This is a genomic window from Streptomyces sp. NPDC006544 (assembly GCF_040611715.1).
Taxonomy (GTDB): domain Bacteria; phylum Actinomycetota; class Actinomycetes; order Streptomycetales; family Streptomycetaceae; genus Streptomyces.
The window spans coordinates 1-114,227 of sequence record NZ_JBEXOV010000012.1 but is presented as its reverse complement, the minus strand read 5'-3'; the positions used below and the strand labels follow the sequence as shown (position 1 = coordinate 114,227).

The following is a 114,227-nucleotide window of genomic DNA, read 5'->3' as shown; positions in this document are numbered from 1 at the left end:
GCTCCAGCCCTGATGAGGCGCGGGCCGGGGGGTGCCTCCGGCCCGCGGGTGTGACGGATGATCAGGAACCGGCCCCCGGGCGGCACGGTCCCCGCAGGAACCGCGCCCGGCTGGGCCGTAGGCGCGGGGACCGTGCTCGGCGGCTCACCGGCTCATCGGCTCGGCGGCTCACCGGCTCACCGGCTCAGAAGAAGACGTTCCAGTTGTTCAGTTCGGCCTCGGGGATCGGCTCCGCGAGGCGGCCCATGCGGACCGGGGCGTCGTAGAGCCGGCCGGGGCCCAGCCGCCGCCAGAAGTGGCGCAGGCCCGGGGCGATCACCTTGACGACGTTGAGCTCCAGGTCGGGGCGCGTCTGGTCGACGACGATGACCTCGGAGCCGGCCTCCTCGATGCGCTCGACCTGGTCGCGGATGCGGGCGGCGAGGTCGAACCCGGCCTGCGGGCCGACCTTGGTGGCCGGCAGCTCCGGGTCGGGCAGCAGCCAGGGCTCCGCGGCGACGGTGGCCTTCTTCAGCCAGGTCAGGGTCTCGAGGTCACCGACGAGGTAGGACGTGTTGCCGTCGGCGTCGCGGTTCTCGATCATCGGCAGGAACTGGTTGAGCTCGGTGAGCGCGCGGAAGGCGGCGACGCGCGGGTCCGGGTGGGCGCCGAAGCCGACCATGATGTCCTCGACGCTGTGGCGGCGGCGCGAAGCGGCCACGTACACCGGCATGCCGAGGTCGGTGGTGAGGTCCATCATCCACAGGTCGCGGTCCATGGCGCCGTAGTAGGCGCGCAGCTGGTCCACGTACGGGTCTTCGAGCGAGTCCATGTCGAAGGCCGGCAGGCGCAGCCGGTTGTACCACCACACCGCGACGGCGTCGCGCTCGGTCAGCTCGCACAGGCCCTGGAGGATCGCCTCCTCGAGGGAGTTGCCGGCGGCGGTGCCGTTGGAGTCGGCGATGCAGAAGAAGTGGTCCTGGAGGTCCGGGTGGCCGTACCAGGAGTAGGCGGCCGGGATCAGGCGCTCTTCGTCGTGGGTGAGGGACCAGCCGCTGGTCCAGTCGATCGCGACGTCCTCGGGGAACCGGTCCGGCACCTTGTGCAGGCGGTTGGCGGGGTCCTGGTTCCAGGTGTCGCGGGCGGCGACCTGTGCTTCGGAGAAGTGCAGCAGGCCGGCGGGGTGGACGGCCGTGGCGGCGTCGAGGTCGCGGTAGGCGGCGCGCTGCACGGCCTCGTCGCCGCGCCAGACGCCGGCGTAGCGCTCGATGGCCTCGCAGACGGCGCTGACCTTGGCCTGGATCTCGGAGCGGCCCTTGCCGCCGCTCTGGCCGCGCAGGTTGCGGCGCAGCAGGTCCATGCTGTCGTTGACCATCGCGAAGTTGTGACCCGCGGCGTAGCTGTAGGTCAGGGTGTTGGACTCGGGCGTGTGCGAGACCAGCTTGGTTATGGCGCCGAGGTGCGGGCTGATGTGCCGCTCCAGGCGGGCGAGGGTGGCCTCGGGGCTGTTGACGCGGTAGCCGCCGTCGCTGGTGTGGCTGGCGTCACCGGAGGTCAGGACGATCTTGGGGCTGCGCTCGCTGACCAGGGTCGGGTCGCCGCAGGAACGGCACTGGGGCTGGCGGATCAGCGGGTGCCGGTCGGTGGTGAGGGTGGCGAGGTCGAGGGTGACCATCTGCCCGCACAGGGCGCCGGGTTCGCCGGTGGCGGCGATCCGGGCGGCCTCGGCGGCGATCAGGCCCGCGGCGGCCAGCGGTCCGGCGGGGATGCCCGCGCGGGACGGGTGGCGGGGCACGGAGTCGCCGCGCTTGGCGGCCAGGTAGCGCTCCAGCTGGCGGTTGCCGGCCAGGCGCTGGGCCAGACAGGTCCAGCAGCCGGTGTGGTCCGGGTCGAGGAACGGGCCGATCCATGGCGCGATACCGCCGGTGCGGGCCAGCAGCCACGGCCTGGCCGCCGCCAGCTGGCGCTCGTTGCGGGCTTCGAGGAGGGGGTCGAGGTAGTCGTCGACGAGGACGACGGAGATGCCCTCGTCGGGCACGGTGTCGAAGTCGCCGGAGCGGGCGGCCAGTCCGAGCGCCCGCAGGGCCGCGAGGACCGGCTCGGGGTCGACGCCCGCGGCCGCGCAGACCGTGACGGGCGCGGTTGCGAGGGTACTGGCGGGGTCGATGCCCAGGGCGTCCCAGTACGCGAGGGTGGCCTCCGGCAGGTCGGGCCGGCCCTCGGCCAGGTGCCCGGCGGCGCCGAAGCGGGTGAGTGCCGCGAGTACGGCGGGGATGGGCAGCGTGCCCGCCAGGGCCTGCACGATCTCCATGACGGTCTTGCGGCCGTCCAGGTGCGGCAGCACCGCCGCGGCCGCCTTGCCGGGCACCAGGTAGTCCTGGCCCTCCGCGTAGAGGAAGACACGCTCGCCCTCCACCACCTCGACGTGGAAATGGGCCTTGAGGCGCGGCTTTTCCATCTGTCCCCCTCGGTTCTCGCGATCAGCCCTGACGTGGCATCACACCGGCAACCAAAACACGGGGCCGACCCCGGGTAAATGCTTCACCTGATACGCAGGAAGGGCTTCGCATACGTAGCCCGGCGGTCTCCCATACGTACCGCGAGACGCGGAGGGCGCGAGGCGGCTCGCGCGGAGTTCGGCCATCCGCTTTCTCCGTGGGAACCCGGACCAACTGGTCTGTTAAGACTGGCCCTTTGGCTTGATCTGCACCCTGCGGAATGCGACATTGACCCCATGCATTCACCCAACGGGGATCTGTACCACCGTGAGCGTGAGATGGACCTCCTCCAGGGTGCCGTCGGGGAACTCGCCCTGGGCCGGCCGACCGTGGCCACCATTCACGGGCCGCACGGAATCGGGAAGTCGGCGCTGCTGAACGCGGTGCCCCGGCTGCTGCCCCCGGGGACCCTGGTCCTGCGGGCGCGCTGCCATCCGAGCGAGAGCCAGTTCCCCTACAGCATGGTGAGCCAGCTGTTCGACCCCGTCCTCGGCGGCGCCGGCGGCGGCACGCCCGTACCCGGACTCGGAGAGGCCGGTCCCACCCACGAGGCCCTGCTGGGCCTCCTGCGGACCACCCGCTCCCTCGCCGTCGACCGGCCGGTGGCCATCCTCGTCGACGACCTGACCAACGCCGACCCGCACTCGCTGCGCTGGTTCTCGTACATCGCCCGGCGGCTCGACGACCTGCCGGTGCTGATGGTGGCCACCCTGCCGGCCTCGGCCGCCTCACAGGTGGCGGAGCAGCTCGGCCCGCTGCCGTACCTGCTGCGGCTGTGGCCGGAGCCGCTCTGTCCGACCTGCACGACCGAGCTGGTCGAACGCGCCTTCGACAGCCCCGTCGACCAGGAGCTGGCGGCGCTCTGCCACACCCTCGCGCACGGAAACCCGCTCGTGCTGCACGACCTGGTGACCCGGCTGCGGCGCACCCACGTGCCGCCCGGCTCGCCCGACCCCGAGCAGGTGCTGCCGATCGGGGCGCAGGCCCTCTCGGAGACCGTGCTGGCCTGGCTCGACGAGGACGACCCGTGCGCCAGTGAACTGCTCACGCAGCTGGCCGTCCTGGGCCCCGACACCGAGCCGGCCGTGTGCGCCGCGCTCTCCAAGCACGGCGAGGTGCACGACCAGCAGGCCCGCGAAACGCTCGTACGGGCCGGGCTCCTGGAAGCCGGTGCGCCCGGCCGGTTCACGCACACCGCGGTGCGGCCCGCGGTCCTCGCCCGGGTGTCGGCGCACGAGCGACTGCTGCTGCACGGGCGCGCCGCGGCCGTACTGGCACGGCTCGGCGCCCCGGCCCGGCAGACCGCGGACCAGCTGATCCTGGCGGGCTGTGACTGGGGGACCGACGTGCTGCGCGGCGCGGGCATCCAGGCCTCCGGGGCCGGCGACCACGAGTCCGCGGCCCGCTACCTGCGGCGTGCGCTCACCCTCCTGGAGCAGCGCGGAGCGCCCGCGGCCGACGGCGACGAGGGCGCGGCGAAGGAGGCCCGGGAACGTGAAGAATCGTTTCTTGACCTGACGGTGCGGCTCGGCGCCGTCGAACTCCACCGCGACCTGGATGCCTGCGCCCGGCAGGCCGCGGCCGCGGCCGCCAGCCCGCTGGGTCCGGTCCGGCGCGCCGAGGCCCTGGCCCGGCTCGCCTCGCCCGCGCTCGTCTCCCGGATCGAAGGCGCCCAGCCGTTCGTCCGGGTCTGCGGCGAACTGGCGGCCCTGCCCGCGCCGCCGCGCGAACACCTGCTGCGGCTGACCGCGCAGACCCTGCTCACCGGGCACCGCTCCGGTCTGCGCCGGGCGGCCCGGCTCGCCGCCGCCGACCCCGGGGACCCGGCCGCGCACGTCTTCGCCGGGGCCCTCGCCGCGGCCGCCGCCGCGAGCGGCCGGCTCGGCACCGCGCGCCGGATGGCCCTGCGGGTCGCGGCCGGCCCGGCCGGCGCACCGGAGGGCACGGCGCCCGGGTCGGCGGCCGGCCCGGTGGGCGCCGCCCTCGCCCTGACCTGGACCGGCGACCTCGACGGGGCCGCGGCCCTCGCCGACCGGCTGATCAGCATGTCGCGCGCGTCGGACGACCACGCCACCACCCTGCTCGCCCACCTCGTACGCAGCGAGGTCCGCAACCGCCGGGACGAGCACGCCGACGCGCACACCGACGCCGAGGCCGCGCTGCACCTCGCCCGCCGGCTGAACGCCCCCGCCCTCGCCGGCGCGGCCGCCGCGGCCGCGGCCCGCGCCCTCGTGGGCCTGGACAGGGCCGCCGAAGCCGCCGCCCTGCTGGCCGGCGAGCCGGCGGCCGGGGACGCCCACCCGTTCATCAAGGCCCTGTCCCTCCAGGCACACGGCACGGTCGCCGCGGCCCTCGGCGACCACACGACCGCCGTACGCCTGTTCCTCGACTGCGGCCACCGGCTCGCGCTGCGCGGCATCACCCACCCCGGGTGCGTGACCTGGCGGGCCCAGGCGGCCGCCTCGTACCGGGCCCTGGGCGAGGAGTCCGCCTCGGCCACGATCCTGGACGGCGCGCCCCGGGAGCGGGACGCGGCGCCACGGCCCCGGCCGGGGCGCGAGCGCACAGTGCTGAGCCCGGCGGAGCAGCGGGTGGCCGAGCTGGTCGTGCGGGGCAGCTCCAGCCTGGAGGTCGCGGAGAAGCTGTTCCTCAGCAAGCGCACCGTCGACACCCATCTGGGCCGCATCTACCGCAAGCTCGGCATCCACAGCCGCCACGAACTGGCGGGAGCGATCGGCGAGGAACTGCCGGTGTGACACCGGGCGGTGGGCGGAGCCGCCGGGCCCCGTACCCCGTACCCCGCACCCCGTACGTCCCGCACCCCGCCCCCGCGCCCGGCCCGGCCCGGGGGTCAGGCGCGCGAGGCCTCCGCAGACCGGCCGGCCCGGCCTATGCCCAGCCGGGGAGCGGTCGTCAGGTACAGCCCCGTCGCCGTGTCGTGCCCGCCGATGTCGTGCTGCCCCGACATCCGGTCGGCCAGGACGTCGGCGGGCAGCGGACCGGCACCACCCGCCCGCTGCGCGTCGTCGAGGTCGAGGACCCCGGCGGTGAGCGCCGCGAACGCCTCGCTGTCCGGCGCGGAGCGCATCGGGGCCGGTCCCTCCCGGCGGGCCATCAGCTCGGGGTGGCGGCCGCGGGCGAGGCGCTGGGCGAGCCAGAAGTACGTGGACTTGCCGCGGTACTGCTCGTAGAACCCGGCCACCATCGAGAACATGCGGGCGTACGCGTTGCGGTAGAGCGCCTCGTAGAAGGACAGCGCCTCGTCCTCGGTCACCTCGCCCGCGTCGGTCGCCGTGATCGACGCGGCGGCGAGCATGCCGCTGTACATGCCGAGGTGGACGCCGGTCGACAGCAGCGGGTCCAGGAAGCACGCGGAGTCGCCGGCGAGGAAGTAGCCGGGCCCGCAGAAGCTGTCCGCCGTGTACGAGAAGTCCTGCTCGACGCGCACGGCGTGCTGGAACACCCCGTCCGCCGTCAGCTCGCGCACGGTCTCCGACTCCCGTACGGCGTCCAGGAACAGGGCCTCCGTGCCCTCCGTGCCCGCCGCATAGCCCCGCTTGCGCTTGAGGAAGTGGTCCTGGTGGGTCACGAAGCCGACGCTGTACACGTCGTCCTTGAGCGGGATGACCCAGTACCAGCCCTCGGGGGCGGAGATGACGTTGATGCCGCCGCGGGGGGTGCGCGGCAGCAGCGCGCCGCCCCGGTAGTAGCCCCAGACGGCCACGTTGCGGAACACGTCGTGGGGCGTGCGGTTGTCGAGGTGGCGCACCGACAGCAGGCCGGCCCGGCCGGTCGCGTCGATCACGTAGTCGGCGCGGGTGGTGTGCTCGCGGCCCTCGTGGGTCCACTCGACGCCCGCCGCGCGGCCGTCCTCGAAGAGCACCTTGCGGGCCTGGGCCCCCTCGATGACCTCGACGCCCTGGGAGGCGGCGTGGCGCAGCAGGACGTCGTCGAAGTCCGCGCGGTCGACCTGCCAGGAGGTCTGGGCGCCGGTCCCGAAGATCTCGGGCCAGTCGACGACCCAGTCGCGCTCGGCGCCCCAGCGCAGCAGCAGGCCTTCCTTGACCTGATAGCCGCGCGCCTCCACCTTGTCCAGCGCGCCCGCCAGCTCGATGATGGACCGGCACGACGTCGCCACGGATTCCCCGACGTGGTACCGCGGGAAATGGGCCCGCTCCAGCAGTCTCACGCGCGCGCCCTGGCGGGCCAGCAGCGCCGCGGCAATGGAGCCGGCCGGCCCACCGCCCATGACCACGATCTCGGATGCCATCGCTTTCGCCTTTCCCCGTACGGAATTCCACCGCATTCCATACGTCACACACGGGCGCGGGAATTCTTTGCGGTGGATGACTCGCATCGGCTTTCTTGGGCCGAATCGACCTTCGCACGGCGGGCGGCGCGAATGAACAGGAGGCGTTGCGCAGCGGGGGATTACGTATGCGGCGGATTGCGTACTCGGCGGGCGGCGGGCGGTCCCGACGACGGCCGTCTAGACGGTGCCGAATCCGCCCGTCAGGCCGAACACCGCCCCCCAGGGATCGCTCAGCAGTCCCGGGGCGAGGACACGGGCGCCCGCCGCGCGGGCGAGGTCCTCGAAGGCGACGGGGTCGGCCACCCCGAACCGGGGCACCCAGCGTGCGTCCGCCGCGTCCGCCGTCTCCTCGGTCTGCGGCCGGGCGCCGCAGACCTCCCGGTAGAAGTCGCCCGACTCACCCGGCCGCGGCGTGTGCAGGGCGGCGCCGGTCAGCGCGCCGGCCTCGTCGACGACCACCACGCCCTCGTCGTGGGCGCCCTGCCACAGCCCGAAGGCCGCGCCCAGGGGGTCGACGGCGAGGCTGAGGCGGCCGTTGCCGCCGGCCGGGACGCCCGCCACGGCCACGCGGGCGCCGTGCCGCTCGGCCCGCCGCCCGGCGGCGTCGAGGTCCTTCGCCGCGAGGTACACGGTCCACGCGGAGCCGAAGCGCGGTCCGGCCGGGCTCGGTCCGAGGCCGCCGACGATCTCGCCGCCGAGCAGCACCAAGTGGTAGCCCCGGCCGCCCTCGGGCCGGAACTCCCAGCCGAAGAGGGCCGCGTAGAAGTCCTTGGCACTGGTGGGGTCGACGCCTACGTGGTCGATCCAGCAAGGAGTTCCGTCAGCGTAGGAGGTACGGCGGGGCACGGCGCGGTTCCCTTCGGGGTGGTCGCGGTCATTCGTCCGTCGAGCAGGTCGGCGGCCTCTTCGGCGGCGCCCGATGCGGGCAGCAGCAGGCGCATCCGGGGGGTGGCCGCGAAGGCGGGGTCCGCCGAGGCGACCGGGGGCCACACCGAGGCGGCGAAGTCCCAGTCCTCCAGCCGGGACCGCTGCCCGCCCGTGCTGCAGAGCCGGACCAGCGTGGCGGGGCCGAGCCGTTCGCGGATGTCCGCCGTGGCGATCAGCCGTTCCGGGCGGACCATGACGGACGGGCCCGTCAGCGGCGAGCAGACCGTCCGTACGTCGCTGCCGGGGCCGTCGGTGAGGCCGGCGGCCCGGGCGGCCTCCAGGGCAGGGCCCCGCAGTTCGAGCGGCAGCTGGTAGGGCAGCGTCTCGCCGGTGACGCGGTCGACGACCAGGTATTGGCCGGAAACCATGCGCCACCCGCGGGCGCCCAGGGCGAGCGCCACGGAGTTCCGGGGCGATCCGATGCCGCCGACCAGCGCAACCACGCCGGCGCCCTTGGCCAGCACGGCCGCCTGTACGACCGCGTACGGGTGCTCCAGGACGGCGAAGGGCGGCAAAACTGGCGGGATTCCGCCTATGCCGTGGTAGCCCCAGCGGCGTAGTACGCGCCCCTCGCCGTCGATCACGCGCACCTCGCGCCCTGCCTGACCCACCCCGGTGTGCGCGGCGAAATGCAGGCTCACCGCGGTCCGCACCGGCTCCGCCCGTTTCTCGAGCAGATGCCGGCCGAAGTGAAAGGCGAGGTCAGACTCCTCCACCAGCCCCATCACCTGGAGGATCGTCCCAAAGAACTCAAGCGTAAATATCGGCATGTCCCCCAAGCCCCCCGATTTGTTTTCCTTGATCACTTTATACGGGAATCGGCAGGCCCATTAAGTGACTAACAGGCCAACAGGTGGTCCAGCAGCAGCGGCGCCACGGCCCACGGCTGTTCGAGAAAGGGCAAATGGCCCGCGTCGGGCACGACGTGGACGCGGCAGCGGGGCACCACCCGGGACAGCAAAGCGGCGTTGTCGTGGAATACGGGCATGTCGGCGCTGCCGGTCAGTGCGAACGTACGGGCCGTGATCCGCGCCAGGTCCTCCCCGGAGTGCACGTGCGCGCTGAGCCCCGCCATCGCCCCGCTGTCCAGCTCGGCCCAGGAGTGGCGGGCCACGACGGACCGCAGCTCGGCGCGGAGCACCGGATGGGCCTCGGTGCCCCGGAAGATGTCCGGCGGCGCCGCCATCCACAGATCGGCCAGCAGCTCGGACGCCTCGGCCCCCCGCATCCGGCGCAGCATCAGCATCTCGATGTACCGCTTGCGGGCCGCCGGGTCGGGCGGTCCGCCGGCCGGGGTCGGCGCGCCCACGACCAGGCGGTCGACCTCGTCCGGGAACGCGAGGGCCATCTCCAGCGCGACGGTCGACCCGAAGGACAGGCCCACCCACCGCCGGGCCGCCTGCTCGCGGGCCAGCCCCATCACGCGGGAGGCGAGTTCCGGCATGGTCAGCCCGGGCCGCAGCGCCTCGGAGCCGCCGTGCCCGGGCAGATCCACGCCGACGTGGCGCAGCCCGGGGAGCAGCCGCCACAAAGGCCGCCACAGGCTGGCGTCCATGGTGTAGCCGTGCACCCACAGCACGGTGGGGCCGCTGCCGTAGGTCAGGGTGCGCAGCCCGTCGTACGCGCCCTCCCGCTCGCCGGGCAGCGGCTCGCGGGAGACGTGGCGCCGGTCGCCGCCGCCGGGCCCGCCGGTGCGGCCCGGTCGGTGACCGGCGCCGGTCGCCGTCCCTGTCCCCGTTTCGGTCCCGGTCACGGTGCCTTCCCCTCGCCGAGTTCGGCGAAGCCCGCGCAGAACTCCCTGTACGCGACGACGGCCGCGTCGGCCGCATCGTAGCGGGGCGTCACCCCCGGGTTGAGGTGCTCCCAGACGGTGATGTCCTCGGCGAGGGCCCGCTCGCTGCCGGCGATCAGCATGGGCAGCTGCTTCTCGCGGCCTTCGCGCACGCCGACGGCGACCCGTGCGACACAGCCCCCGCGCCCGTCGGGCACGGCGCCGGTGACGATGACGTGCACCTCGTCGGGGGGCCCGAACTCGGTGACGACGACGCCGGGGCTGTACGCGCGCGCGTGGAAACGCGGAACGTACGGCTGCGCCGCCGCCGCCGCACCGCGGCCGGCCCAGGGCGAGGCGGACATCGGGAACTCCCCGTCCATCACCAACTCGCCGTGCACACCGGCGGAATGCCTCATGCCGCGGATCCGGTGGACCTTGTGCAGCGCCGTGAAGTGGTCGGTGTCGAAGGCGTTCTCGACGATGAGGTCCGCGGCCGCGGCCACCGGCCGCTCCACGGCCTTGACCAGCGGCATCGAGCCGGCCAGCTCCTTGAGTACGGCACGCAGCCCGCGGTCGTCGTCCGGTCCGTCGGTGAGGCGCACGAAGACGGCGTCGCCGCACTCGACGACCTCGTGCTCGCGCACCCAGGGCCGGCTTCCCTCACCCGAGGGCTGCCCCAGCCCGATGCGCCGCCCGTGGAAGGGGCACACCAGGCAGCCGCCCTCCACCCGGCCGCCGTAGCCGAGGTGGGCGCCGCGGTGCGGGCAGTCGGCGTCGTGGACGCGCAGGCGCCCCTCCGCGCGCACGGCCACCAGACGGCGCCCGCCGATGTCCAACGGCACTACCTCGCCGCTCAGTCCGGACGCGAAACCCGCCAGGTACCACCCCGAATGCACGTTCACGGTCACTGCTTCCCCGCCTCCAGTACTTCCTGTGCGGCGCGCCGCCCGTCGGCGTACGCGCCCTGCAGCCACGGCAGTGCCCGCCCGGTCACGGCGGCCTCCCCCGCGAAGAACAGCCGCCCGTCGCGCCCGTGCGGGGGACGGGCCCAGTCCCGGGCCGCCCGGTCCGTGCCGGGTCCCGGGGCGCAGAACGCCCCGCCGCTGTACTGGTCGGCGGCCCAGTCGGCCGTCTCGGCCCCCACGACCGCCGCGCCCCTGGTCCACGGCAGCGCCACAGCCAGCAGCCCGGCGAGGTGGACCGCGGACCCGGCCGCCTCCCGGACGCACGCGGCCGCGGCGGACTTGGCGACGATCAGCACCTCGGGGCGGCCCTGCCGGCAGGAGACGAACCCGCCGACGCCGTCCGCGTCGAACACGGAGGCCGTTTCGGGGGCCGGGCCGCTCAGGGTGACCACGGCGCAGAAGCCGTCGCCGGGTACGAGCGTCCTCGCGGCGGCGGTCTTCTCCGGACCGAGCCCGTCGACGGTGAGCAGGCCGCCGGCGACCACGGCGGGCGGTACGGCGAGGACCGCCCGGTCCGCGGTGAGTTCGCCGTCACCGGTGAGGACGCGCACGCCGCCTCCGGGGTCGGCCGCGATCCGGCGGACGGGGGTGCCGGTGCGCACGTCCAGCCCTTCGGCGAGGGTGCGGGGCAGCAGGTCCAGGCCACCGGGCACGGTGAACTCGCCGCGGCCGCCGCCGTCCTGGCGCACCGCGGCCGCCACTGCGGCGGCGTCGAGCCGGTCGGGGTCCGCGGCCCAGGTCTGGCGCAGCCACTCGCGGGCCGTGGCCGCCTCGGCGGGCGCGGCGCCGCTCGCCGCCAGCCAGCCGCTGACGCTGAGCCCGCCGCCGGGGCCGCCCGGGGCCGGGGCGTAGCCGGCGAGCCTGCCCTCCAGCAGCCACGGCGGGTTCGCGCCGCGGGCGAGGACACGCATGGGGCGGGCGACGCGCCCGGCCACGACGTACGCCGCCGACGGGCGCGGCGCGGCGGGCAGCGGGCCGAGGACGGTGTGGGCCGGGTTCCGGTCGCCGTGCACGATCTGCGCGCCGAGTTCGAGGGCCGGGCCGCCGTCGGCCGGGCGGAACGTGCGGACGCGGCCGCCGATCCGGGGGCGGGCCTCCAGGACGAGGGTGTCGACGCCGGCCTGCTCCAGACGCTGGGCACAGGCCAGCCCTGCGACCCCGGCTCCGATCACGACCACCTCAGGCATGTGCCCCCTCCAGCCCGGCCGCGTCCCGTACGTCCGTCCCCAGGTCGACGGGGAGGGAGGTGAGGCGGCGCGGGATCAGGGACGGCGCCCAGCGCGGGTCCGGGCCGGCGACGACGGCCTCGGGGAAGCGGCGGACGATCCTGCCGAGCAGCACCGCGCCGGACTGCTTGACCAGGCGGGCGGCCAGGCAGAAGTGCGGGCCGCCGCCGAAGGCGAGGTGCGGGTTGGGCCGCCGGTCCCACACCAGGCCGCCGGGGTCGGCGAAGACGGCGGGGTCCCGGTTGGCGGCGGCGAGTACCGCGAGGACCCGTTGACCGGCCGGGATGCGCCCGCCGGGAAGCTCCGCGTCGCGGACGGTGACGCGGGCGGTGAAGGGGATCGGCGCTTCGAGGCGCAGCAGTTCGTCGACGGCCGTCTCGGCCGCGTCCTGGCCGGCGGCGCGGAGGGCGGCGCGTACCTCGGGGCGCGGCAGCAGCCAGTACAGGGCGTTGCCGACGGCCTCGGCCAGCGGCTGCCAGCCCCCGACGACGGCCAGGCCGAGGACGCCGAGCATCTCCTGCCGGGTCAGCCGGGTGTCGGCGGCGAGCCGGCCGAGCGGGCACTGCGGGTCCACCCGGTCGGTGTGGGCGTCGAGGAACCCGGTCAGCTCGCCCATGGCGGCGCGGCCCAGGCGCGCGATGTGCGGCGGGGCGAGCGGATCGAGGTTGACGGACGCGGCACGGGCGAGTGCGGCCAGCGTCCCCTGTTCGTCCTCGGGCAGGCCGAACAGCCGTGCCAGTACGGCGGTGGCCAGCGGCGCGCCCAGCTCCTCCACGGCGTCCAGGGGCACGCCGCGCTCCACGGCCCGGTCGAGCAGGGCGTCGGCGTCGGCGGCGATCGCGTCGGCCACGGACGCCAGGGCGGCCGGGCCCAGCAGCAGGGCGCCGGGGGCGCGCAGCCGGGTGTGGTCGACGCCGTCCGTGGTCAGCATGGACACCGGCAGGTCGTCGTCGCGGGACCGCTCGCGCTGTCCCGAGGCCGCGGAGAACGCCGGGTCCTTGAGCAGAGCCGCGCAGTCGGCATGCCCGGTGACCAGCCACATGCCGGTCATCGGGTCGCGGTGCACGGGGTCGTGGGCCCGCAGCCATGCGTACGCCGGGTACGGGTCGACCCGTCCGGCGGGGCTGAAGGGGTGGTTCAGGTGGGCGGGCAGCCCGGCAGCCTCGGTCATGTACGCGTTCTCCTCATCACGGCACTTCTCTCGCCCGGCTCCCGCCCGGCCGCTGTCATCGGGTGACCCGCCGGTCACAGCACTAGCGCACCCGCGGGCCGCGCCAGCCGAACGTCAGACCGGTCGCCAGCAGGCCGCCGACCGCCCACAGCGCCAGGACCAGGGCGATGCGGCCCAGTTCCCAGGAACCGGCCGGCTCCACGACGGCGAAGGTGTCCGGCAGGAACACCGAACGGAAGCCTTGGGCCATCCACTTCACGGGGAACAGGGCGGCGGTGTTCTGCATCCACAGCGGCAGGCGGTCGAACGGGTAGAACACGCCCGAGATGAACTGCAGGACCATGAAGACGGGCGTCACCACGGCCGCGGCGGAACGGCTGTTGGGGATCAGCGCGCTGTAGGCGGTGCCGGCCAGCGCGCAGGCCGCGGTGCCCAGCGCGAGGCACCACGCGAGGGTGCCCCACCGCTCGGCGGTCTGCGGCAGGGGCAGCCCGAACGCGGCCACGGCGATGCCGATGAGCAGAACCGTCTCCAGCACGGTGGTGACCACCACGCGGACGAGCTTGCCCACGAAGTACGCCGACTTGGGCATCGGGGTCAGGGCGAGGCGGCGGATGGTGCCGGTGTCCCGCTCGATGGCCACGTTGATGGCCAGGCCGGAGAACGCGGTGCTCATCACGCCCGCCGCGATCACCCCGGCCATGAAGACCTGCCGGAAGTCCGTGTCGGTGCCCTCGACCTTCCCCTCGAAGATCGAGCCGAAGACGACGAGCAGGATCACCGGGAAGAACAGGGTGAACACGAGGGACTGCTTGTTGCGGAAGAACGCTCTCAGTTCGACCGACGAACGCGCCGCGCAGGCCCGCGTGTACCCTCTCGCACGGCGCGAGGAAGGGCGCGCGGGCACGGTTTCGGCGGGGTGGATCGCCCCGTCACCGGACGGGTCCGGTGCTGCGGTCCTGGTTTCGGGCGCGGTCGCGGTCATGCAGCGGTCTCCCTGCTCTCCCTGTCGATCAGACTCAGGTAGATCTCTTCGAGGGTGGGCAGGTGCACGCGCAGGTCCGCGAGTTCCAGCGAGCCCGCCTCGCGTGCCCAGGGCAGCAGCAGGCCCAACGCGTGGGAGGGCGCGGTGGTGCGCAGCGTCACGGTCCCCGGACCGGACGGCACCACCTCGGTGCCGGGCGGCAGCGCGGGCAGCGCGACGCCGGCCAGTGCTTCGCCGCGGCGGAACGAGACGGTGGCGGGCGTCCGGTCGCGGCCGCCGAACGAGGCCAGCGGTCCGTACTCGACGAGCCGGCCGCCCACGACGACGCCGGCCCGCTGGGCCAGTTCCTCGGCCTCGTCGAGGTAGTGCGTGGTCAGGACGGTCGTACGGCCACGGTCGGCGAAGTACCGGACGAGCTCCCACGCCTCACGGCGGGCCACCGGGTCCAGGCCGGTGGTCGGCTCGTCCAGGAAGATCAGTTCGGGATCGCCGACGACGCCGACCGCGACGTCCAGACGGCGTTGCTGGCCGCCGGACAGCGCGGAGGCCTGGCGGGAGTGGAGGGAGCCGAGCCCCACCATCCCCAGCACCTCGCCGACCGGCAGCGGGGCCGGATACATGGCGGCGAAATGCGTGACGACTTCTTTTACGGTCAGATCGGAGTAGGTGCCCGCCGTCTGGGGCACCACACCTATTTTCGCCCGCCATTCCCGCGGATCCTCGGCCGGATCACGGCCGAGGACCCGCACGTCTCCACCGGTGCGCCTCTGCACTCCCGTCAGAATGTCGACGGTCGTCGTCTTTCCGGCGCCATTGGGCCCGAGCAGTGCGAACACTTCGCCACGATGAATATCGAGGCTTATGCCGCGAACGGCTTGGACGTCACCGTACCGCTTGGAAAGTCCGCGTACGGAAACGGGATGTGCCGTCGGCGCAGGGGGCATGGGACGCTCCAGCGAAGTGGGAAGGGGTGCGAGCGCCTGTCAGGTGCAGCAGCAGCAGGGGCAGCAGCAGTAGTTGCAGGCGTCAAGCACGCCGGCGGCGACGTCGGACAGGTCACCCTCGCTGAGCTCGACCGCGTCGACCGTCGGGGTCGCCGGGATGTGGAACTCGTAGCGGCCGGTCTCCAGGCCCGTCTCCCACAGGTCGACCTGGACGTCCAGGTTGCCCTGCTCGTGGCCGTCGGGGGCCTGGGTGACGATGACGACCTCGGCATCGGCCGGGAGCTCGAGGCCGGCTTCGGCGAGCGCGGTCCGCGGCTCGGAGGCGAGCTTGGCGGAGAACGCCTCGTCGGACCAGGCGCTGATGAGAACCCGGGTGTAGGAGTTCACGAACTCAGCGCGCTGCTGCGGGTCGAGTGCCATGTGGACTCTCCATTCCTTGCGATTGCTGCGGATTCGATGCGGCCGCCCAGCCGGCGACGAAGCAAGATTCACACGCCGAGAACCGCCCGGCCAAGACGCAAGGAAACGTAATCCGAAGGCCTCCGTCCGATAAGTATCCGGCCGCTCCCCATAAGCATTGAGTGCATTCTCTGGGGGAGTTACTGTGGCCGAACCACCCGCGCCCGCAGGCACAGTTGCCCTGCCTGCGTAGGCATGCTCTCACGCAGGACGCCGTACGGCGCCCGCCCGGAGCGCTACCGGGGCAATTCCCGCGGCGATTACGAAATTACCGACAGCCGGTACGTATCGCGGGGCTGCTTGCGCAGGGGCGTACGTAATTCGGACCAAGCCATCCACGGAGGTTTACGTGACAGCCACCACCGCCCCGGCGGGCACCGTCCCACCGGGGCCGGACACCCCTGTGGACATGGCACTCATGCGGGCCGACCCGCTGGCCTTCGTGACCGGGATGAACCGCCGCTACGGCGACATCACCAGTCATGTCGGCGACGGCGAGCGGGTGGTCATGCTGCACCGGCCCGAGCTGGCCAAGCACGTACTGAAGGACAACACCGCCAACTACACCAAGGCCGGCACCCCCGACGACGCGATGCTGCGGCCCCTCCTCGGAAACGGGCTGCTGACCAGCAACGGAGCCGAGTGGGCCCGCCAGCGCAAGCAGTGCGCCCCTGCCTTCCGGCGCACCGAGGTCGCCACCTTCGACACCATCATCACCGAGGAGACCGAAGCCCTCCTCGCGCGCTGGCAGCCGGCCGTGCGGGACGGCAGTGCCCTCCCCGTCGAACACCACCTGACCTCGCTGACCCTGGCGATCCTCACCCGCGCCGTACTCGGCGTGGACCTGGGGGCGGCCGGCGAGGGCTTCGGGCGCGCCGTCGACGCCGCCAACCGGTTCATGGGGCACTACGTACCGGCCCCCGACCCGGACCCCGCGGACACGGCGCTGCGCCGCAAGGGATACGTACAGGCGCGGATGTTCCTCCAGCTGATCGCCCGCACCGTCATCGCCTCCCGACGGGCGGTCGCCGGCGGGCAGCCCCCCGCGCACGGGTCCGCGTCCCTGCTCGACGCGATGATCGGCGAGCTGGACGACGAGGAACTGCGCGACCAGGTGCTCACCCTGGTCATGGCGGGCCACGAGACCACGGCCAAGGCCCTGACGTGGACCCTGTACCTGCTCGACCGGCACCCGGAGGAGGCCGAGAAGGTCCGGGCGGAACTCGACGCCGTCCTCGGGGACCGCACGCCCACCGCGGCCGACCTGCCCGACCTGGTGCACTGCCGGCGCGCGATCGAGGAGGCCATGCGCCTCTACCCGCCGGTGTGGCTGATCTCCCGGCGCGCCAAGGGCCCCGACACCGTCGGCGGTTACGAGATCCCCGCCGGGACGCTGGTGTGCGTCAGCCAGTGGGTGCTGCACCGGCACCCCGACTACTGGGACCGGCCCGATGCGTACGTACCCGACCGGTTCGAGGACGCCGACCTGCCCAGCCACCTCTACCTGCCCTTCGGCGGGGGCGAGCGCATCTGCATCGGCCAGCACCTGGCCCTGATCGAGGCCACGCTGGTGCTGGCCGTCCTGATGCGCGTGACCCGCCTCGAACTGGAGCCCGGCTTCCCGGTGGAGCCGGAAGCCCTGGTGACCCTGCGACCCAAGCACGGCATGCGGATGACTGCGAGGCCCCGATGACCACGTCCCCCCTGACGTCCTTTCCCGCGCCGGCCCCGTCGGGCGCGGTGGCTCCGGTGGCGCCGGCGGCTCCGGTGGCCCCGGCGGACGGGGCAGGCCGGGCCGACCGGGCAGGCCGGGCCGACCGGGCGGGCGCCGACGCCGGCCCGGTCGGCGGCTCGTACGACCCCGCCGCGACCACGGCCGGCGGGCTCACCGGCGAACTGGCCCGCCTGGAGGCCCAGGCCGAGCTGTCGTTCGGCGCCGAGCTGCGCATCCTGCGCGAGGCGGGCCTGGACGCGCACGCCGGCCCGTTCGTCGAGATCGGTGCCGGCTCCGGGGCGGTCACCCGCAGGCTGCGCGCCGCCCTGCCCGGCCTCGCCCACACCGCCGTCGACATCGACGGCGACCTGCTGGCCCACGCCGCCGGCTGCGGCGCCGAACTCCTCGTCGCCGACGGCGCGGCCCTGCCGCTCCCCGACGACTCGGCCGGCTTCGTGCTGCTGCGCTACGTACTCCAGCACCTGGCCGACCCGCAGGCCGTACTCGCCGAGGCGCTGCGCGTGCTGCGGCCCGGCGGACGGATCGCCGTGACCGAGGTCGACGCCTCCTGCTGGGGCCTGGCCGAGCCCTCCTACCCCGAACTGGCCGTAATCCACGGCAAGCTGGCCCAGGCCCAGGCGTCGGCGGGCGGGGACCGGACCGTCGGACGCCGCCTGACCCGGCTGCTGCGCGGCGCGGGCTACGAGGACGTGGCCCTGCGCCCGTTCGCCACCACCAACGACGACCACCCCGTCGAGGCCTTCGCCCCGCACCTGGGCCCCGGCCGCCTCCAGCCGCTCGTGGCCGCCGGCGTGGTGAGCCTCGGCGAGTTCGCGCTGGCGGCCGACCGCTGGAACCGCTTCCGCGCCGACCCGGACGCGTACGTGATGCTGCTCGGCTTCACCGCCACGGGCACCGCTCCCCGCTGACCCGGCGCGAACACCCCCCACTGACCCGGCCCGAACACCCGCCCCCTCCGATTGGACCCACCCCCCCCATGAATCCCAGCCTCAAGATCTTCCTGACGATCTTCTGCTACATCAGCGGCGTGATGGGCGTCGTGACGGCCGTCCTGCACGCCAGCGACCAGCCCGCCCAGACCACCGCGGCCGTCATTTCCGGCGCGCTCGGCGTGGTCTTCCTGTTCGCCGGCATGGCACTCAGCCGCCGCCCCCGCCACTGACGGCACCCGGCACCGCCGCGGCCCCGTACCGCCGCGCCGCCCTACCGGCGCGCCCCCCGGTACCCCGTACCCCCTACCGTCGTACCGCCGCACCGCGAAGGGCCGGACCTGCCGGGTCCGGCAGAACGGAACCGCATGTTTCCTCTCGACTCCGTCGGCCACTTCTTCCTCGGTGCGGCCGTCGTCCTCGCCCTGTCGCGGGCCGCAGGCACGCTCGCCGTCCGGGTGGGCCAGCCGCGCGTGATGGGCGAGGTGGTCGCGGGCATCGCCCTCGGCCCCTCGCTCCTGGGCGCGCTCGCCCCCGAGGCGGCGGCGTGGCTGTTCCCGGAGGCCGTGCTGCCCATGTTCTCCGGGCTCGCGCAGATCGGCCTGGCGGTGTTCATGTTCTTCACCGGTCAGGAGCTCTGCTCCCTGCGGGTGCGGGGCACGGCCCGGCAGGGCCTGCTGGTCAGCCAGGCCTCCCTGTTCGTCCCGTTCGCAGGCGGCGCCCTGGCCGCCGTGCCGCTCGCGGACCGCTACACACCCGCGGGCCTGCCGGAGTCCGTCTTCGTCCTGTTCATCGGATGCGCGATCAGCATCACGGCGTTCCCGGTGCTGGCCCGCATGCTGGAGGACCTGGGCCTCTCCCGCACCCGGCCCGGCCGGCTGAGCCTGTTCGCCGCGGCCGTCGGCGACGGCGGCAGCTGGCTCGCGCTCTCGGCGGTCCTCGCGCTGTCCCAGGGCTCGGACCACCGGGACGCGGCCGTACGCGCGCTGATCGCGGTGGTCGTCGTCGCCGTCTACCTGGGGCCGGTGCGCCGGGCGGCGGCCGGGTGGTTCGCGCGCAAGGGCGAGACCACCGACCTCGCCACCCTGCGGGTCGTGCTCGTCACCGCGATGGCCGCCTCCGCGGCGCTGACCGCCGCCCTCGGCGTGCACCAGCTCATCGGCGCGTTCCTGGTGGGCCTGGTGTGGCCGGCCGGCAACCCGTTCGCCGTCGCCGCCGCCCAGCCGCTGGCCACCACGTCCAAGACCGTGCTGCTGCCCTTCTTCTTCCTGGGATTCGGGCTCGGGGTGGACCTGTCGGCCCTGGACCTCTCCTCGGGCGGCGGGCTGGTCCTGCCGGCCCTGCTGGTCGTGGCCGTCCTCGGAAAGATCGGCGGCGCGGGGCTTGCCGCGCGGTACGCGGGCCTGCCCTGGCGGGAGTCGTTCACTCTGGGCGTGCTCCTGAACACCCGCGGACTGACCGAGCTGGTCGTCCTCCAGATCGGCCACGAGGCGGGCATCATCGACGGTCCGCTGCTCGCGATACTCACCGTCGTCGCCCTGGTCACCACCCTGATGACCGGCCCCCTGCTGAAACTCGCGGGCCCACCGGCCCCGGCCCCGGCCCCGCTCCTGGACCCGGCCCCGGCCCCGGACACCCGTACCCCACAGCCCGCGAGCGTCGACCGCGTGAAGGACCTTCGGCCCAGCTGAGGCAAGGGTATCGATGAGGCGGGAGACGGTTGGGCCGGAGGCCACTGGCCCGAACCGGCCGGCTCGGCCCGCAGCGTCCCGACATCCGAGGGGCGGTCCCCGCCCAGGGCGACCGCGAGGGCCACGTCCAGCTGGACCTTCCCTGGATCGTGCACCGCCCGCGGACGTCGCCATGGCGCAAGCCCTGTCGACATCGCCTAGAGGCCTGGACAAGGCGTTTCAGCAACTGCCTCTGAATAACGCGGAGCTGACCACTGGTCACCGTGGATAAGGTGATCGCATCTGATCAGATCATTGTCCTGGAGGTTGTGCGGTGTCCGAACTCGGCGGCCCGGGTCCCTCGCCCGGCTCCGTACCCCCGCCCCCGGCCCACGCGCCCCGTCCCTTTCCACCGCCGCCGGCCCAGCCGCCGAGCTCCGGCCCGAACCGGGGCGCGGTGATCGGTGCGCTGATCACGGCCGGGGCCACCATCGCGGCCGCAGTCATCGCCGCCGTCGCGGTGGGCAGCCACGACGGCGGGCCTGAGGCGCAGCCGGGCCCCGCCGCCGTCACTTCTGCCCAGCCGTCCGCATCCTCGCCCCCCTCCTCCCCGGCGGCCTCGAAGCCGGTCCAGTCCCTGCCGGCCCTGAGTCCGTCACCGAAGGCATCGAAGAACGCCCGCGTCGAGGCGAACCCGGACAGCGGTTCCAGCGGCATGGTGATCACCCTCACCGGCTCGGGCTTCGCGGCGGGCGAGCGGGTGCGCCTCATCTTCAACGGCAGCTACGGCAAGGAGTGGCAGCTCCGGGATGTCACGGCTTCGGCCGACGGGGGCTTCGTCGCGGAGATCAAGGTTCCTGCGGAGGGTGTGGACAACCAGCAGAGGTCCGTCGAGGCCAAGGGACTGGACAGCAAGCGGACCGCCGACACGCCGTTCACCATCACCGGGTGACGGTGCGCCCCCGCTCCGTCGCCGCTGCTCTCGTTCGGCACCGCCGTGCCGAGCGGCGACCTCCGGCACTTCGGTGACTTCCCCGCCACGCAGCGCCGTCCCCGCAGTCCCCGCAGGCCCCGCCGTCCCCGCAGGCCTCGTCGCCCTCGTCTGCGCCCACGTCGAGCCGGAACGACGGGCACGCCCACCAGCGGGTCGTCACCAACGGCGGCTGTGTGGCGTCCATTCACACCAAGCTGCCCTGGTGGTGCAGCCCGCGGGCCCTGCCGCGCGCGTCCCGCGCACATCGGCTGATGATGGGAGTACGGCCGAACACGCGGAGCTGATCATGACGGGTTGGCGCGTCAGGGACTACGCCCAGGACGATCTCGAAGCGGTGATCCGGGTCGACGCGGAAAGCAGCACGGTCGAAGAGTCGCCCCTCTTCGCGCTGTCGGACGCGGTGGCGGCCCTCCAGGCTCTCCACCCGGCGGTGGTGGCCACCGCCGACGAGGAGGTGGTCGGCGCCGCGGTGAGCAGGGTGGAGGGTGAGCGGGCGTGGATCCTGCGCATCAGCATGGCGCCTGCCTGGCGGCACCAGGGTCTGGGCAGCGACCTGATCACGGCCCTGGAGCACCGGCTGTTCGCCGGCGGCGTCCGAACGGTGCACGCGGTCCTGCCCGACGGCGAGACCGGTGCCACCGCCCTGCACAACTGCGGCTTCGGCGCCCGTCCGGGCCTGGTCTTCTTCGAGAAGCGCGGGCGAGTGACCCCTCAGGCGGTCAGCATGCTCGCGTCGCTGGGAGCGGAGCTGCCGCCCGGGGGACTGTGGCAGAAGGTCGCGGGCATGGAGCGGGAGAAGGAGCTCATCGAGCGGCGCCTGGTCCTGCCACTGGCCCATCCCGAAATGGCTGCCCAGCACGGAGTGGAGCTGCCGCGGGCGGTGATGCTGTTCGGCCCGCCCGGAACGGGGAAGAGCACGTTCGCGCACGCGATCGCAAGCCGTCTGGGATGGCCGTTCCTCGAGCTGTTCCCCGCCCGGCTGGCCGCCGAGTACGGGCTGGCCAGCGGGCTGAACCGGCGCTTCGACGAGATCGCCCTGCTCGATCACGTCTTGGTCTTCATCGACGAGGTCGAGGAGATCGCGGGGACCCGGAGCGGCGCGGATGCGACCGCGGTCGGTGTCGTCAACGAGCTGCTCAAGGCGATCGTGCGGTTCCGGGGCCAGGACGGGCGGCTGCTCGTCTGCGCTACGAACGACGTGACCACGCTCGACTCCGCGTTCCTGCGGCACGGCCGGTTCGACTACGTGCTGCCGATCGGCCCGCCCGACGACCGCGCGAGGACCGGGATGTGGGAGAGCTACCTGGCCCGGGCGGGCGCGGAGGCCGACAGCACGGCGCTGGCGTCCGCCAGCGAGGGGTTCACCCCTGCCGACATCGCCCATGTGGCGCGCACCGTCTCCCAGGTCCAGTTCGAGCGCACCTTCGACACCGGAGCCCGGGCCCGCCCCACCACCGAGGACTACCTGGGCACCATCGGCGACACCAGGCCCACGGTCAGCGCGGCCATGGCCCAGGAGTTCGCCCGGCAGACCGAGAAGTTCGCCCGTATCTAGAAAGACTAGGGCGTTCCTTCCGAATCAGGCCGGGCCCGTGGCCGTCCCTTCCTCGGCGGCTTCTCTCGGGGCTCCTCAGATCTCGTCGGAGTGTGCGCCGGTGCCGGCGGGGGTCCTGCTGGCGGCCAGCCACGAGCGGGCGGGGCCGGCGGGCGTCGCCGTGTCCACGGTGAGGTGGAGGCGGGTGTTGCCGTCGAGGGCGGGGTAGCTGCGCTGTTCCGCGCCTGCGAAACAGCGGCGGAGCGCCTCCGCGACCGCTCGGGCGGCTTCCGGCGTGTGCGCGATGATCCGGACCTCGGCATGCCCGAGTGACGGCAGGGTCTGGGTCTCGATGTACTTCACGTGGGCGTGGTTCCCTTCGGGGTGGGCGAGAGGCCGGCGGGTCGGGGCGCCGAAGCACCCCGACCGCTGCCCCCGGTCGGAGGAAGATCCGTTCCTCACCGGTCGGCACCCGTGTGGTGGGCTCGACGACCGGTGTCGTCCGGCAGGCCCGGAGGCCTCGACACTGGGGGTCACTGAAGCGTTGGGCCTCGATGAAGCGGCAGGCCTCGATCCGGGCGTCGTCCCGGGCGTTCAGCACGTGGATCCAGCGCATGGCGACGCCGATCATCAGGATGACCGCCGCGACGAGGACGAGGGTCTCCACGGAACTCACCTCCGGCCGTTCCCGGGCAGCGGCAGGGCGGACCGGCCCATCGGCTCCCCGAAGGGCGACATGCAGGCCCCGCCCTCGTCCTCCCAGGCGGCTTCCCGGCGGCGGGCGTCGCGGATGCCGCGCCCGATGACGGTCTCGTTGGCCATCAGGACGCCCGCGGTCAGGACGCTGCCCGGGATCGCGGCGGCGGCCATCAGCCTGGCCGCGGCCGCGGGCTCGGTCTCGGGCGGGATCACGAGCAGGTCCCAGCGGCCGACGGTGTAGGAGAGCAGGATCAGCTTGTCGGGGTCCTGTTCGGCGAACCAGCCCACGTGCAGCAAGCGCCCGTCCACGGCAACCGTGCGCGGGACGACCGGCCAGCGGCCGGGGTTCACGCTGACACGGGTGACGCGCCCCCAGGGCGCGTCCAGAGCGGCGGCGAGAGCGGGGAGCTCGGCTCCGAGGTCACGAGAGCGGGGCCACCAGGCACCGTCCAGCTGACCCGCGAGGGAGCTCTTCGGCGTGAGGGACAAGCGGGCCGGGCGCAGGACAGCAGCCGGCTGCGCAGCGCGGTCGAGGGTCGTGGTCATGTCGCGGACCCGTCCCCGGGCCGTTCGCGAACGGCCCGGTGCAGTGATCGCCGGAAACGACGTCCGCGTGGGAGCGGGTGTGCGAAATACTCCCGGTCTCTTCACCGTACTCCGGTACGCGATCCAGGAAGCCGCTTCTGGCCAGGCATTTCCGGCGCCGACGGCGGGAGCGGCGCTGTCGGGTCCCCTCGCCGCACCCTGCGCGGGCGGAGTACCGTGAAGCGACGGGGGCGTCCCCCAGCCCGAAGTCCTCCCGACGCCGCTGCCGGCCCTCGCGCGGGGTGCCTACGTACCGCAGTACCGCAAGACAGGCGGAACGACCATGGCCGCATCCGACAACCCCGCCCCGCCGAAGCTCCTCCCGGACGCGATCCACCACGCGGTCAAGCCGGGCGCCGCCCTGCTCCGCCTGGAGACCACACAGTCCCGCCAGGGGCTCCTGGACGGCGCCTGGTGGCCGCGCTCCAGGGACGTCACGACCGAGCTGCCCGCCCTGATCACGGCACTGACCGCGCACCTCGGGCCCATCACCCGGGTCGGCCTGGACGCCTCCGCCTGGCAGGACGTCCCGACCCGTCTGGTCATCGACGGCCGGGTCGTGCACCTCGACGCCGACCCCGTCGGCGACGACACCGTCCTCGTCACCCGCGGCCACAACGACCACTTCGCCCTGCTGGTGGTTCCCCCGGACACCACCGCCGACGCCGCCCGCGAAGCGATGGCCCGAGCCGTCCGCGCCGACAACATCACGCAGGCCAGTCAGATCCTCATCGCCACCACACCCGAACCTGAGGACGGCGCCGCCGATGCGGCAGGCTGACCCCGAATCGTCGTCTCCGGTGACGAATCCGTGCGGAGTTCCTCGGCGTCGAGGCGGCGGATGCCGCCTCCGACAGGGCCGGTGCGCGGGTCTTCGACGAGCGCGCCCACCGGATCAGCGTCCAGACTCGCCGGGGCCGGATCGCGGTCGCCGAGTCGACGAACGTCACTCGACATCCGGTGTGGGAAGCACCCGGCACTTGGGCCCATGTACGGCGCCTGACCTGCAAAGACGTCCGCTGACGGCCTAGTCGTGATCGCTTCGTCGGGCCTCTTGCCGACCGCTGTTTACCGCCACTACTGGCACGTTGTGGCACGGGCTCCCATGTGGGGTCCGCGGCGGTGCCGGCGGGGAGGATGTCCGGTCGTGCGGTGCCGGCTTGGCGTGCCGCCGGCTACGTGTCCGCTCCGGGGGCTTCGCCGGACCGGCGGCCCGGCAGAGCCGAGAAGGCGGGGGCGGATCCCTCCGGCGGGCGCAGCCAAGGCGCATCCTCTCAACGGGTGCCCACGCTGGAGGGCCAGGTTACAGTTATTTCAGATGCACTCTCGCCGAGTCAGTGATTGGAGGCGGCCATGGCTCGTTCCAGCGTCCTTGCCCGTGCTGGGAAGGTTGAACCGAACCCCTCGCACCAGGGCGCGCTCGCTGCTGCTGCTCGGATGGCGCCGGACTCGGTCGAGCTCCTGGTGCGCACCCCGGACGGCGGTGAACTGACACTGCCGAGGGAGTTGGTCCGCGTCCTTCTGGCCTCGGCCGGTGAGCTGGCGCGCGGGCATGCGGTGACGGTCCTGGCGTCCGAGGTGCAGTTGTCGCCTAATGAGGCGGCTGAGCTCCTGGGCCTGTCCCGGCCGTTCGTCGCCCGCTTGCTGGACGCCGGTGACATCCTCTCGACGAACCTTCCCGGCAGCAGTCACCGCATGGTCCGCCTTGCGGACGTGCTGGCGTTCCAGCAGCAGCGTGAGCGCCGCAGGGAAGGGCGGCGTCAGATCGCTGACGCTTTGGAGGGCTCCGACCTGCCGTACTGACGTGGGTGTCACCGGTAGCTGTGAAGGTGGAGGAGGAGCGTGGCGGCGCGGGTCTTCGTGGACACCAACGTCTTGTTTCCGTTCTCGGTGATGGACGTGATGCTGGCCCTCACGGAGGACTTCGTCCACGAAATCGTGTGGTCCGAACGCCTGCTCGCGGAGTGGGAGCGGGTCATCGTCCGGGAGGGAAGGCGTTCGGCGGAGTCGGCTACCGCGGTGACCCAGGCCGTTCGACGCTTCTTCGCCGACGGTGAGATCCCGGCGGCGGCCTACGGGCACCTCGTGGATGAAATGCCGGGCAATGACCCCGACGATCGGCACCATGCGGCGGCAGCGGTGGCCGCACGGGCGGACGCCCTGATCACGTGGAACCTCGCCGACTTTCCTGCCGGTGACTTGGCCGAGCAGGGAGTGCGGGTGATCGACCCGGATTCCTATCTGTGCGGGCTGTACGGCGAGTTGCCGCACGAGGTGGCGCAGACGGTGATCAGGCTCGCCGGAGAGAAGCGCAACCCGCCCGTCACGATCGCTGATGCTGTCGCCCGACTCGCGAAAGCCGGCCTGCCGCGCTTCGCGGACCTCCTGACGCATCACCTCGGACATTCACGAGGTGATGCGGGCGCAGATGGCGCGCCTGCGGTGCGCGACGCCGAGAAAGGTCTAGGGAACGAAGAAGGCCCAGGTCGCTGACCTGGGCCGGCTGTTCGCCGCCTCTACTGGCACGTAGTGGCACGCCCCTTGGGTGGCGTGCAGGTGCGTCGGTGACCGCCTCCTGACGGGCGAGACGTCAGATCGAGAGAACGGCGGAACCTCAGGCCTCGGACCTGGGGCTGCTGTTCACCGCTTCCAGGGTCACGGCTGGGCACAGAGCGCGGAGGGTGCCCCACCCTGCGGAGACTCGTTTGATCGAGCCACTCCGGCCACGATCCACTCAACTCGGCGTCGTTGTCAGTGCCTCTTTCTAAGGTCACCGCATGACGACATTCCGTTCCGGGTTCACGCTCTGGCAGATGGTCAGCGGGGCTCGGGAGCTCACTGAGCACCCGAGCGTGCTGGAGCGCATCGATGCGGTGCTGCGCATCATGGGTCCTGCCTTCGGCAGAACTGGGTACGGCAAGGGCAGGCCGTTGGTGAACGCCTTGGAGGATGTTGCCCAAGAATCGCTCCTGCTCGGAGACTTCGCTCTTGCGCAGCGATTCCAGCGCTTCGCCGCCTACGCCGGTGGCGAACTGTTCCTCGAAATCCTGGAGAACTATTACGACGAGAAAGCTCGGCATCGTAGCGAGGAAAGCATGCGCAGGCTGGTGGCCCTGGGCGCGGATCGAGCGGTGGCCGTTTTGGACGCCCTCTCCAAGGACAACCCCGAGGCGACGATGGCCGATGCGCGGGACCTCCTTCGCGGGATAGCCCTGTCCGTAGACCACTTGGGCCTCGGTATGGGGGAGGGCGGGATTCGACTGATGCACATCTGGACTGGGCAATCGGACGTTAGGAGAGTCGCTCTGTCATGTACTTCACGACTTCGTCGGTGGGGTTGCTCGCCGGCGTGATCGTCACGCTGGCCTACTTCGCACTGGTGGGCTATCTGGTCAGGTCGCTGCGCAGCACCCGGCGACTTCCCGCGGTCATTCTGGCCGTCTCGGGTCTGGTCGGAGCGCTGCCGGCCATCCTCTACGCGCTCTACCGCGCGTTCAACGTGACCGCCTGAGGCGCTGGGCATTCACGTAGCTTCAGCGCCCCGAGGGCTACGACACGGTACGCGTCGTAGCCCTCGTTGTTGGCGTGCGCGAAGGTGCGTTGCGGGTGCAAGCGGCATCGACTCAAGTCATCGGGCTGGCGCGATCTCGCCTTCCGTCCTCGGTCGTCCACGCATGTGGAGGCAGGGGCTCCACTGGGCCGGTGAGGGCGCCCGGGGCGCCCTCGTGGGCCATGGGTGTGCACGCGCCCACCCGACTCAACGGGCTGATGGGCGGGGTGGGGTGGCCAAATCGTTCCGGTGTTGGGGTTCGCGTCGCCCCGCTTCACGCCGCCCGGAGGTCCTGCCCGTACGAGCGCCCGCAACCTTGTCCACACTCCGCCGACGCCACGACATGGAGTGCCAACAGGGAATAGAGCCAAGAGAGATTGCACACGTGTACGATAATTCCCCGTAAGTTGTCAGCCAGTGATAGCGCGAGCGGACTGAGGGGGCGCATGTCGCTGCGTGATCTGATACGCGACGAAATGGTCGCGTCGATGTCTCCTTCCGAGCGGCTGGCCGCGATGCACTCTGCGCGCCTGTACTTCCAACGCCCGGACGAACCCGGCTTTTTGGTCTCTGAGACGGAGGGGGGCCCGGTGGTGCCGGTCTTCACCTCCTGTGAAGCACTCGGGCTGTTCGCCGGGCCCTGCGGGTGGGCGTCTACGACAGTCGCGGACTTGGTGGATCTACTGCCCGAGGGCGTGCGCGCGTTGGTGGATCCGCTGGGTCCGCGGACGTTCGTGCTGGACGCGGAAGCACTCAAGGCCACGGACACGCAGGGGGAGCGCAATGGCGGAGCCTGACACGGGAGAGCCGGGTGTGGCACCGGGTGACGGCTACAAGATCGAGATCGCCTCGGTGCGCAAGGTGCTGACGCCGCTGGAGGAGTCCGTGGTGGCCGCGCACCAGATCAAGCGTGACTGGAGCGCGATGTCGGCGCAGATCGCGAACTCGGCCGATTTCGAAATTCGATCTTCGACCGAGAAGATGCTCTCGGCATGGGGCTTCGGCATGGGGCGAGTGGCTGAGCACACGGACACGGTGGTGGCGACGCTCCGGGAGGTCCTCGCCGCCTACGTGCTGGCCGATCTGCTGCGTATCAAGGACTTCTCGCCGACCGCGGCCAACATTGCCAAGCTGCCGTTCGGCGAACAAGGCATGAAGGCGTGGCAGGAAGGGTCCAGGCCGAAGTTCGATCCGCCGCCAGAGATCTATCAGGAGCCGTGGCTGGACGACGGCGACACCGGCAATTACCAGGACGTGCCCCAGCGCCCCCGCCTGCGGGTCGACGGCGGCTGGGAGGTCGACGGCGGGTCGAAGTCGAAGGGGCCGGTCATATGACGAGCCGCGATGCGATGGAGGGCGGTGGAGTCGAGCGCATACCTCCCCATGCCAAGCCCAGCGACGTCATTTACGGCAACTCTATGGACGTCGATGATCTCGCCCTCAAACTCCTGGCCTATGCAGGCGCGTTCCAGGACGGAATGGACAAGCTGGTCGACCTGTCCTTGATGGACTGGACCGGGGCCGGCGCGGAGGGGTTCAAGGACGCGACGAAGAAGCTTCCCCAGGAACTGGAGTCCGCGCAGAAGTACTTCGAGGCCTCCGGGAAGGCGCTGGACTCCTACGCGTACAAACTGCGCTCGGTTCACACGCGTCTCAGGCCGATCATCGACGACGCGGACGAGGCACGGGCGACCTCCAAAAACTACTGGAACCGTGTCACGGACTACAACGCCGCCTTGGATCGTAAAGATGATCCGCTGCCGGAGCGTCCGCCGGACGACGATCCCGGCCTCGGCGCGTTGAAGGACTGTTACGACCGCTTGGACAAGCTGGAGAGCGAACTCCAGACCGTCATCGACTCGGCCAAGCGGCAACTTGACACAGCGGCGGAGAAAGCCCCTGACAAGCCCCCGCCCCGCAAGGGGTGGGACAAGTTCGAGAAGGGGCTCGGTGATTTCTTCGGCGGCGCGGGCGACACCATGCGCGGCTGGTACGAGGGTTTCGACGACCTCGTCCGCGACGGGCCTGACGGCGCCGGTCTGCACCTGGCGGGGATGGTGGACGGCGCCTCCTATGCCGTCCAGCACCCCCAGGAGTTTGCCAAAGCCGTCGTCAACTGGGACGAATGGCAGCGAAACCCCGCCCGCGCGGCCGGGCAGCTCACCCCCGAACTCCTCCTGGCCCTCGCCAGCGGCGGCACCGGCGCCATGCGGCGGGGCGCCTCCGCCGCCAAGAGCGCCGCGCAGCGTCTGAGTAAGCGGGAGCTAGGCCTGCGCCGGGACGGCAGCGCCCGGGCGCGGACGGAAAGCGATCCGGACAGGAACACCACGCCGAACGAGGAGCGCCCCACGGCCGGCGAGCCGATCGACGTGGCGACCGGCGAGATGGTCATGTCCGCCATCGATGCCACCCTGCCCGGCGCCCTGCCGGTGGTCCTGGAGCGGCACTACGTGTCGGGGCATCCGTGCGGGGGGTGGTTCGGCCCCACCTGGGCGGGCACGCTGGACCAGCGTCTGGAGATCGACGGGGCGGGTGTCGTCTACATCACGGACGGCGGCATGCTGCTGACGTATCCGGTGCCGACGCCCGATGTGGCGACGTTGCCCACCTCCGGTCCCCGTTGGCCGCTGTACTGGGACGGCAAGCCCGACGGCGCCTTCCGTATCGTTGTCCCGGATCGGAATCGCACCCTCCACTTCGCCCCGCTGCCAGTGGGCGGCCGTGAGCTGGCTCTGACGGCGATCACCGACCGGACGGGCGACGGCGACCGCATCGACATCGCCTACGACGCTCAGGGAGCGCCGAAGGAGATCACCCACTCCGGCGGCTACCTTATCGCCGTAGACACCGACCCCAAGCTGCTACGGGTCACAGCCCTGCGTCTCCTGCACGGCGAACAGCGCGAGCACAGCACCACCCTCACCTCTTACGGGTACGACCCCGCGGGCAATCTGATCGAGGTTTTCAACTCGACCGGCAAGGCACTGCGTTACCGGTACGACGAGGAACACCGTGTGACGTCGTGGACGGACCGCAACGGCTCGACGTACGGCTATGTCTACGACCACCGGGGCCGTGTCCTGCGCGGCATCGGTCCGGACGGCATCCTGTCGGGTCGGATGCACTACGACGCGGCCGACCGCATCACCCGGTACACCGACTCACAGGGCAACACCAGCGCCTACGTCTGCAACGAGGCGTACAAGATCATCACGTACATCGACCCGCTGGGGAACACCACCCACACAGAGTGGGATGAGAGCAACCGGCACCCCATCGCCGTCACCGACCCCCTGGGGCGCACCACGCGCTACCGTTACGACGACGGGGATCGGCTGATCGCCGTCGAGCGGCCCGACGGCACCGTGGCCGGGACCGTCTACGACGACCATGGCCTGCCGCTGGAGACCCGCCAACCGGGCGGGGCAGTGTGGCACCACACGTATGACGACCGTGGGGCCCACACCTCCACCACCGACCCCAGCGGCGCCGTCACGCGCTACGGCTACAACAGGTCGGGCCATCTGACCTCCATCACGGACCCGCTGGGCCACACCACCAACATCACCACGGACGCGGCGGGTCTCCCGGTCGAGACGACCGATCCTGTGGGGCGCACCACTTCTATGCGCCGGGGTCCGCACGGCCAGGTCACCGCCGTCACCAACGCGCTGGGCCAAACCACGCGTCACGGCTGGACGATCGAGGGGATGCCCGCCTGGCGTGAGGGGCCGGACGGCGCACGCGAGGTGTGGCAGTGGGACACCGAAGGCAACCTCGTGCTCCACACGGATGAGGCCGGACATACCACCACCTACACCTACACCTACTTCGACCAGCCCGCCACGAGGACCGACCCCGACGGCGCGCAGTACTCCTTCGCGTACGACACCGAGCTGCGCCTGATCAAGGTCACCAACCCCCAGGGGAAGCGGTGGCATTACACGTACGATGCGGCAGGCCGTCTGGTCGCTGAAACAGACTTCAATGGGGCCGTACGCAGCTACGAACGAGACGCGGCGGGCCGTCTCACGGCCCAGACGAACGCGCTGGGCGAAAGGCTGAGCTACACACTCGACGCGCTCGGGCGCATGGTCACCCAGCACGACGAGACCACCGGCGCCGTCACGACCTATTCGTACGGCGCGAGCGGCGCCCTGCTCCGCGCGGAGAACGCGGACACGGAACTGACCAGGGAGCACGACGCGGTCGGCCGTGTCGTCTCGGAAACGGTCAACGGACGCATCAGCGCTTACACGTACGACGCCATGGGCCGCCGCACCCAGCGCACCACCCCTTCCGGCCTGTGCTCGGAGTGGATCCACGACCCCGCGGGTCGCCCTACCCGGCTGAGCAGCGCCGGCGGAACCATTGCCTTCGCTTACGACGCCGCCGGCCGCGAGACCGAACGACGCATCGGCGACGCCACCACCCTCACGCAGACCTGGGACAGGGGAGACCGCCTCACCACGCAAACCCTCGCCACCCGCTACCAGTCCGAAACGGACCGCATCTTCCAGCACCGCACCTACGCCTACCGCCCCGACGGCTACCTCACCGAGATCCGGGAGCTCACGACCGGGACGCGACGTTTCGCGCTGGATCCCGCGGGCAGGGTGACGGGCGTTCAGGCACACGGCTGGAGCGAGAAGTACGCCTATGACTCCACGGGCAACCAAACCCACGCCGAAGCACCGCACCACCCCTCGTCCGGAGCCCGGGCCTACGAGGGCGCCCTCATCCGCCGGGCGGGCCGCACCACCTACGAACACGACGCCGCCGGTCGTCTGATCCGCAAGACCCGCAGGCTCCTCAACGGCCAGACCCGTACATGGACCTACACCTGGAACCCGGAGAACCGCCTCACCAAGTCCGCCACCCCGAGTGGCGAGGAATGGACGTACGCCTACGACCCCTTGGGCCGCCGCATATCCAAAACCGGCCCGGACGGCACTCCCCTCACCTTCACCTGGGACAGTACCCAGCTGGCCGAGCAGTTCGCCTCGGACGGCACGGCGACGACGTGGGACTACGCGCCGGATACCCACCGCCCGATATCCCAATCGACACGTCAGAGGCTCGAGGCTCGGACCGATACCGCCAATTCGATACTCGACCTCGCCGACACCACCCCCCAGTCCGAATTCGACGCCCGATTCCTCGCGATCGTCACGGACCTGGTCGGCACGCCCATCGAACTGGTCACCCCCGACGGTGCCCTCGCCTGGCAATCCCGAACTACCCTCTGGGGCACCCCCCTCCCCGATTCAGAGGGCGGGGTGGACTGCCCGCTCCGCTTCCCCGGTCAGTACGCGGACGAGGAAACCGGCCTCAACTACAACTACTTTCGGTACTACGATCCAGAAACCGCCCGTTACGCCACACCGGACCCGCTTGGGTTGGTCCCAGCGCCCAACGCGGTGGCGTATGTTCGTAATCCACACAGCTGGGCCGACCACCTTGGGCTTGCCGGGGAGCCGGAATGGGCAAATCCCGAAGATCTGAACTTTTCCCAGCGCACCGTTTCTCCGAACGACTACGTGGAGAAGATGCGCTCCGGGGAGTGGGATTGGCAACGCCCTGGAACAGCCTTGAAGGTCATGGAGGTGGACGGCCAGCTGGTGTCATACGACAACCGGCGGCTTGATGCGGCGCGCGAAGTAGGGAGGCCGGTAATCATCGAGCGAGTCGACCCGAATGCGATTCACCCCGATTCGACAACCGGACGGACATGGGCGGAGCAATTCAGAAGGCGCATGAATTCTGGGCGGAACAGAAATGAACTAGGCGAGCCGGTCCCCCCGACGGGACTGCAGGAGAGGCCACAGCACGTGCGCAACGGAAAGTGCAAGCCAAAATGACCGCGATCGAACGCCTATGGGCTGATTTTGAGCTTCCCATCAGGGATGCCCTGCATTTTGCAGACGGGCACTCCTATGATGTTGACCTTGACTCCGACGCGCCGGGCGGTTTGAGGGTGCTCGCCCCGTTCGACTTGGATGAGATCCTGGAGAGCGATCCGTCGTGGGTGTCTTCGGTCGATGGGCTGGCGGCAGTGGACCTGGGGAGTAGAGGGCTGCTTTGGGGCGGCGAGGGCTCGTACGGATCAGAGGGGTTCATTGCGCGGTTGGCTGTTGACCGTGCGCTGATCTGGGCGATCTTCTTCACGGAATCCAATCCATTTGATCGGATCCGGCTGTCCGGAGACCTGGCCACCTTTAGCTCAACCTCGGGGTTCGAGATCACAGTTGACATCGATGATCCACGAACTGTGATCCCCGGACCTGCATCGAACCGAACGACGTAATGCCAGTCTCGTCCGGTCGCAGGAGAGCGCGGCTGGGGCATGAAGCAGGTTGCATGGGGCCGGTGTAGGCGCTCGGAGTCTCCAGGCCGGCGCCGGCCCCTGCGTCGCGCCCCGAGGGCTTCACGCCCTACGGCCGGGCCAACGCGTGGTGGCGGGAGCATGGGCAAACCGGCCATCGGTACGCGGTCCTGCCGGCGAGTTCCCGGCGGTCTCTGGAGCCGCGCAGGCTCGCAGCCACGAAGACCGCACACACAACACCAACGCCGAAGAACTCGAGCTGCTTCTTGTCCTGGCGCGTGAATCCATCGTCCGTGGCCGCAACCGCTGCAGCCTCCTGCGCTGTGGGGGTGGTCTTCGCGGCCTCGGCCCGATTCTCCTTGCTGAAGTACAGCAGGGCAGCCACCAGCACGATCCCCACGTATCCGATAACGACCGCTGCCACGATCGCCCCACTCACGATGCTGCCGATCACGGTCGTAAATGACTTCCAGGGCGAACGGAGTGGCCGGATGTAGACCGCCCGAATGTCATCCCACGGCACGGAATTGCTGCACCCAAGTTCGGCGGCAGCGTTGCGTCCTCTGTCGATGCGTTCTTCGGCGGCTGCGGTGTAGCGGGCACGAACGCGGTCGCGGTAGCCGGGCCGGGTTGCGGTTGCCGGCGGTAACGGAAGCGTCGGCGGGGCCGCGGTTACGGTCGGCACGGTCAAGGTCGTGGTCCTCTCTCGGGGTCACTCAGGACACGCCAGCGTCTGGGCCGCCGGTTCCGTTCACCAAGGCACGTTCGAACGCCCGTGACGACGCGCTGCGCACCCTGCGGTGCCGGACTGGCTGAAGCGGTGTTGCAGGGAGCTGTCTGGCCTACCTCGGGCACGGGCCGGAGCCTCCTGTGAGGTGGTTCAGGCGCCTCACGAGAGCGAACTCGGTCTCCGGGGTGGTGGGACGGCGCGAAGGAGTTCCCACAGTGGGCGGGAGCCGCTGGCCCATTGGGCGAGGAGGTGGCGGTCGACGAGGTGGAGGCGCTGGGACTTGGCGAAGTCGAGGGCGGGCCGGGAGAAGCGGCCGTTGGTGAGCATGACCAGCACGTCACCGTTATGCACCTGGCGGCCGGTGCCGTTCAGGACGTAGAAGGTCTCGCACGGCGTATTCAAACTGGGTGTATTGAAGGCCGTCCAGGTGTTCCACTACATACCGGAGCCCCTGGGCTCGAGTGGCCTCCCGACGGGCACGCTCCTTCTGCAGGTACATCCCCACGGCAATCGCGCTCGCTAGAGCTGCGACCGGGAGTGCGAGGACCCAGGGGTGATCGGCCAACCAGGCCTGCACCGCCAAGAGGAAGCCGGATGCCCAAACACCGACCAGGCCGAGCACTAAGAAGAACTGGAAGTCGGAACGCCTGCCTACGTGGCCGACTGCCTCGGTTTGGCCGACGTCGAGCGGGACGGCGAGTCACCGGCCGCTCCCTGCGCTGGGGAAGACAATCGGATACGAGACCGTGGGCTGCGGCAGCGGCGCCTGCTGGTTCTCCCAGGCCGGCCACTTGATCGGGTGACCACCGTCGACTGCGGCCTGGGTAACTCCTGACCCGAGCCTGTTCCGGCCCCCGCGGATGTTGTTCCGTTCCCGAAGACGATCACTCCGGCGACGATCAGGCCGAGCGTCGCGGTCTCCCGCCGTGCCCCGGCAGGTAGCCGGACGTGGCCTTTGACCCGGGTGCCGTCTGCTCGGAAGTAGTCATTGATCCAGGGCACAGCTGTATCCCCCCACCAGTCGCGATGCGCCTCCCTGCGCACCGAATCCATGAAAGCACTCGCCACTGACAACGCGTCACCCGCTTGTCACCACTCGTGATCATCTGTCGAATCGGGGCGAGCCCGCCGACGCTTCGACGGGGAGTGCCTTCGGTGGCATTCGGAGGGGCGGAGGGGGCGTTGCGCCGTCGCCAACTTCGCCGTGCGGACGGTGTGGTTGAGGGCTGCCTTCAGGGTTGCGAACAGGCGAATCCAGGCGACCGTGTGGCGTGGGTCACATGAAATGTGTCTCGCGATCCGAGGCGACTTCGCGTCCGAGCGGTGCACGTGGTGCGCGAAAGGCCCTCCGGGCGGGGCGTTTCTGCGAGTTAGGGCACGCGGAGGGCATGGAAGGGTCTGAGAGGTCTAGACAACAAAGAAGGCCCAGGTCGTTGACCTGGGCCTTCTTGCAAGAGCGGATGACGGGAATCGAACCCGCGCTATAAGCTTGGGAAGCTCATGTTCTACCATTAAACTACATCCGCACGGCTGTCCAGCTGCCTGGATCCGTATCGTTTCTCACCCTACCCCATGATCGCCCCCCGGTGAATTCACCCTGGGCGCGTGGTCGCGTGTGTGGTGCACGGAGGGTCGTGGGAGCGGGAGTTGGGGCGTACCTTGTGCGTGCGGAGCGGCGGCTGGAGTGGGTCTTGTTCATCCCCTAATGTGGCGATTCATCGCAGTACGGCTGTTTGGGGAAAGGGACTCGATGGAGCACACCGTCGTCCGTTGTGCCGAAGGGCACGTATTCAGCACCGCTTCGTTCCCGCTGCAGCACCTCGGTGCCGGCCGGATCGGGCCGGGACGGCTGTTGCGGTGTCCGCGCTGCGCGCGGTTGCGGCACGCCGTGCCCGTGGGGGCGGCGGCGAAACGGTAGACACCGGCGCGCGGGGACCGCCTCGATTGGGGCGGTCCCCGCGCTCTGCGTATCCTCGGGACGTGCTTCTCTCTGACAAAGACATCCGGGCCGAGATCGACAGCGGACGGGTTCGCATCGACCCCTTCGACGAGTCGATGGTGCAGCCCTCCAGCATCGATGTACGTCTCGACCGGTTCTTCCGGGTGTTCGAGAATCACCGCTACGCCCACATCGACCCCGCCACCGAGCAGCCGGATCTGACCCGGATGGTCGAGCCGGAGGGGGACGAGGCGTTCATTCTCCACCCGGGCGAGTTCGTGCTCGCCTCGACGTACGAGGTCATCTCGCTGCCCGAGGACATCGCCTCCAGGCTGGAGGGGAAGTCCAGCCTGGGCCGCCTCGGCCTGGTGACGCACTCGACCGCCGGTTTCATCGATCCCGGGTTCTCCGGGCACGTGACCCTCGAGCTGTCGAACCTCGCCACGCTGCCGATCAAGCTCTGGCCTGGTATGAAGATCGGGCAGCTGTGCATGTTCCGGCTCAGCTCGCCCGCGGAGTTCCCGTACGGGAGCGAGCGGTACGAATCGCGGTACCAGCACCAGCGCGGCCCGACGGCCTCGCGGTCCTTCCAGAACTTCCACCGCACCCAGGTGAGGCACGAGGCATGAGCGACGGAGTGCGCGAGAACCTGGACTACGAGGGCTTCGGCCGCGCCGTGCGCGAGCTGGCGCAGACCATCGCCGACGACGGCTACGAGCCCGACGTCATCCTGAGCATCGCCCGTGGCGGAGTCTTCGTGGCGGGCGGCCTGGCGTACGCCCTGGACTGCAAGAACATCCACCTGGTGAACGTCGAGTTCTACACCGGTGTGGGGACGACCTTGGAGATGCCGGTCATGCTGGCGCCCGTCCCCGAGGCGATCGACTTCACCGACAAGAAGGTCCTGATCGCCGACGACGTCGCCGACACCGGCAAGACGCTGAAGCTGGTGCACGACTTCTGTCTCGGGCACGTCGCCGAGGTCCGCTCGGCCGTGATCTACGAGAAGTCGCAGTCGCTCGTGAAGTGCGAGTACGTGTGGAAGAAGACCGACGAGTGGATCAACTTCCCCTGGTCGGTCGAACCGCCCGTCGTCAAGCGTGAGGGACAGGTTCTCGACGCCTGAGCGTCGTGCACGAGAGAGACGTGTACGAGTGGGGCCCGCCGCGCGCAAGCGCGGCGGGCCCTCTTCGTTTCGGACGACGTGCGCCGGTGCGCGTGCGCGTGCACGTGCCCGTGCTCGTGCGCTAGATCGTGCCCAGCTTGATGATCGACAGCAGGGCGACCAGCTGGATCGCCGAGGCGCCCAGGGCCTTCGGCCACCGCAGGTCGTGCGAGGTGGCGACCAGCGAGGTGAGGAGGGCGCCGGCCGCCACCCAGGTGGCCCAGCCCAGCACCTGTACGAGCATGTTGTCGCCGCCCAGGAACATCGCGAACAGCAGGCGCGGGACGTCCGTCAGGGTCATCACCAGCATCGACAGTCCCACCGTCGGCTGCCAGGCCCCGTCACCGCCCAGCTGGCGGGCCAGGGTGTGCGTGACGGCGCCGAGGATCAGGCCGCAGATCACGAAGGCCACGCCCGCCGACAGCACGATCGGGACGGCCTTCGAGAGGGTCGCGTTGATGACGTCCTTGCGGGCGTCGTCGAGGCCGAAGACGGCGAGCAGGCCGTAGAGGAAGGTCACGGTCAGCGCCGGCCCCCAGACGGCGTAGTCGCGCATCTGCAGGAAGGTCGGCCCCGGCCGCATGACGATGCCGCGCAGCAGTTCCTTCCAGGGCAGCCGCGGACCGGTGGGGGCGGCGGCCTGGGCCGCGCCCGCCTGGTACGTGGCGCCCTGGTTGTACGGGTACGGGTCCTCGCCGATGGCGAAGGCCTGGGTGTACCCCGGGGCGTCGCTCGGGTTCCCGGCACCGGGTCCCGGGCCGTGCCCGTACCCCGGACCCTGCCCGGGGCCGTGGCCACCGTGCGGGTCGAAGTACTCGGGCTCGCCGTGGTCCCCGGCGGCGGCCTGCTGGGGCCACTGCTGGGGAGCGTAGGGCTGCTGGCCGTACGGTGCGGGTGCCTGCGGCCCCTGGTGGGGCGCCTGCTGCTGACCGTACGGCTGCTGCCGCGGGGGTTGTTGCGGGGTGCGGTTGTTGTCCCGGCCGCGTCCGATCCTGAATCCAGCCACGTGATCGAAAGTACCCGCTCCGGAGCGGCGCGGTGGCCGGGGTGCCCGAAGTGGCAGCCTTTGCGGCTGACCTGTGACATCCCCTAGGGGGTACCTGGAGGGCCATCTCGGGGTGGGGTACGGGGCGGCGGTGCGTCCGCGGGGAGCCGAGGGGAGGGGGTCAGGGGGCCATGGCTTCGTGGGCGCTGTCCCTGTCCCCGCCGCCATCCCCGTCACCGCCGCCCGTCCTGACCGGGGCATAGGCGGGCCGCGGGCCGGGGGAGGGGATTAGGCGGCGGGCGTGGGGCTTCGGTGCCGCTGCGCGGGGCGGATTCCCCACCCCCCCCCATCCCCAAACCGTGGCTCCGCCCCGGACCCCGGACAACGGAACGGCCCGTCCCCAGGGGGGACGGGCCGTTCCGGCGTTTCGCCGCGCGGGCTACTTCGCCTCGGCGTCCGCCTCCGGCGCAGGCGCCTCGGCCACCGGCTTCGCCTCCGCTTCGACCGGAGCCTCAGTCACCGGCTTCGCCGCCTCAGCGGCGGGCTTCGCCTCAGTCACCGGCTTCGCGGCCACCGGCTCGGGCTCAGTCACCGGCTTCGCGGCCACCGGGTCGGGCTCCGCCACCGGCTTCGCAGCCACCGCCTCCGGCTCTTCCTCCGGCTCTTCCTCCGCCACCACCGGCTCCGGCAGCTTCACCGACTCCAGCAGCAGCTGCGCCACGTCCACCACCTGGACGTGTTCCTTCGCCTGGCCGTCGTTCTTCTTGCCGTTCACCGAGTCGGTCAGCATCACCAGGCAGAACGGGCAGGCCGTCGAGACGATGTCCGGGTTCAGGGACAGGGCCTCGTCGACGCGCTCGTTGTTGATGCGCTTGCCGATCCGCTCCTCCATCCACATCCGCGCGCCACCGGCGCCGCAGCAGAAGCCCCGCTCCTTGTGGCGGTGCATCTCCTGCTGCCGCAGGCCCGGCACGGCCGACATGATCTCGCGCGGCGGCGTGTAGACCTTGTTGTGGCGGCCGAGGTAGCACGGGTCGTGGTACGTGATCAGACCCTCGACCGGGGTGACCGGGGTGAGCCGGCCCTCGTCGATCAGGTGCTGGAGCAGCTGCGTGTGGTGGATGACCTCGTACTCGCCGCCCAGCTGCGGGTACTCGTTCGCGATCGTGTTGAAGCAGTGCGGGCAGGTCGAGACGATCCGCTTCGCCGACTTCGGCTTCTTCGTCGCCGGGTCGTCGTCGTCCTCGCCGAACGCCATGTTCAGCATGGCCACGTTCTCCTGGCCGAGCTGCTGGAACAGCGGCTCGTTGCCCAGGCGGCGCGGCGAGTCACCGGTGCACTTCTCGTCGCCGCCCATGATCGCGAACTTGACGCCCGCGATGTTCAGCAGCTCCGCGAAGGCCTTGGTGGTCTTCTTGGCCCGGTCCTCCAGGGCGCCGGCGCAGCCGACCCAGTAGAGGTAGTCGAACTCGGAGAGGTCCTCCGCGTCCTTGCCGATGATCGGGACCTCGAAGTCCACCTCCTTGGTCCACTCGACCCGCTGCTTCTTCGCGAGGCCCCAGGGGTTGCCCTTCTTCTCCAGGTTCTTGAGCATCGTGCCCGCCTCCGACGGGAACGCGCTCTCGATCATCACCTGGTAGCGCCGCATGTCGACGATGTGGTCGATGTGCTCGATGTCCACCGGGCACTGCTCGACGCACGCACCACAGCTCGTGCACGACCACAGCACGTCCGGGTCGATGACGCCGTTCTCCTCGGCGGTGCCGATCAGCGGGCGCTCGGCCTCCGCGAGGGCGGAAGCGGGCACGTTCGCCAACTGCTCGGGCGTGGCCTTCTCGTTGCCCTCCATGTCCTTGCCGCCGCCCGCGAGCAGGTACGGGGCCTTGGCGTGCGCGTGGTCGCGCAGGGACATGATCAGGAGCTTCGGGGACAGCGGCTTGCCGGTGTTCCAGGCCGGGCACTGCGACTGGCAGCGACCGCACTCCGTGCACGTGGAGAAGTCGAGGATGCCCTTCCACGAGAACTGCTCGACCTGCGAGACGCCGAAGACGTCGTCCTCGCCCGGGTCTTCGAAGTCGATGACCTTGCCGCCGCTGGTCATGGGCTGGAGCGCGCCGAGCGCGACCGCGCCGTCCGCGTTCCGCTTGAACCAGATGTTCGGGAAGCCGAGGAAGCGGTGCCAGGCGACACCCATGTTGGTGTTGAGCGAGACCACGATCATCCAGATCAGCGACGTGCCGATCTTGATCATCGCGGTGAAGTAGATGGCGTTCTGCAGCGCGCTCGCCGAGAGCCCCTTGAAGGCCAGGACCAGCGGGTACGAGACGAAGTACGCCGGCTCGTAGGAGTCCACGTGGTGGATCGCGCCCTCGAGGCCGCGCAGGCACAGGATCGCGAGGCCGATGGTGAGGATGACGTACTCGACGAAGTACGCCTGCCAGGCCTTGGAGCCGGTGAAGCGCGACTTGCGGCCGGCCCGCGAGGGCAGCGACGCGAGGCGGATCCCCATCAGGATGACGATGCCGAGCACGGTCATCAGGCCGATGAACTCGATGTAGAGCTCGAACGGCAGGAAGCCGCCGATGACCGGCAGTACCCAGTCGGCCTCGAAGAGCTGTCCGTACGCCTGCAGCAGCGTCGGCGGCAGGGTGAGGAAGCCGATGGCGACGAACCAGTGCGCGAAGCCGACGAGGCCCCAGCGGTTCATCCGGCTGTGGCCGAGGAACTCCCGGACCAGGGTGAGCGTTCGTGCTTTCGGATCGTCCGTGCGGCTGCCGGCCGGTACGGGCTGTCCGAGCTTCACGAAGCGGTAGATCTGCGCCACGGCTCGTGCGAGCAGCGCGACGCCGACCACGGTCAGGACCAGCGACACGATGATCGCGGCGAGTTGCATGGGAGGGCTCCTCGGGCGGGACTTACTAAGCGGTAACTTATCCAGTCAAGGCTTGAGGTTACCCAGTCCCGACGCCGCAATGTAGCCGAGCGCGCGGTGATCTGCGTCGCTCGCCCCCGGCTCGCCGCCCCGGCCTCACGGCCGCCTGTGCCGCCAGGCCGCCCGAGGGGTCTGCGCGAGGATCGCCAGGTCCATCCCCAGCCAGTGGTTCTCCACGTAGTGCCGGTCCAGCAGGTGCATCTCCTCCCACGGTAGGTCCGAGCGCGCGCTCACCTGCCACAGCCCCGTCATCCCGGGCCGTACGAGGAGCCGCTCGGGCCGGTCCGTACGGGGCTGCGGGCGCGGCCCGACCAGCGACATCTCCCCCCGTGCGACGTTGAGCAGCTGCGGCAGGCCGTCCAGCGCGCACCGCTCCAGGGCCGCCCCGGCCCAGCCCTTGCCGACCCGGAACCGCCAGGCCCCGTACGGCCGCCCGCCGGCTCCGGCCGCCTGTTCCCGTACGAGCACGCGTGCGCCCTGGGCCGCGTACAGCAGCCCGGCGATCAGCAGCATCGGTACGAGGAGCACCCCGAGCAGGAGCACCGCCCCGGCGAGGTCGAGGATCCGTTTGGCCGGGGGCGGGGCGGGGACACGGAGCGGGAGGTGCTGCGTGAGCGACGGCATGCCCGCACGTTGCCGTACGCCCGCCGCCCCGGTGGCGGTGCCGCGCGGTGGTGACCGGCGGGCATCGCCCGCTCGGCCCCGTGAAGGGGAAGGGTGGAGGGCGGGGGAGGGCGCCGGGGCGGGGGCGCCGAAGCCTGGAGTGAGCGTAAGGGGAGCGTAAGAGTTGAGCCCCCTCGGCTCAGCTCTGTTGACGAAGCCTCCGGTGTGGTGCACTCTTGAGTCTGTTCCACTCAAGTCAGCTGGAGGAATCAAAATGGCACGTGCGGTCGGCATCGACCTGGGCACCACTAACTCCGTCGTCAGCGTTCTGGAAGGCGGCGAGCCCACCGTCATCACCAACGCCGAGGGCGCCAGGACCACGCCGTCCGTCGTCGCCTTCGCCAAGAACGGCGAGGTCCTCGTCGGCGAGGTGGCCAAGCGCCAGGCGGTCACGAACGTGGACCGCACCATCCGCTCCGTCAAGCGCCACATGGGCACTGACTGGAAGATCAACCTGGATGGCAAGGACTTCAACCCGCAGCAGATGAGCGCCTTCATCCTGCAGAAGCTCAAGCGCGACGCCGAGGCGTACCTGGGCGAGAAGGTCACGGACGCGGTCATCACCGTCCCGGCCTACTTCAACGACTCCGAGCGTCAGGCGACGAAGGAAGCCGGTGAGATCGCGGGCCTCAACGTCCTGCGCATCGTCAACGAGCCGACCGCCGCGGCCCTGGCCTACGGTCTCGACAAGGACGACCAGACGATCCTCGTCTTCGACCTCGGTGGCGGCACCTTCGACGTGTCGCTCCTCGAGATCGGCGACGGCGTCGTCGAGGTCAAGGCCACCAACGGTGACAACCACCTCGGTGGCGACGACTGGGACCAGCGCGTCGTCGACTACCTGGTGAAGCAGTTCCAGAACGGCCACGGCGTCGACCTGTCCAAGGACAAGATGGCGCTCCAGCGCCTGCGCGAGGCCGCCGAGAAGGCGAAGATCGAGCTGTCCTCCTCCACGGAGACCTCGATCAACCTGCCCTACATCACGGCTTCCGCCGAGGGCCCGCTGCACCTGGACGAGAAGCTCACGCGCGCCCAGTTCCAGCAGCTGACCGCGGACCTGCTCGACCGCTGCAAGAACCCGTTCCACAACGTCATCAAGGACGCCGGCATCCAGCTGTCCGAGATCGACCACGTGGTCCTGGTCGGCGGCTCCACCCGCATGCCGGCCGTCGCCGAGCTCGTCAAGGAGCTCACCGGCGGTCAGGACGCGAACAAGGGCGTCAACCCGGACGAGGTCGTCGCCCTCGGCGCCACCCTCCAGGCCGGTGTCCTCAAGGGTGAGGTCAAGGACGTCCTGCTCCTCGACGTGACCCCGCTGTCCCTCGGTATCGAAACCAAGGGCGGCATCATGACCAAGCTCATCGAGCGCAACACCACGATCCCGACCAAGCGGTCCGAGATCTTCACGACGGCCGAGGACAACCAGCCGTCCGTGCAGATCCAGGTCTACCAGGGCGAGCGCGAGATCGCGGCGTACAACAAGAAGCTCGGCATGTTCGAGCTGACCGGCCTGCCGCCGGCCCCCCGTGGCATCCCGCAGATCGAGGTCTCCTTCGACATCGACGCGAACGGCATCATGCACGTCACGGCCAAGGACCTCGGCACGGGCAAGGAGCAGAAGATGACCGTCACCGGCGGCTCCTCGCTCGCCAAGGACGAGGTCGACCGCATGCGCCAGGAGGCGGAGCAGTACGCGGACGAGGACTCCCGCCGCAAGGAGGCGGCCGAGTCCCGCAACCAGGGCGAGCAGCTCGTCTACCAGACGGAGAAGTTCGTCAAGGACAACGAGGACAAGGTCCCGGCCGACGTCAAGGACGAGGTCGAGGCGTCCATCGCCGAGCTGAAGGAAAAGCTCAAGGGCGAGGACACCGCCGAGATCCGCACCGCGACCGAGAAGCTCGCCGCCGTCAGCCAGAAGCTCGGCCAGGCGATCTACGCCGACGCCCAGGCCGCTCAGGGTGCCGCCGGCGCCGAGGGTGCTCAGCAGGCCGCCGACGCCAACGACGACGTCGTCGATGCCGAGATCGTCGACGACGAGAAGCCGAAGGGCGGCGCTGCCTGATGTCGGAGGAGACCCCGGGGTTCGAGGAGAAGCCCGAAGTCCCCGCCGACGGCACGCCTGACGCCGCCGCCGAACCGAAGGCCGCAGCTTCCTCCGAGGAGGAGGCCGCGGCCCCGGCCGGGGACTCCGCGGCAGCACAGACCGCCGGCCGGGAAACAGCTCTCCTGGCCCAGCTCGACCAGGCCCGCACCGCGCTCGGCGAGCGCACCGCGGACCTCCAGCGGCTCCAGGCGGAGTACCAGAACTACCGCCGCCGGGTGGAGCGGGACCGGATCGCCGTCAAGGAGATCGCGGTCGCGTCCCTCCTGACGGAACTCCTCCCGACCCTGGACGACATCGGCCGGGCACGGGAGCACGGCGAACTGGTCGGCGGCTTCAAGTCGGTGGCCGAATCGCTGGAGACCGCCGCGGCCAAGATGGGCCTGCAGCAGTTCGGCAAGGAGGGCGAGCCCTTCGACCCGACGATCCACGAGGCCCTGATGCACTCGTACGCGCCGGACGTCACCGAGGACACCTGCGTGGCGATCCTGCAGCCGGGGTACCGGATCGGCGAGCGTACGATCCGCCCCGCGCGGGTCGCGGTGGCCGAGCCCCAGCCGGGCACGGCGCCGAAGTCCGAGGCGGCCGAGGCCGAGGCCCCGTCGGACAAGGACGCGGATGCCCCCGACGAGGGCTGACGCTGAACACGTCGGACCCGCGCGACACGAGGCACGAGAGGAGGGACACCGGGGATGAGCACGAAGGACTTCGTCGAGAAGGACTACTACAAGGTCCTCGGTGTCCCCAAGGACGCCACCGAGGCCGAGATCAAGAAGGCGTACCGGAAGCTCGCCCGCGAGTTCCACCCGGACGCCAACAAGGGCGACGCCTCGGCCGAGGCGCGCTTCAAGGAGATCTCCGAGGCGAACGACATCCTCGGTGACGCCAAGAAGCGCAAGGAGTACGACGAGGCGCGCGCCCTGTTCGGCAACGGGGGCTTCCGCCCCGGGCCGGGCGGGGGCGGCAACTCGTTCAACTTCGACCTCGGCGACCTCTTCGGGGGCACGCAGCCGGGCGCCGGCGGCGGCGCGGGCGGCGGCTTCGGCGGCGGTCTGGGCGATGTCTTCGGCGGCCTGTTCAACCGGGGCGGAGCCGGCCCCGGTGCGGGGACGCGGACCCAGCCGCGCCGCGGCCAGGACATCGAATCGGAGGTCACCCTCTCCTTCACGGAGGCGGTGGACGGGGCCACGGTCCCGCTCCGGATGTCCTCGCAGGCGCCCTGCAAGGCCTGTTCGGGCACCGGCGACAAGAACGGCACGCCCCGCGTGTGCCCGACCTGTGTCGGTACCGGCCAGGTCTCCCGGGGCAGCGGCGGCGGCTTCTCGCTGACCGACCCCTGCGCCGACTGCAAGGGCCGCGGCCTGATCGCCGAGACGCCCTGCGACATCTGCAAGGGCAGCGGCAGGGCCCGCAGCTCCCGGACCATGCAGGTCCGGATCCCGGCGGGGGTCTCCGACTCCCAGCGGATCCGGCTGCGGGGCAAGGGCGCTCCGGGTGAACGCGGCGGCCCGGCCGGCGACCTCTACGTCGTCGTCCACGTCGACGGCCACCCGGTCTTCGGCCGCAAGGACGACAACCTCACGGTGACTGTTCCGGTGACGTTCGCGGAGGCGGCGCTGGGAGCCGACATCAAGGTCCCGACCTTGAACGGCCCCTCGGTGACGCTGAAGCTGCCGCCGGGCACCCCTGGAGGGCGCACGATGCGGGCCCGCGGCAAGGGCGCGGTCCGCAAGGACGGCACCCGCGGCGATCTGCTGGTGACGGTGGAGGTCGCGGTCCCGACCGAGCTGAACGACAAGGCCCGCGAGGCCCTGGAGCTGTTCCGCGACGCGACGGAGTCCGAGGACCCGCGCGCCGCGCTGTTCGAGTCCGCGAAGGGAGCATGACATGGACGGCCGCCGTAGGAGCCACTACCAGCTCACCGACGACACACCGGTCTACGTGATCTCGGTGGCCGCCCAGCTCTCGGGCCTGCATCCGCAGACCCTGCGCCAGTACGACCGCCTCGGCCTGGTCTCCCCGGACCGCACGGCCGGCCGCGGCCGGCGCTACTCGGCCCGCGACATCGAACTGCTCCGCACGGTGCAGGCGCTGTCCCAGGACGAGGGCATCAACCTGGCGGGCATCAAACGGATCATCGAGCTGGAGAACCAGGTCGCCGCCCTCCAGCAGCGCGTGGCCGAGCTCTCCGCCGCGGTCGACGGCGCCGCCGCCGTCCTCCAGCAGCGCGAGGCCCAGGTCCACGCCTCGTACCGGCGGGACCTGGTCCCGTACCAGCCGCCGGTGCCGGGCAACGCGCTGGTGGTCTGGCGTCCCAAGCGCCCGCTGGACTGACGCAGGAGTGAGGCGTAAGGCCCCGATCGCACGGCGATCGGGGCCTTCGTGCTCTTGCGGCCCCTCGGACCCTCCTCGGACCCTCCTCGGACCCGCCTCGGACCCTCCTGGGGCCTTTCTCGCGGCTCTCCCGCGGCTCTTCCTACGGCTCGTCCGGGTGCAGGGCGCTCAGCCGCCCGGGTTCCTTGAGGATCCCCGACTCGGCGATGAGGAAGCCGAGCTGCGCGCGGCTGCCGCTGCCCAGCGCCGTCGCCAGTTTGGCGATGTGGGCGCGGCAGGTCCGCACGTTCATCCCGAGCCGGCGCGCGATCGCCTCGTCCACGTGCCCCTCGATGAGGAGTTGGGCGATGGAGCGCTGCACGCCGGAGATACCATCCGGCTTGTGCGTGTACGTCACCTCTTCGCGCAACGGCACGGCGCGGCGCCACAGTTGCTCGAACACCTTGATGAGATAGGCCACCAGGCCGGGGTGGCGCAGCTCCAGTGCGACACGCCGGTCGTCGCTCGCGGGGATGAACGCCACGGTACGGTCGAACACGATGAGACGCTCGATGAGTTCCTCCAGCGTGCGCACCTCCACCTTGCCCGTGGAGATGCGGTCGACGTACGCGAGGATGCCCTGGCTGTGCCGCGCGGTGTGCTGGTAGAGGGTGCGGATGCTCACGCCGCGGTCGATGAGCGGCGCGTCCCGCTCCAGGGCCTCCGTGAGGACGAAGGAGGACCGGCCTCCTCCCGGCTGGACCGTGAGCATCTCCGTGTGACACTCGGCAGTGGCCAGATCGAGGGCGGCGTTGATCTGGTCCAGGCCTTCGAGCACGGTGATGGCGTGGGTGTTGGCCGGACTCTGCGCACTGATGGTCAGGAACGGCTCGAATGCGTCGGTGAGGTCCACGGCGACGCGCCGACGGTCCTGGATCTCACGTTCGATCGGATGGAGCCGTTGTGCGAGTGCGACGGACGGGGGAACCGCGCGAAGCTGGTTGGCGTCATCCGGGTCGGGCCGCAGAAGGGCGAATTCGAGCAGGCAGGGGGCGTGCTCGATCTCGGCGCGGGCCACCCGGCCGGTGCTCAGAGCGACGGCGTAGAGCCGCGCTCCCTCGTCGCACATTGACGTGACGGGGTGGGGATGTGTCTGATTTGTGTCGTTTCTTGGCAAATCTCCACCCCCCAGGGTCCTGAACATGTAAGAACATGATGCATCGTCCCTGTGGCACTGACGTGCCTGAATGAGCCATCGTCTGTCACGCGGGGGAGAGGATTCCATCAAGTGAGGACGAAGCCGACCATGTACAAGAAAATGCTTCGCTCGGCGCTTGCCGTTGTTTTCTCCGCCGTTGCGGTCTTTGGGGCAGTAAGCGCCGCGAGCGGGGACACGGGGAGCAAGCAAGCGGACAGCGGCTGGGATCGCGTGGCCGTGAAGCAGCCGACCGGCCCCCTGGTGGCCAGTCCGGGGGACAGCGGTTGGGACGTTGCGCCCATGAAGGTTTCCTGATGACCCCCGACGACCGCGGCTTCCGCCGCGAAATGGCCTCCGCGTACCGGTCCGGCTGGCAGTTCATCGATCTCACGAGCGCCATTCCCTATGCCGGCGACTCGCTGAAGGTCACCCTCTTCGGTCAGCCGATCGTCGTGGTCCGCGAGGAGGACGAAGACGTCCGCGCCTACAGGTGCCTGCGTCGCCCGCGAGGCGCGCCGCAGCCCGTTCGCTGCGAGATCCGCTACGGAATGGTCTTCGTCAACCTGGATCAGCGTGACCACCAGCTCTTCGAACCCGAAACCAGTGCCACCCCCCGCAGTGCCTGACGCGATTCCCCCGTCGTCGCAGATCGCTCAGGCGCTACCCCCACACAACGGCGCCATCGTGGACCTGACCACGATGGCGCCGTTGTGATGTGCCTGTCCAGTAGGGGAACCGGACAGGTTCGAACCGGCCGTCCGCGGCCTTCCGCTCACGCCCGCCCCATGGCCCGCTCCAGGGAGATCTCCATGACCACCCGGTCCGGGTTCGGCGAGGGCGTGCGGCCGTAGCGCTCCGCGTAGCGCCGTACCGCCTCCGCGACCGCGGCCTCGTCCGTGCGGATCACCGCGCGGCCCTCCAGCGTCGCCCAGCGACGCCCCTCCATCTGGCAGACCGCCACCCGGGCCCCGCCCCGCGGGCCGGCCTGCGCCGCCAGGACGTTGCGGATCTTCTTGCTGTTCTTGTTGCTGATCACCCGTGCCAGCCCGGCCTCCGGGTCGTACGTCACGCCCACCGGCACCACGTGCGGGCTGCCGTCGGGGCGCGGGGTGGTCAGCGTGCAGACGTGCCGCTCCCGCCAGAAGGCGAGGTACTCGGGCGTCGGGTTGAGTACGTCATGGGCTGTGCTGGTAACCGGCATGCGGGAAGGGTACGTCTCGCCACCTTGAGTGGAATAGACTCAACTTTATGCACGTTGTGCATGTAAAGCGCATGCGCCGTAGCCGATGCCGTACGGAAGGGAGAAGCCGCCCGTGGATGCCGAGCTGACCAACAGGAGCCGGGACGCGCTCAACGCGGCCACCAGCAGGGCCGTCAAGGACGGACACGCGGAGCTGACCCCCGCGCACCTGCTGCTGGCCCTGCTCGCCGGCGAGGACAACGAGAACGTCACCGATCTGCTGGCCGCGGCCGACGCCGACCAGGCAGCCGTCCGCGCCGGCGCGGAACGGCTGCTGGCCGCCCTGCCCAGCGTCACGGGCTCCACGGTCGCGCCCCCGCAGCCCACCCGCGAGCTGCTCGCCGTACTGGCCGAGGCGGACGAGCGGGCCGGCGGGCTCGGCGACGAGTACCTCTCCACCGAACACCTGCTCATCGCCATCGCCGCCAAGGGCGGCGCGGCCGGCGAGCTCCTTTCCGCCCAGGGCGCGACCGCGAAGAAACTGCTGTCCGCATTCGAGACCTCAAGAGGAGGGCGGCGGGTGACCTCCCCCGACCCCGAGGGCCAGTACAAGGCCCTGGAAAAGTTCGGCACCGACTTCACGGCGGCCGCCCGCGAGGGCAAGCTCGACCCGGTCATCGGCCGGGACCAGGAGATCCGGCGCGTCGTCCAGGTGCTCTCGCGCCGCACGAAGAACAACCCGGTGCTCATCGGCGAGCCCGGCGTCGGCAAGACCGCCGTGGTCGAGGGGCTGGCCCAGCGCATCGTCAAGGGCGACGTCCCCGAGTCCCTGAAGAACAAGCGCCTCGTCTCGCTCGACCTCGGGGCGATGGTCGCGGGCGCCAAGTACCGCGGCGAGTTCGAGGAGCGGCTCAAGACCGTCCTCGCGGAGATCAAGGCCAGCGACGGCCAGATCGTCACCTTCATCGACGAGCTGCACACGGTCGTCGGCGCGGGCGCCGGCGGGGACTCCTCCATGGACGCGGGCAACATGCTCAAGCCCATGCTGGCCCGCGGGGAGCTGCGGATGGTCGGCGCGACGACGCTCGACGAGTACCGCGAGCGGATCGAGAAGGACCCGGCGCTGGAGCGGCGCTTCCAGCAGGTGCTGGTCGCGGAGCCGAGCGTCGAGGACACGATCGCGATCCTGCGCGGGCTCAAGGGCCGCTACGAGGCCCACCACAAGGTCGTCATCAACGACAGCGCGCTGGTGGCCGCGGCGACCCTCTCCGACCGCTACATCACCTCCCGCTTCCTCCCCGACAAGGCCATCGACCTCGTCGACGAGGCGGCGTCCCGGCTGCGCATGGAGATCGACTCCTCCCCGCTGGAGATCGACGAGCTCCAGCGCTCGGTGGACCGCCTCCGGATGGAGGAACTGGCGCTGAAGAACGAGTCCGACCCGGCCTCGCTCGAACGCCTGGAGAAGCTGCGCAAGGACCTCGCGGACAAGGAGGAGGACCTGCGGGGCCTCACCGCCCGCTGGGAGAAGGAGAAGCAGTCCCTCAACCGGGTCGGCGAGCTCAAGGAGCGCCTGGACGACCTGCGCGGCCAGGCCGAGCGGGCCCAGCGCGACGGGGACTTCGACACGGCGTCGAAGCTGCTCTACGGGGAGATCCCGGAGCTGGAGCGCGAGCTCGCGGAGGCCACCGAGGAGGAGGCCGTCAAGGCAGGTTCGAAGACGGCCGCCACTGCGAAGGACAGCATGGTCCGGGACGAGGTCGGGCCGGACGACATCGCCGACGTGGTCGGCGCCTGGACCGGCATTCCGGCCGGCCGCCTGCTGGAGGGCGAGACCCACAAGCTCCTGCGGATGGAGGAGGAGCTGGGCCGCCGCCTGATCGGCCAGGGCGAGGCCGTACGGGCCGTCTCGGACGCCGTGCGCCGCACCCGCGCCGGCATCGCCGACCCGGACCGGCCGACCGGCTCGTTCCTCTTCCTCGGCCCGACGGGCGTGGGCAAGACCGAGCTGGCCAAGGCCCTGGCCGACTTCCTCTTCGACGACGAGCGGGCCATGGTCCGCATCGACATGTCGGAGTACGGCGAGAAGCACAGCGTCGCCCGGCTCGTCGGCGCCCCGCCCGGGTACGTCGGCTACGAGGAGGGCGGTCAGCTGACGGAGGCCGTACGGCGCCGGCCGTACTCCGTGGTGCTCCTGGACGAGGTGGAGAAGGCCCATCCCGAGGTCTTCGACGTCCTGCTCCAGGTCCTCGACGACGGGCGCCTCACGGACGGCCAGGGCCGCACGGTGGACTTCCGCAACACCATCCTGATCCTGACCTCCAACCTGGGCAGCCAGTTCCTCATGGACCCGTCCACAGGTGTGGACGAGAAGAAGGCCAGGGTCCTGGACGTGGTCAGGGCCTCCTTCAAGCCGGAGTTCCTGAACCGCCTCGACGACCTCGTGGTCTTCTCCGCCCTCAGCGAGTCCGAGCTGGCCCACATCGCCGAACTCCAGATCGGCCGCCTCGCCCGGCGCCTGGCCGAGCGCCGCCTCACCCTGGACGTCACGCCCGAGGCCCTGGCCTGGCTGGCGGACAAGGGCAACGACCCGGCGTACGGTGCCCGGCCGCTGCGCCGCCTGATCCAGACGGCGATCGGCGACCGGCTGGCCAAGGAGATCCTCTCCGGCGGGGTCAGGGACGGGGACACGGTCCGCGTCGCCGTGGCGGGCGACGACCTGCTGGTCGGGAAGGCGGCCGTCTAGGTCGTCCCACGGGAAGAGACGGTCCGGACCCGCCCGGGGGCGCCGGCTCCCGAGGAGGGCGCCGGCACCCCCGAACCGGCCCTCGCGCGGCCATCCGGCCCGCTTACCGGGCCCCTACTCCTGTCCGCCCGGAGCGGATCGCCCCTGCGGGGGTGGACACGGGGTGGGCACGATGGGGGAGGATGGCCGCATCCGCACGAAGGGAAGTACACGGTGAGCATCGACCCGGCCTCGATTCCGAACTTCGGGGGGCAGCAGCCCGACCCGCAGGCCACAGGACCGGCGGGCCCCGTCGTCCCCGACCAGGATCTGGTCAAGCAGCTCCTGGAGCAGATGGAGCTCAAGTACGTCGTCGACGACGAGGGCGACCTCGCGGCGCCGTGGGAGGAATTCCGCACGTACTTCATGTTCCGCGGTGAGGACGAGCAGCAGGTCTTCTCCGTGCGGACCTTCTACGACCGCCCGCACAAGATCGACGAGAAGCCGCAGCTCCTCGAGTCGATCGACGACTGGAACCGCCGCACGCTGTGGCCGAAGGTCTACAGCCACACGCACGACGACGGTTCCGTCCGCCTGATCGGCGAGGCGCAGATGCTGATCGGCACCGGCGTCAACCTGGAGCACTTCGTGTCCTCCACGGTCAGCTGGGTCCGCGCGTCGATCGAGTTCGACAAGTGGCTCGTCGAGCAGCTCGGCCTCGAGGCGGACGTCGACTCCGCCGGCAAGGACGAGGACGGCGAGAACGGCGGCGACGGCGAGACCAACTAGGTCCCGCTCCGCCCTCACGGCACTGCGGCGCCGCCCTCACGGCGCCGCGGCGCCGCCCTTCCCCGTGGAGACACGGGGTCTACGGCGCCACCCCGGTTCCGAGCAGCAGGTACGGCCCGTACCCGTACGAGAGCCCGGCCAGCACCACGGTCACCACGACGGCGGTGCGCGGCCGGGCTCTCGCCATGACGGCCGCCAGTGGCAGCAGCAGCGGGAACGCGGGCAGCAGGAAGCGCGGCTTCGACTCGAAGAAGCCCGCCCCGCCGTACGTCATCGCCAGGAGTACGCCGGTGTACACGAGCAGGGGCAACGGCACGGTCCGGTCCGCCGCGAGCAGTCCGGCGAGCACCAGCGCTGCCGCCAGCAGGACCACGGTCGCCGTGGTGGCCAGCTCGACGTCCGCGGTCAGCGCGTGCCGGGCGGAGCGCAGCGCCGCCGCGCCGAAGTCGAAGCGCGAGCCCCAGCCGCTCTGGACGGCGAAGTAGCCGCCGAGCGGATCGCCGCGGCGGACGCCGACGAGCAGGACGTACGAGGCCCAGCCCGCGGGCGCGGCCAGCGCGGCGGCCCACACCCCCGCGGACACGCGGCCCCGCCGCCGCCAGATCTCGTACGCGGCGGCCGCCACGACCGCGGCGGCCACCGCGATCCCGGTGGGCCGGGTCAGCCCGGCGAGCACGGCCAGCCCGGCGGCCCAGCCCCAGCGGCCGCGCAGCAGGGCGTACAGGGCCCAGGCGGCGAAGGCGGCCAGCAGGGCCTCGGTATAGGCGAGGGTCAGCATGAGCGCGTGCGGCAGCACGGCCCACAGCGCGACGAGCAGCACCCCGCCGCGCGCTCCCAGGAGCCGTTCCCCGACCCGGTACACCCCGACGGCCGCGGCGCCCGCGGCGGTCCAGGCGACGACGAGGGCCGCCGCGGCCAGGGGGCCCGGCAGGACGGCGGAGGCGCAGCGGATGAGGACGGGGTAGAGCGGGAAGAAGGCGGAATCGCTCTGCAGGGAGCCGATGCCGGGGTACATCTGCGTCCGCCCGTAGCCGTACTCGGCGATCCGCAGGTACCAGACCGAGTCCCAGGACTCCCCGAGCAGCCGCACGGGGCTCCGCCCGGTCCACCAGGCCAGGGCGGCGACCACGAGCACCCCGAGCCCGCGCACGGCGGCGAACACGCCGAGCGCGACGAGGGCGCCCGGGGCCGGCCCGCGAGGGGACCGTATGCCGTCCGGGGCGGCCTCCGGCGTGCCGCCGGTGCCGCCCGCCGTGCTGCTGTCCGGCGTCCGGCCGGCGGTGTCGCCTGTCGCGCCGCCCGGCGTGCCGCTCGACACGGTGGCCATGTATCCCGACTTCCCTCGTGTGGCGTGCGTACGGAGGAACACTACGAGGGCGGGGCCCCGGGGGCGGCCCGGCCGCGCGGGGGCGGGCGGGCGCGGGCCCGGAACCGCGGGCTCGGTCACGGATCTTCGGCGGCAGCGTGACACGGCAAGGAGCGCGCGGAGGGGTCGGGCGAATTTCATGCGGGCCGTCCTCGGCTGTCCCAGGCACCCCTAGCACGTTCCGGCGCCGCGATGAAGGTCCCGCCGACCCAGACGACCATCCAGGTGCCTCCCCGTCGACATGCTGAGGCTGGTTTGAGCGTCCTCGGAGCATTCACTCAGCACTGGAAATCAGACCACGATCTGAGTACAGTCTGAGTATGAGCCTTGCTTACCTGGGAGCCGAGCCCGAGTCGGTTTCGTTCACGGATCTGTCGAGAAACCCGAAGGCCGTAGCCGCCCGGGCCGCTGCCCTCGGTGCTCTGCGCGTCACACATCGGGACGCACCCGACATGGTGCTGACGACCGCGCGGCATGCGGAACGCACCGAGGAGAACCTCACGACGGCGTCACGGCTCTTCCTCGCGCTCATGAAGCACGATGACGGGGCCCGGTCGCTTCTGCTGGCCCTGCCCGAGGTCTTCCCGTGGGTGCGGCACCTGGACGACGAAGAGATGCGCGCGTTCACCGTGGAGCTCCTGGAAGCGCTTTCGGATGCGGCAGAGCTGGGTGCCCGGGAGGCCGTGCACCGTGCGCTGGTGTCCTGGAGGGCGACGGCTCGTATCAACGCTGATCCGGAGCAGCTCAAGGAAGCTCTGCGTCCGCTCGGCGGGGATGACCTGGGGCCGGTCGAGGTGAGCGGGTGAGCCCCAAGAAGGGCGATCGTGTCAGTGTTCCACCCCTGAGCGGCTGGAACGTGGTCTTCGGGGCCACGGAGGCGGTGACCGGCTGGGAGGAGCTGTGTCGCGTGGCGCTGCCCAGCGCCCACAGATGCCTGGAGGCGTTGCGCGCCGACCCGCTGTCGCGTGACAACTGGAACCGTCAGCACCAGCTACGCGGGAGGCTCGCCACCAAGGAGTGGAAGGGCTCGGCGCTGGAGCAATGGGAGTTCGAGGTTACGAGTGGCGGCCGCGTGCGCTACCTGGTCAGCCCCGAGACGTTGACCGTCATCCTGGTCTACGCATCCACGCGGCACCCCAAGGACACCGAGTAGCTCGTAGTTCCCGTACAGCACGGGCCCCGGCTGAAAGGCCGGGCCCTGTGCCTGCACGTCCATCTGGCTCGCGCTCAGTGAGCCAGCCGACCGAGGCGCTCAACCGCCTCTTCCAACACAACCGTCCGCTTGCAGAAGGCGAAGCGGACCTGGCTGCGGCCGGCGTCGGGGTCGTCGTAGAAGACGGAGTTGGGGATGGCGACGACACCGCAGCGTTCGGGGAGGTCACGGCAGAAGGCGTAGGCGTCCTTCTCGCCGAGGGGTGTGATGTCGGTCGTGATGAAGTACGTGCCCTGGGGCTGGTAGACCTCGAACCCGGCCGCGCGCAGCCCGTCGCCGAGCAGGTCGCGCTTGCGTTGCAGGTCGGCGCGGAAGCCGTCGTAGTACGCGTCCGGCAGGGCCAGCGCCTCCGCGATCGCGTACTGGAAGGGCCCCGAGGACACGTACGTCAGGAACTGCTTCGCCGAGCGGACCGCCGTGACCAGCTCCGGCGTCCCCGTCAGCCAGCCGACCTTCCAGCCCGTGAAGGAGAAGGTCTTGCCGGCGGAGGAGATCGTGACCGTGCGCTCCCGCATGCCCGGCAGGGCCGCCAGCGGGGTGTGGGTGCCCTCGAAGACCAGGTGCTCGTACACCTCGTCCGTGATGACCAGCAGGTCGCGGGAGACGGCCAGCTCCGCGATCGCGGCCAGCTCCGCGGACGTGAGCACGGTGCCCGTCGGGTTGTGCGGGGTGTTGAGGAGCAGCAGCCGGGTCCGCGGGGTCACCGCGGCGCGCAGCGCGTCCACGTCGAGGCGGAAACCGGGCGCCCGCAGGGTGAGCGGGACGCGGACGGCGCCGGCCATCGCGATGCAGGCGGCGTACGAGTCGTAGTACGGCTCCAGGGCGATGACCTCGTCGCCGGGCTCCAGGAGGGCCAGGAGGGAGGCCGCGATGGCCTCGGTGGCGCCCGCGGTGACGAGGACCTCGGTGTCCGGGTCGTAGGTCAGGCCGTAGAAGCGCTGCTGGTGGGCGGCGATCGCGTGGCGCAGTTCGGGGACGCCGGGGCCCGGCGGGTACTGGTTGCCCCTGCCGTCGCGGATCGCGCGGACCGCGGCTTCCGCGATCTCGGCGGGGCCGTCGGTGTCGGGGAAGCCCTGGCCGAGGTTGATCGATCCGGTGGCGGTGGCCAGCGCCGACATCTCCGCGAAGATCGTCGTGCCGAAGGCCGCCAGGCGGCGGTTCAGGAAGGGGCGGTCGGGGCCGTTGCTGCTTGCGGGTGCGGTCACGGGAGCGCTCATGGCCGCCATCCTGCGCGGAAGCTCTGGACTTGCTCAAGTGTGCTTTGGGCCGCGCGTGCTCCGGGCATTCCCCCTGCACGCGGGACATCCAGCTCCCGCACCCCGGCGGACCGGGGGCGAAGAGGGGGTCGAGGAGATGGTTCTCGGAGCAGTGATCTTTGTGGCCGTCGTCGTGGCGATCGTCCTGACGGTGGTCAAGACCGGCGGCGGGGGCGGCGGCAGCGGCAGCGGCGGGGACAGCGGCGGTGGCGGCGGCTGGTGGGCCGGCGGCGGTGATGGGGGGTCCTCCTGCGGCTCTTCCTCCTCCTGCGGCTCTTCCTCCTCGTGCGGTTCGTCCTCCTCGTGCGGCGGCGGCGGAGGATGCGGTTCGAGCTGACACGGGGCAGCGCGGTTGCGTGTACGTGAGGCGCCCGGCGGGGACAACTTCCCTCGGGCGTCTTCTTGTTCGGGCGTTCCCACCGCGTATTACGGCGTACGGGCGGCATGTGGTTGAACACGTGAACCGGGTAGCCCCCGAGGGGATGTAAACCCCGTCAAGTTGGGTAAAAACGCTGTGAGTGCCGTGCCTTTCATGATTCCCTCGGTTGAGTAGACCAGTCCCCGGACCTCCCGGGACTTCCTGTGGACCCGTGCCGGTGTCCCCCACCCGTTGACCACCGCTGGCGGGCCCCGGCCCATCTCCCTCGCGTGTTTGCGGAGCCGACTCATGCTCACGACCCTCCAGACCACCTATACCGACACGCGTGCCGCCGACCTCGCCTGGGCCCTGGGGAGGGAGCGGCTGCCCGCCCTGGCCGTACTGAATCTCGAACTGGCGGGCGCCAAAGTTGAGTTGCGCCTGCTGGGGGCCTCTCATCAGGTGCTCCTGGAAGAGGGTGACGTGCTCTGTTCGGAGACCGTCGCCTGTATGCCCGGGAGCAGCACACCGCTGCCGCTGGGCGTGGCCAAACGGGTCGGCGACTGGGAGTACGAGTTCGCCGCGCGGGTCGAGACCCTCTCGCGCGGCTCCTTCGCCGGGCGGGCACAGGAACTGCTCGCGCTGGTCGCGGATCACCCGAACGGGCTCGCCGGGACCTTCCCGGGCAGCCCGCACGCCTTCACCGCCATGCTCGCGCAGCGCTACGAGGGCCAGGTGCGGTGGCGGACCTGGCACGCCTACCCGCAGGAAGGGCAGCTGGTGGCCACCCGCACCCGCGTCGGCGTACGCATGGGCCCGGCGGGCCAGGCGGGGGCGGCGAGCGCGGGCGCGGCCGCGATCGGCGGCGCGGCGGACCCCGGCGGCGCGGCGGACCCCGGCGGCCCCGAGGGCCGGGCCGGCGCCCGAGCGGGGGTTCCCGCCCGAGTTCCTGCCGGAGCTCCCACCGGAGCCTCCGCCGGCGGGTCGCCGGCGCTCATCTAGGCCGCGCTGCCGAGCCGTTACGCCAACTGCCCTAACCAGTACGCCACTTACACCCATGTGGGTGACTGGATGCGAGCGGGCGATAACGTACGGTTCGCTGCATGATCGACCGTTCCGCCCCGCGCGGGGTGCTCCCGGCTCCGGAACCGCGCGGTGCGGGCCGCCTCCCCGCCGCCCTGCCCGTACGGCCGCGGACCGGCCGGCTCCTCGTCCTGGCCACCGTGTTCATCTGCGCGGCCTGCGGGCTCGTGTACGAATTGGAGCTGCTCGCCCTCGGCTCGTACCTCATCGGTGACTCCGTCACCCAGGCGTCGGTCGTGCTGTCCGTCATGGTCTTCGCCATGGGCGTCGGCTCCCTGCTCGCCAAGGCGCTGCGCGACCGCCCGGCCTTCGGGTTCGCCGCCATCGAGTCGGCTCTGGCGCTCCTCGGCGGGCTCTCCGCCATGGCGCTCTACGCGACCTTCGCCTGGCTCGGGGAGTCCCGGCCCGCGCTCGTCGCCTTCTCCTTCGCCATCGGCGTGCTCATCGGCGCGGAGATCCCGCTCCTGATGGTCCTCATCCAGCGCATCCGCAGACAGGACGCGGGCGGCGCCGTCGCCGACCTGTTCGCCGCCGACTACGTCGGCGCCCTCGTCGGCGGCCTCGCCTTCCCGTTCCTGCTCCTGCCCCTCCTCGGCCAGCTCACCGGAGCCCTGCTCACCGGCACCGTCAACGCCGTCGTGGGCGGCGGCCTCGTCCTGTGGCTCTTCCGCCGCGATCTGAGCCGGCGCGCCCGCCGGCTGCTCGTCGCAGGCAACATCTGCGTCCTCGTCGTCCTCGGCTGCGCCACCGTCCTGGCCGACGACTTCGAACGCGTCGCCCGCCGCGCCGTCTACGGCGCCGAGGTCCGGGTCGCCGTCCAGACCGGCGTCCAGGAGCTCGTCCTGACCGGCCCCGCGACCGGCTCCCCGCGCGACCTCGAGTTCTTCCTCGACGGCCGCCTGCGGGTCAGCGGCTACGACGAGTACCGCTACCACGAGGCCCTCGTCCACCCCGCCATGACCGGCCCGCACGGCCGGGTCCTGATCCTCGGCGGCGGCGACGGCCTCGCCGCCCGGGAGATCCTGCGCTACCGGGACGTCTCCTCCGTCACCGTCATCGAGCTCGACCCCGGAGTCGTCCGGCTCGCCCGCACCGACCCGATGCTCTCCGCGCTCAACGGCCGGGCGTACGAGGACCCGCGCCTCGGGGTCGTCACCGAGGACGCCTTCCGCTGGCTGCGCGGACCCGCCGCCCGGCGCCGCTTCGACGTCATCGTCTCCGACCTGCCCGACCCCGGGATCACCCCCAGCACCAAGCTGTACTCCCAGGAGTTCTACGGGCTCGTCGGCCGGGCCCTGAGCCCCGGCGGACGGCTCGCCGTCCACGCGGGACCGCTGGCCACCCGGGCCCGTTCGTTCTGGACCGTCGAGGCCACCCTGCGCGCGGCCGGCCTGCGCACCGTCCCCTACAGCACGGGCGGACGTCTCTCCGGCTACGCCGCGGGCCCCGACCGGGTGCTCGGCGCGGGCGCCGGGGCCGCGCCCCCGCAGGACTGGGGCTTCGTCCTCGCCGCCCGCGAGCGCGTCCCCGCGCTGCGCGTGGACCGGGACACGCCCGCCCTGCGCTCGCTCTCCGCGCGGTCCCTCGACGACGCCGCCCGCGACGCGGAACGCACCCGGGTCCCCGGCCTCCCGCCGTCCACCCTGCCGCACCCGCGGTACTCCTAAGGACTGTCCCGCAATCCCCGGCGGGCGCACGACGCCAGCTACGGCACCTCGCCGCGTTGTCGGAACGCCCGAATACGCCCAATATGGGGGCGCTCCTCCGCCCTGCGATGCACCGCATCTGACGCCGTGCGCTGACCCACCGGGGATTGCGCGACAGCCCTTAGACCCGGCTTCGCCGCCTCACTGACGGGAAGCGGCCGCATCGGTAGGCTCGACCGCATGGAGCATCAGGTGTTCGTTCCGGTCCCCGCCGCCGATGTCCGCGCCGTGCTGCGCGACCCCGCCCGGGTGGCGCGCTGCGTGCCGGGGCTCCAGCAGGCCGCCGAGACCGGCGCCGGGCCGCTGTCCGGCCGGCTCAAGGTGCGCGTCGGCGGGCACACCGTGACCTACCGGGGGTCCCTGTCCGTCACCGAGCGGGACCCCGACCACTTCGTGGTCGACGGGGAGGGCGCGGAGGTGCGGGGCAGCGGCAGCGTGAAGCTCACCCTCGCGCTCCGGCTGGCCGAGGCGGACGGCGGCACCCGGCTGGAGTTCACCGGGGAGGGCGCCGCCGACGGCCGCGCCGCCGGCTTCACCCCCGAGGCCGCGGCCACCACCGCGCACCGGCTCCTGGACCGGGCCGCCGGGCACCTCGCGGCACTGGCGGTCGACGACGGGCCGCCCGCCGGCAGGGCCGACGGTGCCGGCGTGGCCGATGGTGCCGATGAGGCCGGTGGCGCCGACGAGGCCGCCGGCGCGCCCGACGGGCCGTCCGACGGCGAACGGCCCGGCGACCGGGCAGCGCGCGACGCGATCACCGGCGACGTCGTGTCCGAGTCCGAGGAGGAGCCCGAGGACCCGGACGACGAAGGGCCCGACGACGCCGGCGAGATCACCGAGATCACCGCGTCCGTGTTCGACACCGAGGTCCCGCCGCCCTCGCTGGACCCCTTCCTGGAAGGCACCTTCGACGGCATGGCCGAGCTCGGTGACCTCGGGGGCCCGCCGCGCCCGCCCGCCGAGGCCGCGCACGCCCGGCGCACGATGATCGGCCGCAGCGCGGAGGAGGTGGATCACGCCCCCCCGCGCGGCCGCTACGCCCCGGTCCCCGCGCCCGCCTCCGCCGTCGCGAACGCCGACCTCCGCTGGCTCGCCCCGGCCGTCGCCGTGGCCGTGGCCTCGGCGGTCCTCCTGGGCCGGGCCCTGCGCCGCCGTCGCTGACCCGCCGGGCCTACTAAGGTCAAGCCATGAGTACGCAACTGCGCGCCGGCGGCGCCGAGGTGACCATCGACCAGGAGAACGGCTGCCGGATCAGCAGTCTGCGCGTCGACGGGACGGAACTGCTGCGGCAGGGGGCCCACTACGGCTCCTTCCCGATGGTTCCCTGGTGCGGCCGCACCAGGAACGGGCAGTTCCAGGACGGGGCGACCCTCCACCAACTCCCGCAGAACCAGCCGCCGCACGCCATCCACGGCTTCGGCCGCGACGCCGCCTGGCGACTCGCCCGCGCCACCGACACCGAGGCCGCGTTCACCTACCGGCTCGCCGACCCGTGGCCGTACGAGGGCGTGGTCACCCAGCTCTTCGAGCTCGGCGAGAACGGGCTGACCCTGACCCTGGGGATCGAGACGTACGAGGACTCCTTCCCGGCGCAGGCCGGCTGGCACCCCTGGTTCCGGCGCAACCTCGGCGCCGGCGGGGCCGACGTCCGCATCGACTTCGCAGCGGGCTGGCAGGAGGAGCGGGGCGAGGACCACCTCCCCACCGGCAACCGCATCGACCCCCGGCCCGGCCCGTGGGACGACTGCTTCGGCATGCCCTACGGGGTCGACGTCACCCTGACCTGGCCCGACGCGCTGGAGCTGAAGGTCACCAGCCGCTCCGAATGGGTGGTCGTCTACGACGAGGAAGCCGAGGCCGTCTGCGTGGAGCCGCAGTCCGGGCCGCCGAACGGCCTGAACACCCTGCCGCAGCTGGTGACCCCGGTGGACCCGCTGGAGATCTCCACGACGTGGAGCTGGCGGCGGCTCGGATAGCCCGCAATTAAGCTCATGCCCATGAGTGACGTACGCGATGAGCTTCTGCAGCAGATCAAGGACAAGGCCGTCGTGCACGGCAAGGTGATCCTCTCCTCCGGCCGCGAGGCCGACTACTACATCGACCTCCGCCGGATCACCCTGGACGGCGAGGCGGCCCCGCTGGTCGGGCAGGTCATGCTCGACCTCACCGCCGACCTGGAGTTCGACTGCGTCGGCGGACTGACCCTGGGCGCCGACCCGGTCGCCACCTCGATGCTGCACGCCTCCGCCGCGCGCGGCGCGCGCCTGGACGCCTTCGTCGTCCGCAAGGCGCAGAAGGCGCACGGCATGCAGCGCCGCATCGAGGGCACCGACGTGAAGGGCAAGCGCTGCCTGGTGGTCGAGGACACCTCTACCACCGGCGGCTCCCCGCTGACCGCCGTCGAGGCCGTCCGCGAGGCCGGGGGCGAGGTCGTCGCCGTCGCCACGATCGTGGACCGCGGTGCGGCCGACGCCATCGCCGCGGCCGGCCTGCCCTACCTCACGGGCTACCAGCTGGACGATCTCGGCCTTTCCTAGACGCCGGTCCGTTCCTTCGGACGACGGGCGACTTAGGTCCCGGGAGTCCGAGAGAAGGCGCTGACCTGCTCTTTTTCGGCCGGGTGGAGTGTTTCACGTGAAACACTCCACCCGGCCGCACTGCTGTTGCGCCGCCGCCGAGGTGGAGTGGGCCCGGGAGTCTGGAAAGATGGCCACGACGGCAACGTCGACCCAGGTCAGGGCCAGCAATAAGCACACTCCCCGCACATCCAAGGAGCGGACAGATGCCCATCGCAACCCCCGAGGTCTACAACGAGATGCTCGACCGGGCGAAGGCAGGCAAGTTTGCCTACCCGGCCATCAACGTGACCTCGACCCAGACCCTGCACGCTGCGCTGCGCGGCTTCGCGGAGGCCGAGAGCGACGGCATCATCCAGATCTCCACGGGTGGTGCGGAGTTCCTGGGTGGCCAGTACAACAAGGACATGGTCACCGGCGCCGCCGCCCTGGCCGAGTTCGCGCACATCGTGGCCGCCAAGTACGACATCACCGTCGCGCTGCACACGGACCACTGCCCCAAGGACAAGCTGGACGGCTACGTCCGCCCGCTGCTCGACATCTCCGCCGAGCGCGTGGCCCGCGGTCTGAACCCGCTCTTCCAGTCGCACATGTGGGACGGCTCCGCCGAAACCCTGGCCGACAACCTGGCCATCGGCCAGGAGCTGCTCGCCAAGGCCGCCGCCGCGAAGATCATCCTCGAGGTCGAGATCACCCCGACCGGCGGCGAGGAGGACGGCGTCAGCCACGAGATCAACGACGAGCTGTACACCACCGTCGACGACGCGCTGCGCACCGCCGAGGCCCTGGGCCTGGGTGAGAAGGGCCGCTACCTGCTGGCCGCCTCCTTCGGCAACGTGCACGGCGTCTACAAGCCGGGCAACGTCGTCCTGCGCCCCGAGCTCCTCAAGGACCTCCAGGCCGGCGTCGGCGAGAAGTACGGCAAGTCCTCGCCGTTCGACTTCGTCTTCCACGGCGGCTCGGGCTCCACGGCCGAGGAGATCGCCACCGCGCTGGAGAACGGCGTCGTGAAGATGAACCTCGACACCGACACCCAGTACGCCTTCACCCGCCCGGTCGTGGACCACATGTTCCGCAACTACGACGCGGTCCTGAAGGTCGACGGCGAGGTCGGCACCAAGTCGAAGTACGACCCCCGCACGTGGGGCAAGGCCGCCGAGGCCGGCATGGCCGCGCGCGTCACCGAGGCCTGCGCGAACCTGCGTTCCACGGGCACCAAGCTCAAGTAGTCGCCCGCGGCCTCATGTCCCGGGCTTCGAGCCGTGAGGCGTGAGCCCTGAGCCCTGAGCCCTGAGCTGTGAGCTGTGAGGAAGGGCCTGGCCCCGCCGTCCCCGGACGGCGCGGCCGGGCCCTTCCCGCATGCCGCGTGCCGCGCTGTCCCGCGTCCCGATCCCGCAGACTGTGGGCATGTCCATTCACCAGAACCTGCTCGGGGGCCCCGCCCCCACCCACCTCCCCGACGAGCCGGGCCGCGCGGCCATCGCCGCCGGGACCCCCGCCGTCGAGGTCGCGGCCGCGCACCCGACCTCCTCCCTCGCCTGGGCGCTCCTCGCCGACGAGGCCTTCGCCGCCGGCCGCACGGTCGAGTCGTACGCGTACGCCCGCACGGGCTACCACCGCGGCCTCGACGCGCTGCGCCGCGCGGGCTGGAAGGGGCACGGCCCGGTGCCGTGGGAGCACGAGCCCAACCGCGGATTCCTGCGCGCCCTGAACGCCCTGGCCCGCGCGGCCGGCGCGATCGAGGAGAAGGAGGAGTACGAGCGCTGCTCGACCTTCCTGCGCGACTCCTCCGAGACGGCCGCGGACGTCCTCGCGGTCTGAGGTCCGTAGGCCCGGATCCGGGGGCCGTGCGCAAGCGTTCCCCCGGACGGGCGGGCGGGTCCCTGACCGGACCCGCCCGCTCGCGGAATGTGACGTACCCCACTCACTATTGAAGCCCTGCCGGAAGTCGGTCCTATGATGCGGACAGGGGACCGGAGCTCCACTCACCTCACCGGAAGGAGCGGACCGCTACCCGGAAGCACGTATCGAGGAGACAGCGATGTCGCACGCCCTTGATGCCTCCGGAGACGGCGGTTCGGACACCCCGAACCTCGACTTCGCCGGCACGACCCCCTACGAGGACTACGTCCAGGCGGACGTCCTCACCCACCTCCAGCAGCTGCGGTCGGACGACCCCGGCGAGATGGTCTTCCTGGTCACCACCCAGGTCATGGAGCTGTGGTTCACGGTCATCGTCCACGAGTGGGAGACCGCGGCGAAGGCGCTGCGCGAGGACTCCCTGCCCGTCGCGATGGATGCGCTGAAACGTTCCCTCCGCGAGCTGGAGGCCCTCAACTCCTCCTGGCGGCCCCTCGCACAGCTCACCCCCGGCCAGTTCAACGCCTACCGCTCCGCCCTCGGCGAGGGCTCCGGCTTCCAGTCGGCGATGTACCGCCGGATGGAGTTCCTGCTCGGCGACAAGTCCGCCTCCATGCTGGTCCCGCACCGCGGCGCGCCGCGCGTCCACGCGGAGCTGGAGAAGGCGCTCCACGAGCCGAGCCTCTACGACGAGGTCCTGCGCCTCCTGGCCCGCCGCGGCCTCGCGGTCCCGCAGGCCGTCCTGGACCGCGACCTCGCGCAGCGCTACGAGCCCTCGCCGGACGTCGAGGCCGTCTGGACCTCCCTGTACGCGGACCCGGACGCCCACACGGACCTGCACCGCCTCGGCGAGGTCCTGACGGACGTCGCGGAACTGGTCTGGCGCTGGCGCAACGACCACCTGGTGGCCACCCGCCGGGCGATGGGCGCGAAGACGGGCACCGGCGGCTCGGCCGGCGTGGCCTGGCTCGAGAAGCGCGCGACGAAGAACGTCTTCCCGGAACTGTGGACGGCGCGCAGCCATGTCTGACACCCCCACGTCCGACGGTCGTACGTCCGGGGACCTCGCGTCCGACGCCCTCGCGTCCGACGTCCGGGCGCGGCGTGCCGCGGAGCTGGACGCCGCCGACGAGCTGGCCGGGCTCCGCGCACGCTTCACGCTGCCCGAGGGCGTCGTCTACCTGGACGGCAACAGTCTCGGCGCGCTCCCGGCCACGGTCGCCGCACGCGTCGCGGAGGTCGTCACGGAGCAGTGGGGCCATCAGCTCATCCGCTCCTGGAGCGAGGGCGAGACCCCCTGGTGGACGGCCCCCGAGCGGATCGGCGACCGGCTGGCCCCGCTCGTCGGCGCCGCTCCCGGACAGGTCGTCGTCGGCGATTCGACCAGCGTCAACCTCTTCAAGGCCCTGGTCGGCGCGGCCCGCCTGGCGGGGCCCGGCCGGACCCGGCTGCTGGTGGACGCCGCCACCTTCCCGACCGACGGGTACATCGCCGCGTCGGCGGCCCGGATGACCGGCCTCACGGTCACCCCGGTGGACCCGGCCACCGCGGCGGCGGCGATGGGGCCCGACACCGCCGTGGTCCTCCTCAACCACGCCGACTACCGCACCGGCCGCCTGCACGACCTCCCCGCCCTCACCGCGGCCGCCCACGCGGCCGGCGCGGTGATCGTCTGGGACCTGTGCCACACGGCAGGGGCCCTGCCCGTCGACCTCGACGCGCACGGCGTCGACCTCGCGGTGGGCTGCACGTACAAGTACCTCAACGGCGGCCCCGGCGCCCCCGCGTACCTGTACATCGCCGCCCGCCACCAGTCCGCCTTCGACTCCCCCCTGCCCGGCTGGAACGGCCACGCGGACCCGTTCGCGATGACCCCTTCCTACGAGCCGGCGCAGGGCGTGGCCAGGGGCCGGGTCGGCACTCCGGACATCCTGTCCCTGCTCGCCCTGGACGCGGCCCTCGACGCCTGGGACGGGGTCCCGGTCGAAGCCGTACGGGCGAAGTCGCTCGCGCTGACGGACTTCTTCCTCGACTGCGTGGCGGCGTACGTCCCGGCGGGGGCTGTCGAGGTGGTCACGCCCACCGACCACGGCCACCGTGCCAGCCAGGTCTCGCTGCGCACGCAGGACGCGTCGGGGGTCATGCGCGAGCTCATCTCCCGCGGTGTGATCGGGGACTTCCGCGCCCCCGACATCCTGCGCTTCGGATTCACCCCGCTGTACGTCGGTTTCGCCGACGCGGAGCGGGCGGCCCGCACGTTGGGTCACATTTTCGGGTGAACCGGTAGCGAAACGTCACATCACCGCGCGGGCGGGGCGACGGCCCCGCCCGCGCGCGTATCGCCTCGGGCCGCCACGGACGGGCGTGTTCCGGCCTGATACGGTCCCGCTCTGCCGGATCACCGGAACATCTGTCCCCCCTGTCCCACGCGTTACCGGAGGTTGAGCCGATGACGGACCCCGCGGTCGAACGGGACGCCGCCGAGGCGGCCTCGGCCTTCTCCCACCCGCCCGTGGCTCCCGACGCGACGGCCGCCTACGGTGAACACCCCGACCAGGTCGTCGACTTCTACGCCCCGCGCGACGGGACCACCGCCGGCCCCGCGCACGGCGCTCCGCTGGTCGTCGTCCTGCACGGGGGAGCCTGGCGCGCCCCCTACGACCGGCAGCACATCACCCCCTTCGTGGACTTCCTGGCCCGCCGGGGCTTCGCCGTCGCCAGCGTCGAGTACCGCCGGGGCAGTTCGCTGCCCCACCAGGACGCCGAGGGACCCGTCGCCGGCCGCTGGCCGGACACCTTCGACGACGTGGCCGCCGCGCTCGACGCCCTGCCGCGGCTGGCCGCCTCCGCGCTCCCGCAGGCCGACCCCCGCCGGACGGTCCTGACCGGCCACTCGGCCGGCGGCCACCTCGCCCTGTGGGCGGCCGCCCGGCACGTGCTGCCGTACGACGCCCCGTCCGGCTGGCGACTGGCGGCCCCGCCACCGCTGCGCGGCGTGGTGGCGCTGGCCCCCATCGCGGACTTCACGGTCGCGGAGGAGCTGGGGGTGTGCGGGGGCGCTTCGGCGCAACTGCTGGGGGGCGCGGAGACCTTCGGGGAACGGCGTCCGTACGCGGATCCGGCGGCGCTGCTCCCGACGGGCATCGCGACGGTGGTGGTCCAGGGGCGGACCGACATCGTGGTGCCGGAGGAGGTGTCCGAGGCGTACGTGGCGGCCGCCGCGCAGGCGGGGGAGACGGTGGGCCTCACGCTGCTGGACGGGGCCGGTCACTTCCCGCTCATCGACCCGGCGGCGGACGCGTGCGCGGTGGTGGCGGAGGAGATCGCGCAACTGGCCTGGTAGCGGCCGGCGGCGCGACGCGGCATGGAGGGTGGCACGGGGCGGAGGGCGGCGCCGGCCCGGACCGGACGGCCCGGACCGGCCCGGACCGGCCCCGGGGGGCTCGGCCCGTCAGTCCCACTGCTGGTCGGCCAGCGAGGTGACCGGCCTCGGCTTGCCGATGACGGCCAGGGCGATGAAGAAGTTGATCTGGCCGATCGCGATGGTGAGGGTGGTCAGGGCCTTCTCGTCGTAGTGCCGGGCGACCTCGGCGTACAGCGCGTCGGACACGCGCTCCTCGCCGTGCGGGGCGGGCTGCAAGGTCGCTTCGAGCAGGGCGAGCGCGGCCCGCTCGGCGTCGGTGAAGAAGGGGGAGTCCATCCAGGACGAGACGGAGGTGATCCGCTCCTCGGACTCTCCCGCCTTGCGCAGGGTCGCCGTGTTCAGGACGGTCAGGTAGGTGTTCCCGACGATCTGCCCGGCCCGCAGGTGGACGAGCCCGAGGGTGGTGCGCGGTACGGAGCGGTTGCCGGTGGCCCGGAAGAGCGCGGCGCTGATGTCGTTCAGCTCGGGGACGATCGCGGTCGGGTCGGGCATCCGCGAGACCTTGGTGTCCGTCATGGTGGTTCTCCTTCGCGTCGGCGTCTTGCAGCACTGACGGACGGGGGACCACGGATGTGACGGGTTCGGGAAAATTCTTTCCCGCGGAGAGACCGGGCAGGCGGAAGGGGCGGTGCGCCGTCCGGCGCACCGCCCCTTTCACGTTCGTTCGCGTTCTGCCCGGAGGCCGGGTCCTACAGGAACGAGTTGATCTCGATCGTCTCGGTGCGGCCGGGGCCGACGCCGATCGCGGAGATCGGGGCGCCCGACATCTCCTCGAGGGCCTTGACGTACGCCTGGGCGTTCTTCGGGAGGTCCGCGAAGGTCTTGGCCTTGGTGATGTCCTCGGACCAGCCGGGGAGGTTTTCGTAGATCGGCTTCGCGTGGTGGAAGTCCGACTGCGAGTACGGGAGCTCCTCGACGCGCTTGCCGTCGATCTCGTACGCGACGCAGACCGGGATCTCCTCCCAGCCGGTCAGCACGTCCAGCTTGGTGAGGAAGAAGTCCGTCAGACCGTTGACGCGGGTCGCGTAGCGCGCGATCGGGGCGTCGAACCAGCCGCAGCGGCGGTCGCGGCCGGTGGTCACGCCGCGCTCGCCGCCGATGCGGCGCAGCGCCTCGCCGTCCGCGTCGAAGAGCTCGGTCGGGAACGGGCCGGCGCCGACACGGGTCGTGTACGCCTTCAGGATGCCGATGACGCGGCTGATCTTCGTCGGACCGACGCCCGCACCGGTGCAGGCGCCGCCCGCGGTCGGGTTGGAGGAGGTGACGAAGGGGTACGTGCCGTGGTCGACGTCGAGCAGGGTGCCCTGACCGCCCTCGAAGAGCACGACCTTGTCCTGGTCGAGCGCCTTGTTGATGATGAGGGTGGTGTCGGCGACGTACGGCTTGATCTGCTCCGCGTACTGGAGCATCTCCTCGACGATCTGCGACGGGTCGATCGCGCGGCGGTTGTACAGCTTCGCGAGGAGCTGGTTCTTGCCCTCCAGCGCCGCTTCGACCTTCTGGGTGAGGATCGACTCGTCGTACAGGTCCTGGACCCGGATGCCGATGCGGTTGATCTTGTCCGCGTAGGTCGGTCCGATGCCGCGGCCGGTCGTACCGATCTTGCGCTTGCCGAGGAAGCGCTCGCCGACCTTGTCGAGCGTGACGTTGTACGGCGTGATCAGGTGCGCGTTGCCGCTGAGGAGCAGCTTGGAGGTGTCGATGCCGCGCTCGTTGAGGCCGCGCAGCTCGGAGAGCAGGACGGCCGGGTCGACGACGACGCCGTTGCCGATGACCGGGGTGCATCCGGGGGACAGGATGCCGGAAGGGAGGAGGTGCAGTGCGTACTTCTGGTCGCCCACGACGACCGTGTGGCCGGCGTTGTTGCCACCCTGGTAGCGCACTACATAGTCAACGGATCCACCGAGCAGGTCGGTGGCCTTTCCCTTGCCCTCGTCACCCCACTGAGCTCCGAGCAGCACAAGAGCGGGCACAGGCGTACACCTCTTCCGGATGGGGCATGTCCAAGGTCAGGGGGCGTACGACGATGTACACCGCAGGCTGAGCCGTCGGACCGGTACCCCGGAATAGACGAAGGCCCTGGCGCAATAGCGCAAGGGCCTCTTGCACAAAGATGCTACCCGAGGAAGGACCGAGGTGTCGGCTCCAGAGCCCACCATGAGCCATGCGGGCGCGCCGGTAGGCGGCCTGCTCGTGCTCGTCGACCCGGTCGCCCGCCGTCTTGACGGCGAGTCGGTGCGAATCGCGAAAGATGTTCTGTCAGCGGGAGCCACGGCGAAGATCTGCCTCCCGGACTCGCAGGAGGAGTTTGCGCGGGCTCTCGCCCGCCGGGGTCATCGCAGGCCGGTGATCGTGGGCGACGACCGGGCGCTCGTCCGGGCGGTCGGCCTGCTGCACCGGGAGCGGGCGCTGGGCGAAGGGGCCCTCGCGCTGATTCCCGTGGGGCCGCCGGGGTCGCTCGGACTCGCGAGCCAGCTGGGCGTGCCGCTCTCGGCCGTCTCGGCCGCGCGGGCGGTCCTGGACGGGACCGTCGGCATGCGGGACCTGCTGGTCGACGACAGCGACGGGGTGGTGCTGGGCGGGATCGGCATCCCGTCGGTACGGCCCGTGCCGCGGCCGGCCGGGCCGTCGGTGTGGAGCGCGTACCGCTCGCTGGTCCGCACCCTCGTCCGGCCGCCGGGGGCGGCCTCTGCGGCCTCCCGGTCCTCGGGCGGGTTCGCGGGCGACGGTCACCGGCTGCGGGTCGAGGCGGACGGGGTGGTCATCGCGGATGTGGACCGGCTGGTGGAGGACGTCACCGTGACGGCGCGGGAGGGCGACGGGCTGGCGGACGTCCAGGTCCGTCTGGTCGGGACCGGGGGTGCGGGCGCCTCCGGCGGGGGGCTGGCCGAGAGCTTTGGCGTCGTGGGAGTCGGCGTGGGCGTGGGCGTTGGACCGGCCGGGAGCCCGGGCGGGGACGACCGGGTGGTGCGGGTGCGGGCGACGACCGTGACGGTGTCCGGCTCGGACTTTCGCTACCGCGCCGATGCCGCCGTCACCGGCCCGGTCCGCCGCCGTACGTGGACCCTGCGCCCGGCGGCGTGGGGCCTGACGCTCCCGCCGCAGCGCTGAGCGGGCGGCTGACCGTGGCGGTCCGCGGGGCGGAGTCCGGGGCGGCCCCTGGGGCGGAGCGCGGGGCCGACCCGGGGAGCGTGCGATGAGGCCGCCTGGCGGGTCGGACGGGTCGGGCGGGTCGGGCGGGCTCGGGGGGTCTGATCGGCGGGGTCTGCCGGGTCTGCCGGACCTGAGTGGTCCGCCTGGGCCACCGGACCTGCATGGCCCGCCGGACCTCCATGGTCTGCCCGGCCGGTCTGGTCGGTACGGCTCGGCGGAGTCACCCGGTCTGCCCGAGCTGCCGGACCCGTCGGACCCGTCGGACCCGTTGGATCTGCAGGTTCTGCCCGGTCTGCCCGTCGCGTCGGTGCGGCCCGCCCCAGTGGGGTCGTCCTGCGGTGGGAACGGCGGCCCGGGCCCGTCCGACGGGCCGCCGGACGAGGCGGGCGTGCGGGACGCGCTCAGCGACTGGCGGCAGGACGCCGTGCTGATCGGCGTGCTGCCGGTGCTGTGCTGGCCCGCGTTCATCGGGGCACTGGTCACCCGTCCGGCGCCGCTGAAGGTGGTGCTGTTCGGGTTGCTGGCCCTTCCGGTGCTCGTCGCCCTCCGTGAGCTCCACGCAGTCAGGTGCGTCCGCCGCGTCCTGGGTGCCCCAGGGGCACGGTGGACCCGGTACGAGGCCGAGGTGCTCGCGGGGCGCGGGCCGGCACCCCTGCTCGTTCTGGGCCCGGGCCCGGGCCCGGAAGCGGGGGCGGACGAGGACGAGGACGGACGCAAGAACGGGACCGGGATCGTGAACGGGGACGGGGACGGGGACGGGGACGGGGAGGGCGGAGGCGACGGGCCGGTCGAGGGCCAGGGCCAGGGCGAGGGCGACGGCGGCCGCGAGGGGCGGTTCGTGCTGACGCTCGGGCCGCTGGGGCGGCGAGTCCTGACGCCGCGCGCGTGGTTCCGTACCGACCCGGCTGTGCCGCAGTCGGCCCGACCGCCCTCCTCGGCAGAGCCGGACGGCGATCGCGATCCGGCCGCGAAGCGGGCGGTGTGGCTCATGGGCGCTCCCGGGCGCGGAGCCGTCCTTTGGGAGCCGCACACCCGGGAGCTGGGGTGGGCGCGCAGGCTGTGGCGGCGGCCGTTTGGATGAGGTGGCGGCCGGGGCGTGGGCCGTGAGGCGCGTCGGGGAGCGGGGAGAGTCGCCCGTGCCGGTGAGGGCCGTTCGTGAGGAACGGCCCCGGGGCGCGGGCGGGTACGCGGCGGGGCGGTGGACCCGGGGAGGCCCGGGGAGGCCCGGGCAGGTCAGGGGGCCGGGAGGTCCAGCGTTGCGCGGTGGGTGCGCCAGCGGTCCATCAGGCCCAGCAGTTCCTCCTGCATGAACTCGAAGAACGCCGCGGTCTCGGCGATCCGGGCGCCGGCCGGAGAGTCGGTGCCGAGGGTGGCCGCTCCGTCGCGGAGGGTCTTCTCCCAGAGGACGAGGATCTGGTCCCGGCGGGTGAAGGTCTCGTACCAGAGCTCGTTGTGCAGGACGTAGCGGTCGCGCCGGGAGCCCGGTTCGCGTTCCCGGCTGACCATGTTGACCTGGGTCAGGTACGCCACGGCCCCCGAGACCGCCGCCGGGCTGATCCGCAGGGCCTCGCCCAGCTCCGCCGAGGTCATCGCGCCGCCGTCGCTCGCGAGCAACTGCGCGAACACTCGCGCGGCCATCCGCTGCATCCCCGCCTCGGTCAGCTGCGCGGCGAACCGCTCCACGAAGCGGGAGACGGCCTCGTCGTCCCGCCGTACGCCGCCGGTCCGCCCCGCGTCGCCGATCTTCCCCGCCGGGCCGCCCCTACCGCTCGCGCTGCCCGTACCGCTCGCGCTGCCCGCGCCGCTCGTCTCGCTCACATCGTCTGCCACCCTCCCGACTTTACTCGATTTCCAAGCTTCACAATTTTGTGAAAGAAGCGTACGTTCGGAAGCATGACGAAGGCAATCAGCGTCGCCGGGCTCCACAAGGCGTTCGGCCGCACCCACGCACTGGACGGACTCGACCTCTCGGTCGCCACCGGCGAGGTCCACGGCTTCCTCGGCCCCAACGGCGCCGGCAAGTCCACCGCCATCCGGGTCCTGCTCGGCCTGCTGCGCGCCGACTCCGGCACCGCCGAACTGCTCGGCGGCGACCCCTGGGCCGACGCCGTGGAGCTGCACCGCCGCGTCGCCTACGTACCCGGAGACGTCACCCTCTGGCGCAACCTCTCCGGCGGCGAGGTCATCGACCTCTACGGGCGCTTGCGCGGCGGCCGCATCGACCGGGCCCGTCGCGACGCGCTCATCGAGCGGTTCGAACTCGACCCGACCAAGAAGGGGCGTACGTACTCCAAGGGCAACCGGCAGAAGGTCGCCCTCGTCGCAGCGTTCGCCGCCGACGTCGAGCTGCTCGTCCTCGACGAGCCCACCTCCGGCCTCGACCCGCTGATGGAGGAGGTCTTCCAGGGCTGCGTCGCCGAGGCCCGCTCCGCCGGCCGTACCCTCCTGCTCAGCTCGCACATCCTCAGCGAGGTCGAGACGCTGTGCGACCGCGTCAGCATCGTCCGCAAGGGCCGCACGGTGGAGACCGGCAGCCTCGCCGAGCTCCGCCACCTCACGCGTACGTCGATCAGCGCCGAGCTCGCCGGTCCGCCGGGCGGCCTCGCGGACCTGCCGGGCGTCCACGACGTGGAGGTGCGGGGGGCGAAGGTCCGCCTCCAGGCCGACACGGACAAACTGGACGCCGTACTGCGGTCGCTGGCCGCATCGGGCGTGCGGTCGCTGACGTCGACCCCGCCGACCCTCGAAGAGCTCTTCCTGCGCCACTACGCGCCGCGCGAAGACGAGCGGGCGGAGGCGCTCCGATGACGAACCACCAGCTCGCGGCGGACAAGCGCCCTTACCGGGCCCTGCCGGTGACGGGCCGTCGGCGCCCGGTGGCCGGGTACGGGCCGCTGGCGGGGACGGCCGTCCTGCTGCGCCTCGCCCTGCGCCGCGACCGCGTCATGATGCCGGTCTGGATCCTGGCCGTGGCCGCCATGGTGCTCGCCCTGCCGTCCTCGCTCGCCTCCATGTACGCGACGGCGGCCGAACGGGGCGACCTGCTCTCCACGATGAACTCCAACGGCTCGCTCCGCGCCCTCTACGGACCCGTCTTCGGCGACTCGATCGGCGCCCTGACCGCCTGGAAGGGCGGGATCTTCGCCGGGCTGCTCGCCGGGATCATGAGCCTCGTCATCGTGGTCCGGCACACCCGCGAAGAGGAGGAGACGGGACGTCAGGAACTCTTGTCGGCCGCCATGGTGGGGCGCCGCGCACCGCTCACGGCCGCCCTCCTGGCGGCCTGCGCGGCCAACGCCCTCGTCGCCGTGCTCGTCACGGCCGGGCTCGCGGGCCAGGGTGCGGGCGGCGCGCTCGCCCTCGGGCTCGGCATCGGGGCGACCGGGATGCTGTTCGCCTCGGCGGCCGCCGTCGCGGCGCAGCTCACCGAGAGCGCGCGACTGGCGAAGGGCCTCACGGGGGCGCTGCTCGGCGCGGCCTTCGTGCTGCGCGCCGCCGGTGACGCGGGCTCGGCGGGCGGTTCGTCCACCCTGACGTGGATCTCGCCGCTGGGCTGGCTGGAGCACGTACGGGCCTTCGCGGCCGAACGCTGGTGGGTGCTCGCCCTGTTCGCGACGGCCGTCGCGGCCCAGTCGGCCGGGGCGTACGTTCTCGCCGGCCGCCGTGACCTCGGCATGAGCTACCTGGCGGCCCGGCCGGGCCCCGCGCGGGGGCGGCTCGGTAGCGCCGGGGCACTGGCGTGGCGGCTGCACCGTGGCGGACTGCTCGGCTGGAGCTTCGGCTTCCTGGCGGCCGGTGCGGTGTTCGGCTCGATGGCCGACGGGGCCGCCGAGCTGGTCGGCGACAACGCGAAGACCCGGGAGCTCATCGAGCGGATGGGCGGCGCGGACGCCGGGGGCGGGGCCGTTGGCGTCGGGGGCGGGGTGGGCGGCGTCGCCGCCGAGGCCGGCCGGGCGGTCCTCACGGACGCCTTCCTCGCGACGATGGCCGGGTTGCTCGGGCTGGTGGCCGCGCTGTTCGTCGTCTCGGCGGTACTGCGGCTCCATGCCGAGGAGGCGGGGCAGCGCGCGGAGCCGCTCCTCGCACACCGCGTGGGCCGCCTGCGCTGGGCCTGCGGTCATCTGGCCGTCGCCTTCGGCGGTTCGGCGCTGATCCTGCTGCTGGCGGGGCTCGGGCTGGGCTTGGGCCACGGCGAGGACATCGGTCCGGCGGTGGGGGCGTGCCTCGCGCAGCTCCCCGCCGTCTGGCTGGTCGGGGCCGTCGCCGTGCTCCTGTACGGCGTGGCCCCCCGGTTCGCTCCGGCCGCCTGGGCGGTGGCCGGGGCCTCACTGGCGCTCGGCTGGGTCGGCCCGGCGCTGAACCTCCCCGGGGCGGTCCTGAACCTCTCGCCCTTCGCCCACCTGCCCAAACTGCCCGGTGGCGAGGCCTTGGACTGGACGCCGCTGCTGGCGCTGACCGCGCTCGCGGCGCTCTGCCTGGCGGCGGCCCTGACCGCGCTGCGCCGACGCGATCTGACGATCTGAGCCACGCCATCCCGTCACTCGAAAAATTGTCCACAGCTGTGGACAACTTTTCGGGATCCGCGGAATCGGCGCCCCGTCCGACCGGGGCCCCGCCCGGTACCGCCTCCCGGGAGGCCGCGGGGCGCGGCGCTGTCGACCCTGCTCAGGCCGGTATCACCAGCCGGGCCTCGTAGGCGAACACCGCCGCCTGGGTCCGGTCGCGCAGGCCCAGCTTCACCAGGATCCGGCTCACGTGCGTCTTGATCGTGGACTCGGCGATGATCAGACGGTCCGCTATCTCGGCGTTGGACAGGCCCTGCGCGATCAGCACCAGCACCTCCGTCTCCCGCTCGGTCAGCTCGCCGACCCCAGTGGCATGAATGAACATCCGGGTCTCCGAGAGTTTCGAGAACTCGGTGATCAGCCGCTTGGTCACCGAGGGGGCGAGCAGCGCCTCGCCCGCGGCCACCACCCGGACCCCATCGGCCAGTTGGCGGGCCGAGGCATCCTTGAGGAGGAACCCGGAGGCCCCGGCCCGCAGGGCTTGGTACACGTACTCGTCGAGGTCGAAGGTCGTCAGGACCAGCACCTTCGCGTCCGTGTCGGCGGCCACGATCTCCCGGGTCGCCTCCAGGCCGTTCATCTCCGGCATCCGGATGTCCATCAGCACCACGTCCGGCCTGAGCGCCGCGACCTGCGCGATGGCTTCCCGCCCGTTCACCGCCTCACCGACGACCTCGATGCCCTCCATCGCGTTCAAGAGGACGGAGAACCCCTCCCGGACCATCATCTGGTCGTCGACGATGAGCACCCTGATCGTCATGCCGACTCCTTCGACGTCTCCGGGTGGCTGGTCGGCACCGGTATGAACACCGCCACCTCGTACCCTCCGACAGCCGTCTCGCCGGCCGTCATCTCGCCTTCCAGCATGGCCACCCGCTCGCGCATCCCGGTGATCCCCTGGCCGGCTCCCGGCGAGGGCCGCGCGTTCCCCGTCGCCAACCCGTTGACCACGCGTATGCCCAACCCGCCCAGTACGTACGACACCTCGACCCCGGCCGCCGCGCCCGGCGCGTGACGCAGGGCGTTGCTCAGGGCCTCCTGGATGATCCGGTACGCCGACAGCTCCACGCCCGGCGGCAGCTCCCGCACCGCGCCCGTCACCGTCTTGTCCACGCTCAGCCCGGCCTCCCGCACGTTGGCCAGCAGACCGTCGAGCGAGGCCAGCGTCGGCTGCGGGGCGTCGGGCGCCTCGTAGTCCGCGGAGCGGACCACGCCCAGGACCCGGCGCAGTTCCGTCAGGGCCGCCACCGCGTTCTCCCGGATGGTGACGAACGCCGCTTCCAGCTCCGGCGGTGGATTCTTCACGCGGTAGGGTGCTGCCTCCGCCTGGATGGCCACCACCGACATGTGGTGGGCGACCACGTCGTGCAGCTCCCGCGCGATCGTCGTCCGCTCCTCCAGCAGCGTCCGCCGGTCCCGCTCGACGGCCGTGACCTCCTGCTGTGCGGTGACCTGCTGCTCCGCCTGCTTGCGGATGTTGCGGACGCTGACCGTCAGCAGGGCGATGGCCGACAGGAAGGCCATCGGGCCGATGTTGAGGGGCTGACCGCGGCCGAGCAGGATGGTCGTTCCGACGCCGATCGCCAGCGTGACCAGCCACATCCAGGCGGCGGTCCGCGGCCTGGTCCGCATCGCCACGAGGGTCACCGTCGCGAGGTACGAGACGAACGTCGCCGGCGACCAGGGCCAGTTGGAATCCCATGAGTTGACGACCGAGGAGACGAGGGTGACGGCGACGGCGGCCCAGAACGCTCCCACGGGCCGCACCAAGGTCATCGCGACCGGGGCGGCCGCCATGAGCCCCATCACCAGGCCACTGGCCTGGGACAGTCCACCGGTGACGGACGTGAAGGTGACCACGAAGAACGCGGACACGAGCACCGCCGCGTGCGGCAGGTACACCACCTCGGCCCGTATCCGCTTCGGGAGCCGCCGGGTCAGCGGCCCGTCCGCGCGCATCGGGGGCAGCGGACGGTAGGCGAAGGCATCGGTGATCAGATCCTGGCGCAGGCCCTGCATCAGGCCCGAAGCCAGCCGCATCTCGGGTGCCCGGGGGGTCGCCCCGGAGGTCGTCTCGGTCATGGTCCCCACGGTAGGCGCGCCGCGCCCTCGTCCGCGTCGCCGCTGAAGGGGATATCCCAGGGTCCCCCTCAAGTACTACCGGGGTGCCTCAGTAGCCCGTCGGACGGATCAGACCCGTCTCGTACGCGAACACCGCGGCCTGGGTGCGGTCCCGCAGGCCCAGCTTCACCAGGATCCGGCCCACGTGCGTCTTCACCGTCTGCTCGGCGAGGACCAGGTGCTGGGCGATCTCCGCGTTCGACATGCCCTGGGCGACCAGGGACAGCACCTCCGTCTCCCGTTCCGTCAGCTCCTCGATCCGGGTCTTCGAGGGCGCCCGAGGGGCTCCCAGCCGGGAGAACTCGGTGATCAGACGCCTGGTGATGTTCGGCGCGAGGAGCGCCTCACCGGCCGCGATCACCCGGACCGCCTCCGCCAGCTGATCCGCCGAGGCGTCCTTGAGGAGGAATCCCGAGGCACCGGCGCGCAGCGCCTCGTAGACGTACTCGTCGAGGTCGAAGGTGGTGAGCACCAGCACCTTCACCGCGGAACCGGGGGTGGCCGTGATCAGCGACGTGGCCTCGATGCCGCCCATGCCGGGCATGCGGATGTCCATCAGGACCACGTCCGGAGCCAGCTCGGCCACCTTCGCGACGGCCTCGGCGCCGTCGACGGCCTGGCCGACGACCTCTATGTCCGGCTGGGCGTTGAGGAGCACGGTGAACCCCTGCCGGACCATCATCTGGTCGTCGGCGATCATCACCTTGATCGGCGCAGTCATGCTTCCTTCTTCACGTCGGGCTTCGGACCGGGCTGCTTCGGACCGGGCTGCTTGGGGCCGGGCTGTTCCGGGACGGTCGCCGAGCCGGTGGAGCTCGGTTCCGCCGGAGCCGTCGGCAGGACGGCGCTCACCTCGTACCCCCCTCCGGGGCGCGGGCCGGCGGCCAGTTCGCCCCCCAGCATGCCCGCTCGCTCCCGCATGCCGAGCAGCCCGTGTCCCGCGCCGGGCGACGGGGGCGCCGGCCGGGTGGGCGCGGTGTTGGCCACGCACAGGTGCAGATCGCGCGGACCGTAGGCGATGCCGACCTCCACGTGGGAACCGGGTGCGTGACGAAGGCAGTTGCTCAGAGCCTCCTGGACGATGCGGTACGCGGTGAGCTCCACGCCCGGGGCCAGCGGCCGCCGGATGCCCGCGATCGCGGTGGTGACATCCAGCCCCGCCGCCCGCACGTTGTCCACGAGACCGTCCAACTCGCCCAGCGTGGGCTGAGGATGGTGCGGACCGGCGGGATCGTCCGGGTGCTCGGAACGCAGTACGCCCAGCACGCGGCGCAGCTCCGTCAGGGCCTCCAGCGCGTTCGCGCGGATGCCCGCGAGGTTCTCCTTGAGTTCCTCGGAGGGGTTGTCCACGAGGTACGGAGCCACCTGCGCCTGGATGGAGATCACCGACATGTGGTGCGCGACGACGTCGTGCAGTTCGCGGGCGATCCGGCTGCGCTCCTCCAGCAGGGTGCGCTGGGCGCGCTCGGCCTCGGTCAGGGTCTCCTGCTCGACCAGCTTCGTGCGGGCCGTACGCGTCGAGCGCAGGGCGTGGCCGAGGAGTCCGGTGAACGCGAAGAGGAGGACGGTTCCGGCCGCGGTGGTGGTGCTGTGGTCGGGCTTGAACAAGGCCTCGGCCAGCCCCGTAACGGCGATGGCGAAGAAGACGGCGCCGACGGTGACCCGGGCCGGTACGCGCAGGGCGACCAGCAGCAGCACGGGGGCGAAGGTGAAGATCCCGGCGGGCGTCCAGGGCCAGCTCTGTCCCTGCCCGACGTGGTCGTGGATGGACCAGGCGATCTGGGCCGCCGCGATCAGGCCGATCCAGTACCCGGCCATCGGCCGCCGGACGGCGATCAGCACCGCCGCGCCGACCATGAGCGACGGCACCTCCCGGGCGACGCCGTGGACCCCGTAGTGATCCCCGAGCTGCGCCTTGGTGAGGAAGAGGAAGAGCACCCCCAGGTAACCGAGCGTCACATGCGGGAGCCAGGCCAGCCAGTGGGGCCGGGACATCTTCGGCAGTGGATCGGACTTCAGGTCGAGCAGGTCCCGGATCACACCGCGCACCAGGGCCGAGGCCCTGACGCGTCGACTGGCCTGACCCGTCGCCCCGTTGGTCCTGACCGTGCCGGCGCGTGGTGCCGGAAGCTCGCTCTGCTCGTTCACGTCGCTCAGCCTAGGCATGGGCTTTTCCCTCGGCAGCGGCCACCCCGCCGGGGCCGGCAGGGTCGGCGGGGCCTGGGGCGGGGGCGGTCTTCCCGACAGCCGGCACGGACCTGGCGACGATCCTCGAGGGGGTGACCGGAGAGCCGGAAGTTCGTTGCCGTGTACGGCCCTTGCCGCTGGGGCCGGCCAGTTCGTACGTCCTGAAGGCCGCCCAGCAGACGGCCAGCGCGGCGGCGAACACCGGCAGCCACAGGATCCGCGCGAAGATCCACTGCGCGGAGTCGGGCACCGTGTGCAGTCCCGGCAGGTCCGTGGAGACCAGCAGTCCCAGGGAGGTGACGGCCATCATCGCGGTCTGGTGCCATAGGAAGATCGTCATGGCGGACAGGTTCACCAGGGCCACCTTCGCCCAGGCCCGCGGGCGGCCCATCACCCGGGCCAGCGGCTCCCGCAGCAGCAGCGCCAGCCCGCACTGGGCCAGGCCGAACGTGACGGCGGCGAGCGTCGGCGGGTTCAGGTTCGATGTCGCGGCTCCCGGCACGCCCACCATGGAAGCCGGATACCCGCCCCAGACGATCAGCGCCGCCGCGGTGACCGCGCCGCCCAGCAGCAGCGCTGCCGGGGTACGCCGGGTGAACGCACCCCGGGACCAGGCGGCGCCCAGGGTGTAGGGGACCAGCCAGCCGGCGGCCACGTTGACCCAGCCGATCCACTCGGGTCCGTCGAGCCCGAAGCGCCAGACGTCGACGACGGCCACCACGGCCAGCGGCCCAAGGGGGCTGAGCCGGGCCACGAGCGGGGTGGCGGCGGTGAGCACGGCGAAGACGAGGAGGAACCAGAGGGGGGAGAGGACGAGCTTGAGCAACGTGTGGACGGTGTCCGTCCCGACCCCGCCGAGCAGCATCCCGCCGGCCGCCACCGTCCACAGGACGAGGACGGCGGAGACCGGCCGGAACAGCCGGCTCAGCCGCTGCGCGATCCACTGGCCGTAGGAGACTCCGCGCCCGCGCGCCGACTCGTAGCCCTGGGCCGCCACATGCCCGCCGACCAGGAAGAAGACGGCCAGGGTCTGGAACACCCAGGAGACGGGGGCCAGGGCGCTCATGTGGGCCAGGGGACTGGCGGTGCGCAGGCCGCCGTCGGCGGCCGTAAGGGCGGTGACGAGCCAGTGGCCGAGTACCACGCCGATGATGGCGAAGGCCCGCAGGGCGTCCACGGTCCTGTCCCGGTGGGCGGGGGTGCCGGCGTCGATGCGGTCCGCGAGGGCGGACCAGCGGGCGGTGAGCTTACGCAGACGCACGGGAAGCCTCCGGGGCGGTGGTGGCGGTCCGGGTGTGGATGGGGATGGGGATGGGGTTGTGGGCCCAGGGGTGGCTGTGGGTCCGGGGGCGGACGTCGGCCCGGTGGGGGGTCCGGGCAGGGGTGGTCGTCGTGGAGGCCGGCCGCGGCGCAGGCGTGGCCGGTGCGGTGCCGAGCACGATCGAGGCGAGGCTGTTCAGGGACTCGGTGCCCGGCTTGAGGTAGTCGCTGTGACCGCCGGAGCCGGCCGCGAAGGGCTGCGCGCCGAAGGCCGGGTCCACCGGGTCGGTGCCGAAGCCGATGCCGCCGAGGCGCATGTGCGGGACGCCCCCGATCCAGTCGTCGGCTCCCCGGCCGGCCCAGACCCGGGCGCGGGTCGGCAGGTCGGCGACGGAGCCGGACCCCGTACCCGGGCTGCCGAACAGGGCGATGTCGGTGATCTTGGGGCCGGTCTCGGTGCGGGCGCAGACCACGGATCCGTAGGAGTGGCACAGGAGCGAGAGACGGGTGTCCGGGACGGTCATCCGCTCCAAGCGGGCCAGGAAGGACCCGAGTTCGGTGGCGGCCTCGTCCGCGCGGCCGGTGGTCAGGACGGTCGTACTGACCGTCCCGGGAGTGTCGTACCCGAGCCAGGCGATCACGGCGGAGCGGCTGTGCTCTGCCTGGAGCCGCTGCTGCAGGGCGACCGCCCCGGCACGGAAGCGCTGGTAGGTGTCCAGGGTGGTGTCCGACCCGGGGACCAGGACCGTGACCCGGTCCGCGCTCTCCAGGTCGCCGAACACCTCTGTCGCGCGGCCCTCACCGCGGCCGTCGAAGGCGAGGAAGCGGGCGGCGCCGTCAGCGGCCATCGCCCGGAGCTTCCCGGCACGTCCTGTCCGGCCGGCGTCCTGGGCCATGCGCGCTGCCTCGGCGAGGTTCCCGAGGTGGGCGGCGTACCGTGCGGGGAGGGAGAGGCCCTCCCCGAGCACCGCGGGCGCGGGGGCGGGGGCCTGGGGAGAGGCTGCGGCGGAAACGGGGAACACGACCGCCGCGGCGACGAGCACGGCCAGCAGAGTGCGGCGCGGACGGCCGCGGTGGCGGCCGTCGGGACGTGCGGTGGGGCGGCGGAACATGGGTCGCTTCCTTCGTTCGTGCCAGAGGGGGTGGTGCTGCGTTCTTCTCTGGTCACGAAATTAGGAACAAGAGCCCATGGCCGGCGTCACGCTGGAGAGCGGCCTTTGCGCGTAGCTCTCAGGTATGACGGGGACTACCCGGGCACCGGAAACCGTGGCTGGCCGCACCGGCACGTCGGGGCGTGCAACGGCCTTTGCCGCACGGCCTCTTCCGCCGCTGTCGCCGGGTCAGTCCGCGGACAGGTATGCGGCGAGGGGCTCCACGTAGCCCGCGCGCCAGCGGGGGGCCGGGTCTTGGCCGGGGCTGGTCCAGTACTCGCGGGCGCCCACGACCTCGCCGTCCCGCACGGTCCACCACGAGACGGCGCGGTAGACGACGTGGTCCTGAGGTATCTCCACCTCCGTGACCACGAGATCGCCGTCCACGAGGATCCGCAGGACTTCCACGGAGCTCTCGTCCGCGTAGCCGTCGTCGCTGATGACGGCGAGGAAGTTGGCCCGCCCGACGATGCGTTCACCGCTGACCGGCCATTCGATCACCGCGTCCTCGGCGATCAGTGCGGCCACCCCGTCCCAGTCGCGTGCCTCGATCCGCTCCCACAGTTGTGCCACTACCTCCGACGGCTCCATGTGCCGCAGTGTGCGACGGCTCCATCGGATGCAACAAGCTTTGCGCGCAGGCTTATTGACATCGAAATAATCACTCCCGGCGGTAGGACAGCGGCGCCCCCGGACCGTCCTCGAGCTCCCGCACCAGCGTGCCGTCGGGCAGCAGGCGCAGCGTGCCGCGGCCCCCGGGCGAGCAGGTCGGCGGGGTACCGGAGGTGACGGTGGAGGTCTCCAGCCCGACCGTGCCGGGAGTGGCCTCGAGCAGGGGAGCGGTCCAGGAGCAGGCGAGTCCCGGCGCCTGGACGGTCAGCGACATGAGACGAGTCGGTTCGAACGGGCCGAGCCGGACGGGACGAGCCGGCCTGACGGGCAGAGCGGGCCGACACCGGACGAGCCGCACCGGCCGGGCCGACACGAACAGCGGCGACACGGGCCGGCCCGGGCAAAGTCTCTAGGGGCCAGGGGAGTCCGGCACGGGCGGCAACGTGTCCAGGGCAGCCGACAGGCGTTGCAGGACGCGGACCGTTTCCGCGAAGGCGTCGTCGCCCAAGGCCTCCGCGAGGCGGGTGGCCAGGGTGGCGTGGCCAGGGCCGATCCGGGCGATGGCGGCGCGGCCGGCCTCCGTGGGGCGCAGGAGCTTCGCCCGGCGGTGGGCCGGGTTCGGGACGTACTCCGCGAGGCCCTCGGCGGCCAACAGGTCGGCGATGCGCTGGACGCTCTGCCGGGTGATGCCCATGGCCCGGGCGATGCCGGCGACGGGGAGCGGCTCGTGGAGTACGGCGCCGAGCACTTGCCACCAGGCCGCTGTCAGCCCTGCCGGGCGGGCGAGCTCGTCGGACACGGCGAGGAACTGGCCGTTGAGGCGGAACACCCCGAGGGCGGTGTGGCTCAGGAGGTCCTGCCGGACCCGGGTGACGACCCCTTCGGGGACGGGGTACGCGAGGGCCTGGGCTGGGAGGGCATCGGCCCCCGCCCCCGCCCCGGGACCGGAACGGGCGTCGGCACCGGAACGGGCGTCGGCGGTTTCCCTCCCGCCGGGTGCGGCCCCGGCGGCCGAACCTCCGGACGGTGCCGACGCCCCGGCCCCGGCCCCGGCCCCGGCCGTGACCTCGGCCGTTCCGGCTCCTGCTCCCGTTCCCGCAGCCGCTTCCGCTCCCGAACCGTCCGCGGCCCCGGCTCCTGCCGGGCCGTTCGACGGGCTCGGCGGACGGTTACGCATCGCCCGACTCGGATGCCGCCATCAGGACCGGGTACGCGCTGGCGTCCGAGTCGTGGAACAGGCGGTACCACGCGTCGAGGACCTCCGGTTGGTACACCCCGAGGCGGGCGAAGACCTCGCGGGCGAAGGCCACCGGTTCCGTCGGGCCCGCCGTGATCAGGTCGCCGTCCGTGACCGCGTCGGCCTCCACGTAGTGCGCGGCGCCCGCGTAGCCCGGCTGGCCGCCGAGGTAGAAGGGGGCCGCGCTGGTGTGGGCGCGGCCGTCGAGGACGCCCGCCCGGGCCAGACCGGCCGTCGCGCCGCAGATGGCGGCGACCGGGACGCCGGCGGCCAGGTACTCCTCGGCCTTCGCCGCGAAGGGGGCCAGCTCGTCCCCGGTGTCCCACAAGGAGGCGCCGGTCAGGATGAGCAGGGCCGAGTCCTCGGGACGGAGGTCCGTCAGGGCCAGGTCTGGCTGGATGCGGATGCCGCCCATGGTGGTCACGGGCCGGTCGGCGGCGAAGCCGACCGTACGGACCTCATAGCCGCGCTGGGTGAGGTGCGCGGTGGTGTGGCCCGTCTCCCAGTCGGCGTACGTGTCGTAGACGGCCACGTGGACCACCCGGCGCCGCTCCGCCGCGCGCGGGGTACCGGTCCCGGTCTCGATCTCCGACCCGGTTCCGGCTCCCGCCCCGGTTTCGGTCTCCGTCGCCGCTCGGGTCCCCGCCCGGATTCCCGCGTTGCCCTGGATATCGCTCTGGGTCTCGCGCTGCGTCTCGCTCATCGTGCTCGCCTCCGGTGCCGCCGCCGTGCCGTGCCCTTGACCGTTCCGTTCCGTTCCGTTCCGTTCCGTTCCGTTCCCGGCCTATGACAGCAGACTGACATGATGACAGTTTGCTGTCAATCACCTCCACCTGGCGGAGGCGTCGGGCCTTGCGGGCCCGCCCCGCGCCCCTCGCGCCCATACAGACTGCCGAGACCCGCGCCCCACCCCCATACAGTCCGCCGATATCCCTCCCCACCTGCGCACTTCTAGCGTGACCGCATGACCCCTCACGTCACCCCGGGCGCCACCGTCAAGGCCGCCGATCGCGCTCACGTCTTCCACTCCTGGTCCGCCCAGGCCCTGATCGACCCGCTCGCCGTGGCCAAAGCCGAGGGGTCGTACTTCTGGGACTACGACGGCAAGCGCTACCTCGATTTCGCCTCCCAGCTGGTCAACACCAACATCGGTCACCAGCACCCCAAGGTCGTCGCCGCGATCCAGGAGCAGGCGGCCACGCTCTGCACCCTGGCCCCCGGTTTCGCCGTCGACGTCCGCTCCGAGGCCGCACGCCTCATCGCGCAGCGGACCCCCGGCGACCTCGACAAGATCTTCTTCACCAACGGCGGCGCCGAGGCCGTCGAGAACGCCGTCCGCATGGCCCGTCTGCACACGGGCCGGCAGAAGGTGATGTCCACGTACCGCTCGTACCACGGAGCCACCGCCGCCGCGATCAACCTGACCGGCGACCCGCGCCGCTGGCCCTCCGACACGGCTGCCGCCGGTGTCGTGCACTTCTGGGGGCCGTACCTCTACCGTTCGCCCTTCCACGCGACCACCAAGGCCGAGGAGTGCGCCCGCGCGCTCACCCACCTCGCGGACACCATCGCCTTCGAGGGGCCGGCGACCATCGCCGCGATCATCCTGGAGTCCGTCCCCGGCACCGCCGGGATCATGACCCCGCCGCCGGGCTACCTGGCGGGCGTGCGCGAGCTCTGTGACCGCTACGGCATCGTCTTCATCCTGGACGAGGTCATGTCGGGATTCGGCCGGACCGGCAAGTGGTTCGCCGCCGACAACTGGGGCGTCACCCCCGACCTGATCACCTTCGCCAAGGGCGTCAACAGCGGCTACGTCCCGCTCGGCGGCGTCGCGATCTCCGCCGAGATCGCCGAGACCTTCGCCACACGCCCGTACCCGGGCGGGCTCACGTACTCCGGCCACCCCCTGGCCTGCGCCGCAGCCGTCGCGACGATCAACACCATGGAGGAGGAGGGCGTCGTCGAGCACGCCGCCCACCTCGGCGAGAACGTGATCGGGCCGGCCCTCGCCGAGCTGGCCGAGCGTCATCCCTCGATCGGCGAGGTCCGGGGTCTGGGCACCTTCTGGGCGCTGGAACTCGTACGGGACCGCGAGACGCGCGAGCCGCTCGTCCCCTACAACGCCGTTGGAGCCGACAACGCGCCGATGGCCGAATTCGCCGCCGCCTGCAAGGCGTCGGGCCTCTGGCCCTTCGTCAACATGAACCGCACCCACGTGGTCCCTCCGTGCAACATCGCGGAGGCGGAGCTGAAGGAGGGCCTGGCCCTGCTGGACGACGCCCTGACCGTCGCCGACCGGCACGTCTCGGCCTGACCCGCCGGCGGGCTGAGGGCTTGACCGCCTGCGACGAGGGCCTCCGCCTGAGGGCCTGACGGCCTGACGGCCTGACCGTCGTCGGGCCTACGGCGGCCGGCCGGCCGATCGAACGCCCGGCCGCCGCCCCGCCATCCTCCGGCCCGCCTCCGACCAGCCGAAACCACCCCGACCAGCCGAAACCACCCCCGCCCGGCCGATCCGGCCGGGCGGGGTGCTGCGGTGAGCGATCAAGAACAGGCCGGTCCTCCGTCCGCATATCGGGCGTTAAATCCATAGAGCGGCCACAAACCGAACGGTTTCGGCCTTGCTGCCTGGCCTAAGGTGTCCGAAGCCCACAGATGGAGACGGACCCCTATGGCAGGCAGCGGCGCTGTCACCCGCAACACACTTCGCCAGCAGATCGCGGACGCGCTGCGTGACGAGGTGCTCGCGGGACGTCTGCCGGCCGGGACCGAGTTCACCGTGAAGCAGATAGCGGAGCAGTACGAGGTCTCCGCGACCCCCGTCCGCGAGGCCCTCGTCGACCTCTCCGCGCAGGGCCTGCTCGACTCCGTGCAGCACCGCGGCTTCCGCGTCCGCGTCTTCTCCGTAGCCGATTTCCGGGGCATGATCGAGGCTCGTACGCTGATCGTGGAAGGCATCTTCCGCCGAATCGTCGAACGAGGCACCGCTCCCGGTACGGGCGAACGGCTGGTCTCGGTACGCCGCCGGGCGGAGGAGGCGCAGCGCGCCGCACTGACGGGCTCGCTCGACGTGCTGATCGGCTACGACCTGCGCTTCTGGAGGGAGCTGAGCGGGCTGGTCGGCAACACGTACATCTCCGAGTTCCTGCACCGGATCCGCGTGCAGTGCTGGGTCTTCGCCGTGCCCCACCTCAAGGCCGAGGCGGACCCGCGCAGCGGACTGTGGGCCGGTCACAACGAACTGATCGAGGCGGTGACCCGCGGCGATGCCGAGGAGGTACGCCGCCTCGTGCACGCGTACAACCAGCACGGCCTGGACTGGGCCGCGGGCCTGAAGACGCCGGCCCCGACGGCCGGCACGTGAGTGGAGAGAACGGCGTGAGCACAGGCCCGGCCCCCGGCGCCCCGAAGACCATGACGCCCTGGCTCGGAGCCGTCGGCCTCTCCGTGATCGTTCCCGCGCTCGGCTACGACGCGCTCGACTACGACGGGCTGGGCCACGACCCGCTCGGCTGCGACGCACCGGCCGACGACCCGCTCGGTCACGACCCGCTCCGCGCGACGGTCTCCGCCGTGCGCGACCACCTCGACGGCCACCTCGGGCGCGGCCCCGGCGACTGGGAGCTGATCCTGGTCGTCGACGCCGACCGCGCGTCCGCGCGCCCGGATCCCGCGTCCGCGCGCCCGGATCCCGCGCCCGATGACCGCCCCCCCGCCTCGGACGCGGCCGCCGCAGATCCCCGGATCCGGCTGGTCCGCGTGTCCGGCACCCGCGCCGGCAAGGGCACCGCGCTGCGCGCCGGAGTGCTCGCCTCCGCCGGCCGGCGGGTGCTGATCACCGACACCGGCCTCACGACGCCGCTCGACGAGCTGCCCCGCCTCGCCGAGGTCCTCGACGGCGATGGCCCCGGGGGTACCGACGACGCCGGACGTCCCGCGGACGCCGGACCCGCACTGCCCGCCGCCCCCGCCGTGGTCCTCGGCCGGTCGGGTAACCGCCTCGTCCGAGCCCTCGGCATCCCCGGCATACCGGGCTTCCGCGCCGACACCTGCGGCTTCGCCCTCTTCGACGGCGACACCGCCCGCGCCGCCTTCGGCGCCTCCCGTCTCGACGGCCCGGCCATCGACGCCGAGGTGCTGCGCTGGGTCCGCCGCCAGGGCTGGGAGGTGGCCGAAGTCCCGGTCGGCCCCGGCCCCGGCCCCGGCCCCGGCCCCGGCCCCGGCAACCCCCGCCCCGACGCCCCCGACGCCCCCGACGCCCCCGACGCCCCCGACGCCCCCGACGCCACCGTCCCGCGCCCCCGTTCCCGCCGCCCGCGTCCGCGCCCCCGCCCCACCGCCGCCGACCGCCTCCGTGCGCTCGGCGAGCTGCTGCGCCTGAACTCCGGCGGACTCGCCGTCGCCGGGGTCTTCCTCGCGCTGTCCTTCTACGTCTTCCAGGGCCTGTGGGCAGACCTCGACGGCAGCTACCTCGCCGACGCGCTCCAGGACCAGAACCAGTGGGAGTGGTTCGTCGGTGTCACCACCGACAACATCACCCACCTGCGCAATCCGCTGTTCACGCTCTCCCAGGGCATGCCCGACGGCGTGAACCTGATGGCCAACGCGACGATGCTCGGCCTCAACGTCCCGCTCGTCCCCGTCACCCTCCTCTTCGGCCCGACCGTCACGTTCGCCCTCGTCCTCACGCTCGGCATGGCCGCCAGCGCCTGGACCTGGTACTGGCTGATCCGCCGCCGCTTCGTGCGCAGCCGCTGGGCCGCCGCCGCGGGCGGCGCACTCGCCGCCTTCGCGCCGCCGATGGTCTCGCACGCCAACGGCCACCCGAACTTCGTCGTCCTGTTCATGATCCCGCTGATCATCGACCGGGCCCTGCGGCTGTGCGCACCGCGGCGCGGCGGCAGCGTGACCCGCGACGGCGTCCTGCTCGGGCTGTTCGCGGCGTACCAGATCTTCATCGGCGAGGAGCCGCTGCTGATCGCGGCGCTCGGCATGCTGGTCTTCTCCCTCGCCTACCTCCTCGTCGACCACCGCCGCGCCCTCGCCGCCGCCCGCCCGCTGGGCGCGGGCCTGGCCGTCGCCCTCGCCGTCTGCCTGCCGCTCCTGATCGTCCCGCTGTACTGGCAGTTCTTCGGCCCGCAGAGCTACCACTCGGTCCTGCACGGGGACAACGCCGGGAACAGCCCGCGCGCCCTGATCGAGTACGCCTCCCGGTCCCTGTTCGGCGACCCGGAGACGGCGGGACGGCTCTCGCTGAACACCACCGAGCAGAACGCCTTCTACGGCTGGCCCCTGCTGGCCTTCGGGGTGGCCGTCTGCGTGTGGCTGTGGCGGAGCAAGGCCGTCCGCGCGCTCGCGATCACCGGGTTCGCGACCCTGCTGCTGTCCCTCGGACCGTGGGTGCCCGTACCTCGCACCGAGGTGGTGCTGCCGGGTCCCTGGCGACTGATGATCGAGCTGCCGCTCTTCGAGTCGGTGATCGAGGGGCGCGTGGCGATGGTCTGCGCCCCCGTCCTGGGCATCCTGCTCGCCCTCGCGCTCGACCGGATCGTACGGACGCGTACGCGCGAGCTGCGCAGGCTGGGGCTGCTGGGTGCGGCGGCCGCGCTGATCCCGGTCCTGCCGCTGCCGCTGACCGTACGGGAGCGCGCCCCGGTCCCCGCCTTCATCACCTCCGGGGCCTGGAAGGACTACGTCAAGGACGGCGAGGCCCTCGTTCCGGTCCCGTTGCCGGACCCGGGACAGGCGGACGCGCTGCACTGGCAGGTCGAGGCGGACTTCGGCTTCCGGCTGGCCGGCGGCTACTTCAACGGCCCGTGGGGACCCGACCGCATCGGCATCTACGGAGCCACTCCGCGCCACCTCTCCAACCTCCTGCGCGACGTCCGCTACGGCGGCACGCCTCCGGAGGCCACCGCGCAGTGGCGGCTCCAGGCCCGGCAGGACCTGGCGTACTGGAAGGCCGGCGCGCTGGTCCTGCCGCAGCAGGACCGGGACACGGAACTGCGCGAGCTGATCACCGGGCTGCTGGGCCGGCAGCCCGAGAAGGTGCTGGACGCATGGGTGTGGAGGGTGGGCCCGGGGGAGCCGTGATCGGGGCCCCGGCCCCGGCAGTGGTCAGGGCCGGGATCCCGGCCGTGGTCCCGGGCCCAGGCGCGCTCCCGGCCGTGCTCCCGGCGGGGGTCCGCGGGCTTCCGGATACGCTCCGGGGGCCGTCCCCGCGGACACGCGGTGCGGCCCGGGTTCTGCTCACCCCTTCGCGGAGCGTGTCCGGCGCACTACGCTGGCCCGATCGGTGGCAACGACTGATCGGAGGCCGAGTGGCCTGTGACCTGTGGCTGGTCCCCCTTGTCGACGTGCTGTGCCACAGCCCCGACAACCCCTTCGCGGAAGAGATCGCCTCCTACGACAAGGCGCTGAGTGAGGCCGGACTGCCGTCCGTGCCGGTGTTCGCGTACATGCCGGGGCTATCCGGGGACGTCGCCCCGGTGGCCGGTTTCGACTACGACGCCCTGCACTTCCTGCGGCGGGCCTACATGCTCCGGCTCTGCGGGCTGCCGGTGACCCCGGTGGACGAGCTGGGCGGGGACTACGAGCAGCTCCTGGAGATGTTCGAGTCGACGGCGCAGCAGTCGCACCTGGTGTGGCACTACGACCACGCGGGCGCCTACGTGCCCGTGGACTTCGCGGTGCCGCTGGCGAACGAGGAGCTGCTGGCCGGCGGTGGACCGCTGGGCTCGGCCCAGGGCCTCCTGCGCGAGCTCACGGTGGTCGCTCCCGCGATCGGGATAGACCCGGGGAACCCGCCGGTGGCGCCGGCGCCACCGGGGCGGCCGACGTCGCTGGAGGAGCCGGCCGGGCCGATCCCGCACGACGACAGCCCCTTCGCGAGGGAGCGGCACGTGTGGCTGGGACTGCACGCGGCGGCGACACGGAGTCTCGGCCAAGGCTCGATGATCATCTTCAGCTGACGGCTCCAGCCGGTCCGACGGGTCCCGAGCGTCGGGCCGGGGGCGGAGGCGGGTACGGGCACCGCCGCGCGGGCCGGTCCCGCCCCGCCCCTCGCCCCGGCGGAGCCGGATCCCGCGCCTCGCCACCGGCGGAGCCGGATTCCCGATTCCGGCGTCCGATTCCGGTTCCGGTCAGCGCGGCTGCTCCGGGGGCCTCTGTCGGGGCATGTTGGGCCGGGTGCCCGGCGGGAGGGGGAAACGGGCCGGCGGGACGTACGCGTCCGCCCGCGCCCCGCCCGCGCCCAGGGACTGCATCACCAGCGGAGCGGGGCCGGAGCTGAACTCCACCATCCACTCCGCGGTCTCGGACCGCACGAGTTCCGTCACGTCTTCCGAGAACCGCCGCAGCACGGTCAGGCACCGCTCCGCCGCCTCGCTCGCGGTGCCCTCGGTCGGCCCGAGGATCTCCCGCACGTTCTCCGAGGCCCAGTCGAACTGCAGGGTCTGCAGACGGCGCTGCACGGCCTGCGCCGTGGCCACGTCCCGCATCCAGCCCGAGGTCAGGCCGAAGAACCGGTCGCAGGCCAGGCAGGCCGCTGCCAGGAGCAGGCAGACGTAGCCGTAGGAGGACGCCCCGGACGCCGAGCCGGTGAGTTCCAGCAGCGGCAGGACGGCGCCCGAGACCGCCCCCACGGCGGCCGCGACCCGCAGGATCCTGGCCCCGCGGCGTTTCCACGCCCGGTCGGACAGGTACCACTCGGCGGTGCGCAGCGCGTCTGCCTCCACCAGGCGGTAGAGCTCGTCGAGCCGCTCGGCGGGCTCGCCCCAGTCCCCGAGAGGGAACGGCCGGCCGGTAAGGTCGCCGTCCTCTGCGGGATCCCGGGGTGGCCCCTCGGGCTGCATTTCCGGCTGACTCACCCGGGCACTCCCTCTGCCTGCGCTGACGTGTGGTGGTGCGCGTGTGCGCAATGGTGCGCATGCTCTTCCTACCTTCGAATGAGGCGCGATGGGCGGCGAATCCCCGGTTTTCCGCCTGCAAGGAGGGCTTCAGCAGGTACGCGCACGCCTCGTCTCTCACTCGAAAGAGTTGGTCCTCACGGCGTAGGGCGCAGCGCCCGGGGAGCACGTAGGCTCGGATTGACCAAGCCGCCGGCGCTTGGACCGACGCTACGGAGTGAGTGACCTGTGATTCCCGGTGGTGGCCAGCCCAACATGCAGCAGCTGCTCCAGCAGGCCCAGAAGATGCAGCAGGACCTTGCCGTGGCCCAGGAAGAACTGGCCCAGGCCGAGGTGGAGGGCCAGGCCGGCGGCGGACTGGTCAAGGCGACCGTCACCGGTTCCGGTGACCTGCGCGCGCTGGTGATCGATCCGAAGGCCGTGGACCCCGAGGACACCGAGACGCTCGCGGACCTGGTGGTGGCGGCGGTCCAGGCGGCCAGCGAGAATGCGCAGGCGCTCCAGCAGCAGAAGCTGGGCCCGCTGGCCCAGGGACTGGGCGGCGGCAGCGGCATCCCCGGCCTCCCCTTCTAGTCCCGGCACGACCCGTACGACCGCACGACCCGTACGACCTGTACGACCCGACCCGACCCGACCCGACCCGACCCGACCCGACCCGAACCGGCCCGACCGAACGAAAGCAGGCAGTCCGTTGTACGAAGGCGTGGTCCAGGACCTGATCGACGAACTGGGCAGGCTGCCCGGCGTCGGGCCCAAGAGCGCGCAGCGGATCGCCTTCCACATCCTGCAGGCCGAGCCCACCGACGTCCGCCGCCTCGCGCACACGCTGCTCGAGGTCAAGGACAAGGTCCGGTTCTGCGCGGTGTGCGGGAACGTGGCGCAGGAGGAGCGGTGCAACATCTGCCGCGACCCGCGCCGCGACCTGTCGGTCATCTGTGTGGTCGAGGAGTCCAAGGACGTGGTCGCCATCGAGCGGACGCGCGAGTTCCGGGGCCGGTACCACGTCCTCGGCGGCGCGATCAGCCCGATCGAGGGCGTCGGCCCGGACGATCTGCGCATCCGCGAGCTGCTGGCGCGGCTCGCCGACGGAGCGGTCACCGAGCTGATCCTGGCGACCGACCCGAACCTGGAGGGCGAGGCGACCGCCACGTACCTCGCCCGCATGATCAAGCCCATGGGCCTGAAGGTCACCCGCCTGGCCAGCGGGCTCCCCGTCGGGGGAGATCTGGAGTATGCGGACGAGGTCACGCTCGGGCGGGCCTTTGAAGGAAGGCGACTTCTCGATGTCTGACGCAACGCTGCACGCCCTGGGACAGGACCCGGACGATTTCGCCGCCTCGATCGCGGACCAGATCGGGTCGTTCATCGTCGCGGTCACCGAGGTGGCCAAGGGCGAGGACCCGGACAGCGCGGTGCCCTTCCTCCTCCTGGAGGTCTCCCAGCTGCTGCTGGCGGGCGGTCGGCTGGGCGCGTACCAGGACGTCCTGCCCGACGAGCGCTACGAGCCGGACCTCGGCCCGGAGCCGGACGTGGACGACCTGCGCGAGCGGTTCGCGCTGATGCTGGAGCCCGTCGACGTCTACTCGGAGGTCTTCGACCCCTACGAGCCGCGCAAGCCCCCCGTCCCGCACCGGATCTCCGACGACCTGGCCGACGTGGTGGCCGACCTGCGGCACGGCCTCATCCACCACCAGGCGGGCCGGATCACCGAGGCGCTGTGGTGGTGGCAGTTCTCGTACTTCACCAACTGGGGCCCGACGGCCTCGGCCACCCTGCGCGCGCTCCAGTCGCTGATCGCGCACGTCCGCCTCGACCAGCCGCTGGCCGCGCTGGAGGGCCTGGACACGGACGAGGACCTGACGGAGGAGGACCTCGCGGAGCAGGCCGGCCAGGTCATGGCCGAGGAACTCGGGGGTCTCGGCCGCGGCTAGGGGGTGTCCGGCCCCGTGCGCGAGTGCGCGGGAACGATTCCTTTGATCTTTTCGTCTCATGATGCGGTACGGGGCGGTCGGATCGCGGCCGCTCGTTAGACTGCACCAGCAAATGACGGACTGAGCGAGGAGCGCACGTGGGCCTTGTCGTGCAGAAGTACGGAGGCTCCTCCGTAGCCGATGCCGAGGGCATCAAGCGTGTTGCCAAGCGGATCGTGGATGCCAAGAAGAACGGCCACCAAGTGGTCGTCGTGGTTTCCGCGATGGGCGACACGACGGACGAGCTGATCGATCTCGCCGAGCAGGTGTCGCCGATGCCTGCCGGGCGCGAATTCGACATGCTGCTGACCGCCGGAGAGCGGATCTCGATGGCCCTGCTGGCCATGGCGATCAAGAACCTGGGCCACGAGGCCCAGTCGTTCACCGGCAGCCAGGCAGGCGTCATCACCGACTCGGTCCACAACAAAGCGCGCATCATCGATGTCACGCCGGGCCGTATCCGCACCGCGCTGGACGGGGGCAACATCGCCATCGTCGCCGGTTTCCAGGGCGTGTCCGCGGACAGCAAGGACATCACCACCCTCGGCCGGGGCGGCTCGGACACGACCGCCGTCGCGCTCGCCGCGGCGCTGGACGCCGAGGTCTGCGAGATCTACACGGACGTCGACGGAGTCTTCACCGCGGACCCCCGCGTCGTGAAGAAGGCGAAGAAGATCGACTGGATCTCCTCCGAGGACATGCTGGAGCTCGCCGCCTCCGGTTCCAAGGTGCTGCTGCACCGCTGTGTCGAGTACGCGCGCCGCTACAACATCCCGATCCACGTCCGCTCGTCCTTCTCGGGACTGCCGGGCACCTGGGTCAGCAACGAGAATCCGCAAGGGGCAGAGCAGGTGGAGCACGCCATCATCTCCGGAGTCGCTCACGACGTCTCCGAAGCCAAGATCACGGTCGTCGGCGTCCCGGACAAGCCGGGCGAGGCCGCGGCGATCTTCCGCGCCATCGCGGACGCCGAGATCAACATCGACATGATCGTGCAGAACGTGTCCGCCGCCTCCACGGGACTGACGGACATCTCCTTCACCCTCCCCAAGGCCGAGGGCCACAGCGCCATCGAGGCCCTGGAGAAGGCGAAGGGCACCATCGGCTTCGAGTCCCTGCGCTACGACGACCAGATCGGCAAGATCTCCCTGGTCGGCGCCGGCATGAAGACGAACCCGGGCGTCACCGCCTCGTTCTTCCAGGCGCTGTCCGACGCGGGCGTCAACATCGAGCTGATCTCCACCTCGGAGATCCGCATCTCGGTCGTGACCCGCCAGGACGACGTCAACGAGGCCGTCCGCGCCGTGCACACGGCCTTCGGCCTCGACTCCGACAGCGACGAGGCCGTCGTCTACGGAGGCACCGGACGATGACCGCGTCCCGGTCGACCCCGGCACCGGCACTCGCCGTGGTCGGGGCGACCGGAGCCGTCGGCTCCGTCCTGCTGCGGATGCTGTCCCAGCGGGCCGACGTCTGGGGCGACATACGCCTGATCGCCTCCTCGCGCTCGGCCGGCCGTCGGCTGACCGTCCGCGCCGAGGAGACCGAGGTGCTCGCCCTCACCGAGGACGCCTTCGACGGCCTCGGGGAGGGCGATGTCGCGCTCTTCCTCACCCCGGCCGAGGTCTCGGCCCGGTGGGCCCCCGTGGTCACCGCGCGCGGGGTCGTCGTCGTGGACCAGTCCGCGGCGTTCCGCGAGGACCCCGAGGTGCCGCTGGTGGTGCCCGACGTCAACGGGCACGCCGTACGGACGCGGCCGCGCGGGATCGTCGCCGGACCCGACTGCGTGACCGCCGCGACGACCGCGGCCGTGGGCGCGCTGCACGCCGAGTACGCGCTGACCGAGCTCGCCGTGTCCACGTACCAGGCCGCGAGCGCGGCCGGGCGGGCCGGATCCGAGGCGCTGCGCCGCCAGCTGTCGCTGGTCGCCGGAACCACCCTCGGGGAGCAGCCCGGGGACGTACGCCGCGCGGTGGGCGAGGACACCGGCCCCTTCGCTGCTCCGCTCGCGCTCAATGTCGTGCCCTGGTCCGGTGAGCTCCGCGAGGACGGCTGGTCCTCGCACGAGCTCGCCGTACGGGCGCAGACGCGGCGGATCCTCGACCTGGCGGAGCTGCCGGTGGCGGTGACCTGCGTCCTGGTGCCCGTGCTGGCCGGGCATTCGGTGACCGTGCGGGCCCGCTTCGAGGGCGTGGTCGACGCGGCGCGGGCCCGGGAGGTCCTGGACGCGGCGCCCGGGGTGGTCCTCGTTGACGACCCGGCGGCGGGTGAGTTCCCGACCCCGTCGGACGCCGCGGGGACGGATCCGGCCTGGGTGGGGCGGGTCCGGGCGTCGCTCGACGATCCGCGCTCGCTGGAGTTCTTCGTGTGCGCGGACAACCTGCGTCAGGGCGCTGCGCTGAACGCCACGCGAACCGCCGAACTGATCGCGGATGAATTTAGGCATTTCGCTTTGTAGGATCATCGGTGATCCCTTGACCAAGGTGATCGCCCCGACGGCCCGCGAGAGACGGGCCGGCCGGGGAGAGCCGTTACGCATGAGGGCAATGGGAACAACGCCGACAGGTCTTCCTCGCGCGTACAACCCTGATGGGGGGACGCGTGTCCAACTGGCGTGGCAGAAGCATTGCTGGACTTCCCCGTCATGCCGGTGCGTATCGGGACGATCCCGTCGCACCGCCGCTCCGGCGCGCCCGGCGGCTTCCCTGTGATGGTTCCCGTCCCGCCGCCCGTCCCGCCGCCGCCCGCCGTGACCGCGACCGCGCCCCCGGCGGCCCCGGGAGCTCCCTCCCGCAGTGGCCGCGTGCCCGGGCCCCGCGATAGCGCGGAGGCCGCGGGGAGCACCGCACCGGTAAGGGAAGCGGGCGCCGGCCGGGCCGACGCCACGGCCGTCGGCGCCGCGGAGGTGGTGGCGGGGACCACCGTCGACCACCTCACCGAGACCTACCAGGCCCACTACCGCTCGCTCCTCGGCCTCGCCGCGCTCCTCCTCGACGACACCGCCTCGTGCGAGGACGTCGTCCAGGAGGCCTTCATCCGCGTCCACTCGGCCCGCAGTCGCGTCCGCGACCGGGAGAAGACCCTGGCCTACCTGCGCCAGACCGTCGTCAACCTCTCGCGCTCCGCCCTGCGCCGCCGCATCCTCGGCCTCAAGCTGCTGTCGAAGCCGATGCCCGACATGGCGAGCGCCGAGGAGGGCGCCTACGACCTGCTGGAACGGGACGATCTCATCAAGTCCATGCGCGGACTGCAGCGCCGCCAGCGCGAGGTGCTGGTGCTGCGCTACTTCGCGGACATGACGGAAGTCCAGGTCGCCGACACGCTCGGCATATCACTCGGTTCGGTTAAGGCGTACGGATCGCGGGGCATTGCCGCGCTGCGTGTGGCGATGGAGGCTGCGCAGTCATGAACGAGGACGAGGACCGCAAGGTGAGCAGCGAGGAACAGGCGCTCCGGGACCTGATGCTCGGCGCCGTCGGGGGGATCAAGCCCTCGGCCGACGCACTGGAGCGGCTGCGGTACGCCGTGCCCGTGCGCCGGGCCCGCAAGCGGCAGACCCTCGTGGCCGCCGCGGCGGCCGCGCTGCTGGTGGGCACCGCCGTCCCGGCGGCCCTGCACGTGAGCGGAGCGCAGAGCGGTCCTGCCGACCACCCGGCCATGGCGGGTCATGCCCAGCAGGGCGGCAACCGGCAGGACGGCGCCTCCGACCCGCACCAGAACGGTGCCGGCACCGCCGCGCCGAGGCCCGTCAGGTCGCCGGGCGCCGAGCAGGGCGCGGGCGGCGCCCTCGGGGGCGCGGCCACCCCGCCCGACGCCTCCCTCCCGGGCGGCGGGGCGAACGCCGGCCCGACCGGCGGTTCGGTCGTCCTGCCCGGCGGTTCGGCGTTCGGCGGCGGCGTGATGCTGCCCCCGCCGGCCGTTCCGGGCGTGGCCACGTGCAGCCCCGAACAGCTCGGGGTGTCGGGCAGCGCCCGGCCCCCGGAGGCGGACGGCAAGGTCTACGGCAGTTTCAAGGTCACCAACGTCTCGATGCGGGGCTGTACGGCCGTCGGCCCGGACACCGTGACCGCCGCCCCGGCGGCGGCACCCGGCACCGGCAAGGACACCTCCGGGGCGCCTTCGGTGGCCGTCGTCGGCCACACCGCGGGCGATCCGGCGACGGGCCTGCCCGCCCCGTCCGCGGAGACACCCCTGGTGGTGCTCGCGCCGAACGCGGCGTACGAGGTCCGTTTCGCCTGGGTGCCGCCCCAGCAGGGCTGCCCGGCGCCGGCCGCGTCCACGGGGTCGAGCCCGACGCAGGGCGGCTCCTCGGGCACCGGTACGGGGCTGCGGACGGGAACCGGCTCGGGTGCGGAGTCCGGCGACGGCGTGACCAAGGACCCGGAGAGGCAGCCTGTGCCCGTGACCGATCCGGTCGCCCTGGCCGTGTCCCACACGCCCAGCACGCCGCTGCCGGGCGCCCCGGTCACGCAGACCACGATCCCCGACGCGTGCGGGGGGACGGTCTACCGGACGGGCGTCATCCCGCTGGCGGAGCCGCCGAGGCCGTAGCGGCGGAAGCCGTGGCCGCGGGAGCCGTGGCGGGGGCGGCCGGGTCCTCCAGCAGGCCCGCCTCCGCGTCCCGCAGGGTCTCCACCTCGCGCCGGTAGAGCCGGAACCACATGAAGAGCACGAACGCGGCGAAGACGAACCATTCGCCGGTGTAGCCGAGGTTCTGGAAGGCCTTCAGGTCGAGGCCGGTGTCGACCGGGGCCTGGGCCGGAACGGGGGTCAACCCGTCGGCCGGGGTCTGCACGGTCAGCCAGGCGTCGTACAGGCCGTACGGCACGATGTTGACGAGCGAGGCCGCCCCGATCACGCCGAGCTGCCCGGCCGGGAGCCCGCCCGAGGAGTAGACGCCCTTGCTGCTGGAGTTCTCCGAGGCCTGCAGCGCACCCGTCACCTCGACGCGCCCGGTCGGCGCGGCCGGTGCCCGGGCCGCGTCCGCGTCGCCCGGCAGCCAGCCCCGGACCACCGGGACGGCCTTGCCGGTGTCCGTCCTGAGCAGGGTCAGGACGTAGAAGCCGGACTTCCCGTCGAGCCGCCGCTCGGGGACGAGCAGTTGGTCGGCGTACTCCCCGGAGGCGGAAGCGAGCCGCCCGGAGGTGTTCTTGTCCACCGGGAGCAGCGAATCCAGCGGAACGGCCGGCCGGTCGGCGGGGCGTGCGCTGGTCGCCTCCTGGTGGCTGTCGACGCGGTCCTCGAACCGGCCGAGCTGCCAACTGCCCATGAAGAGGCAGAAGGGAACGCCGAGGGCGACGAAGACGTTGATCCCCCACCAGCGCGGGGTCAGGAGAAACCGGTGCACCCCACCACCGTACGGGGGGTGCACCGGTCCACGGGTCCCGGGGTCAGGCCCGGGGAAGGTGCTTCAGCGCGAAGTCGAGCTCCATGCGGACCTGCTTGATCCGCTCCTCGACGACCAGCGAGCCGTGCCCGGCGTCGTACCGGTACACCTCGTGCACCGCGCCGCGCGCGGCCAGGCGGCCCACGTAGTTGTCGATCTGCCGGATGGGGCAGCGCGGGTCGTTGACGCCCGCCGCGATGTGCACGGGCGCCCGAACCGCGTCCACGTACGTCAGCGGCGAGGAGGCCGCGAAGCGCTCCGGGACCTCCTGCGGCGTGCCGCCGAAGAGGGTGCGGTCCAGGGACTTGAGCGCCTCCATCTCGTCGTCGTACGCGCTCACGTAGTCGGCGACGGGCACGGCGGCCAGCCCCACCGCCCAGGAGTCCGGCTGCGTGCCGAGGCCCAGCAGCGTCAGGTAGCCGCCCCAGGAGCCGCCGGACAGCACGAGGCGCGCCGGGTCGGCGAGGCCGGAGGCCACCGCCCATTCCCGTACGGCGGCGATGTCCTCCAGTTCGATCAGGCCGACCCGGTGCTTGAGGGCGTCGGTCCATTCGCGTCCGTAGCCGGTCGAGCCGCGGTAGTTGACCCGGACGACGGCGAAGCCGTGGTCGAGCCAGGCCGCCGGCGTCGACGCGAAGGCGTCGCTGTCGTGCCAGGTGGGCCCGCCGTGGATCTCGAAGACGGTCGGGAAGGGGCCGTCGCCGCGGCCCGTGGGCCGCTGCGCGAGGGCGTGGATCCGGCCGCCGGGGCCCTCCACCCACACGTCCTCGACCGGCACCGAGCCGGGCGCCCGGAAACCGGGCGGGTCGAGGACGACCCCGCCCGCCGTCGACCGGACGACCGGGGGTTCGGCCGCCGAGGACCACTGGTACTCCACCGAGCCGTCGGGCCGCGCCGTCGCACCCGAGACCGTGCCCGGAGGCGTGTCCAGCCGCACCAGCGTCCGTGCGGCCAGGTCGTAGCGCAGCAGCTCGCTGCGCGCCGCGTGGCTGTGCTCGATCAGCAGCGCGGACCCGTCGGGGTACCACTCGGCACCGACGTCGCCCGGCAGCTCGACGGCCAGCTCCTCCTCGGCGCCGGTGGCCACGTCCCACACCAGCGGCTCCCAGCGGCCGCGCCGCTGGTGGCAGACGAGCAGCCGGGTGTCGCCCGCGACGGGCGCGAAACCGAGCACCGCGAGACCCAGCTCCACGGTGCCGCCCTTGGAGTCGTCCAGCTCGGCGACGGTGTCGCCGTCCAGCGTGAGCACGCGCAGTGCGGAGTGCATCGCGTCGCCGTGCTCGGTGTGCTCGACGGCGAGCAGGGTCCCGTCGCGGGACAGGTCCCCGACACCGGCCGATTCGAGGTGCCGGTAGACGACGGTGGGCGCCGTCCCGTCGGGCCGCACGACGTGGATCGTGGTCCCCTCCTCGTCGGTGGACCGCCCGACGACGTGCGTCCCGTCGCGCCCGATGGCGAGCCCGGAGGGGTACGCGGCCTCGAGCCCGGGAGCGGCCGGCTCGTCGGGGCCGCCCGCGAAGGGCTGGCGGACCCAGGTGCCGAACTCGTCGCCGTCGGTGTCGGAGAACCACCAGATCCACTCCCCGTCGGGGGAGAGGGCGCCGTCGGTGGTGCCGTTGGGGCGGTCGGTGACCTGCCGCTGCGATCCGGTGGCGCGGTCCCAGGCGTAGATCTCGTAGGTCCCGGTCGCATTGGAGACGAAGATCGAGCGGTCGGGCGCGTCCTCGGCCCACTCGGGCAGTGCTACGCGGGGAGCCCGGAAACGCTTCTCCCAGTCGGGCATGGCGGCATTGGCGTCAGTCATGGCCCCCATGTAACCCGATGGGCCGAGGCGGCGGCGGGGCCGAACGGGCGCACGGGGGCCCGCGTACGAGGTTCTGCGGCCCCCCTCGGCGCCAGGCGGCCGCGGACGGCCTGCCACGGCCGGCCGGCCTGCCGAGTCGGGCCGCGGGCCGGGCCGCGGTCGTCGGAGCCGGGTCGTCGGAGCCGGGCGGTCGGAGCCGGGCGGTCATAGGGTGACGTCATGCGGATGATCGTCCGGGGTGCCCGGCTGCTGCACATCGAAGGCCTGCACGACGTCGAGGTCGCGCCGGACGGCCGGATCGCGCGCGTGATCCCGTACGACGACCAGAAGGAACCGCCTGCGACAGGGGTACTGATCGAGGCCCACGGCGGTCTCCTCAGCGCCCCCTTCGTCGAGCCGCACATCCACCTCGACACCGCCCTGACGGCCGGGGAGCCGCGCCCGAACGCCTCCGGGACCCTCTGGGAGGGCATCGCCTGCTGGAGCGAGCGCAAGCGGACGCTGACCCGCGAGGACGTCGTCGCGCGGGCCACCGAGGTACTGCGCTGGCAGGCGGCGCAGGGCGTCCTGCACGTCCGTACCCACTGCGACGTCACCGACCCCGCCCTGACCGCGCTCGACGCGCTCCTGGAGGTCCGCGACCGGGTCCGCGACGTCATGACCCTGCAGATCGTCGCCTTCCCGCAGGAGGGCATCGTCTCCTTCCCCGACGGCGAGACGCTGCTGCGCGAGGCGGTCCGGCGCGGCGCGGACGTCGTCGGCGCGATCCCGCACTTCGAGGACACCCGTGAGGACGGCGTGGCCTCGCTGGCGCTCGCCTTCGCGCTGGCCGAGGAGCAGGGCCTGCGCGTCGACGCGCACTGCGACGAGATCGACGACGAACAGTCCCGGTTCGTGGAGGTGCTGGCGGCCCTCGCGCTGCGCTCGGGGCTGCGCGAGCGCGCGACGGCCTCGCACACGACGGCCATGGGCTCCTACGGCGGTGCGTACAGCCTCAAACTCCAGCGGCTGCTGTCGCGTTCCGGGATCAACCTCGTCTCCAACCCCTTCGCCAACCTCAACCTCCAGGGCCGTTTCGACGCCTATCCCAAGCGGCGCGGCCTCACGCAGGTCAAGGAGATGCTGGCGGCGGGCGTGAACGTGGCCTTCGGCCACGACGACGTGATGGACCCCTGGAACGCGCTGGGCACCGGCAACCCGCTCCAGACCGCCCTCGTCGGCATCTACGCCGCCCAGCTGACGGGGGCCGACGAGGTCCCGGTCGCCTTCGAGATGGTGACGGAACGGGCCGCGCGGGTACTCGGCCTGGGGGCGGGCGAGTACGGCATCGCGGAGGGCGCCCCGGCCTCCTTCGTCCTCCTGCCGGCCGATTCGCCCACCGAGGCGGTCCGCCGCCAGGTGCGCCCGCGCTACGTCGTCTCGCGCGGCACCGTCCTCGCCGAGACCCCGGCGGCTCCGGCCCGGCTGCTGGCCTGGCCGGGCGAAACGGGCCCGTCGGAGGTGGACTTCACCCGCCGGGCCCCTTCCCGGCCGCGGGACTAGGCTGACGGGCATGACTCCTCTGACTCCTGCGACCCCTACGGCACCGGCCGCATGGACGGTTGACACCCCGTCCGGCCGGGCCGCCCGGGAGATCGCGGCCGAGTACGCCGACGCGGCCCTGCTGAACCACTCCGTCCGCTCGTACGCCTTCGCGGCCGAGTACGCGGACCGCCACGGGCTCTCGTACGACCGGGAGCTCCTCTACGTCAGCTCGCTCGTGCACGACCTCGGTCTGACGGCGCCCTTCGACAGCCACACCCTGCCCTTCGAGGAGGCGGGCGGCCACGTGGCCCGGGTCCTGACGGCGGGTCTGGGCTGGCCCGCGGAACGGCGGGCGCGCGCCGAGGAGATCATCGTCCTGCACATGCGGGACGACGTCACGGCCGCCGAGGACGTGGAGAGCCACCTGCTCCAGGTCGGTACGAGCGCGGACGTCTCCGGGCTGGGCCTGGCCGACTTCGACCCGGCGTTCACGGCCGGACTGCTCGCCGAGTACCCGCGCCTGGGCTTCGGCGACGCCTTCTTCGCGCTGGTCGCGGACCAGGCCGTGCGCAAGCCGCAGTGTGCGGCGGCGGCCTACGTGGCGAGCGGGGCGAAGGAACGGATCGCGGCGAACCCGCTGGACCGGCAGGTCTGACGCCCGGGCCGCCGCGGCGGCCCGTCGTTCCGGCCCGCCGTCCCGGTGTGCGGGCGGCGGGCCGGTCCCGGCCCCGGTTTGGTTTTCCCGTTCCGGTTCCGGTCAGAACAGTCCCAGCGCGTTGTCCAGGGACCAGACCTGCCATCCCACCGCGAAGAACGCGGCCACGGAGATCAGGGCCATCATCAGGTTCTGCCCCTGCTCGCCCCAGTCGTGGATCATCAGGACCAGGTAGATCAGGTTGAGCAGCAGCCCGGCGACCAGGGCTATCGGGGTCAGGAAGCCGACGACCAGACCGAGCCCGAGGGCCAGTTCCGCGTAGGCGACGAGGTAGGCCATGAAGCGCGGATAGGGCTTCACGACGAGGTCGAACCCGCGGGTGACGAACCCCCAGCGGTGTTCGGCGGCCACGCCCGCCGCCCAGCGGATGCCGCCCCCGCCGAACCAGTCCTTCTTGTCCTTGTGCCGCCAGCTCTCCAGCCACCACAGCCCGAGCCCGATCCGCAGAACGGCGACCCATTCGGGCCCGCCGAGCCAGATGGTCTGCATCCCCGGTTCCTTCCCTCGCGTATCCCTGACGAAGTACCTGACGATCCGTCAGTTTCAGGGAAGGGGCACCGCGTGGCAAGGGGTTGGGGGATCGCGGGGGCCGCTCGGCGGTGTGCGAGGGGGAGGGTCCGTCCGCCGTTGACCGCACGGGTGCGCGCCCGCCGAGGCCGTTGCCCCGCGTGCGGATCACATCGCCTGACGGTATGACTTGACCTGCCCCTTATGTGACCCCGATGGGAGTGCGCATGGACGACTATCCGCTGCTCAACCTGTTCTGGACGATGCTCTACCTCTTCCTGTGGGTCGTGTGGTTCTTCCTGCTGTTCAAGGTGATCACGGACCTGTTCCGGGACCACGAGCTGAACGGCTGGGCGAAGGCCGGCTGGCTGATCCTGGTGATCGTGCTGCCGTACCTCGGAGTCTTCATCTACCTCATCGCCCGCGGCCGCAGCATGGGCGAACGGGACATGAAGCAGGCGCGGGAGAATCAGCAGGCCTTCCAGGACTACGTCCAGAAGGCGGCGGGCGGTCCTCAGCACAGTCCGGCGGAGGAGCTCGCCAAGCTGTCCTCCCTCAAGGAGAAGGGCGACATCACCGCGGAGGAGTACGACAGGGCCAAGGCCAAGCTCCTCGCCTGACCTCGGGACCGCTCCTCACGCCCACGCCCACGCCCACGCTCCACCCCACCCCACATGCCCCACGCCCGCGCCGGTGCGCGAGCCGGCCGCACGGCGAGCGGGGGCGGGACCGTCCGCGGTCCGGCCCCCGCTCGGCGCGGGGTCAGGCGCCCGCCGCCGCGAGGGCCGGTTCCGGGCGTCGCGGCCTCGGGAGCGCGGCCGGGGCCTCGGCGTCCGTCAGCAGGTCGATCAGCGAGGAGCGGGCCCGGGCCACGCGCGAGCGGACGGTGCCGATCGGGACGCCGAGCATGACGGCCGCCTCGGCGTACGGCAGCCCCAGCAGCTGAGTGAGGACGAAGACCTCGCGGCGCTCTGCCGGGATGGCCGCCAGGAGCTCCGCGAGGGCGACGCCGTCCTCGAAACCGGGGAGGTCGCGTGGCTGCGTCTGCTCGGCGGCGGCCTGCCAGTCGTCTCTGTCGGCGATCTTGGGGCGGGCCGCCTTGTGGCGCAGGCTGTCCACCACGGTCCGCCGGGCGATGGAGAGCAGCCAGGTGCGGGCGGAGGAGCGGCCCTCGAAGCGGTGGAGGCTGCCCAGGGCGCGCAGGAAGGTCTCCTGGGTGAGGTCGTCGGCGGCCTGCGGATCGGCGCTGAGGTAGGCGACGTAGCGGCGTACGTCGCGGTGCAGGGCGCGTACGAACTGGTCCACCGCGCCGGGATCGCCGGCGCGCGCGGCCAGGGCGAGGAGGGTGACCGCCTCGTCGGGGCCCGCGGTGTGGCGAGCGGTGGCGGTCGCGGTGGTGGTGGCGGGCGCGGTGGCGGTAGTGGTGGCCGTGGCGGCGGGTGCCGTCGCCACGCTGGTGGTGACGGGCGTGGCGGCGGTCGGACGGGTGAGCAGGGCAGGAGTCATCGCCTGAGGTCCTTCGGGGAATCCCGGAGATCCGCCGGCGCGCTGCGGGCGCGGCGGGACCGGTGAACGGGTACGGCCTGCCGGACGGCATGACCGATGCCCGAGGCGCGGGGCGTGGGCCCGTCGCGCGTCGGGGAGCCGGCTGTCAGATGACAGCGGTCCCGTGAGGCGGACCCCGTGAGGTGAGGGCGTCGGCGAGCAGGAGCCCGCGCGGCACCCGGGCCCGGAGGTCCCGGCCGAAGCGGACGCGGGGGCGGTGCGCGGGCGCGGGCAGGCGGAAGAACAGCCGCAGCGGTACGAGGAGGCGGGCCGCGACGGCGCGCAGGACGCGGAACGCGCCCCGTTCCCCGTACGCGAGCCAGAGGCCGCAGAACAGGGCCGCGAGGAGGTGGACGGCGAGCATGCCGACCGGTGACATGGCACCGGAGTCGTGCCCGGCGGACATCGGCATGGGCATGGCCATCGGCAGGGGCATCGCCATGGACGGTGCCGTCGGCATCGCCCCGTCTGCCATCGTGCCATCGGCCGTCATCACGCCGTCGGCCATCGCGTGGACGGCGTGCAGGGCGTGCTGCGCGTGGCCGCCGCCCCCGCCCGCCGGGGCGGGCGGCTGCGGAAGGAGGGCGGGCGGGGCACAGAGAACGTACTGCGCCCACCGCCGGGCGAGGGCCCCGGGACCGGCGGAGCCGCCGGGGCCCGACGCGACCGTCGCCGCGGCCTGGGCCAGCGCGAACGCGCCGTGCAGGGCGGCCTGGACGCCGACGGTCGCGGCGGTGACGGCCGCGAGCCCGCGCTCACGGCCGGCGAGCAGCCAGCCCGCCGCGGAGGTTCCGGCGAACGCGGCCGCCATCGTCCACCACGGGACGGAGGTCCCCGACATGAGGACGTGCCCGAGGGAGGAGAGCAGCACGCAGGTGGCCGCGAACATCGCGGCCCGTAACGCGCGGCAACATCGACCCGGAGTCATGGCGGGGTCATCGTTACACCCGACCCGGCGGCGGCGACAGGGGGCATCAGGACTTCCCATGAGCTGACGAGCGCGGTGCTAGCGCGGCGCGAGCGGTGTGTGGCGCACGACACAACGGGTACCGGGAACTGCGGAGTTGACCCATCCGACTCCTGTGCCGGACCGAAGGGCCGACGGTGGGAACGGAGCGGTGATGGGGGGACGGAGCGCGGCCGCGGGGCGGCCGGGGCGGCCCGGCGGGCGCGGGGAGCCCGGGGGAGTGAGCGGGACCGGCCCGGGTGGTGCGCTGGGTGGTGCGGACGGTCCGGGTAGTCCGAATGGTGTGCGTGGTGTGCGTGGTGTGCGTGGTGTGCGTGGTGTGGGCGGTTCGGGTGGCGCGCGTGGCGCGGTCGGCACGGTGGGTTCGGGTAGCGCGGGGGGTTCGGCCGGCGCCGGTGCCTTGGCCGCCGCTGGCGGCCGGGCCGGTACGGTCGCTGTCGCGGAGGGCAGTCTCACGGCGCTGCTCACCGCCGCCATGGCCTTCTCGATGCTGCAACTGTTCCTCTTCGGCGCGCTCGGCCCGCGGCTGGTGGGCGAGTTGGGGGTTTCCCCGGCCGTGCTCGGACTCGCGACGACGGTCGGCTTCGGGACCGCGGCCCTGCTGTCGCCGGTCGGCGGCCGGCTCGTGGACCGGATCGGTCCGCGGCGCTCCCTCGTCCTCCTGCTGTCGGTGTCCGCGGCGGCCCTCGGGCTGATCGCCTGCGCCCCCGGAACCGGTTTCCTCCTGGCCGCCGTGGCGCTGGGCGGTCTGCCCCAGGCCCTGGCCAATCCCGCCACCAACAAGGCGATCCTCGCCACCGTGGCCCCCGACCGGCGGGGACCGGTGACCGGCATGAAGCAGTCGGGCGTCCAGCTCGGGGCCTTCACCGCCGGCCTGCCGCTCGCCGCGCTGGCCGGAGGCATCGGCTGGCGCGGGGCCGTGTGGACGGCCGCCGCGACCGCCGCGCTGGCGGCACTGTGGACGCTGCGGACCCTGCCCGCCGACCCCGCGCCGAAGGCGCCGCCGCCCCGCTCCCCGCTCGTCCCCCGGGGGCCCATCGCCTGGCTGGCGGTGTTCTCCCTCTTCCTGGGCTGCGGGATCGCCTCGGTCAACACCTACGTGGCCCTGTTCGGCGCGCAGCGCCTCGGCATGGGGCCCACGGCCGCCGGAGCCCTGGTCGCGGTGCTCGGCGTGGCGGGCATCGGCGGCCGGGTGGGCTGGTCGAAGGCGGCCCGGCCCGGGCGCGCCGAGTGGCTGCCGGGAGGGCTGGCGGCCGGCGCGGTGGGCGCGGCGCTCCTGCTGGCGGCGGCGCTCGCCGCGCACCCACTGGTCTGGGCGGCCGCGGTGGCGGTCGGGGCGTTCGCCGTGTCGGCCAACGCCGTGTCGATGGTGCTGGTGATGCAGCGTTCCGCCCCCGGCCGGGCCGGGCAGGACTCCGCGCTCGTCGCCGCCGGCTTCTTCACCGGATTCGCCGCGGGACCGCCCCTCTTCGGGCCGCTCGCGGACGCGGGCCGGTACGGGGCGGGCTGGCTGCTGGTCGCGGCCGAGTTCGCGCTGGCCTGCGCGGTCGCGACGACGTGGGCGGTACGGGAGCGGCGCGCGCGTGGCGCGGCCGGGGCCGCCGGGGCCGCCGGGGCTGGGGCATGAGCGGGCCGGAGTGGGCGCGGCGGGCGCTGGCGGAGGTACTCGACCGGGTCGCCGTCACCGCGGCCGAAGCGGGGGAGCGGTTCCCGCTGTACGCCGACCCGGACACGGGCCGTTGGACGACCACCGGCCGGGGTTCGTGGGCCGGCGGCTTCTGGGCGGGGCTCCTGTGGCTGCGCGCCCGGCACACCGGGGACCCGGCCGACCTGGCCGCGGCCTCCGCGTGCACGGCGCGGCTGGCCCGCTGGGCCGACGCCGACACGTCGACGCGCGGGCTGATCCTCTGGTACGCGACCGCGCCGGCCGCCGGTGACGCCGGGGCGCGCGAGCTCCGCGGCCGGGCGGCCGAAGCCTGCCTGGCGGCATTCGACGCCGAACTCGGCCTGGTCCCCTGGGGATCCGCCTTCGGCGGCCCCCGCCTGCTGGCCCGCGTCGACGGCGTACCGGGCATGGTCCCGCTCCTGGCCGAGGCCGGCCCGGCCGGCCCCGCCGCAGCCGCCTCCCACCTCGAACGCCACCTGACCCTCTGCCTCCACCCCACCCCTCCCGAAGCCCGCCCCGTCTCCGGCATCCGTCTCGCCTCCGAAGCTCGCCTCGCCTCCGAAGCCCGCTCAGCCTCCGAAGCTCGCCCCGCCTCCGACGCCTGCCTCGGCTCTCCCGAGGAGCGCCCCGCCTCCGAAGCCCGCCCCCTCCTTGCGGCACCGGCCCCCATACCAGCCCCGGTTAACGCGCCGGGTCCGGCTCCGGCTCCGGCCCCGCCTTCGGCCCCGGACCTGGTCCCGGCTTCAGTTCCAGCCCTGGCCGCGGCTCCGGTCGGTTCGCCTTCGGTCCCGGCGCCCTCTCCGGGCCCAGGACCAGTCCACCCCCCGGCGCCCGGCTCGGCCCGGGGCCCCGACCCGGGTCGGGGCGGCCCTGGCCAGGAGCCTGGCCGGGGTCGCGCGCCGGGGCCGGGTCTCGTCCCCGCCTGGAGTTTCGAGGCCGGCGTGGGCTGGCGGGCGTGCGAGGATCCGCCTGCGGGCTGGAGTCGGGGTCGCGCCTGGCTGCTGCTGGCGCTGGCCGACGTACTGCACCGGCCCGCCGTCGCGGAGCGTCTGCCGGACAGTCCGCGGGAGATCGCGGAGCGGCTGGCGGAGGCATGGGCGGGCGCGGGCGCGGAGCTCGTTCCCCCGGCCGACGAGGCGCGGCCCGAAGGCCCGTTGGACACGTCCGCCGCCGCCGTGACGGCCGTGGCGCTGCTGAAACTCGCCCGCCTCCCGGGCCCCCGGAGCGCGGACCACGCGTACCGCGCGGCCGAGATCCTGAAGCGGCTGGTCGAAGGCCACCTTTCACGGGGCAGGCTGCTGGACGGCTGCTACGACGCGGGGAAGGGCGCGGCCGTGCGCCACGAACTCGTGTGGGGAGACTTCTTCCTCGCGCTCGGCCTGGCCGAACTCACCGCCCTGATCGACATCCGGGACGTGTGATCCCGGCCGTCCCCACCCTTCCCCGGCGCCCGTCGTCCCCACCCTTCCTGGCGCCCGTCGCCGACGCCCTTCCCCGGCGCCCTTCCCCGGCACCGGTCGCCGCACCCCTCCCCGACACCCGTCCCCGCCCTCTGTGTCGCGGAGCGCCCCGCACCGCCTCCCTATCCCCCGGGCCGCGCCCCGTACGGACGGAGGACGCGCCGCGCCACCGACGTGATGTGGAGTTCGTCGGGGCCGTCGAGGATCCGCGCCGCGCGGCCGGAGCGGTAGAGCGCGGGCAGGGCGGTGTCGGGGCCGAGGCCGGCCGCGCCGTGCACCTGGATGGCCGAGTCCGTCACCTGCTGGAGCATCCGCGCGGCGGCCACCTTCGCCAGACCCACCTCCACGTGCGCGTCCAGCCCCGCGCTGATCCTGGCCACGGCCTCGTGGACGAGCGGCCGGGTGGTGCGCAGGGCGAGCAGCGCCTCGAAGACGTGCTGCTGGACGAGCTGATGGCCGCCGAGCGGCCCGTGCGATCCCGTACGGGAGCCCGCGCGCCCGCACATGAGGTCGAACGCGCGCTGCGCCTGGCCGAGCCAGCGCAGGCAGCGGAGCGTGCGGCCCAGCTGGAGCCGCTCCCCGGCGACGGCAAGGGCCCGACCCCGTTCGCCGAGGAGGTGGTCGGCGGCCACCCGGACCCGGTCGAACTCGATCTCCCACTGCCCGGACGCCCCGAACACGGGCAGTTCGCGCACCACCCGGAACCCCGGCGCCGAGGTCGGGACGACGAGCAGCGAGAGACCCGTACGGTCGCCCGGCTCCCCGTCGGTGCGGACGAGGACGGTGACCAGGTCGGCTTCGGCGGCGTGCGAGGTGAACCACTTGCGGCCGCTCACGGACCAGCTCCCGTCGGCCTGTTCGACGGCGCGCGTGGCGGTGAGCCAGGGATCCGTGCCCGGCGTGTCCGGCTCGGTCATGGCGTAGCAGGCGCGCAGTTCGCCGGCCGTGAGTCGCCCGGGATACAGGGCGCGCACCCGGTCGCCGCCGTGCCGCATCAGCATCGTGGCATCCAGCAGCGGCGCCGATCCCAGGGCGGCCGGCCCGTGATCGCTCGCCCCTTCGGCCTCGGCCAGCAGCGCGTACTGCGGCAACCCGAGTCCCTGGCCGCCCAGTTCGACGGGGAGCGGGAGCGCCCACAGGCCCGCCGCCCTGGCCTGGGCCTGAAGCTCCCGCAGCGCCGCCGCCGCCGGCGGGCCGCCCGCGTCCAGTACGGGCTCACAGGGGACCACCCGCTCCCGTACGAACGCGGCGACCTGGTCCCGCAGTTCAGCGTCCGCAGGGTCGCCGCATCCAGGCCCGCCACCCGCAGGTTCCCCGTTCTCCAGGGCTCCGCCCTCCGGGCCTCGTCCTGCCGGGCCTCGTCCCTCCGGGCGTCGACTCTCCGTCACTCGGCTCTCCACCACTTTCCTCCAGCCCGCCGGGAACCCGGGGGAACGACGGTCCGACTGTCTTCCCGTGGAGCTGGTCGGGTGCGCCGCCCCCTTGGTTCCCGCGTACGGGACCACCCCGTCGGCCCGCCGACGGATCGGCGCGGCAACCGACCAGCGCGGCAACCGACCAGCGCGGCAACCGACCAGCGGTCCAGCTGACCAGCACTCCAGCTGATCACCGCATCGAAAGATCAACGCATCAACGCATCAGCGGACCAGCCGATCAGCGGATCGACCGACCAACGGATCACCTGCGGTTCCGGCCCACCCCGCCGGACCGCTGGAAAGAGGAGAGGCATGACGTCACCAGCCGTCACCCGGACCGCGCGGCCGCTCGACGGCATGCGCTTCACCGCCGGGGGACCGCCCGCGCTGACCGGCCCGGTGTCCGAGCACCTGAGGCTGCTCGGGGCCGCCGCCGACGAGGAACCGGCCGCCCACCCCGCCGACCGCACGGCCCGCATCACCCTCACCGACGCGGCCGCCCCCGACGCGCGGGCCGCCGCGACCCTCGCCTGGTCGGCGGTCCCGGCGGCCCCGGGTACCCCCGAGGCCGGCGGCGTCGTCGATGAGGCGACCGCGCAGGCCGCCGCCGGCATCATGGCCGTCCACGGTCGCCGCGACGGCGTCCCGCGCGGCCTCGCCGCCGACTACGCCGTCACCGCGGCCGCCGTACTCACCACGCAGGGGCTGCTCGCCGGCCTGCTGGCCCAAGCCCGCGGCGCCGACCGGACCGCCCGCCCGGCCACAACCACACCCCGGGCCACAACCCCACCCCAAGCCACAACCACACCCCGTGCCGCGGCCACGGTGACGGCCGTCGAGAGCACTGCGCACACGTACGTGGACCGGGCCGCGCTGCTGGTCGTGTCCCAATACCTCGCCGCGACCGGAGCCGACGAGGGCGAGGCCGCCGAACTGGCGCCGGGCGGGCCGCCCTTCACCGCCGCCGACGGCACCCTCTTCGAGCTGGAGACCCTCGATCCAGGAGCCTGGGCCGGGTTCTGGCGGGCCCTGGACGCCCCCGCCGACGCGCTGCGCGCGGGCTGGCGGCCCTTCCAGTTCCGGTACGCCACCGGCTGTGCGCCCTTCCCCCAGGCCCTGCACGCCACCACCCGCGCCCACGGCTGGCAGCGGATCCGGGACGCCGCGGCCGCCTCGGGGGCCGAGGTCTGCCGGATCCGGAGCCTCGCCGAGCGGGCCGCCGAACACGACGGCGCCGCCCCCTGGACCCTGACCCCGTACGACACCGGCCAGCAGCTCCACCCGCTGGAGCCCCGGCACCCGCTCAGGCCCCTCCACCCGCTCCTCTCGCTCCACACCCTCCCGGACGCGACACCGCCGCACACGACGGCCCCGCACGCGACGGCCCCGCACGCGACCCCGACGACGGAGCCCACCCAAGCCCGACCGCTCGCGGGCCTCACCGTCCTGGAAGCCGGCCGCCGCATCCAGGCGCCCCTGGCCGCCCACCTGCTGGGCCTCCTCGGCGCCGACGTCCTCCGGATCGAGCCGCCCGGCGGCGACCCGCTGCGCGGGATGCCGCCCGCCTGCTCGGGTGTCTCCGCCCGCTGGCTGGCGCTGAACCGGGGCAAGCGGGCCGTGGAGATCGACATCAAGTCGCCCGCCGACCGGCTCCGGCTGCGCGACCTGGCCGCCGGGGCGGACGTCTTCCTGCACAACTGGGCCCCGGGCAAGGCGGCCGAGCTGGGCCTCGACTCCGAGGACCTCGCGGCCGTCAACCCCGGGCTCGTCTACGCGTACACCAGCGGCTGGGGGACGGGCGGCCGGATCTCCGATGCCCCGATGGGCACGGACTTCATGGTGCAGGCCCGCACCGGCGTCGGCGAAGCGGTCCGCCCCGACGGCGAGCCGCCCGCCCCCTCCCTGATGACCCTGCTCGACGTACTGGGCGGCCTGCTCGGCACCGAGGCGATCCTCGCCGGCCTGCTGCTGCGCGAACGCACCGGGCGCGGGGTGCGCGTCGACTCCTCACTGCTCGGCGCCGCCGACGTGCTCACCGCTCCGGCCCTGAGCCGGTCCCGGCACGGCGGCAGGACCCGCCGGCCAGCTGGTTTCCGTACGCCCCTGCGCACCGCCGACGGCTGGATCGCTCCGGCCGACGCGGACGCGGCCGTCTGTGCGGCGGCGGCCGCCGCGCAGGGCCTCGCGGCCCTGTCCACCGAGGACGCCCTACGCGAGCTCCGGGCGCGCGGCCTGAGCGCGACCGCCGTCACCACCGACCTGGCCGACCTCCACCACGACCCGCGCTTCGCCGGCTCGATCAGCCGGGACGCGCACGGTGCCCCCGCCGTTCCCGACCCCTGGAGCCACGCATGACCGTCGCCCTGCACGACCTGCTGCCCGCCGGCCTCCGCCGCTCCTGGGCGGTCGACGGCACCTGTCCGGACCTCGACCTCTACAGCCTCTTCCGGGCCCGCCAGATCTCCGACCTGCACCACACCGCGATCATCGATGCCAAGGGCAAGCTCTGCTACACCGCCCTCGACCGCAAGGTGCGGTGTCTGGCCACCGGCCTCGCGGGCCTCGGCATAGGGCCGGGCGACGTGGTCGGGGTCCAGCTTCCCAGCGGACGCGACGCCGTCATCGCCGACCTGGCCCTGGCAGCCCTCGGGGCGGTGGCCCTGCCCTTCCCCGTCGGGCGCGGCAGCCAGGAGGCCCGCTGCCTGCTGCGCCGGGCCGAGGCCGTCGCGGTCATCGCGGCCGTGGAGCACCGCGGCAGCCACCACGCGGCCGACCTGCGGGACCTGCGGGACCGGGCGGGCGAACTGCCCGCACTGCGCCACGTCATCGCCGCCGGGAAGGGCGGCACGGCCCCTGAAGGAACGATTCTGCTGTCGGCGCTGCTGCGCTCGGACCCGGCCGCGTTCGTCCCCGCCCGGCCCGATCCCGACAGCGCCGCCCGCATCCTGGTGTCGTCCGGCTCGGAGTCCGAGCCGAAGATGATCGCCTACTCCCACAACGCCCTCGCCGGCGGCCGGGGCAACTTCCTCGCCTCGCTGATGCCCGACGGGACCCGGCCGCGCTGCCTCTTCCTCGTCCCGCTCGCCTCCGCCTTCGGCTCCAACGGCACCGCCGTCACCCTCGCCCGGCACGGCGGAACCCTCGTACTCCTCGACCACTTCACGCCCGAGGCCGCCGTGGCGGCGGTGCGCGCGCACCGGCCCACGCACATCCTCGGGGTCCCCACGATGATCCGGATGATGCTCGACCGGCTGGAGGTTGAGGCCGAGGCCGAGGCAGGGGCGGCCGCGGAGACCACGGGAGGGTCCGAGTCCGCGTACGCGGCCCCGGACGCGGCCCCGGGCGCGGGAGAGTTCACCGCCGGCCGGCTCCCCGCCCCCACCGCCGTGATCGTCGGCGGCGCCCCTCTCGACGAAACCACGGCCGAGAGCGCGAGCCGCGCCTTCGGCTGCCCGGTGGTCAACCTCTACGGCTCGGCCGACGGCGTCAACTGCCATACCGGACTGGGCTCTGCCCACCCTGAGGCCGACTCCACGGGCATCGCCGCCGGCCGTCCCGACCCCCGCGTCGCCGACATCCGCATCGTCGACGCCGAGACGCACGCGCGGCTCCCCGACGGCGAGGTCGGGGAGATCATCGCGCGCGGCCCCATGACCCCCATGTGCTACGTCGCCTCGCCCGATCTGGACGCCCGCTACCGCACCCCCGAGGGCTGGGTCCGCACCGGAGACCTCGGTCTCCTGGACGAGGAGGGCGTCCTGCACGTCGTCGGCCGCCTGAAGGACATCGTCATCCGCGGGGGCGCCAACATCAGCCCCGCCGAAGTCGAACGCGAACTGTCCTCCCACGCCCAGGTGCGCGACATCGTGTGCGTCGGCGTACCGGACGAGGTGATGGGGGAGCGCCTCGCCGCCTGCGTGGTCCCGCGCGGCGCGCAGGACCCCACCCTCGGCTCGCTGGGCGACCACCTCACGCGGCGCGGCCTCGAACGGCGCAAGCACCCCGAGCGGCTGCTGCTCCTGACGGAGCTGCCGCTGACCCCGGCGGGCAAACCCGACCGCGCAGCCCTGCGGGCACGCCTGGCGAGGGTCGCGGTGTCCGCGGCTACGGCTTGAGCGACGGCCACGCGAACGCCGGCGGGGCGGCCCGGTAGGTGCCCCCCCCCCCCCCCCCCCCCCCCCCCCCCCCAGGGGACAGCGGGGTGGTGGGGAAAAGAGTTGTTAATGTGGGGTTATTATAAGGGGTGGGC

100 protein-coding genes, 1 tRNA gene and 2 pseudogenes are annotated in these 114,227 nt (G+C 72.4%); 59 read left to right on the top strand and 44 right to left on the bottom strand.

The annotated features are described in order from the left end of the window. Positions 1-184: 184 nt before the first annotated feature. Positions 185-2,437, bottom strand: coding sequence for a TOMM precursor leader peptide-binding protein (locus ABZY44_RS08855; protein ID WP_356651412.1), 2,253 nt, complete (start codon positions 2,435-2,437; stop codon positions 185-187). A gap of 276 nt (positions 2,438-2,713) precedes the next feature. Between ABZY44_RS08855 and ABZY44_RS08850 the strand changes: the two genes are divergently transcribed. Then, positions 2,714-5,233 (top strand): AAA family ATPase, encoded by a 2,520-nt coding sequence (locus ABZY44_RS08850; protein WP_356651410.1) that lies wholly within the window; start codon positions 2,714-2,716, stop codon positions 5,231-5,233. A gap of 95 nt (positions 5,234-5,328) precedes the next feature. Here ABZY44_RS08850 and ABZY44_RS08845 read toward each other — a convergent pair whose 3' ends face one another. From ABZY44_RS08845 to ABZY44_RS08800, 10 genes are all read right to left on the bottom strand, one after another. Further along, positions 5,329-6,747, bottom strand: a complete 1,419-nt coding sequence (locus tag ABZY44_RS08845; protein ID WP_356651408.1) for an NAD(P)/FAD-dependent oxidoreductase — start codon at positions 6,745-6,747, stop codon at positions 5,329-5,331. A gap of 219 nt (positions 6,748-6,966) precedes the next feature. After that, complete coding sequence (locus ABZY44_RS08840) at positions 6,967-7,635, bottom strand: VOC family protein (protein ID WP_356651406.1); 669 nt, start codon at positions 7,633-7,635, stop codon at positions 6,967-6,969. Beyond that, entirely contained in the window at positions 7,581-8,432 is an 852-nt protein-coding gene (locus tag ABZY44_RS08835; protein WP_356651404.1) for a hypothetical protein, read from the bottom strand. Before ABZY44_RS08835 ends, ABZY44_RS08840 begins: the two co-directional genes overlap by 55 nt. Positions 8,433-8,554: 122 nt before the next feature. Beyond that, the gene (locus tag ABZY44_RS08830; protein ID WP_356651402.1) at positions 8,555-9,469 is read right to left on the bottom strand and encodes an alpha/beta hydrolase; all 915 of its coding nucleotides are present in this window, start codon (positions 9,467-9,469) and stop codon (positions 8,555-8,557) included. Further along, on the bottom strand, positions 9,466-10,392 hold the full coding sequence (locus ABZY44_RS08825) for a Rieske 2Fe-2S domain-containing protein (protein ID WP_356651400.1): 927 nt from the start codon (positions 10,390-10,392) through the stop codon (positions 9,466-9,468). Before ABZY44_RS08825 ends, ABZY44_RS08830 begins: the two co-directional genes overlap by 4 nt. A gap of 2 nt (positions 10,393-10,394) precedes the next feature. Then, positions 10,395-11,642: an NAD(P)/FAD-dependent oxidoreductase gene (locus ABZY44_RS08820; protein ID WP_356651398.1), complete on the bottom strand. Its 1,248-nt coding sequence runs from the start codon at positions 11,640-11,642 to the stop codon at positions 10,395-10,397. Further along, entirely contained in the window at positions 11,635-12,852 is a 1,218-nt protein-coding gene (locus tag ABZY44_RS08815; protein WP_356651396.1) for a cytochrome P450, read from the bottom strand. The genes ABZY44_RS08820 and ABZY44_RS08815 overlap by 8 nt, the downstream gene beginning before the upstream one ends. 82 nt (positions 12,853-12,934) lie before the next feature. Next, positions 12,935-13,837, bottom strand: coding sequence for an ABC transporter permease (locus tag ABZY44_RS08810; protein ID WP_356651394.1), 903 nt, complete (start codon positions 13,835-13,837; stop codon positions 12,935-12,937). After that, complete coding sequence (locus ABZY44_RS08805) at positions 13,834-14,781, bottom strand: ABC transporter ATP-binding protein (protein WP_356651392.1); 948 nt, start codon at positions 14,779-14,781, stop codon at positions 13,834-13,836. The genes ABZY44_RS08810 and ABZY44_RS08805 overlap by 4 nt, the downstream gene beginning before the upstream one ends. Before the next feature lie 39 nt (positions 14,782-14,820). After that, on the bottom strand, positions 14,821-15,201 hold the full coding sequence (locus tag ABZY44_RS08800) for a hypothetical protein (RefSeq protein ID WP_356651390.1): 381 nt from the start codon (positions 15,199-15,201) through the stop codon (positions 14,821-14,823). A gap of 388 nt (positions 15,202-15,589) precedes the next feature. Here ABZY44_RS08800 and ABZY44_RS08795 point away from each other — a divergent pair, with 388 nt between their 5' ends. From ABZY44_RS08795 to ABZY44_RS08780, 4 genes are all read left to right on the top strand, one after another. Beyond that, a complete protein-coding gene (locus ABZY44_RS08795; RefSeq protein ID WP_356651388.1) occupies positions 15,590-16,933 on the top strand; it encodes a cytochrome P450 in 1,344 nt (447 codons plus the stop codon). Next, entirely contained in the window at positions 16,930-17,883 is a 954-nt protein-coding gene (locus ABZY44_RS08790) for a methyltransferase domain-containing protein (RefSeq protein ID WP_356651386.1), read from the top strand. Before ABZY44_RS08795 ends, ABZY44_RS08790 begins: the two co-directional genes overlap by 4 nt. 68 nt (positions 17,884-17,951) lie before the next feature. Continuing rightward, on the top strand, positions 17,952-18,137 hold the full coding sequence (locus tag ABZY44_RS08785) for a hypothetical protein (protein ID WP_356651384.1): 186 nt from the start codon (positions 17,952-17,954) through the stop codon (positions 18,135-18,137). A gap of 135 nt (positions 18,138-18,272) precedes the next feature. Then, positions 18,273-19,595, top strand: a complete 1,323-nt coding sequence (locus ABZY44_RS08780; RefSeq protein WP_356651382.1) for a cation:proton antiporter — start codon at positions 18,273-18,275, stop codon at positions 19,593-19,595. On the opposite strand, the pseudogene ABZY44_RS08775 reads toward ABZY44_RS08780, so the two are convergent. Further along, positions 19,566-19,789, bottom strand: a pseudogene (locus ABZY44_RS08775) (IS1380 family transposase); the annotation flags it as partial. The gene ABZY44_RS08780 and the pseudogene ABZY44_RS08775 overlap by 30 nt on opposite strands. Before the next feature lie 119 nt (positions 19,790-19,908). On the opposite strand from ABZY44_RS08775, the gene ABZY44_RS08770 reads away from it, so the two are divergent. Continuing rightward, a complete protein-coding gene (locus ABZY44_RS08770) occupies positions 19,909-20,526 on the top strand; it encodes a hypothetical protein (protein WP_356651380.1) in 618 nt (205 codons plus the stop codon). A gap of 328 nt (positions 20,527-20,854) precedes the next feature. Then, a complete protein-coding gene (locus ABZY44_RS08765; protein ID WP_356651378.1) occupies positions 20,855-22,123 on the top strand; it encodes a bifunctional GNAT family N-acetyltransferase/ATP-binding protein in 1,269 nt (422 codons plus the stop codon). A gap of 75 nt (positions 22,124-22,198) precedes the next feature. On the opposite strand, the gene ABZY44_RS08760 is transcribed toward ABZY44_RS08765, so the two are convergent. Next, a complete protein-coding gene (locus tag ABZY44_RS08760) occupies positions 22,199-22,465 on the bottom strand; it encodes a hypothetical protein (RefSeq protein ID WP_266603592.1) in 267 nt (88 codons plus the stop codon). A 309-nt stretch (positions 22,466-22,774) separates the two neighbouring features. Then, the gene (locus ABZY44_RS08755) at positions 22,775-23,347 is read right to left on the bottom strand and encodes a DUF5994 family protein (RefSeq protein ID WP_356651375.1); all 573 of its coding nucleotides are present in this window, start codon (positions 23,345-23,347) and stop codon (positions 22,775-22,777) included. A 322-nt stretch (positions 23,348-23,669) separates the two neighbouring features. Between ABZY44_RS08755 and ABZY44_RS08750 the strand changes: the two genes are divergently transcribed. From ABZY44_RS08750 to ABZY44_RS08710, 9 genes are all read left to right on the top strand, one after another. Then, the gene (locus tag ABZY44_RS08750) at positions 23,670-24,167 is read left to right on the top strand and encodes a DUF5994 family protein (protein ID WP_356651373.1); all 498 of its coding nucleotides are present in this window, start codon (positions 23,670-23,672) and stop codon (positions 24,165-24,167) included. 572 nt (positions 24,168-24,739) lie between these two features. Further along, positions 24,740-25,189 (top strand): helix-turn-helix domain-containing protein, encoded by a 450-nt coding sequence (locus ABZY44_RS08745; protein WP_356651371.1) that lies wholly within the window; start codon positions 24,740-24,742, stop codon positions 25,187-25,189. A 39-nt stretch (positions 25,190-25,228) separates the two neighbouring features. Then, positions 25,229-25,879, top strand: coding sequence for a PIN domain-containing protein (locus tag ABZY44_RS08740; RefSeq protein ID WP_356651369.1), 651 nt, complete (start codon positions 25,229-25,231; stop codon positions 25,877-25,879). A 284-nt stretch (positions 25,880-26,163) separates the two neighbouring features. Next, the gene (locus ABZY44_RS08735; RefSeq protein ID WP_356651367.1) at positions 26,164-26,739 is read left to right on the top strand and encodes a hypothetical protein; all 576 of its coding nucleotides are present in this window, start codon (positions 26,164-26,166) and stop codon (positions 26,737-26,739) included. Next, positions 26,697-26,897 (top strand): hypothetical protein, encoded by a 201-nt coding sequence (locus ABZY44_RS08730; protein ID WP_356651365.1) that lies wholly within the window; start codon positions 26,697-26,699, stop codon positions 26,895-26,897. Before ABZY44_RS08735 ends, ABZY44_RS08730 begins: the two co-directional genes overlap by 43 nt. Positions 26,898-27,382: 485 nt before the next feature. Then, positions 27,383-27,733, top strand: a complete 351-nt coding sequence (locus ABZY44_RS08725; RefSeq protein WP_356651363.1) for an SseB family protein — start codon at positions 27,383-27,385, stop codon at positions 27,731-27,733. Beyond that, positions 27,720-28,271 carry a hypothetical protein gene (locus ABZY44_RS08720; RefSeq protein WP_356651361.1) on the top strand — a complete coding sequence of 184 codons (552 nt, stop codon included), beginning with the start codon at positions 27,720-27,722 and terminating at the stop codon, positions 28,269-28,271. Before ABZY44_RS08725 ends, ABZY44_RS08720 begins: the two co-directional genes overlap by 14 nt. After that, complete coding sequence (locus ABZY44_RS08715) at positions 28,268-32,797, top strand: DUF6531 domain-containing protein (RefSeq protein ID WP_356651359.1); 4,530 nt, start codon at positions 28,268-28,270, stop codon at positions 32,795-32,797. The genes ABZY44_RS08720 and ABZY44_RS08715 overlap by 4 nt, the downstream gene beginning before the upstream one ends. Beyond that, positions 32,794-33,243: a hypothetical protein gene (locus tag ABZY44_RS08710; RefSeq protein ID WP_356651357.1), complete on the top strand. Its 450-nt coding sequence runs from the start codon at positions 32,794-32,796 to the stop codon at positions 33,241-33,243. The genes ABZY44_RS08715 and ABZY44_RS08710 overlap by 4 nt, the downstream gene beginning before the upstream one ends. Before the next feature lie 127 nt (positions 33,244-33,370). Here ABZY44_RS08710 and ABZY44_RS08705 read toward each other — a convergent pair whose 3' ends face one another. From ABZY44_RS08705 to ABZY44_RS08695, 3 genes are all read right to left on the bottom strand, one after another. Then, a complete protein-coding gene (locus ABZY44_RS08705; protein WP_356651355.1) occupies positions 33,371-33,952 on the bottom strand; it encodes a hypothetical protein in 582 nt (193 codons plus the stop codon). A gap of 198 nt (positions 33,953-34,150) precedes the next feature. Then, a complete protein-coding gene (locus tag ABZY44_RS08700; RefSeq protein WP_356651353.1) occupies positions 34,151-34,393 on the bottom strand; it encodes a restriction endonuclease in 243 nt (80 codons plus the stop codon). 1,053 nt (positions 34,394-35,446) lie between these two features. Further along, positions 35,447-35,517 (bottom strand) — tRNA-Gly (locus ABZY44_RS08695). Between the two features lie 454 nt (positions 35,518-35,971). On the opposite strand from ABZY44_RS08695, the gene dcd reads away from it, so the two are divergent. Both dcd and ABZY44_RS08685 read left to right on the top strand, forming a co-directional pair. Then, complete coding sequence (gene dcd / locus ABZY44_RS08690) at positions 35,972-36,559, top strand: dCTP deaminase (RefSeq protein WP_356651351.1); 588 nt, start codon at positions 35,972-35,974, stop codon at positions 36,557-36,559. After that, positions 36,556-37,056: a phosphoribosyltransferase gene (locus ABZY44_RS08685; RefSeq protein ID WP_356651349.1), complete on the top strand. Its 501-nt coding sequence runs from the start codon at positions 36,556-36,558 to the stop codon at positions 37,054-37,056. The genes dcd and ABZY44_RS08685 overlap by 4 nt, the downstream gene beginning before the upstream one ends. Positions 37,057-37,177: 121 nt before the next feature. Here ABZY44_RS08685 and ABZY44_RS08680 read toward each other — a convergent pair whose 3' ends face one another. From ABZY44_RS08680 to ABZY44_RS08670, 3 genes are all read right to left on the bottom strand, one after another. After that, positions 37,178-38,101, bottom strand: a complete 924-nt coding sequence (locus ABZY44_RS08680) for a Yip1 family protein (protein ID WP_356651347.1) — start codon at positions 38,099-38,101, stop codon at positions 37,178-37,180. A gap of 418 nt (positions 38,102-38,519) precedes the next feature. After that, positions 38,520-40,973: a (Fe-S)-binding protein gene (locus ABZY44_RS08675; protein ID WP_356651345.1), complete on the bottom strand. Its 2,454-nt coding sequence runs from the start codon at positions 40,971-40,973 to the stop codon at positions 38,520-38,522. 135 nt (positions 40,974-41,108) lie between these two features. Then, entirely contained in the window at positions 41,109-41,636 is a 528-nt protein-coding gene (locus tag ABZY44_RS08670; RefSeq protein ID WP_356651343.1) for a sugar transferase, read from the bottom strand. Between the two features lie 253 nt (positions 41,637-41,889). On the opposite strand from ABZY44_RS08670, the gene dnaK reads away from it, so the two are divergent. From dnaK to ABZY44_RS08650, 4 genes are read left to right on the top strand one after another with little or no spacing between them, the layout of a single operon-like run. Then, the gene (gene dnaK, locus ABZY44_RS08665; RefSeq protein ID WP_356651341.1) at positions 41,890-43,737 is read left to right on the top strand and encodes a molecular chaperone DnaK; all 1,848 of its coding nucleotides are present in this window, start codon (positions 41,890-41,892) and stop codon (positions 43,735-43,737) included. Then, complete coding sequence (grpE, locus tag ABZY44_RS08660; protein WP_356651339.1) at positions 43,737-44,414, top strand: nucleotide exchange factor GrpE; 678 nt, start codon at positions 43,737-43,739, stop codon at positions 44,412-44,414. Before dnaK ends, grpE begins: the two co-directional genes overlap by 1 nt. Positions 44,415-44,468: 54 nt before the next feature. Continuing rightward, on the top strand, positions 44,469-45,662 hold the full coding sequence (dnaJ, locus tag ABZY44_RS08655; protein WP_356651337.1) for a molecular chaperone DnaJ: 1,194 nt from the start codon (positions 44,469-44,471) through the stop codon (positions 45,660-45,662). A 1-nt stretch (position 45,663) separates the two neighbouring features. Continuing rightward, complete coding sequence (locus ABZY44_RS08650) at positions 45,664-46,110, top strand: helix-turn-helix domain-containing protein (RefSeq protein ID WP_215031169.1); 447 nt, start codon at positions 45,664-45,666, stop codon at positions 46,108-46,110. 142 nt (positions 46,111-46,252) lie between these two features. On the opposite strand, the gene ABZY44_RS08645 is transcribed toward ABZY44_RS08650, so the two are convergent. Next, a complete protein-coding gene (locus tag ABZY44_RS08645; RefSeq protein WP_356651335.1) occupies positions 46,253-47,293 on the bottom strand; it encodes a helix-turn-helix transcriptional regulator in 1,041 nt (346 codons plus the stop codon). Positions 47,294-47,601: 308 nt separating this feature from the next. Here ABZY44_RS08645 and ABZY44_RS08640 point away from each other — a divergent pair, with 308 nt between their 5' ends. Next, positions 47,602-47,913: a (2Fe-2S)-binding protein gene (locus tag ABZY44_RS08640; RefSeq protein WP_356651333.1), complete on the top strand. Its 312-nt coding sequence runs from the start codon at positions 47,602-47,604 to the stop codon at positions 47,911-47,913. A 146-nt stretch (positions 47,914-48,059) separates the two neighbouring features. Here the strand turns inward: ABZY44_RS08640 and ABZY44_RS08635 are convergent, their stop codons facing one another. Then, on the bottom strand, positions 48,060-48,488 hold the full coding sequence (locus ABZY44_RS08635; RefSeq protein WP_356651331.1) for a TIGR03618 family F420-dependent PPOX class oxidoreductase: 429 nt from the start codon (positions 48,486-48,488) through the stop codon (positions 48,060-48,062). A 112-nt stretch (positions 48,489-48,600) separates the two neighbouring features. Here ABZY44_RS08635 and clpB point away from each other — a divergent pair, with 112 nt between their 5' ends. Continuing rightward, positions 48,601-51,213, top strand: a complete 2,613-nt coding sequence (gene clpB, locus ABZY44_RS08630) for an ATP-dependent chaperone ClpB (RefSeq protein ID WP_356651329.1) — start codon at positions 48,601-48,603, stop codon at positions 51,211-51,213. A 213-nt stretch (positions 51,214-51,426) separates the two neighbouring features. Continuing rightward, on the top strand, positions 51,427-51,981 hold the full coding sequence (locus ABZY44_RS08625) for a YbjN domain-containing protein (protein ID WP_356651327.1): 555 nt from the start codon (positions 51,427-51,429) through the stop codon (positions 51,979-51,981). Between the two features lie 79 nt (positions 51,982-52,060). Here the strand turns inward: ABZY44_RS08625 and ABZY44_RS08620 are convergent, their stop codons facing one another. Then, complete coding sequence (locus ABZY44_RS08620; protein ID WP_356651325.1) at positions 52,061-53,308, bottom strand: hypothetical protein; 1,248 nt, start codon at positions 53,306-53,308, stop codon at positions 52,061-52,063. 491 nt (positions 53,309-53,799) lie between these two features. Between ABZY44_RS08620 and ABZY44_RS08615 the strand changes: the two genes are divergently transcribed. Together ABZY44_RS08615 and ABZY44_RS08610 are read left to right on the top strand one after the other, a co-directional pair. Next, positions 53,800-54,153 carry a prevent-host-death family protein gene (locus ABZY44_RS08615; RefSeq protein WP_356651323.1) on the top strand — a complete coding sequence of 118 codons (354 nt, stop codon included), beginning with the start codon at positions 53,800-53,802 and terminating at the stop codon, positions 54,151-54,153. Continuing rightward, positions 54,150-54,500, top strand: coding sequence for a hypothetical protein (locus ABZY44_RS08610; protein WP_356651321.1), 351 nt, complete (start codon positions 54,150-54,152; stop codon positions 54,498-54,500). Before ABZY44_RS08615 ends, ABZY44_RS08610 begins: the two co-directional genes overlap by 4 nt. Before the next feature lie 74 nt (positions 54,501-54,574). Here the strand turns inward: ABZY44_RS08610 and ABZY44_RS08605 are convergent, their stop codons facing one another. Next, positions 54,575-55,777, bottom strand: a complete 1,203-nt coding sequence (locus ABZY44_RS08605) for a pyridoxal phosphate-dependent aminotransferase (RefSeq protein ID WP_356651319.1) — start codon at positions 55,775-55,777, stop codon at positions 54,575-54,577. Between the two features lie 706 nt (positions 55,778-56,483). Between ABZY44_RS08605 and ABZY44_RS08600 the strand changes: the two are divergent. From ABZY44_RS08600 to ABZY44_RS08555, 10 genes and pseudogenes are all read left to right on the top strand, one after another. Further along, positions 56,484-56,987, top strand: a pseudogene (locus ABZY44_RS08600) (DUF2617 family protein); the annotation flags it as partial. A gap of 290 nt (positions 56,988-57,277) precedes the next feature. Beyond that, positions 57,278-58,924: a polyamine aminopropyltransferase gene (locus tag ABZY44_RS08595; RefSeq protein ID WP_356651317.1), complete on the top strand. Its 1,647-nt coding sequence runs from the start codon at positions 57,278-57,280 to the stop codon at positions 58,922-58,924. A 219-nt stretch (positions 58,925-59,143) separates the two neighbouring features. After that, a complete protein-coding gene (locus tag ABZY44_RS08590; RefSeq protein WP_356651315.1) occupies positions 59,144-60,124 on the top strand; it encodes an SRPBCC domain-containing protein in 981 nt (326 codons plus the stop codon). 26 nt (positions 60,125-60,150) lie between these two features. Beyond that, entirely contained in the window at positions 60,151-60,939 is a 789-nt protein-coding gene (locus ABZY44_RS08585; protein WP_356651313.1) for an aldose 1-epimerase, read from the top strand. Positions 60,940-60,960: 21 nt separating this feature from the next. Next, positions 60,961-61,500: an orotate phosphoribosyltransferase gene (pyrE, locus tag ABZY44_RS08580; protein WP_215031217.1), complete on the top strand. Its 540-nt coding sequence runs from the start codon at positions 60,961-60,963 to the stop codon at positions 61,498-61,500. A 245-nt stretch (positions 61,501-61,745) separates the two neighbouring features. After that, positions 61,746-62,768, top strand: coding sequence for a class II fructose-bisphosphate aldolase (gene fbaA / locus ABZY44_RS08575; RefSeq protein WP_215031220.1), 1,023 nt, complete (start codon positions 61,746-61,748; stop codon positions 62,766-62,768). A 178-nt stretch (positions 62,769-62,946) separates the two neighbouring features. Further along, positions 62,947-63,360 (top strand): DUF3151 domain-containing protein, encoded by a 414-nt coding sequence (locus ABZY44_RS08570; protein ID WP_356651311.1) that lies wholly within the window; start codon positions 62,947-62,949, stop codon positions 63,358-63,360. A 220-nt stretch (positions 63,361-63,580) separates the two neighbouring features. Beyond that, entirely contained in the window at positions 63,581-64,429 is an 849-nt protein-coding gene (locus ABZY44_RS08565) for a tryptophan 2,3-dioxygenase family protein (protein ID WP_356651309.1), read from the top strand. Then, positions 64,422-65,678: a kynureninase gene (gene kynU / locus ABZY44_RS08560; RefSeq protein WP_356651307.1), complete on the top strand. Its 1,257-nt coding sequence runs from the start codon at positions 64,422-64,424 to the stop codon at positions 65,676-65,678. The genes ABZY44_RS08565 and kynU overlap by 8 nt, the downstream gene beginning before the upstream one ends. A 170-nt stretch (positions 65,679-65,848) precedes the next feature. After that, positions 65,849-66,742, top strand: coding sequence for an alpha/beta hydrolase (locus ABZY44_RS08555; protein WP_356651305.1), 894 nt, complete (start codon positions 65,849-65,851; stop codon positions 66,740-66,742). A gap of 108 nt (positions 66,743-66,850) precedes the next feature. Here the strand turns inward: ABZY44_RS08555 and ABZY44_RS08550 are convergent, their stop codons facing one another. Together ABZY44_RS08550 and ABZY44_RS08545 are read right to left on the bottom strand one after the other, a co-directional pair. Then, the gene (locus ABZY44_RS08550) at positions 66,851-67,339 is read right to left on the bottom strand and encodes a carboxymuconolactone decarboxylase family protein (protein WP_356651303.1); all 489 of its coding nucleotides are present in this window, start codon (positions 67,337-67,339) and stop codon (positions 66,851-66,853) included. A gap of 173 nt (positions 67,340-67,512) precedes the next feature. Beyond that, positions 67,513-68,796: an adenylosuccinate synthase gene (locus tag ABZY44_RS08545; protein WP_356651301.1), complete on the bottom strand. Its 1,284-nt coding sequence runs from the start codon at positions 68,794-68,796 to the stop codon at positions 67,513-67,515. Positions 68,797-68,980: 184 nt separating this feature from the next. Between ABZY44_RS08545 and ABZY44_RS08540 the strand changes: the two genes are divergently transcribed. Together ABZY44_RS08540 and ABZY44_RS08535 are read left to right on the top strand one after the other, a co-directional pair. Further along, positions 68,981-69,934, top strand: a complete 954-nt coding sequence (locus ABZY44_RS08540; protein ID WP_356651443.1) for a diacylglycerol kinase — start codon at positions 68,981-68,983, stop codon at positions 69,932-69,934. Positions 69,935-70,364: 430 nt separating this feature from the next. Then, positions 70,365-71,057 (top strand): hypothetical protein, encoded by a 693-nt coding sequence (locus tag ABZY44_RS08535; RefSeq protein ID WP_356651299.1) that lies wholly within the window; start codon positions 70,365-70,367, stop codon positions 71,055-71,057. Positions 71,058-71,209: 152 nt separating this feature from the next. Here the strand turns inward: ABZY44_RS08535 and ABZY44_RS08530 are convergent, their stop codons facing one another. Further along, entirely contained in the window at positions 71,210-71,719 is a 510-nt protein-coding gene (locus ABZY44_RS08530; RefSeq protein ID WP_356651441.1) for a MarR family transcriptional regulator, read from the bottom strand. A 150-nt stretch (positions 71,720-71,869) separates the two neighbouring features. Here ABZY44_RS08530 and ABZY44_RS08525 point away from each other — a divergent pair, with 150 nt between their 5' ends. Further along, positions 71,870-72,784, top strand: a complete 915-nt coding sequence (locus ABZY44_RS08525; RefSeq protein WP_356651297.1) for an ABC transporter ATP-binding protein — start codon at positions 71,870-71,872, stop codon at positions 72,782-72,784. A 137-nt stretch (positions 72,785-72,921) separates the two neighbouring features. After that, entirely contained in the window at positions 72,922-74,499 is a 1,578-nt protein-coding gene (locus ABZY44_RS08520; RefSeq protein ID WP_356651439.1) for an ABC transporter permease, read from the top strand. Between the two features lie 142 nt (positions 74,500-74,641). On the opposite strand, the gene ABZY44_RS08515 is transcribed toward ABZY44_RS08520, so the two are convergent. The 10 genes from ABZY44_RS08515 to ABZY44_RS08470 form a co-directional block, all read right to left on the bottom strand. Next, positions 74,642-75,301, bottom strand: coding sequence for a response regulator transcription factor (locus tag ABZY44_RS08515; RefSeq protein WP_356651295.1), 660 nt, complete (start codon positions 75,299-75,301; stop codon positions 74,642-74,644). After that, entirely contained in the window at positions 75,298-76,623 is a 1,326-nt protein-coding gene (locus ABZY44_RS08510; protein ID WP_356651293.1) for a histidine kinase, read from the bottom strand. The genes ABZY44_RS08515 and ABZY44_RS08510 overlap by 4 nt, the downstream gene beginning before the upstream one ends. A gap of 88 nt (positions 76,624-76,711) precedes the next feature. Next, the gene (locus tag ABZY44_RS08505; RefSeq protein ID WP_356651291.1) at positions 76,712-77,383 is read right to left on the bottom strand and encodes a response regulator transcription factor; all 672 of its coding nucleotides are present in this window, start codon (positions 77,381-77,383) and stop codon (positions 76,712-76,714) included. Next, positions 77,380-78,828, bottom strand: a complete 1,449-nt coding sequence (locus tag ABZY44_RS08500; RefSeq protein WP_356651289.1) for a histidine kinase — start codon at positions 78,826-78,828, stop codon at positions 77,380-77,382. The genes ABZY44_RS08505 and ABZY44_RS08500 overlap by 4 nt, the downstream gene beginning before the upstream one ends. Then, positions 78,821-80,104, bottom strand: a complete 1,284-nt coding sequence (locus ABZY44_RS08495; protein ID WP_356651437.1) for an acyltransferase — start codon at positions 80,102-80,104, stop codon at positions 78,821-78,823. Before ABZY44_RS08495 ends, ABZY44_RS08500 begins: the two co-directional genes overlap by 8 nt. Next, positions 80,097-81,221, bottom strand: a complete 1,125-nt coding sequence (locus ABZY44_RS08490) for an alpha/beta hydrolase (RefSeq protein ID WP_356651287.1) — start codon at positions 81,219-81,221, stop codon at positions 80,097-80,099. Before ABZY44_RS08490 ends, ABZY44_RS08495 begins: the two co-directional genes overlap by 8 nt. A 228-nt stretch (positions 81,222-81,449) precedes the next feature. Further along, a complete protein-coding gene (locus ABZY44_RS08485; protein ID WP_356651285.1) occupies positions 81,450-81,851 on the bottom strand; it encodes a nuclear transport factor 2 family protein in 402 nt (133 codons plus the stop codon). 70 nt (positions 81,852-81,921) lie between these two features. After that, positions 81,922-82,146 carry a hypothetical protein gene (locus ABZY44_RS08480; protein ID WP_356651283.1) on the bottom strand — a complete coding sequence of 75 codons (225 nt, stop codon included), beginning with the start codon at positions 82,144-82,146 and terminating at the stop codon, positions 81,922-81,924. 135 nt (positions 82,147-82,281) lie between these two features. Next, entirely contained in the window at positions 82,282-82,722 is a 441-nt protein-coding gene (locus ABZY44_RS08475) for a MarR family winged helix-turn-helix transcriptional regulator (protein ID WP_356651435.1), read from the bottom strand. Between the two features lie 319 nt (positions 82,723-83,041). Continuing rightward, the gene (locus ABZY44_RS08470; protein WP_356651281.1) at positions 83,042-83,812 is read right to left on the bottom strand and encodes a DJ-1/PfpI family protein; all 771 of its coding nucleotides are present in this window, start codon (positions 83,810-83,812) and stop codon (positions 83,042-83,044) included. A 261-nt stretch (positions 83,813-84,073) separates the two neighbouring features. Between ABZY44_RS08470 and ABZY44_RS08465 the strand changes: the two genes are divergently transcribed. The 4 genes from ABZY44_RS08465 to ABZY44_RS08450 all read left to right on the top strand — a co-directional run bounded on the left by ABZY44_RS08465 (position 84,074) and on the right by ABZY44_RS08450 (position 90,083). Beyond that, complete coding sequence (locus ABZY44_RS08465; protein ID WP_356651279.1) at positions 84,074-85,426, top strand: aspartate aminotransferase family protein; 1,353 nt, start codon at positions 84,074-84,076, stop codon at positions 85,424-85,426. A 357-nt stretch (positions 85,427-85,783) separates the two neighbouring features. Further along, positions 85,784-86,476 (top strand): GntR family transcriptional regulator, encoded by a 693-nt coding sequence (locus ABZY44_RS08460; protein ID WP_356651277.1) that lies wholly within the window; start codon positions 85,784-85,786, stop codon positions 86,474-86,476. A gap of 14 nt (positions 86,477-86,490) precedes the next feature. After that, positions 86,491-89,205, top strand: a complete 2,715-nt coding sequence (locus ABZY44_RS08455) for a glycosyltransferase family 2 protein (protein WP_356651275.1) — start codon at positions 86,491-86,493, stop codon at positions 89,203-89,205. A gap of 227 nt (positions 89,206-89,432) precedes the next feature. Continuing rightward, the gene (locus ABZY44_RS08450; protein ID WP_356651273.1) at positions 89,433-90,083 is read left to right on the top strand and encodes a hypothetical protein; all 651 of its coding nucleotides are present in this window, start codon (positions 89,433-89,435) and stop codon (positions 90,081-90,083) included. A 171-nt stretch (positions 90,084-90,254) separates the two neighbouring features. Here the strand turns inward: ABZY44_RS08450 and ABZY44_RS08445 are convergent, their stop codons facing one another. Further along, the gene (locus ABZY44_RS08445) at positions 90,255-90,980 is read right to left on the bottom strand and encodes an SLATT domain-containing protein (RefSeq protein WP_356651271.1); all 726 of its coding nucleotides are present in this window, start codon (positions 90,978-90,980) and stop codon (positions 90,255-90,257) included. A gap of 267 nt (positions 90,981-91,247) precedes the next feature. Between ABZY44_RS08445 and ABZY44_RS08440 the strand changes: the two genes are divergently transcribed. The 7 genes from ABZY44_RS08440 to ABZY44_RS08410 all read left to right on the top strand — a co-directional run bounded on the left by ABZY44_RS08440 (position 91,248) and on the right by ABZY44_RS08410 (position 97,540). Then, a complete protein-coding gene (locus ABZY44_RS08440) occupies positions 91,248-91,592 on the top strand; it encodes a YbaB/EbfC family nucleoid-associated protein (protein WP_356651269.1) in 345 nt (114 codons plus the stop codon). A 118-nt stretch (positions 91,593-91,710) separates the two neighbouring features. Then, positions 91,711-92,310, top strand: a complete 600-nt coding sequence (recR, locus tag ABZY44_RS08435; protein ID WP_215034995.1) for a recombination mediator RecR — start codon at positions 91,711-91,713, stop codon at positions 92,308-92,310. Then, positions 92,303-92,950 carry a DUF5063 domain-containing protein gene (locus ABZY44_RS08430; RefSeq protein ID WP_356651267.1) on the top strand — a complete coding sequence of 216 codons (648 nt, stop codon included), beginning with the start codon at positions 92,303-92,305 and terminating at the stop codon, positions 92,948-92,950. Before recR ends, ABZY44_RS08430 begins: the two co-directional genes overlap by 8 nt. Before the next feature lie 137 nt (positions 92,951-93,087). Beyond that, positions 93,088-94,362, top strand: a complete 1,275-nt coding sequence (locus ABZY44_RS08425; RefSeq protein WP_356651265.1) for an aspartate kinase — start codon at positions 93,088-93,090, stop codon at positions 94,360-94,362. Further along, positions 94,359-95,447 (top strand): aspartate-semialdehyde dehydrogenase, encoded by a 1,089-nt coding sequence (locus tag ABZY44_RS08420; protein ID WP_356651263.1) that lies wholly within the window; start codon positions 94,359-94,361, stop codon positions 95,445-95,447. Before ABZY44_RS08425 ends, ABZY44_RS08420 begins: the two co-directional genes overlap by 4 nt. A gap of 186 nt (positions 95,448-95,633) precedes the next feature. Further along, positions 95,634-96,398, top strand: a complete 765-nt coding sequence (locus ABZY44_RS08415; protein WP_356651433.1) for a SigE family RNA polymerase sigma factor — start codon at positions 95,634-95,636, stop codon at positions 96,396-96,398. Further along, entirely contained in the window at positions 96,395-97,540 is a 1,146-nt protein-coding gene (locus ABZY44_RS08410) for a hypothetical protein (RefSeq protein ID WP_356651261.1), read from the top strand. Before ABZY44_RS08415 ends, ABZY44_RS08410 begins: the two co-directional genes overlap by 4 nt. On the opposite strand, the gene ABZY44_RS08405 is transcribed toward ABZY44_RS08410, so the two are convergent. Beyond that, complete coding sequence (locus tag ABZY44_RS08405; RefSeq protein ID WP_356651259.1) at positions 97,509-98,336, bottom strand: SURF1 family protein; 828 nt, start codon at positions 98,334-98,336, stop codon at positions 97,509-97,511. The two genes, ABZY44_RS08410 and ABZY44_RS08405, sit on opposite strands and share 32 nt — an antisense overlap. Before the next feature lie 43 nt (positions 98,337-98,379). After that, on the bottom strand, positions 98,380-100,179 hold the full coding sequence (locus ABZY44_RS08400; protein WP_356651257.1) for a prolyl oligopeptidase family serine peptidase: 1,800 nt from the start codon (positions 100,177-100,179) through the stop codon (positions 98,380-98,382). Between the two features lie 219 nt (positions 100,180-100,398). On the opposite strand from ABZY44_RS08400, the gene codA reads away from it, so the two are divergent. Then, positions 100,399-101,721: a cytosine deaminase gene (codA, locus tag ABZY44_RS08395; RefSeq protein ID WP_356651255.1), complete on the top strand. Its 1,323-nt coding sequence runs from the start codon at positions 100,399-100,401 to the stop codon at positions 101,719-101,721. A 10-nt stretch (positions 101,722-101,731) separates the two neighbouring features. Further along, positions 101,732-102,358, top strand: coding sequence for an HD domain-containing protein (locus ABZY44_RS08390; protein ID WP_356651253.1), 627 nt, complete (start codon positions 101,732-101,734; stop codon positions 102,356-102,358). 102 nt (positions 102,359-102,460) lie between these two features. On the opposite strand, the gene ABZY44_RS08385 is transcribed toward ABZY44_RS08390, so the two are convergent. Further along, on the bottom strand, positions 102,461-102,907 hold the full coding sequence (locus tag ABZY44_RS08385; RefSeq protein WP_356651251.1) for a DoxX family protein: 447 nt from the start codon (positions 102,905-102,907) through the stop codon (positions 102,461-102,463). Positions 102,908-103,152: 245 nt separating this feature from the next. Here ABZY44_RS08385 and ABZY44_RS08380 point away from each other — a divergent pair, with 245 nt between their 5' ends. Beyond that, entirely contained in the window at positions 103,153-103,545 is a 393-nt protein-coding gene (locus tag ABZY44_RS08380; protein WP_356651249.1) for an SHOCT domain-containing protein, read from the top strand. A 142-nt stretch (positions 103,546-103,687) separates the two neighbouring features. Here the strand turns inward: ABZY44_RS08380 and ABZY44_RS08375 are convergent, their stop codons facing one another. Then, positions 103,688-104,431 carry a sigma-70 family RNA polymerase sigma factor gene (locus ABZY44_RS08375; protein WP_356651247.1) on the bottom strand — a complete coding sequence of 248 codons (744 nt, stop codon included), beginning with the start codon at positions 104,429-104,431 and terminating at the stop codon, positions 103,688-103,690. A gap of 145 nt (positions 104,432-104,576) precedes the next feature. Continuing rightward, the gene (locus ABZY44_RS08370; protein ID WP_356651245.1) at positions 104,577-105,398 is read right to left on the bottom strand and encodes a hypothetical protein; all 822 of its coding nucleotides are present in this window, start codon (positions 105,396-105,398) and stop codon (positions 104,577-104,579) included. A 514-nt stretch (positions 105,399-105,912) separates the two neighbouring features. Between ABZY44_RS08370 and ABZY44_RS08365 the strand changes: the two genes are divergently transcribed. Together ABZY44_RS08365 and ABZY44_RS08360 are read left to right on the top strand one after the other, a co-directional pair. Beyond that, on the top strand, positions 105,913-107,064 hold the full coding sequence (locus ABZY44_RS08365; RefSeq protein WP_356651431.1) for an MFS transporter: 1,152 nt from the start codon (positions 105,913-105,915) through the stop codon (positions 107,062-107,064). After that, positions 107,061-108,524 (top strand): sugar ABC transporter permease, encoded by a 1,464-nt coding sequence (locus ABZY44_RS08360; protein WP_356651243.1) that lies wholly within the window; start codon positions 107,061-107,063, stop codon positions 108,522-108,524. The genes ABZY44_RS08365 and ABZY44_RS08360 overlap by 4 nt, the downstream gene beginning before the upstream one ends. A gap of 161 nt (positions 108,525-108,685) precedes the next feature. Here ABZY44_RS08360 and ABZY44_RS08355 read toward each other — a convergent pair whose 3' ends face one another. Continuing rightward, positions 108,686-109,888 carry an acyl-CoA dehydrogenase family protein gene (locus ABZY44_RS08355; protein ID WP_356651429.1) on the bottom strand — a complete coding sequence of 401 codons (1,203 nt, stop codon included), beginning with the start codon at positions 109,886-109,888 and terminating at the stop codon, positions 108,686-108,688. Positions 109,889-110,290: 402 nt separating this feature from the next. On the opposite strand from ABZY44_RS08355, the gene ABZY44_RS08350 reads away from it, so the two are divergent. Then, complete coding sequence (locus tag ABZY44_RS08350; RefSeq protein ID WP_356651241.1) at positions 110,291-112,333, top strand: CoA transferase; 2,043 nt, start codon at positions 110,291-110,293, stop codon at positions 112,331-112,333. Beyond that, positions 112,330-114,093, top strand: coding sequence for an AMP-binding protein (locus ABZY44_RS08345; protein ID WP_356651239.1), 1,764 nt, complete (start codon positions 112,330-112,332; stop codon positions 114,091-114,093). Before ABZY44_RS08350 ends, ABZY44_RS08345 begins: the two co-directional genes overlap by 4 nt. Positions 114,094-114,227 lie beyond the last annotated feature (134 nt).

Excerpts from the sequence above, each read along its gene's own strand:
- ABZY44_RS08855 (WP_356651412.1), bottom strand. The coding sequence starts at position 2,437 with ATGGAAAAGCCGCGCCTCAAGGCCCATTTCCACGTCGAGGTGGTGGAG.
- ABZY44_RS08850 (WP_356651410.1), top strand. The coding sequence starts at position 2,714 with ATGCATTCACCCAACGGGGATCTGTACCACCGTGAGCGTGAGATGGAC.
- ABZY44_RS08845 (WP_356651408.1), bottom strand. The coding sequence starts at position 6,747 with ATGGCATCCGAGATCGTGGTCATGGGCGGTGGGCCGGCCGGCTCCATT.
- ABZY44_RS08820 (WP_356651398.1), bottom strand. The coding sequence starts at position 11,642 with ATGCCTGAGGTGGTCGTGATCGGAGCCGGGGTCGCAGGGCTGGCCTGT.
- ABZY44_RS08815 (WP_356651396.1), bottom strand. The coding sequence starts at position 12,852 with ATGACCGAGGCTGCCGGGCTGCCCGCCCACCTGAACCACCCCTTCAGC.
- ABZY44_RS08810 (WP_356651394.1), bottom strand. The coding sequence starts at position 13,837 with ATGACCGCGACCGCGCCCGAAACCAGGACCGCAGCACCGGACCCGTCC.
- ABZY44_RS08805 (WP_356651392.1), bottom strand. The coding sequence starts at position 14,781 with ATGCCCCCTGCGCCGACGGCACATCCCGTTTCCGTACGCGGACTTTCC.
- ABZY44_RS08800 (WP_356651390.1), bottom strand. The coding sequence starts at position 15,201 with ATGGCACTCGACCCGCAGCAGCGCGCTGAGTTCGTGAACTCCTACACC.
- ABZY44_RS08790 (WP_356651386.1), top strand. The coding sequence starts at position 16,930 with ATGACCACGTCCCCCCTGACGTCCTTTCCCGCGCCGGCCCCGTCGGGC.
- ABZY44_RS08785 (WP_356651384.1), top strand. The coding sequence starts at position 17,952 with ATGAATCCCAGCCTCAAGATCTTCCTGACGATCTTCTGCTACATCAGC.
- ABZY44_RS08780 (WP_356651382.1), top strand. The coding sequence starts at position 18,273 with ATGTTTCCTCTCGACTCCGTCGGCCACTTCTTCCTCGGTGCGGCCGTC.
- ABZY44_RS08765 (WP_356651378.1), top strand. The coding sequence starts at position 20,855 with ATGACGGGTTGGCGCGTCAGGGACTACGCCCAGGACGATCTCGAAGCG.
- ABZY44_RS08755 (WP_356651375.1), bottom strand. The coding sequence starts at position 23,347 with ATGACCACGACCCTCGACCGCGCTGCGCAGCCGGCTGCTGTCCTGCGC.
- ABZY44_RS08750 (WP_356651373.1), top strand. The coding sequence starts at position 23,670 with ATGGCCGCATCCGACAACCCCGCCCCGCCGAAGCTCCTCCCGGACGCG.
- ABZY44_RS08745 (WP_356651371.1), top strand. The coding sequence starts at position 24,740 with ATGGCTCGTTCCAGCGTCCTTGCCCGTGCTGGGAAGGTTGAACCGAAC.
- ABZY44_RS08735 (WP_356651367.1), top strand. The coding sequence starts at position 26,164 with ATGACGACATTCCGTTCCGGGTTCACGCTCTGGCAGATGGTCAGCGGG.
- ABZY44_RS08730 (WP_356651365.1), top strand. The coding sequence starts at position 26,697 with ATGTACTTCACGACTTCGTCGGTGGGGTTGCTCGCCGGCGTGATCGTC.
- ABZY44_RS08725 (WP_356651363.1), top strand. The coding sequence starts at position 27,383 with ATGTCGCTGCGTGATCTGATACGCGACGAAATGGTCGCGTCGATGTCT.
- ABZY44_RS08720 (WP_356651361.1), top strand. The coding sequence starts at position 27,720 with ATGGCGGAGCCTGACACGGGAGAGCCGGGTGTGGCACCGGGTGACGGC.
- ABZY44_RS08715 (WP_356651359.1), top strand. The coding sequence starts at position 28,268 with ATGACGAGCCGCGATGCGATGGAGGGCGGTGGAGTCGAGCGCATACCT.
- ABZY44_RS08710 (WP_356651357.1), top strand. The coding sequence starts at position 32,794 with ATGACCGCGATCGAACGCCTATGGGCTGATTTTGAGCTTCCCATCAGG.
- ABZY44_RS08685 (WP_356651349.1), top strand. The coding sequence starts at position 36,556 with ATGAGCGACGGAGTGCGCGAGAACCTGGACTACGAGGGCTTCGGCCGC.
- ABZY44_RS08675 (WP_356651345.1), bottom strand. The coding sequence starts at position 40,973 with ATGCAACTCGCCGCGATCATCGTGTCGCTGGTCCTGACCGTGGTCGGC.
- ABZY44_RS08670 (WP_356651343.1), bottom strand. The coding sequence starts at position 41,636 with ATGCCGTCGCTCACGCAGCACCTCCCGCTCCGTGTCCCCGCCCCGCCC.
- dnaK (WP_356651341.1), top strand. The coding sequence starts at position 41,890 with ATGGCACGTGCGGTCGGCATCGACCTGGGCACCACTAACTCCGTCGTC.
- grpE (WP_356651339.1), top strand. The coding sequence starts at position 43,737 with ATGTCGGAGGAGACCCCGGGGTTCGAGGAGAAGCCCGAAGTCCCCGCC.
- dnaJ (WP_356651337.1), top strand. The coding sequence starts at position 44,469 with ATGAGCACGAAGGACTTCGTCGAGAAGGACTACTACAAGGTCCTCGGT.
- ABZY44_RS08650 (WP_215031169.1), top strand. The coding sequence starts at position 45,664 with ATGGACGGCCGCCGTAGGAGCCACTACCAGCTCACCGACGACACACCG.
- ABZY44_RS08645 (WP_356651335.1), bottom strand. The coding sequence starts at position 47,293 with ATGTTCAGGACCCTGGGGGGTGGAGATTTGCCAAGAAACGACACAAAT.
- ABZY44_RS08640 (WP_356651333.1), top strand. The coding sequence starts at position 47,602 with ATGACCCCCGACGACCGCGGCTTCCGCCGCGAAATGGCCTCCGCGTAC.
- ABZY44_RS08635 (WP_356651331.1), bottom strand. The coding sequence starts at position 48,488 with ATGCCGGTTACCAGCACAGCCCATGACGTACTCAACCCGACGCCCGAG.
- ABZY44_RS08620 (WP_356651325.1), bottom strand. The coding sequence starts at position 53,308 with ATGGCCACCGTGTCGAGCGGCACGCCGGGCGGCGCGACAGGCGACACC.
- ABZY44_RS08615 (WP_356651323.1), top strand. The coding sequence starts at position 53,800 with ATGGTGCTGACGACCGCGCGGCATGCGGAACGCACCGAGGAGAACCTC.
- ABZY44_RS08605 (WP_356651319.1), bottom strand. The coding sequence starts at position 55,777 with ATGAGCGCTCCCGTGACCGCACCCGCAAGCAGCAACGGCCCCGACCGC.
- ABZY44_RS08595 (WP_356651317.1), top strand. The coding sequence starts at position 57,278 with ATGATCGACCGTTCCGCCCCGCGCGGGGTGCTCCCGGCTCCGGAACCG.
- ABZY44_RS08590 (WP_356651315.1), top strand. The coding sequence starts at position 59,144 with ATGGAGCATCAGGTGTTCGTTCCGGTCCCCGCCGCCGATGTCCGCGCC.
- ABZY44_RS08585 (WP_356651313.1), top strand. The coding sequence starts at position 60,151 with ATGAGTACGCAACTGCGCGCCGGCGGCGCCGAGGTGACCATCGACCAG.
- pyrE (WP_215031217.1), top strand. The coding sequence starts at position 60,961 with ATGAGTGACGTACGCGATGAGCTTCTGCAGCAGATCAAGGACAAGGCC.
- fbaA (WP_215031220.1), top strand. The coding sequence starts at position 61,746 with ATGCCCATCGCAACCCCCGAGGTCTACAACGAGATGCTCGACCGGGCG.
- ABZY44_RS08570 (WP_356651311.1), top strand. The coding sequence starts at position 62,947 with ATGTCCATTCACCAGAACCTGCTCGGGGGCCCCGCCCCCACCCACCTC.
- ABZY44_RS08565 (WP_356651309.1), top strand. The coding sequence starts at position 63,581 with ATGTCGCACGCCCTTGATGCCTCCGGAGACGGCGGTTCGGACACCCCG.
- kynU (WP_356651307.1), top strand. The coding sequence starts at position 64,422 with ATGTCTGACACCCCCACGTCCGACGGTCGTACGTCCGGGGACCTCGCG.
- ABZY44_RS08555 (WP_356651305.1), top strand. The coding sequence starts at position 65,849 with ATGACGGACCCCGCGGTCGAACGGGACGCCGCCGAGGCGGCCTCGGCC.
- ABZY44_RS08550 (WP_356651303.1), bottom strand. The coding sequence starts at position 67,339 with ATGACGGACACCAAGGTCTCGCGGATGCCCGACCCGACCGCGATCGTC.
- ABZY44_RS08540 (WP_356651443.1), top strand. The coding sequence starts at position 68,981 with ATGAGCCATGCGGGCGCGCCGGTAGGCGGCCTGCTCGTGCTCGTCGAC.
- ABZY44_RS08525 (WP_356651297.1), top strand. The coding sequence starts at position 71,870 with ATGACGAAGGCAATCAGCGTCGCCGGGCTCCACAAGGCGTTCGGCCGC.
- ABZY44_RS08520 (WP_356651439.1), top strand. The coding sequence starts at position 72,922 with ATGATGCCGGTCTGGATCCTGGCCGTGGCCGCCATGGTGCTCGCCCTG.
- ABZY44_RS08515 (WP_356651295.1), bottom strand. The coding sequence starts at position 75,301 with ATGACGATCAGGGTGCTCATCGTCGACGACCAGATGATGGTCCGGGAG.
- ABZY44_RS08510 (WP_356651293.1), bottom strand. The coding sequence starts at position 76,623 with ATGACCGAGACGACCTCCGGGGCGACCCCCCGGGCACCCGAGATGCGG.
- ABZY44_RS08505 (WP_356651291.1), bottom strand. The coding sequence starts at position 77,383 with ATGACTGCGCCGATCAAGGTGATGATCGCCGACGACCAGATGATGGTC.
- ABZY44_RS08500 (WP_356651289.1), bottom strand. The coding sequence starts at position 78,828 with ATGCCTAGGCTGAGCGACGTGAACGAGCAGAGCGAGCTTCCGGCACCA.
- ABZY44_RS08490 (WP_356651287.1), bottom strand. The coding sequence starts at position 81,221 with ATGTTCCGCCGCCCCACCGCACGTCCCGACGGCCGCCACCGCGGCCGT.
- ABZY44_RS08485 (WP_356651285.1), bottom strand. The coding sequence starts at position 81,851 with ATGGAGCCGTCGGAGGTAGTGGCACAACTGTGGGAGCGGATCGAGGCA.
- ABZY44_RS08480 (WP_356651283.1), bottom strand. The coding sequence starts at position 82,146 with ATGTCGCTGACCGTCCAGGCGCCGGGACTCGCCTGCTCCTGGACCGCT.
- ABZY44_RS08470 (WP_356651281.1), bottom strand. The coding sequence starts at position 83,812 with ATGAGCGAGACGCAGCGCGAGACCCAGAGCGATATCCAGGGCAACGCG.
- ABZY44_RS08465 (WP_356651279.1), top strand. The coding sequence starts at position 84,074 with ATGACCCCTCACGTCACCCCGGGCGCCACCGTCAAGGCCGCCGATCGC.
- ABZY44_RS08460 (WP_356651277.1), top strand. The coding sequence starts at position 85,784 with ATGGCAGGCAGCGGCGCTGTCACCCGCAACACACTTCGCCAGCAGATC.
- ABZY44_RS08430 (WP_356651267.1), top strand. The coding sequence starts at position 92,303 with ATGTCTGACGCAACGCTGCACGCCCTGGGACAGGACCCGGACGATTTC.
- ABZY44_RS08420 (WP_356651263.1), top strand. The coding sequence starts at position 94,359 with ATGACCGCGTCCCGGTCGACCCCGGCACCGGCACTCGCCGTGGTCGGG.
- ABZY44_RS08415 (WP_356651433.1), top strand. The coding sequence starts at position 95,634 with ATGCCGGTGCGTATCGGGACGATCCCGTCGCACCGCCGCTCCGGCGCG.
- ABZY44_RS08410 (WP_356651261.1), top strand. The coding sequence starts at position 96,395 with ATGAACGAGGACGAGGACCGCAAGGTGAGCAGCGAGGAACAGGCGCTC.
- ABZY44_RS08400 (WP_356651257.1), bottom strand. The coding sequence starts at position 100,179 with ATGACTGACGCCAATGCCGCCATGCCCGACTGGGAGAAGCGTTTCCGG.
- codA (WP_356651255.1), top strand. The coding sequence starts at position 100,399 with ATGCGGATGATCGTCCGGGGTGCCCGGCTGCTGCACATCGAAGGCCTG.
- ABZY44_RS08390 (WP_356651253.1), top strand. The coding sequence starts at position 101,732 with ATGACTCCTCTGACTCCTGCGACCCCTACGGCACCGGCCGCATGGACG.
- ABZY44_RS08385 (WP_356651251.1), bottom strand. The coding sequence starts at position 102,907 with ATGCAGACCATCTGGCTCGGCGGGCCCGAATGGGTCGCCGTTCTGCGG.
- ABZY44_RS08380 (WP_356651249.1), top strand. The coding sequence starts at position 103,153 with ATGGACGACTATCCGCTGCTCAACCTGTTCTGGACGATGCTCTACCTC.
- ABZY44_RS08375 (WP_356651247.1), bottom strand. The coding sequence starts at position 104,431 with ATGACTCCTGCCCTGCTCACCCGTCCGACCGCCGCCACGCCCGTCACC.
- ABZY44_RS08370 (WP_356651245.1), bottom strand. The coding sequence starts at position 105,398 with ATGACTCCGGGTCGATGTTGCCGCGCGTTACGGGCCGCGATGTTCGCG.
- ABZY44_RS08365 (WP_356651431.1), top strand. The coding sequence starts at position 105,913 with ATGGCCTTCTCGATGCTGCAACTGTTCCTCTTCGGCGCGCTCGGCCCG.
- ABZY44_RS08360 (WP_356651243.1), top strand. The coding sequence starts at position 107,061 with ATGAGCGGGCCGGAGTGGGCGCGGCGGGCGCTGGCGGAGGTACTCGAC.
- ABZY44_RS08350 (WP_356651241.1), top strand. The coding sequence starts at position 110,291 with ATGACGTCACCAGCCGTCACCCGGACCGCGCGGCCGCTCGACGGCATG.
- ABZY44_RS08345 (WP_356651239.1), top strand. The coding sequence starts at position 112,330 with ATGACCGTCGCCCTGCACGACCTGCTGCCCGCCGGCCTCCGCCGCTCC.